Origin of the sequence: Aminobacterium sp. UBA4908 (genome assembly GCF_002398115.1) — a bacterium.
GTDB classification, from domain to species: domain Bacteria; phylum Synergistota; class Synergistia; order Synergistales; family Aminobacteriaceae; genus Aminobacterium; species Aminobacterium mobile.
This window is the reverse complement of sequence record NZ_DHCG01000001.1, coordinates 2842-118184: the sequence shown is the minus strand read 5'-3', so window position 1 is coordinate 118184 and position 115343 is coordinate 2842. Positions and strand designations below refer to the sequence as shown.

Genomic DNA, 115343 nt, shown 5'->3' with positions numbered 1-115343 from the left:
AAAACTCCTCTTGCGGCCTAAGGAGAATGCCCCCCTTACAGTATATGATCGTTCTACAGTGCCAAGTGCCCATTACGCTGCACAATGGGGCCTCTCTACGGCTCAGGAAACCGCTTCAGGTGTTTCTGTAACCTTCCCGAATGCCGATGGCCTCGACCCAAGCCTTCCTGCCCTCATGAAGGTGTCGGTAGGCGGAGAGGATCATATAGTAAAAATCTATCTCGATGATGTACGGAGCAGTACAGGCGGGAACAACGTAGATTCTGTTAAAGTAATGGAGCAGATAGTGGCTCAGGTTGGTGAGGATATCCTGGGCCTGGATGTTTTAGATAAAGATTCGGGGTATGCGGCTCTTTATGCAAAAACAGGTGAGCCGGTAGTCATCAGAGATATGAATTTCTCTGATCCTTCCTTTGCCCAGTACTCGGGCGGACTGGCCCTTCAGATGGGGCTTCAGACTGGCCTTGTAGGCGGAACCGGTACTTCTGACACAGCGACGACAAGTGGTGGAACCCTTCGTATTGCTACTCTCGGCAAAAGTGTGGATATTACCATTGATCCGGGCAGTTCTCCAGAGGACGTAACTCGGCGAATTCGGGAAGCAGCAGGGGATTGGATAGATGTTTCCTATTTTGACCCTCAGCCTGGCGTAAATGGTTCCCAAATACAGTTCGGTCTTGTGGCTAAAGACGGCTCGCGGTTAACTGTATATGACGTAAAGGGATCTGTTGCCAGTGATATGATGAACATCGACAATGCGGTAAAGGGAACAGTTGACATATCGGGATGGACTCCTCCTGCGAACGGAACCCTCACGGTATCGATAAAGGGAATGAAACACTCTATTGATCTCTCTACTCTTGCTCCAGCAGAGGCAGGTCACCCTGTAGGAATACAAGACCTCGTCAATACAATCAACAGCCGTTTTCAGGGGCAAGATATACGGGCGGGAATTGTTAAAGATGGCGGAGAGGAACGGCTTGTTTTCTGGTCTCCAAAAGGATATTCCTTTAAGGTAGAGCAGAATGGAGACGATTCTAGCGCCCTATTAGGAACTCCGGCCATGGAAACGTCAAGCAGAGGCGGATCTGGCCCCTATTCTCAAAGGGTAGCTGTGCGAACAGGAGCTGATCGAGAGGCCAGTGATTTTTTTGGGGTTTTGGATAATTTAGCCAGGGCTGTCCGCCAAGGGGATCAAGAGGGCGTTAGTAGTGCGTTGATGGGAAAGATAGATAGTTTTCAAGATAACTTGCTTCGTATTCGGACGCGAGAAGGAGCCGTTCAAAAACGATATACATCCAATAATGCTCGTTTGAAGCAGAATAACCTGAACTTGACAGATCTTTATAGCAAAGTGTCTGATGTTGATCTGGCTGAAGCTTATACCCAATATAAGATGAACGAAGCCGTATATCAGGCGAGTTTGGCGATTATCGCTCGCATAGTGCAGCCCACCCTTGTGGACTTTTTGCGATAGATAAACGATTTGTGCGGAGGTGTATAGATTATGACCCGCGTACTTGAAACAACCCGTTTCGGCCGTTTAGAAGTGACATCGGAAGCGGTGGTTTATTTCCCCAAAGGCCTTCCGGGATTTGAAGACCATTACGAATGGGTGGTGGCAGGAGAGGACGAGAATCCCATAAAATGGCTGCAGAGCGTTAAAGACGAAGATGTAGCGTTGCCTGTTGTTTCCTCCCTTCTTATAGAGAAAAATTATGATCCGGCCCTGAGCAGCGAGGATTTAGAGGCTCTTGGCGGAGATGCACATAAATTGACTGTTATGGTTGTCGTTACTATCCCTCCAGCAGCTCCGTGGGATATGACTGCGAACCTGCGTGCACCTATTGTTGTTAACCACGAAGAGCGCATGGCAAAACAGGTAATTTCGGGTAATGAAGCCTACGAGGTGAGAACGCCAGTGTTGCCTCAGAGCGTTCGGGATTTAATGAGGAAACAGGCTGTAGGGGGCGAGTCCTGATGCTCGTTCTCAGCCGAAAAGTTGGCGAAGCTCTTGTGATTGGCGATGCCATAGAAATATCTATTCTCGAAGTACGTGGCGACACTGTGCGTATTGGAATAGAAGCGCCTCGGAACGTGAGAGTCTGGAGAAAAGAGATCTGGATTGAGACGGCTCGGGAAAATATAAAGGCGGCAGTGCCCATGAGTATAGGAAAAGAAACAGAAGAGCTTCTTCGTAAAACATTGCGAGAGAGCAACAAGGATAACAAAAAATGCTAATGAGATCCCTTACGCCTAATTTCGAATTTTGGCAGCGAAACCTAAGGGCCTTGGAAAAAAGCAATCCTCAGGCTGCGGAATTGTTGTTGGGCTACTCAGAAGATGAAAAATACAGTACTTTTTCTCTGAACATAAATGAGCAATATGCAGAGCTCCGCGATACTGAAGGCATAACGCGTTTCCTGGAACTTCGAGGCAAATCTTTTCTTGAGATAGATGGAGGCCGAAAAGAAGACATTAACCTGTATGTAGGTTTTGGCCTGGGGTACAGTTTTGCCCATACAATAACTCAGGAGCGCATGAATCGGGCTGTAATAGTGGAAACCGACCCGGCCCTTCTTTACTGGTGTATGCATATTCATGAAATGGAAGGGCTTTTGGCGAGCCCCGGTATTTCATGGGTGGTTGGGAAAACATCTATAGACCGAGAGAACCAGTGGCGGCAGGTATTCCAGAGGCATGGCGGTCTGTTGAATCAGGCCCCTTGTGTTTTTGTTCATAATACGAAAAATAGTAACAACCGTATTGATGAGGTTCGGGAAATTATCAGAGAGTTTAAAACAGCTTTAGGGGGAGAAATACAATCACAGTTTATTGATGCTGAACGGGCCTATCGTGAGATGGCCCATAATATTGTTAATGGCTGCACTGTACGGCATCGAGGCATGGTTCCCCTGACGCGTTTGAAGGAACTCTGGCATGGCAAACCGGCTATTATCGTGTCGGCAGGACCCTCCTTGGACAAACAGATTCCCCTTCTTAAAGAAGCCCAACATTTTGCGGTGATTATAGCCAATGACGTTATAGCGCAAGGACTTTTTGAGGCGGGTGTTATCCCTCACGCTATTGTGGCCCTCGATTCATCTCGAATTATCTACGAACGCATGAAGCCTATTATACGTGACTTTAGGGAAGAGGCTTCTCACACCGTATTTGTAGCTGGAACCAAAGTTCACCCAGCTCTTGTGGCCACTTGGCCAGGGCCAGTATCCCTTACAAATTGTGATGCGTTGGGGTCGTACCTGGCTGGGGTCATGAAAATGCCAGATATACGAAGCGGTTTATGTGTCAGCCATTTGTGTTTCCACCTTGCTGAAGCCTTACAGCCCAGTGAAATTGTTTTTATAGGACAAGATTTGGCTTATGGACCAGATGGGCAGACTCATGCTTCGTCATTTGGGCATCATGAGTATGGTCAGAAAGGGTTCGCTGCTATTCAAAGCTGGGATAAAAGTACTACAGTAGAAACCAACGACCATTGGTATTCGTTTCTCGTCTATTTTGAGCGTTGTATAGCTTCTACGCAAACTCCTGTTTATAACTGTACAGAAGGGGGAGCCTGGATTGAAGGGGCAATACACCTTTCTTTTGCACAACGTATAGAGAATTGGAAAGAAAAGCATCTTGCCGTATCTTATGAAAAAAGTGAAGAAGAGACTCTTGAAAGTGGTGTAGATAGGGACCGGGCCGCATGTGTGGCTGAAGAAATTGAAATGTTACAGCACCGGTGCGCTGATCTTTTAGAAGAAATTCAGAGCATGTACCGTCAAGGGTTGAATTTGTCTTTAAAAAATCTACACCCTACATCTGTAACTCTTTTCCATCGGTGGCAACTTTTATGGTATGACGCACAAAAGGTGTCTGTCGGCTTGCAGTCTATTATGGTATTTTCCAAATCTGGCGAATTTTGGAATAGGCCGTTCCCAGATACGTGGAAACATAAGGATTTTACCTCTTTCTGGGCCCATGTCTACGAAGACGTGGCGGCAGTGGCTGCGTATCTTGAAAGAACACATTACTTATGGATTGAGTTAGCTCTCAGCGAAGAAGAAGGGGATGCCCTTTCTTCTTGCGCTTTATGGCGTGAAATAAAAAAAGGCGAAGACGAGTGGTGGGAACCGTGGATTGAATCTTGTCTTGACAGCAATAAGCCTCTTATTGTGGGGCGACTTCTTTTAACGAGCTATCTCGCGGGCCTAGATAAGGACCTCAATATATTCATCGAATGGGTTTTGGCACACTTCCCCGGTTTTTTAGGTGAATGGTGTATGGCATGGAAGAAACTTATAGAGGGAGAGCTTAATGGATATATTGAAATAGCCCGACTTATTTTTGCGGTGCGCCATAACGCATATCAGGTAACAGAGGCAGAGATTGACGGAGCTATGTCTTTAATGGCTCTTCTTCCTGCCCTTTTGCGAAGTTTTGCAGTGTATATAGAGCAGAAAAAGGGAGGGGAGAGTGCTTTTAACTCTCTTCTTGCCACACTTCTTGATGGCGAAGCCTCTTTCTGGGAAGGGGATCAAGAAACCTTTAATAGGGCTTGTTGTTGTATTTTAGACGCACCAGAAAATGAACCATTCCACCAGTTTTTTAAGAAATCAGCTGGAGGAAATTGGGCAGCCTGGACTGCAGAACGCTTCTTATCGGGGCTATCAAAAGAGAGACAGGAAAAATATGCGCAAAAAATATCATTTTTTTGGGGTGTCTCCCTTAAGAAGGCAGAAGAAGCTGTCGATATATAAATGTGTGGTAAAGAAAACGTGAGGAGGTGGAAACGACATCTAAAGAAGAATATGGCTTTACAAATGGAATAATGGAATTTTCAAGGAAGAATTTTAATAACCCTCAAGGAGGAGGAAATAATAATGCGAGTGTATCATAATATTCCTGCACTTTTCGCTTACAATTCTGTAAGCCAGACAAATGGTTCCCTTCAGAAATCCATTAACAAACTTTCCACAGGTCTTCGTATTAACAGTGCTGCTGATGATGCGGCTGGACTTGCCATCAGTGAAAAAATGCGCGCTCAGTATAAGGGATTGGATCAGGCAGTGAACAACGCACAAGACGGCATTTCCATGATCCAGACTGCTGAAGGAGCTTTGAACGAAACTCATTCTATTCTTCAGAGAATGCGTGAACTGAGCGTACAAGGTGCAAACGATACTCTGACCTCTCAGGATCGTCAGTACATTCAGCTTGAAGTGGATCAGCTTCGAGATGAAATTGACCGTATTTCCGGAACAACCCAGTTCAACAAAAAGAAGCTTCTTGATGGTTCAGCTTCTGTGCTCTGGTCTACAGATCAGCTTGAGACCAAAGTTTTTGTACGTGGCGGACTTCGCACAATCGACCAGTATGGTCAGAAGATCGTAGCTGAAGGCAACTACAAGCTTTCTGTTGAAGCCAAGGCAGGACAGGCTCAAGTGCAAAAGAGCGATATCTTCAAGGTAAAGCATGACGATGTTATCGCTGATGTTTCTGGCAAAGAAGCTCTTGGTATTAAAACTCTTTCTGGAGAAGGACTTGTCCATGCGAGCGCCAATGCTACTTCTGTGAAGATAAATGCAACTTTAACAGGGGCTACCACAACTAACGTGACCTTGAGCTATAGCTTTGGTGCGCAAAATAATGTCCCCTCTGGCTTTACGAGCTTTCTTGCAACTGCTGCAAAGACAATGTTCACTGGAAATACAGTGAATGGCTCGGTTTTGTGGGAAGTAAAAGCCATTAATGGAGATAAGGTAACATTTAACATTAAAGTGCAGACTATGGGTTCTACTGCTGGTAAGGTAATGCAGAGTGCGGAAAAAGACATTACTATTGATTTCGCTGCTGCAGATGCTGAAACTGCTTTAGCTGCCACTTCTGCTGCGGGGCTTGCCTTTAAAGCTTTGACTGGTGGGAATGTCACAAGCACTATGATTACTGATGTCAAAGTAGGAGAGCAGTTTATAATTAATGTGGGACGTCAGGCAGCTGATGCTTCAGAGGATGGGCTTAAATTTACAGTGACACCGGATAATGGTAAAGCACAGACCATGCAGTTCTATTTTGCTGATGGTGCAATAAACGATACGCAGAAAGAATTGAAGTTCTGGGCTTTTGATGAGGATGGCACGGCTCAACTTTCTACTTACAAGTTTGGCATGGGAACACTAGCAGCTGGTGAAGCTACTTTCCGACAGCTTGACGCTGGAGATGAAGCCTACGCAGATGTGAGCCTTCGAGACCTCGACAAGTTCTGGGATGCTTCTTCTGGGCGTTTCCTTATCGACGATCCTCAAACCATTAAGCTCGTTCAGGGAGACGGTAAAGATGCCAGTATTACTCTCTATAGTCAGGATACCCTTGGAGATCTGGCCTTAAAGCTTAACAACGCCATTTCTTCTGGCTTAGACCAAATAAAAGTATTGGATGCAGCAAATCGTGACGATAATAAAGCGAATTTCGCTAACTTTGTAGAGAAGGATACGGACAATACTCCCTATTCTGTGCGAGGAACCTTGGTTATTTCCAGCGCTATTACAGGAAAGGCTGGAAACTTGAACTTCATTGGCGATGAGGATGTAGTAAAAGCTCTGAGCCTGAATGAAGTTCAGAAGGCTACAGAAAACACATTCAATGTAAGAGTTACTAATGCCCATACTGGTACGAACGTGAATCAGGTAGAGGTAACTGGTAATCAGCTTGTAGGAGTTGTACATTCCAATATAGACGTTGAAATTGATGCAATGGCTGGCCTTGAAGCGAAGTGGGATGATGCGGCTAAGAAATGGACTGTTTCTGCTACTGCTCAGGCCTATGATACTACTGTTCACCTTGCGGATAACACAACGGTATTCCAGATCGGTGCCAACGAGAAGGAAGACATGGGAGTCTACATTGGTGATATGAGTGCTCGTTCTCTTGGGCTCAATAAGGTTCTTGTAACCGATAGGGAGGCTGCGACGCGGTCCATCACGGTTATCGATAGCGCTATAGATCGTGTGTCCAGCCAGAGAGCGAACCTTGGTGCATACCAGAATCGTTTGGAGCATACTATCAATAACCTGACTACTGCCAGTACGAACCTGACCGCTGCTGAAAGCCGTATTCGTGACCTTGATATGGCCAAAGAGATGATGACCTTTACGAAGCTCAACATCCTTATGCAGGCTGGTAACTCCATGCTTGCTCAGGCTAACCAGTTGCCGAACGCTGTTATGCAGCTGCTTCGGTAGGTAAAAAAAGAGAGATATATCGTGTCGTAAGAGGGGCTTAAAGCCCCTCTTTTTATAAAAGAGGAATGGAGGAACTATAGTGGATATTTCATTTAAACAAGGGATCGCCTCCAGTCCTGTTGGTATGTCGCTCTCTCCTTTGCCTATTCAGCAGGTTGGGGTTAGTCGGGGTGCGAGTAATTCATCTCGCAAAGAGCTTCCTCTTGTGCAAAATAAGGAAGAACTAAAGAATGTGCTTTCCCAAGCGGAGGAAATAGTTCGGATTTTTGATCGTAATTTGAAGTTCAAATATGTGGAAGAAGCCGATCTTTTTCAGGTTGAGGTAATTGACACTGTGAAAGATCAGGTAGTACGGAAAATTCCACCCGATGAAGTCGTGAATCTTGTAAAACACGTACAAGATTTGCTTGGGATGATGTTAGATGTGAAAGCATAAATGCTCAAGCCGGCTTCAAAGCCGGCTTTTTATTATTTACTGTAAATGGTGTTCTTATACCTCAGGAACAAAATCCCTTAATTAGTTTAGGTTGAATGAGATTAATAGGGAGAGACAATAAATTGAACTATGGGGCGTTTAAGGAAATCAATAGGAAATATAGCAAAGATATAAATATGCAAAATCTTAACAGAGATTTGACTTGGAAGATTAAAAGTGCAGAAAAACATCGAGAACTAGCCTTAAACTACGGGCGTAAAGGATGTATAGAAAAATGCCCTATATGTAACCGATCTAATCACGTGAAATTTGTAACAATTTATGGTTTCGATTACGAACAATGTCTAAATTGTGGTCATATTTATTTAAGGGATATAATAAGTAACAAAGAAATAAAACAACTTTATCAAGGAGGTCAGAACAAAAATCTGCAACATACGGTCTACTTAAGCGAAGAGCTTTTTGAAAAAAGAGTAGAACAAATAGCCTCTCCTAAAGTCGAATGGGTTTCTAGCGAAGTAAAAAAGAAAGGACTTTGGATCGATATAGGTTGTGGAACAGGGGAAATTTTATTCGCAGCTCAAGGTTTAGGATATAAAGTTTTAGGTATAGATGCGGATACAGAAGAAATTGAATTTGCTAGGTGTAAGGGAATCAATATTATATGTGATTATGTGAGTGATTCAAATGCTCATAATTATTTAGTGAATGGCAACATTATTTCTCTTTTCAATATATTAGAACATTTAGAGAATCCTGTTTCTATGTTAGAAAATATTAGTGCTAACATAATGGAGGGTACATATATAGTTATGGAGATTCCAAGACATCCGTCGATCAGTAGCTTTAGTAACCTGATTTTTAATGAAATGGCATGTAGGCATATATACCCTCCTGATCATATCCATATATTTACAGAAAAATCTGCGGAAATTATGCTTAAAAAAGCGAAATTAAAACCAATAAATGTATGGACTTTTGGACAAGACATATCCGATTTTATTATGACTGCTTCGGCAAGTAAAAATATAACAAAAAGTAGTTTTATAGACGATTTAATGAGTGTGGCTCCTGTTTTGCAAAAAAGAGTTGATGAGCTAGGCTTTTCTGATACGATGATTATTATATGTAAAAAATAACCTTATTTATGTGTTTTGGGGTGATAAATGATGCCTTGCTTTAGAATAGGGAAACGCTACATTGGAGAGGGGTATAGCCCTTTAGTGATAGCTGAGGTCGGTATAAATCATGAGGGGAGTTTAGATAAAGCTTTCCAAATGGTGGATGATGCGGCCCTTGTCGGTTGTGAGTGTATAAAGTTTCAGTCTCATATTATAGAAGATGAAATGGTTCCTAGCGCTCAAAATATAATCCCTTCTAATGCAGAAGAGTCTATATGGAACATAATGAAAAGATGCTCTCTTTTAGAGGGAGAAGAGAGAGAATTAAAAAAGTATGTAGAGAGCAAGGGGCTTATTTTTTTAAGTACTCCTTTTTCTCGTGCAGCAGCTCTTCGTTTGGAGCGTTTGGGTGTTGAAGCTTATAAAATAGGGTCGGGAGAATGTAACAATTATCCTTTGGTAGAACTCATCGCTTCCTTTAAAAAACCTGTTATATTAAGTACCGGTATGAATGATATTGCATCAATAATGGTGTCTGTAAATATTTTACGAAAATATCAAGTTCCTTTCGCTCTTTTACACTGTACAAGTATGTACCCTACACCCTATGATAAGGTTCGCCTAGGAGCTTTACACCAGTTAAAAGCGGCTTTCCCTGATGCAGTTCTAGGGCTTTCAGATCATTGCAAAACAATTTATCCGTGTTTGGGAGCAGTGGCTCTAGGTGCTTCTATAATAGAGAGACATTTTACTTCTGATAAAGCATGGCCGGGGCCAGATATCCCTATCTCTATGGATCCTAAGGAGCTAGGGGAACTTATATACGGAAGTAAAGCTATTTATAAGGCTCTAGGAGGGACAAAGGATATTCTTCCGGAAGAAAAACCAACTATAGATTTTGCGTATGCCTGTGTTGTTGCAGAAACAGATATAAAGCAGGGAGATATATTAACAGAAACGAATATATGGGTTAAGCGACCAGGAACGGGAGAAATTCCGGCAAGTGAATATCGTTCCATTTTAGGGCGTAAGGCGAAAAGTAATATTTTTGCAGGGAATCAGATACGATGGGAGGATCTATTGTAGTGGTTCAAAAGAAAGTGATTCTCTTTATTTCGGGAACAAGGGCAGATTATGGCAAGTTAAAACCTTTGATTCGTGGCGTTAAGCAAACGTCTTCCCTTGAATGCAAGGTTTTTGTTACGGGGATGCATACGTTGGCTAGATATGGCTATACCGTTAACGAATTTGAAAAAGATGGCTTATCTGAACATATTCACGTATTTATGAATCAGATATATGGAGAGCCTATGGATCTGGTTTTGTCTAATACAGTTGCTGGCTTATCTAGGTATGTTCACGAAGTGACGCCGGATATGATTGTTGTACATGGGGATAGAGTGGAAGCCTTGTCGGGGGCGATTGTTGGTTCATTGAATAATATTTTAGTTGCTCATATAGAGGGTGGAGAAATATCGGGAACAATTGATGAAACCATACGTCATTCCATAACTAAACTTGCCCATCTTCACTTCGTGGCTAATAATCAGTCAGCGCAAAGGTTAGTGCAGATGGGGGAACTTAAAGATTCTATTTATGTTATAGGTTCCCCAGATATTGATATAATGCTTTCTGAAGATTTGCCCTCTATAGAAGAGGCGAAGCAACGTTACGATGTTCCTTTTGACAAATATGGAATTTTTATGTTTCATCCAGTTACAACAGAGCTTTCTTCTTTGAGAGAACAAATAAAAGAAATTTGTTTGGGAATAGATGAAAGTGGAAGGCAATTTATAGCTATATATCCTAATAATGACCCTGGCTGCGATATTATATTGGAAGCATATAAAACATTACAAAAATCTTCGCGATTTCGTTTTTTCCCGTCTCTTCGTTTTGAATTTTTTCTTACTTTTCTTAAAAATGCTGATTTCATAATAGGAAATTCCAGCTCGGGCATTCATGAAGCTCCAGTTTATGGAATTCCCACTATCGATATAGGTTCTCGTCAGAATGGTAGAACCAGTCTCCCTTCAGTCCTAAATACTCCTCCTCAGAGAACAGCCATTATTGGTGCTATACATAAGGCTATTAACATGAAAGAGAGCGAAATAGCATCCTCTTTCCAATTTGGCGACGGAAAAAGCACAGAGCGTTTTTTGTCTGTCCTTCTTGGAAAACATGTTTGGGAGAGATCTCGTCAAAAACAGTTTCAGGATTTATTTTTAAGAAAAGAGGATGGTTATCTGTGAGATGTATTGCTATTATTCCAGCCAGAGGAGGGAGCAAGGGGATACGAAGAAAAAATATGCGTATTCTCGGCGGGCAACCTCTTTTAGGATGGACAATTCAGGCAGCATTGCAATCTAAATGTATTGATTATTGTTGGTTAACGACAGAAGATCTAGAAATTGCTGAATATGGACGTTCTTTAGGTATACAAGTGATATCCAGACCAGTGGATCTTGCTAGAGATGACACGCCTACAGCCCCAGTAGTTCTTCATGCCCTTGACGCTATGGGGATACATAGTTGTGGGAAGGAAGAGATAGTGTTGCTTCAACCGACATCTCCTTTAAGAAATTCTTTACAAATAGATGAGTGTATCAGATCTGCAAGAGAAAAACATTTCAATTGTGCTGTGAGCCTTACAGAGGTTAATCATACACCTTATAAAATGTTTGTGGAGGAAGGTGGAAAGCTAACTCCGCTGATGGGGCAAGAGTATTTTGAAATGCCAAGACAAAATTTACCTAAGACATGGAGAATAAATGGAGCAATATATTATATCCATTCAGATATTTTTTTAAAAAAACAGCGTTTCATCAATTCCCCTTTTTACCCCTATTTTATGGACGAGGAATCGAGTGTGGATATAGATAGCGAATCGGATCTTCTTTATGCAGAGTATCTTCTTAGAAAGAAACTGTAAAATTGGGCAGAGATATAGTTACGTTTTTATGGAATCAGTATTTCCCACCTAGACTTATAATTGTTTCAACGTTACAATTCCTGGAAGTGAGTAACTTTTCCGTTTTGGGGGAGGTCTTTGAATGATAGCGTCAAGAAGGTTGGTTTTTATTGTTTCTCTGGCTCTTTTAGCGATGTTTCTGCTCGCTGGCGCAGCTATGGCTGAGGAAAAAATAGGGGTTATTGATTCTCAGAAAATTGTGTTCCAGCACCCTAAGTTTGAAGGGGTAACCCAGCAGTTGAAGACCATCAGCCAGACCAAAGAAAACGAAATGAAAGCTGCTGTTGAAAAAGAGTCTGATCAGAACAAAAAGATGGAAATCTATCAAACGAAGCGGCATGAACTGGCTATGGAAGAGCAGCGCCTGATGGAGCCTCTTTTCAAGGAAGCACAGATGGCTGTAAGAACTGTAGCTAAAATGAAGGGCATCACCGTGGTGATCGAAAAAAGCGCCGTATATTTCGGTGGCATTGACATCACTGATGATGTTGTTCAAGAACTGAAAAAGAGTGCTGCTACGAAGTAACGCATAGATTAGAGAAACAGATGAAGACCGTTCAGGGTTGTGTCCGTTTTGGCGCAACCCTCTTTTTGTATAGAGAAACGGAGGAAATATATGAAGAGGAAGATGCTTGTAACCGATATTGACGGAACCCTTTCCCATGGAGAAATTGTGCATCCTCATGTTATTGCAGCCTGTGATCGCTTGCGAAATCACGGATGGGAGATCATGGTAGCGACAGGGCGTATTTTAGCCACAGCTATTGACCATATTAAATCCATTGGTGCTTGGCTCCCGGCAGTAGTTTATGATGGAGCCCGGCTTATGGAACCCCTTTCGGGAAAAGTTTTGTGGGAGGCAACCCTCCCCACTGACGTTGTGGAAGAAGTTCTTCACATCGGTTGGCAGGTCCCTCTTGAGATGCAAATATTTACCGATGAATCTGCAATATGCCGTAAAACAGACGAAGAGACTCGAAGATTCCTCACTCGAGCCAATGTTTCAGTAGACGATACTCTGCAAACACCTCATGTAACAGAGCGAGTTTTTCGTATTATATTTTATGGAGACCCCAGAGAAATATTGCGTCTTGAAGAGCATATTGGGGCAGTTCTTGGAGACGTTGTCGATGTAATGCGTTCAGGCGACGACTTCCTTGATGTAGTGCCTATAGGGGTATCTAAAGGAGCAGCTCTTTCTTGGTATCTAGAGCGATTGCCTATTGCTCCAGAAGTTGTTGTAGCGGCTGGAGATCATTGTAATGACCTTGCTCTTTTTGATGAGGCTCATATTCGTGTAGCGCCAGAGGATGCTGTTCCTCAAATTCTTGAACGTGCCCATATCATTATGCCTTCTGTAAAAAAACAGGGATTTGTACATCTGGTCGATTACCTCCTTTCAGGCCGTTGGTCCGATGGCAGAGGAAGCAAACGTGTAGTATTATAAAAATATATAGATATTTAACTTTTACTACTATGAGAAGCAAGGAGGAGCTATAAATGCCAGAGATTCGTCGTTGGGTTCTTGAGCAGATGGAGTATCCTGAAGATTGTAATATTATTCTTGGGCAGAGCCATTTTATAAAAACCGTAGAGGATCTATATGAAGCCCTTATCACTTCGTCCCCTTCACTTCAGTTCGGAATTGCTTTTTGTGAGGCATCAGGTGATTGCCTTATTCGCTGCGATGGTAATGCCGAAGATCTTATAACAATAGCTGTCAATAACGCTAAAAAGCTGAGTTCAGGGCATACTTTTATCATAGTGCTTCGCAACGGATATCCCATTAATATTCTTGACCGCATTAAAAACTGCCAGGAAGTCTGCCGCATTTTTGCAGCGACAGCGAACCCCATTCAGGCTGTTATCTGTGAGTCCGAGCAAGGGCGAGGTGTTGTGGGGGTTATAGACGGATTTATTCCTAAAGGTGTTGAAAAAGAAGAAGACGTAATGGCGCGAAAAAAGCTGTTGCGGGATATTATTGGGTATAAACGGTAAGTAGAAATCGTGAAGGTTTTACGAAAGATCTCATTTGTTGCTTTTGTTGCGGGTGTAATTGTTTGTTTATTAATTGGGCCGAGCTGCGGGGCAGTCTTGTCTCAAGACCAGCAGACAGGCTTAAAGGAAGGGTGGATTTGGATCGTTTCTGTTCTGCCTCCAGCAGGGGGATGGGAGAGCGATGAGGGACAGTCCATCTCTCTTGCCCTCTCCATACTAGAAAAAGAGACGAATGAAAGTGCCCGGGGTCTTGCCGGATACGATGTTTTGTTTGTGAAAGAGTCTCCTCTGGAAGTGGGGAAAACAACTGAACGGTTAGGCGAGTGGAGCAATCGTGTGGCTCTTTTAAGTTTTTCTGGTGATCATGTAGATAAAGAGCTTATCCCCCAAGTGGGAGTGATGGGGCCTCTTTTTCTTTCTGCTTTTGGAGAAGGAGTTTCTCTACGTGATACGACGGGGAAAGTGTATCCCTACGCTTTTGCCCTCGATTTGCCTTTATCATACAGAGCAGGGGCTTTGGCTCAATATGGGGAAAAAACGCTTTCCAAAGGGGTGCCTGTAGCCCAGTTTGTAGATGGCCTTGACCCTGTTTTATCGATGTGTGCTGATTTGTATGCAGCTCTTGCCGACCAACGTGGACGCTCATCTTTGTTTTTGGGGAAGAGGGGGGCGGGCGATAATGGATACCAGATGGAATGTCAGGAGGCTATACAGGGAGGGGCGAAAGCTTTTATCCTCTGGCTGGATGCTCTATCTGTTACAGATATCTATCGGCAGCGTCATCAAAGAGGAGAGGCTTTTGCTCTCTGGTATGGCGGAGAACCTATTGATAGAGAGCTGTTGAGGTGTACTGGCTTGATAGCGGTAAGCCAGAAAAGACCCTTGGAGGAAGATCCATATTTGGCTGTCCTCGAAAGAAAAATATGGCAGATTACGAGAAAACATATTCCAGATCGCGTGGCAGCGGCGCGGGCCTGGACAAGTGGCATGTGGCTTTTATCAGCCCTTCAGAGGGCTGGGACGTCTTCTCCAGATGTTATAGCTAAAGGGATGACAGATGTAGAAGGCATTACTTTAGGGAAGGAACCTTTGCGTTTTAACTCTTTAACACACCGTCCTGAAGAGCGGCAAGTTGCGATTATGAAAGTAGAAAACAATAGGTTTCAGACAATAGCTGTGTTGAAAGTTCGAGGTGCAAACGCAGACTAAACAGAGAGGTGGGAGGTTGGGGGGATGAAACTTCGTGAAGTAGTAAGGCACATTCATGGCGAAATATTGTATGGTGAAAATTTGCTCGATACAATAGAGATTGAATATGCTTATGGAGCTGACCTTATGAGCGATGTTTTAGCTTTTGCACGACCTGGATCCTTGCTTCTTACAGGGCTCACAAATGTACAGATTATTCGTACGGCACAAATGCTTGATATTCCAGCGGTAGTATTTGTACGTGGGAAACGACCGCAGGAAGGGGCGGTGAAATTAGCTGCTCAGCTGGAAATGCCTGTAATTTTATGCCATAACAGTATGTTCGAGACGTGTGGAATTCTCTATAGAGAGGGAGTCCTGCCCTGCGATATTCCTGCCAGAGAGGTGTAGGTTTTGGTACAGGAGCCGTACATAGAAGAATATACTGTGGCAGGACGGGATTTTATGGCTATAGGCGAAGCTTCTACCCAGTTCAAAGCTACGATGAAAATGTTGGGTATTGCCTCAGATATTATCCGCCGCGCCTCTATTGTTGCTTATGAAGCAGAAATGAACCTTGTCCTTCATGCAGGTGGGGGGACTATTCGATTAGCTGTGTATACAGATCGTCTTGAAATATGGGCGATCGATACGGGGCCAGGCATTATCGACATAGATCTGGCTATGCAGGAAGGATATTCCACTGCTTCAGATGAGGTGCGAGAGTTGGGCTTTGGCGCGGGGATGGGGCTTCCTAACATTAAACGGCATTCAGATAAGATGAAGATTGACTCTGTGATAGGGAAGGGAACTGTTTTAAGCGCCACTATTTTCTTTCACAAGGGCTAGAGAGAAGGGGGTATTCTCATGGCTGGCGGAGTCAGGGTTCAGGAGGTACGGTGCCGAGGTTGTGCGAATTGCATTAAAACGTGTCCCACTGAAGCGATGCGGGTATTTACCGGCTGTGTCCACATAATTTCAGATCTCTGTATCGATTGTGGTGAGTGTATTCGTAAGTGTCGAGAAAAAGCCATAATTCTCAATGAAGACGAGTGGGAACTTCTCAGATCCCAGAAAAAGCTTGTTCTTATTGCAGATCCTTGTTTCTATGTGCAAATTGGTTCATATGAGTCTCCTTCCCTTGTTAAAGAGGCTTTGGAATCTGATGGAATGGAGGATGTTCTAGAGTATGAAGCAATGGCATTTGATGTAGCGGCATATGCCATTGCCCGCTCTATAGAATCTGAAAAAGTAGAGCGCCTCCCTTTGATTTCTACCTACTGTCCTGCAGTTATACGATTGATCCAGATCAATTTCCCCGAACTTACCGGTCGTTTGGTGCCTGTAGAATCCCCTTTGGAGTCAAGTGTTGCTTTATGGCGAGATGCTACGGAACGAAAAGATGATATTACCCTCATTGCGCCTTGTCCTGCGAAAATGACTCTTGTTCGAAACCCTGTAGGACGAGAGTTGAGTACTATCGCTTATACTGTGTCGGTTCGACGGGTTGTCCACGACATTCTTGCTGGAAGCCCCAAAGTTTCTGGAGAGGTTCTTCATAAAACAAATGATCGGTGGTTGAAGTGGTCTATAACCGGTGGAGAGTCTCGCCACGTGGCATCTTTTTCCCATCGCCCCTTACGCACTGTGGCAGTATCGGGGTTACGAAACACCATGGATCTTTTAACTGAGCTTGAGCTAGGACGTCTGGGAGGGGTGGATTACGTGGAGTGCCGGGCATGTGATTTAGGGTGTATTGGAGGGGTAGGTACTCATGAGTCCCGGTTCCTTTCACGATTGCGTATAGACGACATGAAGATGGATTGGAGCATTTCTGAGGAAGAAATGGCTCGGATCATCAGTTGGTATGAAAAAGGGATTTGGCAGTTGGAACAGGCAATTGAACCTAAACAGAGGCTTCCTCTTTCTAGCGACTTAAGTGAGGCGATGGCGAAGCTCAAAGATATGAATGCTATTTATGCAGAATTGCCCCATATTGATTGTGGCTCATGTGGTCGTCCATCCTGTCGAGCCATGGCTGAAGATATAGTGCGAGAGAAGGGTGAAATGACGGATTGCATTTTTAAGCTTCGTGAACGAATTCTTGACTTGAGTAAAGAGATTTCTAATTTGTCAGGGAGAGTGCCTCATGCTTTTGGCTCGTAAAGGAGGGGCGATTTTGAATACTCAGACTGTAGTAGAGAAACTTAGTCTTGAAGTTGTAGCAAAAGGTAGAGAGGATATAAATGTAGAGGGAGCTATTGCTGGCGATTTATTGAGTTTTGTCATGGCTTCAGCAAAAGAAGGATGGGTATGGATCACTGTCCAGACTCATTTGAATATAGCGGCAGTTGCTGTTTTAAAAGATATCCCCTTAATTATCGTAGGCGCAGGACGTCGCCCAGTAGAAGATTTAATAGAGAGGTGCCGCGAGGAACAATTGACTCTGGCATGTTCTTCCTTGCCTGTTTTTGAAATATGCGGGCAATTATATGAAATGGGATTGCGGGCATCTGTATAAGATCTCCATGCCACTTAAACCTTTCCATGTGGATCTCCATATCCACACAGTTCTCTCTCCATGTGGCGAGCTGGAAATGGGTGCTCCAGACATCGTGCTGAAGGCCAGGAGAGAGGGGATAGAGATTATAGCTGTAACAGATCATAATTCTGCTTTGAATGTGCCTGCTGTGCTTAGGGCAGCACAAAGTAATCCTGTGGTTATTCCAGGTATAGAGGTCCAGACAATAGAAGATATTCATATCGTTACCCTCTTTAGAGATTATAAAACGGCGGAAACCTTTCAGAATTGGCTTTGGAAGCGTATGCCTTTTATCCACAATCGCCCCGAGATATTTGGAGATCAATTGGTTATTTCTGAGAAGAACGATATTCTTTACGAAGAAGAGATACTTTTAGTCCAAGGGGTTGGATATTCTGTAGATGAGGTAGCTCTTGAAGCGAAAAGACAGGGTGGCCTTGTTATTTTGGCTCACATTGATCGGCCTTCTTTTTCCTATCCTGCTGTTTTGGGACCAATTCCATCATCCTTTCCTGCCGATGCTCTTGAAATCTCCTGGCGATGTTTTCCTAATGAAATAGAGGCACTTCAGGCTCAGTATCCGGGAAGGACTTTTTTACGATCTTCCGATTCGCACTGGCTGAAGAGCCTCATAGCAGAGAATGGTTCCGTACTTCTTTTAGCAGAGGCTTCTTTTGATGAAATTGTGTTGGCCCTCGGCAAAAAAAAGGGGCGATGTGTTCTTGCCCCATGGCCTAATTAAGCAGTTTTATGGCGTCTTTTTAGTTCCTCTATTACGTCCCAAAAAGAAACATGGGCAGAAAGCAATCCTACCATGAGGTGGTAGATTAAATCTGCAGCTTCATAGATGACCTCTTCCGTATCTCCAGCGGCAATAGCCAACGCTGTTTCCACCCCTTCTTCTCCTACCTTTTGGGCGGTCCTTTTCTTCCCAGATTGAATGAGTTGAGCTGTATAGCTTTTGGAAGGGTCGTGATGTTGGCGTTCAGTTAAATAAAACCAAAGCTTCTCCAAAAAATGGGCTGTGTATTTATGAGGAGCAGAGTATATTGTATTTTCAAGTAAGGATCGGAAAAAACAAGTGCGTGCCCCTGTATGGCATGCAGGACCGGTTGGTTCCACTTCCGCCAGAATTGTATCGCCATCGCAGTCGAGACTAAGTTCTGCCACTCTCATCGTATTGCCGCTTGTTTCTCCTTTATGCCATAGTTTTTGTCTGGAGCGGCTCCAGAAATACATTTCTCCAGTCTTTTCCGTTTCTTCCAATGCCTGGCGATTGGCATAAGCCAGCATAAGAACTTCTTTGCTGAAACTATCTTGCACTATTACGGGTATAAGTCCCTGATCGTCAAAACATACTTTTGAAAAATCCATTTTTAATCCTCTTTCAGGCGAACTGAGGCATCATAAGCCTGTAGCCATTTTTTTAATTCTGGAATACGCACAGCCCCGAAGTGAAAGATGGAGGCTGCAAGAGCACCATCGCATCCAATCTGGAGTCCTTCGAGTATGTGTTCTTTCGTTCCGGCTCCACCTGAAGCTATGATGGGGACAGGAAGATTTTGTGCTGCTGAAGAAAGGAGAGGAATATCGTATCCTTTCATGGTTCCGTCACGATCCATAGACGTAAGTAGTATTTCGCAACACCCCATTTCTACTCCCTGTTTCATCCACTGAAAAGCATTAAGTCCCGTAGGGGTTTGCCCTCCATTTATGAAGACCTCCCAAAATCCTTTTTGGGTCTCTTTAACATCCGCTGCGAGTACAACCTTGCCCTCTCCTAGAAGATCAACGCAAAGACGAATAAGCTCTGGGGTTTGTACGGCAGCAGTATTGAGAGAAATTTTAGTGGCTCCAAGAGATATGAGTTCTTGGGCAATAAGAGGTGAGTCTATCCCACCTCCTACTGTGAAAGGAATAGATAGGTTGTTGGACACATCTTTCACCCATTCTTTTTGAGTACTGCGACCCTCCTGTGTGGCGGATATATCGAGGAAAACCAATTCATCAGCTTGTTCTTTCTCATAGTGTTGGGCCATTTCAGCAGGATTACCAGCATCTCTTAGGTTTACGAAGTTGATTCCTTTTACGACGCGTCCGTTTTTTACATCGAGACACGGAATAATGCGTTTTATTGACATAGAGCCACCTCATTTAAAATATCCTTTAGATGTATGATTCCATCATAAAGAGCTCGTCCTACTACAGCTCCTTCTAATCCCATGGCTTTGAGTTCTGCTATATCTACTAGAGAAGCGATACCCCCTGCAGCAATAAAAGAGAGGCCTGGAAATATTTGCTTAAGCTTGATGTAGAGATTTTTGTCCGGCCCCTCTGCTGTACCGTCTTTTTGCACAGCTGTTACGAGCATGGTGGTGTAGCCAATGTAATACATATAGTCCAGGAGATGGGCGGGAGAATACTGAAGAGTTGTTGTCCATCCTTTGACTGTTACTTTCCCTCTTTTAATGTCTATAGCTGGGATAATGAGGTCTCCCCAACTTTTGTAGAGCTGCTCTGCTATGTCTTTGTATTGACAAATGAGGCTCCCGACATAGAGGCGACTGGCACCGGCCTGAAAAGCTTCTTTTACGTCTTTGATAGTTCGAAGCCCACCTCCGTATTGAACAGAAAGCCCTAATTCCCGCATAGGCTTTATTATGTGTAAATGGGCAGGATGCCCCTCTTGGGCTCCTTCTAGATCTATAATATGAACCCACGATGCTCCAGCTTCTACAAAAGATTTGGCAGCAGTCAGAGGTGAGAGAGGATAATACACCGGTTGGCTAAAATCTCCCTGTCGAAGTCGAACAACCTTGTTTTTGTAAAGATCAATAGCGGGATAAATAATCATGAAAAACCTCTCCAATTTCTATAAAATATATTTGAGTGTCGATCATAATAGTATTCCTTTTGTGGATTGAAGACTGTCTGTAGATGTTACGGCGTCTTTCATTGCCCGCCCTATACCTTTAAAAAGAGCCTCCGTGCCATGATGACTATTATCTACAGCTAACAAACGTCCATGGATTGTCATGCGGCTTTCCCTGCAAAATGCCTTCCAAAATTCAGGAACTAACTCAAGATCAAAATCTCCACATGTGGCTGTAGGGAAAGTTCCATCCCAAAAGAATTGTCCCCGCCCACTAATGTCTACTGCTACAAGAGCAAGGGAGCCATCCATAGGCATAGCGCACCAGCCGTAACGATGTATAGTTTGTCCTTCCAGCTCTTTCAGAAAAGCCCTGCCGAGAAGAATTCCTATATCCTCCGTAAGATGGTGGGCATCTACTTCGAGGTCTCCAGTGGCTTTGATAATAGCCCCAATGTTGCTATGAAAGAGAAAAAGATGGATCATATGACGAAGGAAGCCGCAGGGTATATCTAGAGTCCACGTATCTCCTGGGATAGATATACATAGAGAAACGGATGTTTCTCTGCTTTGCCGCTCTAGTTCAGTGCTCATATGACGTTTCTCCTTTCGGTCTTGTTATGGTCTTAAGAAGAGCCATTGTTTGTTGCCACTTTAAAGAGACACTTTGCCGGCTTGCTATAAGCCGAAGAGAGACGGGTGCTATTTCCTTAAGTACTACTAGTTTATTGGCTTTAAGCGTGTCTCCTGTCTGAACAATGTCGAGAATACAGTCGCTCATGCCGAGAGTTGGCGCAAGTTCTATGGATCCGTGAAGGTGAATTATTTCTACCTGGACGCCCATTTCTGAAAAGTAAGAGTCAGCTATATGGGGATATTTTGTAGCAACTTTGAGCCACATTAGCTCTGATGGGTGTCCAGAAAAGAGAGCTCTTAATTTTTGAGGTCCGGCTATAACGATCCGACACTGTCCACGCCCTGTGTCTGCTAGTTCTACGTAATCCACAGTACATTCTCTGAGTACATCGCTTCCCGCAAGAGCAATATTAGCAACCCCGTGGCTTACATAAAGAGGAACATCTGAAGGTTTAGACAGTATGTAACGGAAATCCCCTTCTTGAACAACTAATTGACGTCCAGTTTCTCTCAATTTTGCTACTGGGAGCCCCATCTCTTCACAAAAATCTATAGCATTTCTCATGACGCGGCCTGTTGGTAAAGCTATTGTGAGCATGGTATCTCCCCCCTCTTCCATAGTGTAAGGGGCGTTTTTTTGTGTGTTTTCAGGTTCGTTACCTCTTCTGTTGCCAGATTGATCCACCATTCATAGCCTCTTTCTTTAGCTGAATCATAAGATTGCTTCTCATTATTATTCCAGCTTATTTCTCCTCTTATGCCACGTTTGAATATGGCTGAAGCACGCTTTAATGCAGACTCTGGCGGAAGAAGTGCGCTCCATATCATGGCGGAACGGGGCGTTGAGAAATGATGAGATAGAGTGGCTATTTCTTCCAGGTCAACGGCGAAGCCAATTGCTTGGCCCCCTAGCCCATATTCTGCAAGGAGCCCATCATAGCGACCGCCTCCACCTATCAGAGGACCAGATGGGCAGGCATAGATATGAAAGACTGGACCGCTATAATAATGAAGCTCTCGAATTAGACTCAGATCTAATGTAATTCTCTCGGCATATCCAAGATCATCAAGAGTGTGAAATATTTTCCGTAGAGGAGCCAAATGTTGCGACGAACCCATGAGACTGTCTCCTCTATTTAGAATGCCTTCCCCCCCTTTCAGATGGGGAAGATGTTTCAGAATGTTATAGCTATATTCTGGAATGTCATATGTAGAGAGAGCCTTTTCATACGCTACGAGATTCCCCTCCTGAAGGTATGTTGAAAGGCGCTCTGCCACCGTAGCCTTTACGTTGGTCAGAGCGTACTGAAGAAAGGTTACATCGCCAATAACAAGAACACTCTGATCAAGTCCTATCCCGTCGAGCCATTGCAATAAGAGCCAGAGTATCTCTATGTCGGCGCCCTCTCCCTCCCACCCCAAAAGCTCGGCGCCTATCTGGAAGCTTTCTATACGGTTCTCATGCCTTTCGGGTCTCTTAAAAATACGATCAGCATAACAAAGGCGTAAAGGTTGCTGTCCGGGGGCATAGTGAGAAGCGAAATAAGCGACTGCCGCTAAAGTTAAATCGGCTTTTAGGCAGCATGGTTCCCCGTAGGGTGTGTTGAGAGCAATAAGTCGACGACGAAAAGGGAGCGGAAGATGTGGCCAAGCCGATTCCAGAAGTTGTAGAACTGATGGCCAGAAAGGTTCATACCCAAAAGGAGCAAAGAGGTCCATAAAAACTTTTCTGCAGCGATCCATAGAAATAGCTACAGAGCCCCCTACATTGATACAGCCTCGTGGTAGACGATTCATGGACGGTTCCTCCGTAAAGCCATAGACAGACTATGGGCGGCGAGTCCCTCAATATGGGCCAGGTTCATGCCGTCTTCCGCTAAAAGTTCTGCCCCGTTCCTATCAATATGTAGTGAGGTCATGGGGCGTAAGAAGGTACCGGTCCAGAGCCCTCCTGCATAACGGGCCCTGTTGCTGGTTGGGAGAGTATGATTTGTCCCGGCAATATAGTCTCCAAAGGGAACAGGTGTCCAGTTTCCTAGAAAAGCAGCACCATAGGATGTGCATGCCCCTAAAACATTCTCTGGAGTATCTACACAAAGCTGAAGATGTTCGGGGGCGAGTTTATTACATTCGATAATAGCTTCTTTTAAAGAGCATACAGCGATGGTTCCATTTGTTTCCCAAGCCTGTTTTGCAATATTTGCCGTAGGAAGGGTTTCTAATAATTTATTCAATTTTTTAAGTGTTTGTATTGCGATATCTTCATCGGTACAGAGAAGAGTGCTAGTGGCCATAGGATCGTGTTCAGACTGAGCGGCAATATCGGCAGCTAGCCAGAGAGGGTGCGCTGTATTATCAGCAATAATAAGAACCTCACTTGGGCCAGCCAGTCCATCTATTCCTACAATGCCAGATAGAATTCGCTTAGCTTCAGTAACATAGGCATTTCCAGGGCCAACGATCATGTCGACTTTTTTGATAGGGCCTGCTCCTGTAGCCATAGCAGCAACACCATGAGCTCCACCAAGAGCCCATACTTCTTTTATGCCCAGCAAGGCGGCAGTAGCCGCAATTACTGGAGCCAGTTTTCCCTCTTTTGTAGGTGGGGAAAACAAGACCACTTCCTGGACCCCTGCTTCCTGAGCGGGAACAATACCCATAATAGCAGTGCTCGGGAGAGGGTATCGTCCAGCTGGGGTATATATGGCGGCCCGTCGGACTGGCAAAAAACGTAAGCTTGCCGTGACCCCTTTTTCGATTGGGCACAATATGGGTTGGAACATTTCTTTTTGTCGTTTATGAAAAATCCTCACATTTGTGATAGCTCGTTCCAGGGCGCTGCGAATAGAGGAGGGAAGAGAGGATAGGGCCTGGTTCGTTTCTTCTTGGGAGACGTAAAAAGACCCTTTATAATTATCGAAATCGCGGGCATATTCTTTCACAGCAGGCCAACCTTCCTCTTGCACCCGCATAACAATATTTTGTGTAACGTGCTGAAAGGTGTTGTTCCCATCGCAAGAAACTACTTGAGGTTGTTTTATATAGCGCATGTATGCCATCCTTTATCGTGATAAAATGATAATGTGATAATTAATTTGAATGGCATGTTATCATGATCTTCTATATCTGTAAAGTATCGACATGTAAAAAAAATAAGGATACAATTTAGTCACTTCTATGAGAGGGACGATGAAATGGCGAAAAAAGATGGTGGAGCACGATATGTATGTTCCAATTGCGGGAATGTAAGTCTTACATGGGTAGGACGGTGTTCTGCTTGTGGCATGTGGGGAACGTACGTTAAAGAGGAGATGGAGGGGCTAGGGAAGGGGAGTTCTCGTACGTCACCTGCAGCGGCAATGAATATTATTGACGTGCAACCGCCAGCCCGTATTCCTTCAGGAATTTTAGAGCTTGATCGTGTTCTAGGAGGAGGATGGGTGCCAGGAGGGGTGGCGCTTCTTGGCGGACAGCCGGGAATAGGTAAATCTACTTTGCTTTTGCAGGTGTGCGGAGCTATGGCTGACCAGGGGAAACGCGTGCTTTATATCTCAGGGGAGGAGTCTGCTTCTCAAGTGGCTCTTAGAGCCAAACGTCTTCATGCTGTGAATAAAAATGTGGATCTTTTTTGTGATAGTGATGTGGAAACGGCTCTTTCCCACATAGAAGACCATCAATTAATAGTACTTGATAGTGTACAGGCCATGAAAGATCCAGAAGAGTCTGGCTGGCCGGGCACACCCTCTCAGGTCCGAACTGTGGCGCAACGGTGCATAGATTGCGCTAAAGGAGTACATGTTCCTTTTGTGATGGTAGGGCATATTACGAAAGAAGGGCGTATTGCCGGTCCTATGTTATTGGAGCATATGGTAGATGTAGTTCTCCTTTTTTCTGGTGATGATGTGTCGGCGTATCGTATGCTTCGAGGAACAAAGAATAGATACGGGAATACCGATGAGCTTGGAATTTTTGAAATGACGGAGCAAGGCCTCGTGGCTGTAGATGACCCCAGCGGGTTGTATTGGAATAAGGCAGATGTTTCTGTGCCTGGAGTAGCGATGACGGTGGTTATGGAAGGATCAGTTCCTTTTGTGGCGGAAATTCAGGGATTGGCGAACGCTACGAGTTTCCCATACCCAAGACGAACGGCGAGGGGCATAGATATTAATAAGGTTCATCTTCTTGTAGCTGTGCTCGAAAGACGAGGTGGTATTCCCAGCAGTTCTTTTGATATATATATGAATGTAACTGGTGGTTTGGTTATAAAGGATCCCGGAGCTGATCTAGCAGTAGCAGTAGCATTGGCATCCTCTGTTTGTGACAGATCATTGCCAGCGGATTGTTGTTTTCTGGGTGAGGTTGGATTGGCAGGTGAAATTCGTCCCGTAGGTCGCATTGGAACAAGGTTGCGAGAGGCTGCGCGACTTGGATTTAAAAGAGCGATAGTAAGCGCACAGCAGAAGGGAGAATATCCTCACGAAATGGATATTTGTGCGGTGAGAACTTTGCGAGATGTTCTGAAGGAGGTTATGCCGTGAGACTCTGGAAGCAGTGGCAGTTGGCAAAGGGAGTTGGAACGTGGCTGCGGGCCTTGTTTTTGTTCGTTTTTATGACCACTGTTTTAAATGCTTCAACTGTCTCTGGCAGTATTGTTGTTATAGCTCCACTGGAAGGAACAGTAGGAATTTCCATGGAATCATATATGGGTCGTATTATGGAAGAATCACTGCAAAGTCAGGCCGAAGCGGTTGTTTTTACTCTTGATACGCCAGGTGGACTTGTCTCATCAATGAGAGCTATGACAGCTTCTCTTCTTGATGCTCCTCTTCCTGTAGTGATATGGGTTTCTCCTAAAGGGGCACGAGCTGCTTCGGCAGGGGCGTTCCTTTTAGAAGCTGCCCATATAGCAGCTATGGCGCCAGGGACTAATGTGGGGGCGGCTCATCCAGTAGTGGCTTCTGGCAAGGATGTTCCCGATGAAGAGATGAAGCGAAAAGTGACAAATGATTTAGCCGCTCATATGAGATCTTTAGCTCAAATGCGGAAGCGAAATTCCTCTATTGCTGAGAAAATGGTGACGGAAAGTCTCTCCTTTACGGCTCAAGAGGCTTTGAAGAGCAATATAATAGATGTCATTGCGAGTGACGAGGAAGAGTTATTACGCTTTATTGATGGACGTGCTGTGGTTGTTCAAGGGAGAGAGCGTTTGCTATCGGTCTCAGGAGCTACTATAGTAAAAATAGACATGACTCCCCGGGAAAAAATGCTTCAGTTCCTTTCTGACCCTAATGTGGCGTATATCCTTTTAACGGCAGGTATTTTTGCTATTGTTATGGAAGTTTTGACTCCGGGAGGATTTGTGTTGGGAACATCTGGAGCTGTAATGGCTCTTATGGGGGCTTATGGCCTTCGAATGCTTCCCTTTAATTGGGCAGGGCTTATTCTGCTACTAGCGGGAGTTATAGTGATTATTCTTGACCTTCTCGTAGGTGGGATCGGTATTTTGAGTTTGTTCGGAATGGCAGCTCTCGTGACGGGAGGGCTAATTCTTTTCCGTACTCCAGGGGGTGAGCTATTGAATGTATCGCGAAGCGTTATTGTGGGAATGACAGTAGCCATCTCTTTTTTATTCTGTGTTGCCGTAGTATATATTTGGAAATCTATGAGGAGACAACCCTATTCTGGCCAGGAAGGACTTGTTGGGTATAGGGCGGAAGTTCTTGAAGCATTGGAACCGGATGGATTGGTTAAGTGCCATGGGGAGCTTTGGAAGGCGCGAAGCGAATCTGGGGAAAGACTTTTGTCAGGTACGCCAGTTCGGGTTGTTGAAGTAGAGGGCTTGGTTCTTGTCGTGGCTGTAGAACGGGAAGAATCTGTTCTGAACGAAAGAGAGGGGAGTTAAATATGATGGATGGTCTTTTATATTTCCTTTTTAATCTAGGCAGCTCTTTTGGGTTTATCATTATTCTTCTTTTTTTCTTGGCATCGGCAATTAAGATAGTCCCAGAATTTCAGCGAGTTGTCGTCTTTCGTCTTGGGAGACTAGCGGGGGCAAAAGGGCCAGGTTTGGTTATAGTGATACCATTTGTCGATAAGATTATAAGAGTAGACCTTCGAGTGGTCACTCTTGATGTTCCAGTACAGGAAGTTATTACTCGAGATAATGTCCCTATCAAGGTGAATGCAGTTGTCTACTTCAGGGTTATGGATCCAACTAACTCTGTTATTGAAGTGGAAAATTACATGCTGGCTACGAGCCTTTTGTCTCAGACCACTCTTCGCTCGGTAATTGGTGCTGCGGAACTAGATGAGGTTCTTTCGTCCAGAGAGAAGATCAATAGCGCTCTCCAGAAAATTATTGATGAGAGGACAGATCCGTGGGGAATCAAAGTAAGCGCTGTGGAAGTGAAAGAACTTGAATTGCCTGAGGCCATGAAACGAGCGATGGCGAAACAAGCAGAAGCAGAGCGAGAGCGGCGGTCAAAGATTATTAATGCGGAGGGAGAATTGCAGGCAGCTACAACTTTGAGCGAAGCTGCTCGCCAGATGGAGGTCTCTCCCATAACATTACAACTCCGTTATTTGCAAACATTGAAAGAAATTGCCAGCGAGAAGAATTCTACGACGTTTTTCCCGCTCCCTATGGATTTGATAAAACCGTTCCTTAGACGTGCAAAAGAGGAAGATCCTTCGTAAGAATTTTTGCACATTTTAAGTCTGAGGGATATAATCCCTAAATACGATTTCATGTATTGAGTGCAAGGAGGCAGATGCATGGCTTACGATTTCCATTCTATTGAGCAAAAATGGCAAAAAATATGGGAGGAAGAAGGAACGTTTAACGTAGAAAACGATCCTTCCAAAAAGAAGTTTTATTGTCTTGAGATGTTCCCTTACCCTAGCGGTGCTCTTCATATGGGGCACCTCCGCAATTATTCCATTGGTGATATGATGGCTCGATTCCTATGGAAGAAAGGGTACAATGTTTTACATCCTATGGGGTTTGATGCCTTCGGCCTCCCTGCAGAAAACGCAGCCCTAAAATATGGCCTTCCACCGTATACGTGGACGAAGAACAATATTGAACACATGATCGATCAGTTGAAACGGATGGGCTGTAGCTACGACTGGCGACGATGTGTAGAGACATGTGAACCTGATTATTATCGCTGGACGCAATGGATTTTCCTTCAGCTTTTTAAGAAGGGGTTGGCGTACCGGAAGAAGGCGCCGGTAAATTGGTGTAACAAATGTAATACAGTGTTGGCGAATGAGCAGGTAGATAGCGAAGGACACTGTTGGCGTTGTAATACGAAAGTCGTGAAGAAAAATCTTGAGCAGTGGTTTTTCCGCATTACAGATTATGCGCAGGAACTTCTTGACGATCTGGACCATCTTCCTGGCTGGCCGGAACGAGTGCGTCTAATGCAGAAAAATTGGATTGGGCGTTCAGAGGGAGCTCGTCTTACTTTCCATGCGAAAGGACTTGACCAGCAAATCGAGACCTTTACTACTCGATTTGACACGATTTTTGGCGTTACGTTCCTGGCGTTGGCTCCTGAACATCCTCTTGTAGAAACTATTATAGAGAAAGCGTCTAATGGATCTGAGATTAGGGCTTTTGTAGACGAGTGTATTAGCCAGAGCGAAATAGACCGAACGGCTGTAGGTGGAGAGAAGAAGGGAATTTTTACAGGTTTCTATGCCACTAATCCGGTAACTGGCAAAGAAGCTCCCTTGTGGATTGCGAACTATATTTTGATGGATTACGGTACGGGAGCAATTATGGGAGTTCCGGCCCATGATCAGCGAGACTTCGAGTTCGCCAGAAAGTATAATATTCCAGTGACAGTCGTTATTCAGCCCTCTGATGGAGAGAAGCTAGACGGGGAAACAATGAAAGAGGCTTTCGAAGAGGACGGATTATCTTTTAACTCTGGCGAGTTTAGTGGCTTGCCTACTCAAGAAGCTATTGTTCGTATGCTCGACTGGGGCGAGGAGAAGAAGTTCTGCAAACGCGAGGTGAACTTCCGTATTCGAGATTGGCTTATCTCCCGTCAACGTTATTGGGGTGCTCCTATTCCTGTGGTGTATTGCGATCATTGTGGAGTTGTTCCTGTGCCGGAAAAAGACCTTCCAGTCTTGCTGCCTACAGATCTGACGGTTAAAGAAGGCGGTCAGTCTCCTTTGGTAGAAGCCGACGAGTGGCGTAATACGGTTTGCCCTATATGCGGAGGCCCTGCTCGTCGTGAGGTAGATACCATGGATACTTTTATATGTTCTTCATGGTATCAGCTTCGTTATACTGACCCATGGAATGATAAGAAACCCTTTTCTCGGGAAGCCGCTGATTATTGGTTGCCAGTGGATCAATATATTGGTGGTATAGAGCATGCCTGTATGCACCTCATCTATTCTCGATTCTTTATGAAGGTTTTTGCCGATCTTGGTTTGTGCACGGCACGGGAACCTTTTACCAACCTTCTTACTCAAGGGATGGTCATTAAAGATGGGGCAAAAATGTCGAAATCCATAGGGAATGTTGTAGATCCTGATGAAATTATTAAAAAATACGGTTCTGATACGGCTCGGCTCTTTATTCTCTTTGCGGCTCCTCCTGGAAATGATCTGGAGTGGTCTGAGCAAGGTGTAGAAGGAAACCACCGATTCCTCAACAGAGTTTGGCGTTATGTAGAAGAAAACCTCGAAGGGTTAAAAAATGCTTCTAAAGAGCCAGTGGCTATGGAGAGTTTAACCCAGCAGGATCGTCGCGATTTCAAAAGGAAAATTCATACGACTATTGCTGGTGTAACGCGAGACATAGAAGAGGAACGACAGTTTAATACAGCTGTTGCTCGGCTCATGGAACTTTTAAATACTACTTCGTCATGTAAACCAGAAGACGCTAAAGATTGGGCTCTTATCAGAGAAGGAGTAGAGGCATTGCTGGCTTGCCTTAACCCTTTCTGCCCTCATATTAGTGAAGAACTCTGGCAGCTTGTCGGCAATGATGTGCAGCTGTCCATGCTCCCCTGGCCCCAAGCTGATCCTTCTGCCCTTGTTCTGGATTCAGTCACCATAGTAGTCCAGATAAATGGCAAAGTTCGCCATAGATTAGATTTGCCTGCTGGCCTTTCAAAAGAAGAATTGCAAAACAAGGTTATGGGCGAAGAGGCGGTACGAAGTCGAATAGAGGGAAAGGGCGTAGTGAAGATTATTGTTGTTCCAGATAAGCTTGTTAATGTGGTGGTGAAGGGCTAGTGCCCCATATAGTGATAATTAGCGCCTCTGAGGCTTCTCAGAGGCGCCTTCTTTCCGAAACAATAGAAAGGTATCAAAAAAAAGGATTCATGCTTTCTGGCAGAAAAGAAGGAGGCTTTTGGCAAGATGTCCTAGCCGTAGGACAAAATCAAAGCCTTTTTGTTGATCGACAACTGCTGGTCGTAGAGTCTGCTGAGGATCTGGGTCCCCTCCCTAAAGAAATGGTCCCTTTCTTTCAAGGAGATGAGTCATCGACAGTTCTTCTTGTTTACGAAGGGAGCCCTTCTAAATATATTCCTCGAGAGGCTCTTCGATATGCCGCTGTTTTGAAAGCAGATGAAATTCCATTCTGGCCGTCAGCTCGGTTGAACTGGCTTTTGGGGCTTTGTAAGAATGAGGGAATAAAAATAGATCGTGAAGCTGCTTCTTTATTGGTGGAATGGATCGAAGACGGAGAAGAGCTTCGCAGCGAAATAATGAAACTTGGCTTTTTTGCGAAGGGACAGGTTATATCGTCAGAGATTGTCAAAGCTCTTTCTTTCGATGAGGGGCGTAATAGCCTTCTTCGTCTCCTTGATGGATTATGTCAGGGGGATAGAGAAGAGATACTAAAAGCCTTTCCCCACCTGAGAGAAAGTATGCCTTTTTTACCTTTAGTGGCAGCCATTTACAACCGATTTCGGCCTGTACTTTATCAAGCCTTTTTCCCATCTTTACCAGAGAAGCAGCTCACGAGCTTTTTGAGCATTCGAAATTACGCGTGGAAAATGGCAGCCGAGGCGAAAAAAAATTATTCTAAAGAAGATCTTTCCAGATTTTTGGTGGGACTAATAGCTTTTTCTTATGGGGAAAAAACAGGGTTAGGTAAAGGATGGTTGGGCTTGGAGACATCCGTATTAAGGCTTTTGTCTCAAAAGAGGACCTCTCATAAAAAAAGCTGAGTCTAGGACGTTGATCCCTTACTCAGCTAAAAAACAAAATTTTTATGGGTGGAAGCCTCTTATTCCTGGCTGACTTCAACAACTTCTCCGGCGAGAGTTTTAACCTTGTTGGTTAAAAGCGATTTCCGGCGGGCGCCTGTATTTCGATGCATAACGCCCTTCACTATAGCCTTATCAATAACACTCTGGGCTTCCTGAAGTCGTTTTTCGGCCAGCTCAGTGTCCTGATTATCAACAGCTTCAAGAACCTTCTTGACTGCGGTTTTGCAGCGGCTCGACCAATAACGATTGTAAAGCCGGTTCTTTTCGCTGGTTCTCATCCTTTTTTCTGCGGACTTCTTGTTGGGCATTTCCTTCACCTCCTCCCCATAAAACGCACCACATTTTAACACGCTCTTTGATATATTAGCAATAGACTTGTGGTTTCGCCATAGAGAAGAGAGGTTATTCCGATGATTATAGAGAGCCCTATGAATCAGATATTTGCTCCAGGAGGGGTCTTGGAGAAGCATTTTGATAATTATGAATATAGGGAACCGCAATTATTATTAGCCCAAAAAGTCTGGGAAGTATTGGAATCAAGAGAAGAAAGCATTGTAGCGGCAGAGGCTCCTACTGGGGTAGGAAAAACATTTGCACTTCTTATCCCAGCTCTTTTAGCGGCTATCCCTGCTGAGGAGAAGATTTTGGTTCTCACTGCTGGAATTACCTTGCAAGAACAGCTGATTCGAAAAGACCTACCTCGTTTAGGGGAAGTGTTAGGTCTTCATTTTTCTTATGGGCTTCTCAAAGGGAGAAACAATTATGTGTGTCTTCGCCGGGCGTTAGAGATGGAGCATGAAGGGTTCCTTTCTTTTGGAGATAGTGGTGCGGCTTCTATGTACCTTTCCGAGTGGTTACAGAGAACGGAGACTGGCGATCTTTCAGAGCTCAAGCTCCCCTCAGACTCTCCCATTTTCCCCAGGGTATCAGCCCAGATGAGAGGGTGCCTAGGCCATCGATGTCCTTATAGAGAACAGTGTTTTGTCCAAAAGGCTCTTAAAAAGGCCCAAGACTGGAATGTTGTTGTTTCTAATTATCATATGTACTTTGCGTATGTTCTTGGAGCGGGAAAGGCTTTCCCAGTAGATTTCCACATTTTAATCTGTGATGAAGCTCATCGTATGGTAGATGCTGCCCGATCTGTAACTTCTGTAAGTGTTGCTTGGGAAGATCTGGTTCGTTTATTGCGGAGCAAGGGAGCATCGATAGCGGAATCTTATTTACAAACGAGAGAAGAGAATGTAATAACTTTACGAGATCAACTCTCATTAGCCAGAGAGGAGGGGAATCGTCTTTTTGAACTATTGGAAGTGTCAACTCCAGATGGCGTGTTAATCCCCTCTAAAAATGACGAGCTTTTTCGTAGTGGGCAACTCGTGGTTTCCCATATAGAAGAGGCTTTGAAAATCTTAGATCAGGTGGACGAGTTTAGAGCCGATGAGGGGTTTAATAGAGATGAAGATCAGTTGGCTATAGCTCTAGCTTGGGTAGAAGAGTTGAGGCTTTTTTCTGATTCTCTTCTTTGGTGCTTGGCTGTTGAGCACTTCCCTGAGTGGGCATACTGGCGTGAAAAACGGATACTCGTAAGTGAGCCGACAGTTTGTTCTGCTAGTGTTTCTGAAGGCCTTCATTCTCAAAACCCGAAAAAAATATTTGCTGTGTCTGCAACGATGACAGTGGGTGGCTCTTTTGAATTCTGGCAGAGAGAAACAGGCATAGAACCAACTGAAACGTGTGTTCTGAATTCTCCTTTCGATTTGCCCCATCAAATGGAAGTTTTGATTGTAGATTTAGGGCTTCGAGTGATTGATGAAGGATATGATGAACGTGTGTGTCGTGTGGTGGAGCATCTTTGTGACGAGAACAGAGGGAGCTCTCTTGTCCTTTTAAGCTCTATGCGTCTCGTCAAAAAAGTAGGGGAGTGGATGAAGCGAATTAAAAGAGACTATGATGTGTTTGTCCAGAACGATTTGCCTCGTACAGAACTATTGGAACGTTTTAGGGAAGATGTCTCCAGTGTTCTTGTCGGCAGCGTTTCTTTTAGAGAAGGGGTTGATGTTCCGGGAGAAGGGTTAACGCAAGTCATTATCGATCGCATTCCATTCCCCCATCCCAAAGATCCCATAATACAGGCCAGGAACGAATTAGAGGGGAAAAAAGCATTTCTTTCTGTAACTCTTCCTCAAGCTCGTATGCTCCTTCGCCAAGCTATAGGTCGTCTCATTCGTTCCAGTCATGATCGTGGCAGAGCCGTTATTCTCGATGGCCGTGTAATAGATAGGCAGAGCTGGCATATACGTAGAGATTTGCCACCAGTACCTATAAGACGATTATCTGTTAAAACCAATTCTGTTGCTCATGGGAAAACGGTGTGATATAGTATCAAAGCTGATTGATTTTCAGTCTTTTTGCGTCTGTGTGTGACTTTGTTTCTGGGAGGTGTAGTCGTGAATAAAGGTACTTTTCAGCCCCATAATAGACCGCGAAAGAGAAAAATGGGTTTCCTTGCCCGTTCCAGCTCTCCCAGCGGATTGAGAATTCTTCGCAACCGGAGACGCAAGGGGCGTAAACGCCTGACTGTGTAGCTTTGAAACTCGGGTATTCACGCTCTGTGCGACTCAAAAAGGGTTGGGAATATGATCATGTTTTCCGCACCGGCAGTCGCTCCAAAGGCGAGCTGGTGCGGTTGCTGTTTGTTCAGGCGCCAGATAGCTGTACCAGAGTCGGTTTTGCAGTGGGGAAGCGTCAAGGGAAAGCGCATGTTCGCAACAGGGGGAGACGTATTTTAAGGGAAGGAGTCCGTCGGCTTCTCCCTTGGATGAAAGGGCCATATTGGTATGTTTTCTCTCTTCGTACAGCAGGGCTTTCTGCAGGAAGCCGAGAAGTATATTATGATATGGCCAAGTTGTTGAAAGGGTTAGGGCTTCTTAACGATGTATGGCCAGGAGAAAAGTGGGATCTTGAGAAGGATCGAAGTGATAATTGAATGAAAATAGGAACGCAATGTGCTGTAGCGGCGATTCGTTTCTATCAAAAATGTATCTCTCCTATGTTGGGCAAAAATTGCCGATTTTATCCTACTTGCTCTCAATATACTCTTGAGGCCATAGAGAAATATGGGGTATTGACAGGTATACGTCTCGGGGTGATTCGTATTTTAAAATGCGGTCCTTGGCACCCTGGAGGATATGATCCTGTGCCTAATAACCCTAAATTGCATAATTCTGATTGAGGATGGTGAATAGAGTGGGTGCTCTCTGGAAAGCAGCAGGGGATTTTATGCTTCTTATCTTGGAAACACTTCATAATTTGACAGGATCGTGGGGTCTGGCTATTATTTTGCTGACTCTAGCTGTGAGGGTTTTGCTTCACCCTCTAACGCATAAACAGATGGTAAGCATGCAGAAAATGCAGGTGCTGCAACCCCGTATGAAAATGCTGCAAGAGAAATATAAGGATGACAAGGAGACTCTTAACAGAGAGATTATGAATTTGTACAAGGAAAATAAGGTGAATCCAGCTGCTGGATGTTTACCTCTTCTCGTACAACTTCCGATCTTGATCCTTCTTTTCCGGTTGCTTATGAATTACAATTTTGGCAGTGAACCTTTTTTAGGATTTATCAGCCTTGAAGGGTCGGTTTTAACGACCTTGGCAAAGGCGGTATCTCTTTCTGCTGAAACGAAAATTGGAGCCATGACTGTCCTCTCTGGAATCCTTTCAAATCCTGCTGGATTGGTACATGTTTCTGTATATGGCGGCAACCTTCTTCTCCTTGTGGTGGTGGGATTTCTTACGTGGGCTCAGCAACAACTGAGTTCTTCTGGGAATCCGCAAGCGGCAATGATGAGCTGGTTTATGCCTCTTTTCCTGACCTTCATTTGTCTTAGTTTGCCGGGAGGCGTTTTGCTTTATTGGGGGGTTTCTTCTTTTCTGGGAGTTGCTCAGCAGTGGTGGATTACCAAAAAAACTGCTGTGGAGTTACAGAATAAGCCCGTACTTCATAAAAATAGACCCTCTGGAAAAGGAGAAGAGTAGCATATCCTGCACAGGGTTTTGTGTTGAGGGAGGACTATCAATGACAGAGCAGGACAAAATGGTGTTCGAAGTAAGTTCTGTTGAAGAAGCTAAAAAACAGGCTGCGGCTCGGTTTGGTTTGAACCCTGACGATTTCTTTGTCAAAATTATAGAAGAGGAAAAAAGCTTTTTTGGTTTGCTGGGAAGAAAACTTCGAGTAGAAGTATGGCCAATAGCCCCTCTTTGTGTTTTGAAAGGGGAAGAGGTGGCCACAGATCTTTTATCTTTCATGAATTTGTCTGTTACAGTAGACGGTTCCGAAGAAGGAGTTTTGAATCTTTCTGGAGAAGATGCAGGTATTGTTATTGGCAAATACGGAGAGACATTGAAAGCCATGGAATATTTGCTGAACCTAATGCTTCGTGATGAAAATAGAGAGGGGCGTCTCCATCTAGATAGCGATGGGTACCGTGATAGAAGAGAGGCAAGTCTTCAACGTTTAGCTCTTGCTGCTGCCAGAAAGGCTATACGAAGAGGGAAACCTGCCTATCTTGAGCCTATGACGAGTTGGGAGCGACGGATTATCCATTTGGCACTGAAGGATAGAGAAGATGTAACCACTCGATCTGTGGGGGAAGAGCCGTCTCGAAAAGTTATAATTTGCCCTACGCTATCCCAGCGAGGAAAGCGACGCTATTAAAAGATGCATCAGGTCTTGTTCCATCTTGGTTCTTTTACGGTCTACAGCTATTATATGCTGTGGACCGTTGCTTTATTTGTAGGTTTTTTATGGACATACTCTCGTTCAGTGATTCGCTATGGGCTGCTTCCACATGATGTAATATTTTTATTGTCAGGAGCAGGTTTAGGTATTATAGCGGGAATGAGCGTCAGTATATATCTTAAGCATCCTGGCATTATTTGGGAAAATCCCCTGCGCTTGTTTTATTTTGGAGAGGGAGGTCTTTCTTCCTTCCATGCTTTTATAGGAGGAGTTTTGGGCACCCTTATCATTTTATGGGTACGGAAGATCCCATTATGGCGAGTTACAGAGGCTTCTGCTTTGCCTGCTTCCGTAGTTCTTGCTATAGGAAGATGGGGGTGCTTTTTGAACGGATGTTGCGCCGGAGTGGAGACTTCTTTTCCTTGGGGGATACGTTTTCCCATTGACCCAAATCGGCTTCTTCGTCATCCTACAGAGCTTTATTATGCTTTTAGTGCCCTTGCAATACTCTGGATTCTTCAAGAAGTAGAGGGACGAATAGGTGCATTAGAAAGAAAACATCACCAAGCGATTCTTTGGCCTCTTTTTTGCTTTTTATATGGTTGTTCCCGCTTCCTTATCGATCCTTTGCGTATCGATTGGTTTGCCCAAAGGCGTTCATTTTTTATGAGCAGTTCCTTTCTTGTAATCACAGGTGCAGTATGGGGTGTCTTTTCCATTGTTCAAATGCGTCGACCATAGTTTTAGTAGCAGCGCCGAGACCAGGAAAGTTCATTATTATGAGATAGGTAAAACCTACGATGCCTTTTCCTTTAATCCTTATACAATAAGAGTGTAATGAACAAGAGATATTTTAGCGGAGGTGAAGTATGGTGAAAAGAACGTGTAATGTGATTGCTTTTATCGCCGTTTTGGCGGTTCTTTTCGGGGTCATGAGCACGACTCCTATATTGGCGCAGGATGTTTTTACGGGGAATCCGGTGGCTAAGATAGCAAAAGAAACGTCTCCAGCAGTAGTGAATATTGACGTGGAAACCATGGTTACTCGGTCAGTAATGCCTTTCCCTGATGACCCTATCTTCAGGCAGTTCTTTGGCGATGAGTTTCAACGATTTTCTCGCACTATTCCAATGAAGGGTCGTGGCTCTGGTTTTGTTGTAACAGAAGAGGGACAGATTTTGACAAATAACCATGTAGTAGAAGGTGCTGATAAAATTACAGTGACTCTTTCGGATGGCCGAACGTTTCCGGCGAAGGTTCTTGGCACAGATCCCACTTTTGATTTGGCTGTCATTAAGATCGAAGCAAAGAAACTTCCTGTATTAAACTTGGGTGATTCTGATCGTTTGGAGGTAGGGGAGTGGGTCGTAGCCATAGGAAACCCCTTTGGACTTGAACACACTGTAACGGTGGGAGTTATTTCTGCTAAAAATAGAAGTATCCATGCTGGAGATGTTAATTTTGAAGGTTTTTTACAAACTGATGCGGCCATTAACCCTGGGAATAGCGGCGGCCCCCTCATTAATCTTTCTGGGGAAGTAGTGGGCATTAATAGCGCTATTGTCCCGTATGCTCAAGGGATAGGTTTTGCTATTCCTATAAACATGGCGAAGCAGGTTATGAATGACTTGGTAAAATATGGCAAAGTTAAACGAGGATGGTTAGGAGTGTATGTCCAGCCTCTTACCAAGGAATTTGCCTCAGCTTATGGCGTAAAAGAAGAGGAAGGAGCTGTTATTAGCGATGTGGTTCCGGGCTCTCCTGCGGCAAAGGCTGGGCTTCAGCGTGGAGATGTAGTAACAGCTGTAAATGGGAATAAAATTAAAAACCATCAAGATTTTGTCTATAAAATTCGGCAATCTATGGCTGGAGACAAAGTAGAGATTGACATCGTCAGGAAAAGAGATGTGCAAAAAGTAACGGTGAAGTTGGCAGAAGTATCTTCTTCTCCAGATGGGGCAGAGGATACAACTCAGGCTCCTAAGACTTCAGAGCTTTTAAGTACCATCGGTTTGCGGGTGAGTGATGTTACAAGTCAGCTGCGTTCGAAGTATGGACTTAAGAGAGATGATGGTATTGTTATAGTTGGGGTTGAAGCTGGCTCTTTTGCTATGAGGTCGGGCATTCGAGAGGGAGATATGATTTTAGAAGCTAACGGGCGAAAAATAGCCAAAGTAAGCGACTTGGATAGGGCTGTTGGTGAGAAAGACCGTTCTGTGGTGCTTCTTCTTGCGCGGGATGGACGAACGTTCTTTGTGTCTATGAGTTTTTAGTGAGTTTGTTTTAACTCATAATCAAAATCAAATAAAATAATACCCGAGAGCTTCTAGGGGAGTCACATCCCAGAAGCTCTCGGGTTGTTTAGTAGGTGTCATAATCGGAAAGTGCGTTACTGTCTAACTTAAAAGCAAGGGTGAACGAAGACCCCTTCCCAATTGTTGATTGTATATCCATTTGAGCTCGATGGAGTTCTGCTATACGTTGTACCAAAGAGAGGCCAAGTCCATAGCCGCCGCCAGTTCGAGCAGTATCGGCACGCCAAAAGAGATCTCGGCACTTTTGAATGGCATATTCATCCATACCTTGTCCTGTATCCCATACCCTCAGATAAGCTTTTTGCTTTTTTATATCGCTCCATGTTTCCACTCCGATGGTTCCCCCTTCGGGAGTGTATTTGCTGGCATTATCTAAAAGGTTTGAGACGACCCGAGTAAGCAAATCCAGGCTCCCAAAAACTGGAGCAAAAGAAAGCTTCTGCTTCAGGATTTGGTGTCTTGATTTCTTTATGAGAGGAGCCATGTTTTCACAGGCTTCATCGGCGGCCATAAGAAGGTCTATTGGCTCCATCCATTCGGGACCTGCAAATTTTGAGAAACGGGATAGCTCCAAAATGGCCTCGACTATTTGCTGCATATTATCTACATGCATTCGAATTTCTTCAAACTTTTGTTGGTAATATTGAGGTTCTCTTGGGGTCATAAGGGCTATCTCTATTTTCCCTTTTATAACGGAAAGAGGCGTTCTCAGTTCGTGACTTGTATCGGCAGAAAGCTGCTTAAGCTGAGCCATGGATTCGTCATACTGGTTCAGAAGGTCGTTTACGTTATTGCGCAGTTCCACTAGTACTGGTTGCTCCCCGAGAAAAGGGATTCGAACATGGTCTTCTTTCTTTCGCTGTTTATGTAAACTGATAGCTACCTTTCGGAGGGGGATCATAAAACGGAGCTCCATATGCCAATAACAAAAAAGAAAAGTAAGAATTACAATTGTTACGGCCCAGAACAAGTGCGCAATGATAATTTTCCCGGTCTTATAGGACCAGATGCCAGCTACAATAGAGACAAAAATAACAAGCATGGCAAAAAGGGACAACCTGACTAACTTCAGATTGCCCCCCCGTCTTGTTATAACATTATAAGAGAATCTCTTCAGTAGTTTGAGTAGTTTGCGAGGTCGCAAAGCTTATCACTGGCGCATTGTTGGCGCCCGTTTAACTGCACTCGGGGCAACTAACTTTATACCCTACTCCTCGTACGGTTACTACAATTGTGTCCAAACCGTATTCGCGAAGCTTGTCTCGCAAATATTTAATATGGACATCCACTACGTTGCTCGTTCCATCATATTCTTTTTGCCAAACTTGAGAAATAATCTTTTCCCTGGTAAAAACCTGATTTTCATGACGCAAAAGAAGATCCAAGATATCGAACTCTCTTCTTCTCAGTGGTAAAACATCATTTTCTACTCGGCATTCCCGAGCAACAGGATCCATTGTGAGAGGTCCACAGTGAAGTAAATGATGTTGTAGGTCTACATTCCGTCTTAACAACGTTCTAACACGTGCAAGTAGCTCGCGGAAATCAAAAGGTTTTACAAGAAAATCATCTGCACCTTTATTGAGGCCTTCCACTTTATCGTCTACGCTGTCTTTGGCTGTCAAAATAATGATAGGTGTAACTACTCCGTCGGCCCGAAGTCTGTCAAGTACTTCTAGACCGCTAATTCCTGGCAACATAAGGTCCAGAATAATACATTCACATTCTGGATTCTTTGCCTTCTCCAGGCCCTCTTCTCCTGTATAAGCTCGCTCCACAGAGTACCCACTCTCTGCAAAGCCTTCGGCGAGAACCTGGACAAGATCCTTATTATCTTCGATAATAAGCAACGACATGTCTATCCCCCCCCCGCTCCTAGATTTTTGCAATTTACGTTAACTCTTTATTATTTAACCATATCTTTAAAACCATGTCGAGTGCAGAATTAGATATTCTATAAAATTCTGTATTTTTGCCGAGGGTATTTTTCTACGGAATGGGCAATTGTCAGAATCTTATCATCGTGATAATATTGCTAAGACCCTTTACTAGGATATACAGGTAGATGTATTTCTTGGTTTCGGGATTTTAGCCTATGAGGTGAGTTATATGCTAGAGAAAGAGCAGAAACAGCAGATCATTGAGGAATTTCGTACACACAGTGCTGATACTGGGTCTCCTGAGGTTCAGGTTGCAATGTTAACCACTCGCATTAGAGAACTGACGGAACACATGAAAAAGCATACGAATGACTTCCATTCAAGACGGGGGCTTCTTAAGATGGTTGGTAAGCGGCGTAAGCTTCTTCGCTATCTGAGAGACAAAGATTTTAACAGATACAAAGAGCTGATTGAGCGACTTGGGCTTCGTCACTAATCGAGTGAAGATTAGATCTTTTTTTCTTAAAAAAGAATGAAAGTTTTGTGCGAGAGCGGCTGTTGGCTCTCGCACTTTTTTTGCTCAATGTGTTATTCTTATCCAGTGAATTTCGAAGAGGTAGAAAATAGAGGAGGAACAACGTATGGAAAAGAAATTTTCAATCGAGATCGGAGGTCAGCTTATGACCTTTGAGATGGGGAAAGTGGCTAAACAAGCGAATGGAGCTGTTGTAGCCCAAGTTGGAGATACAGTAGTTTTAACAACTGCCTGTATCAACGATACCCCGAGAACGGGAATAGATTTTTTCCCATTAGTGGTGGATTTTGAGGAACGTTATTATTCGGCCGGGAAAATTCCAGGTGGGTTTATTAAAAGAGAAGGACGTCCTACTGAAACGGCTATATTGAGTGCTAGAGTTGTGGATAGGTCCATCCGATCCCTCTTTGATGAAAATCTGAGATACGAAGTTCAGGTTGTGGCTACGGTTCTATCTGTAGATCAGTTGAACCCGCCGAGTGTGTTGGCCATTAACGCAGCTTCTGCAGCCCTTATGATTTCTGAGATCCCTTGGGGAGGCCCTATTGGCGCGGTGCGAATCGGGTATATAGATGATCAGCTTGTAGTGAATCCGACAGAAGAAATGATGGCAAATTCTAAACTGGATTTGCTTGTTTCTGGTCATAAAGATGGTATTACAATGGTGGAGGCTGGAGCTAATGAAGTATCGGAAGAACTTCTTGTAGATGCTTTGGATCTGGCCCATGCAGAGATAAAAAAGATAGTGGCGCTGCAGGAAGAGATGCGGAAAGAGATGGGGAAAGAAAAGGTAGAAATACCAGCCCCAGAGGTATTGCCAGATATAGATCAATGGCTCCATGAATCAATGCAGCAAAGTGTCTATGAAGCGGTGTGTATTCATAAGAAGAAACCCCGGGCAGATAGGATTCAGTCTATTAAAGATACAGCAATAGACCGTTTTGCAGAAACCTATCCTGAATCTGAAGGGTACATTAGCGCTGCGGTTGATGAGATGGTTAAAAAGACTATGCGAGCCCGTATTCTAGACGAACATGTACGAGTCGATGGGCGAGCAATGAACCAAATTCGTCCCATCACATGTGAAGTGGACGTATTGCCACGGGTACACGGCTCAGCTTTATTTACTCGAGGTGAGACTCAAGCGCTTGTTGTTGCCACTCTTGGTATGATGGGTGTTGATGATCAGATTTTGGACGGCCTTAAACAGGATGAGCCAAATAAACGCTTCATTCTTCACTATAATTTCCCTCCTTACTCTGTTGGTGAAGTTCGCCCCATGAGGGGGCCGGGACGAAGAGAGATTGGTCATGGAGCGTTGGCAGAACGAGCGTTGCGCCCCATGATTCCAGATGAAGTAGATTTCCCTTATGTCGTTAGAATAGTATCTGATATTCTCGAATCCAATGGTTCCAGCTCTCAGGCCTCGATTTGTGGTGGAAGTCTGGCCCTTATGGCAGCCGGAGTTCCAATAAAAAAGCACGTGGCTGGAATAGCTATGGGGCTTATCAAAGAGGGAGAAAAAGTAGAAATCCTTACGGATATTCAAGGTCTGGAAGATCATTATGGAGATATGGATTTTAAAGTTGCTGGAACTCGAGACGGTGTTACTGCCCTGCAAATGGATAATAAGGCTGGAGGTATTACGCGAGATATCCTTAAGAAAGCTTTGAATCAGGCCCAAGAAGGTCGAATGACTATCCTCAATATTATGGGATCGGCCATTTCCCAGCCTACGGAACTTTCTCCGTATGCTCCTCGAATTTACGTTACTCATATTGATCCTGAAAAGATACGAGATGTTATTGGGCCAGGTGGTAAGATGATTCGCAGCATTACGCAAGAATCTGGTGCGAAAATTAATATAGAAGATTCAGGGGAAGTTTATATAGCGAGTACGACCAGCGAAGGGGTAGAAAAAGCTCTTGCTATGATCAGGGGGCTAACGAAGGAGTTAGAGCCAGGAGAGATATATCTCGGGAAGGTAACCAGAATAATGAATTTTGGTGCTTTCGTAGAGTGCCTCCCTGGAAAAGAGGGGCTTTTGCATATAAGCGAGATAAGCCCTCATCGTGTAGGGAAAGTAGAGGATGTCTTCTCTGTGGGGGATGCTGTTCTTGTCATGGTAAAGGAAATAGATGATATGGGACGGACGAATTTGACTCGTAAAAAACTTTTTGACCAAGAAGATCGGGTGGTAAAAGAAGGATTCGCCTCCTCTTTAAACGAAGAAAAAACACGAGAAACTCTTATTGCTTCTCAGGTGGCGGCTGCCGCTGCCACTCGTCCCACAAGCACTGGGCGCCGTACCGGTGGGTATGATCGCAGTGGAAAAGAAAGAGGGGGGCAGGATCGCCGCTCTCAGGGAGGCCCTCGCCGATGAGACGAGTTTCGGTAAAAATTGTCCGGCAAAGTAAGGACATCCCTTTACCGGAATACGGGACCCCTTATTCATCAGGAGTGGATCTTAGGGCTTCAGAAGAGTTGGTGCTACAGCCAGGAGGATGGGGAAGCGTAGGGACTGGACTGTACATAGAGTTACCTGAAGGCTATGAGGCTCAGGTGAGACCTCGTAGTGGTTTAGCTTTACGCTCGGGCGTCACTGTGCTTAATGCTCCAGGCACTATTGATAGCGATTATCGTGGAGAGATACGGGTTATTTTGATTAACCACGGTGAGTCTCCTTACCACGTAAAACCAGGAGATAGAATAGCTCAGATGGTTCTAGCTTCCGTGGCGCAGCTAGAATGGGAAGAAGTTTCCAATCTCTCTCTTTCACAGCGGGGAGAGAGCGGTTTTGGAAGTACTGGAATGAATTGATGCTGGTTGACATTCTGGCGCAGAGGTAGTATAAATCTCGCCAAATAGGCATATCTGAATATCTACGGCAATGAAGGGAAGAGTAGTTTAAGTTCAAGCTGAACAGAGAGGAGAGGTTATAGGCTGAAAGCCTCTTCCAGCGGACTTTTACGAAAACCATCCTGGAGTCGGCATCGAAGCCTTTAAAGGATAAGGTGCAGGGGAGTGCCCCTTATAGCGCAAAGAGGGCCAACTTTTAATAAAAAGTTGGAACTGGAGTGGAACCGCGATCAAGCCCACATCGTCTCCAGAAAGAGCGATGTGGGCTTAATTATTTTCAGCAGGGAGGTATTCAGATGTTTGAATTGAAAGGGCCAGATGCCAAGGAATTGTCTCTGGAAGAAGGAAAGGTTCTAGACGTTTTAAAGAAGTGGGGTGCCCATAAAGGGGCAGTGGCAGCCAAGCTGAATGGTCAGCTTCTAGATCTATCGGCAGATATTCATGAGAGCGGAACGCTTGAAGTTGTTGATGAAAAGAGCGAGGAAGGGTTAGAAATTCTTCGCCACTCAACAGCGCACTTAATGGCACAGACCTTCCAGACTCTTTATCCTGAGAGTCGTTTTGGGATAGGGCCTTCTATTAAAGATGGCTTTTATTACGATATGGAACTGCCGGAAACTATATCGGAAGAAGATCTTCCAAAAGTAGAAAAGGAGATGCATCGCTTAGCGAAGCGAGCTTTTCCTCTTGAAAGGGTTGAGCTTTCTAAAGAAGAGGCTATAGAGTTTTTTAAGAAGCGCAATGAGATCTATAAGGTAGAGCTTATAGAAGAGATAGATGCTCCTACAGTAAGTCTCTATAAGCAGGGAGATTATGTAGACTTATGTCGTGGCCCTCATATCCCCAATACATCCTGGATAAAACACTTTAAACTTCTTTCAGTGGCAGGGGCATATTGGAGGGGCGACGAGAAAAACATAATGTTAACTCGTGTCTACGGAACTGCGTTTGCTGATGAAGAGTCGTTGGAAGCGTATATTACAAAAATTGAAGAAGCTAAAAACAGGGATCATCGGAAAATAGGGAAGGAACTTGATCTGTTTAGTATTCAGCCTGAAGGGCCTGGCTTTCCCTTTTTCCACCCCAAGGGTATGGTGATTCTCAATAAATTGACGGAATTCTGGCGGCAGGTGCACGAAAGAAACGGATATTGCGAGATCAGAACGCCCCTTATACTTGACCGCAGCCTTTGGATCCGCTCTGGGCACTGGGATCACTATCGAGATAATATGTATTTCACAGAGATTGATGAGATGCCTTTTGCTATTAAACCTATGAATTGTCCTGGTGGAATTCTTATTTATAAAAACCAGATCCGAAGCTATAGGGATCTCCCGTTGCGTATGGCGGAGCTTGGCACAGTACATAGACATGAGCGATCAGGAGTGTTGCATGGGTTAATGAGGGTTCGATGCTTTACCCAAGATGATGCTCATCTTTACTGTACGCCAGATCAAGTTAAAGATGAAATAAAGGGCATTATGAGATTATGTCAGTATATTTACAGAGACGTTTTTGGTTTTAAGTATACAATGGAACTTTCCACCCGGCCGGAGAATTCCATGGGATCAGAGGAACAGTGGCGTGTAGCAGAAGGGGCGTTGCAAGAGGCGCTAGAGGAAACTAATATGGACTATCATATAAACCCTGGAGATGGGGCTTTTTATGGGCCGAAGATAGATTTTCATCTTGAGGATTGTATTGGTCGGACCTGGCAATGTGGAACGATTCAGCTTGACTTCCAGATGCCTGAGAAATTCGACCTATCTTACGTAGGCGCTGATGGAAAAGAGCACCGTCCGGTAATGCTTCATCGGACTATTTTAGGAAGTTTGGAGAGATTCTTTGGCATACTTATAGAACAATATGCCGGCGCTTTCCCCTATTGGTTGGCCCCAGTGCAGGTGAAATTACTTTCTATTTCTGAAGATTTCTTGGGATATGCCAAGGAAGTGCAGGAGCAATTAGCAAATAAAGGTATTCGAGTGGAAGTAGATAGCCGAGATGAGAAGTTAGGAAAGAAAATTCGTGACGCTCAAATGCAGAAGATTCCCTATATGGTAGTCCTTGGGGAAAAGGAGATGTCAAATAGAGAAGTGGCTCCTCGAGAGAGGAGTAAAGGAGATCTCGGTGCCATGTCTATAGAAAAGTTCTTAAATATATTACTTAAAGAGGAGTTTAACCCTCTTGTTTGTAGGTAATTGCTATATTTAGAAGACTGTGATATAGTTCTCTCTATCAAACAAAGTAGAGGCCACCCTCTCACCTGGTGACGCGAATAGCTGTTGCCTGGTTAGACTGTAAAAGATTTGTGTGCGTACAGTATGAGGGCCGGTGGTTTTCCATCGGCCCTTTTTTATATTTATCACGGAGGTGAAAGGTTATAGCCAAGAGAGAAGAAGGGGAACCCCGCGTCAATGAGGAAATTACCGCGAGGGAAGTTCTGCTGATCGATGAAAACGGAGTAAAAATAGGTGTAACTGCTGTAGAAGAAGCTTTACGAATGGCTGAAGAAAGAGGGCTGGACCTTGTAGAGGTTGCTCCTCAGGCTAAAGTGCCTGTATGTCGCATTCTTGACTACGGTAAATATCGTTATCAGCAGCAGAAAAAAGAAAAGGATGCAAGGAAAAAACAAAAGGGCCAGACCTTGAAAGAGATGAAGATGCGCCCGAAAATTGATGAGCACGATTATGATTTTAAGGTTCGGGCTGTGCAGAATTTCTTGAAGAATGGGCATCGAGTAAAGGTCTCTGTCTTCTTCCGTGGTCGTGAGATGGCTTTCCTTGACAAGGGGCGGGAGGTTTTGGAGAGAGTGATTCGCGATTGCGAAGGCTTGGGGAAACATGAAGGCGAACCTCGAATGGAAGGCCGCTATATGAGGATAATGATTACTCCTGCAGGGCCGGTAAAGCCCAAGGAAGGGAGTAATAAACAGCCGAAAAAAGACCAGAACAATCAAAACACCGATAATCCGAACCAGGGTTCTTCCTCTGGAAAAACTGAATAAACGTTGGAGGATTATATTTCTTTATTGGAAGGGGGTATTTATTATGCCTAAATTGAAATCCCATTCTGGTGCGAAAAAAAGATTTGCAGCTACAGGTACTGGAAAGTTTGCTTATAGGAAAAATGGAAGAGGGCACCTTTTGACAGGGAAGAGCAGAAGCAGAATTCGTCGTCTTCGTAAGGCTGGATATGTTTCTGATGCATTGACTACAGATATGAAACGGCTGCTTCCTTATAGCTAGGGGCAAGATGCATTCATAGATTTTAAAACTTTTAATAGATAGATTGAAAGAGGTGACATGCTATGCCTCGTGTTAAGGGTGGTAGCACAAGCAATAAGAAAAGAAAGAAACTTTTTGCCATTACAAAAGGATATTGGGGCAGAAAGAAAAATGTTTACAGAAGAGCACGAGAAGCTTTCCTTCATTCCCTTTCGAGGGCTTATGATGATCGTAAGATTAAGAAAAGAGAGTTTCGTCGTTTGTGGATTACTCGTATTAATGCTGCGGCACGTGCTCAGGGGATGTCATATAGCACCCTGATGAATGGGCTTAAGAAAGCCGGCATCTCTATCAATAGGAAGATGCTTTCTGAGTTGGCTATTAACGACATGCCAGCCTTTGTAAGATTGGTGGAGCAGGCTAGAGACGCTTTGGGGCTGTAATTTTGAAAACCTATAGTTCTCTCAGAGTAGAGAGGACCATTGTTGGAGGGTTCCTATCGCTAGTCGTGGTAGGAACCTTCCTTATATGGACCCTCAATATGGCGTGGGGGAAGCCTATAGCTTTTGTTGATGCTCTTTTTACGGCGACATCTGCTTTGTGTGTTACTGGGCTTTCTGTTGTGAATACTGGGCAGGACCTTTGTTTAGCCTCTCAGTGGGTTGTTTTGGCTCTGATACAACTTGGGGGGTTAGGGGTTATGACTGCCGCTACAGCTCTTCTTTTGCTGCTGCGGCAAAAGATAGGGATCCGTCAACGGCTCCTTTTTGCTGGAGGATTAGGTTTGGATACTCCCGCCGGAGCAGTTCGCCTTTTGATGAAAATACTTAAAATGACAATTCTCATAGAGGGGCTGTGCTGCATCCCTCTCTTTATTGCTTTTGTTAAAGACTATTCCCCAGTCCGAGCACTGTACCTCGCTATTTTTCACAGTATAAGTGCTTTCTGTAACGCAGGCTTTTCTCTTTTCTCCAACAGTTTGGAGGGGTATGCCAATACGTTTTGGGTTCCGGCGACTATTATGTTTCTTATTGTTTCTGGTGGTGCAGGATTCCTTGTGTTATCTGGAGTTTGGCGATACACCACTCGGGGTGAAAGTTTAGCTCCTCATTGCCGTTTTGTTTTGGTTGTTACGGCAGGATTGATAACTGTTGGCACGACTCTTTTCCTTATTTCAGACTGGGATGGTGCGTTTCAAGGGATGTCTCCTATTTTGAAAATTTGGAACGCTCTTTTCCAAAGTATTACTCCTCGTACAGCGGGATTTGATGCAATTAATCAAGCGCAATTTTCTTCTTTGGGGTTATTTATAACGTGCTTGCTGATGATTATAGGAGCATCTCCTGGATCTACTGGTGGTGGCATAAAAACGACAACGTTTGGCTTGCTTATGGTATCCACCTTCACAGAGTTGCGAGGAAAAAAACATGTTGTTCTGTGGAATAGAGCTGTTCCTATGGACAATATACGGCGGGCACTAACGCTTACGGTCCTTTATTTCGGTACAGTTTTGATGAGTTTAATTGCTCTATCTATAACAGAATCAGTTCCTTTCCATACCCTTATTTTTGAAGCTTTTTCCGCTATGGGGACAGTGGGCCTTTCGTTGGGTATCACTTCTTCCCTTTCTTCTATAGGTAAAATGATCCTTGTCTTGTTGATGTTCTGGGGGAGGGTTGGTATCCTTACATTCATGTATGGCATAGTGAGTCATGAGACAAGAGATAATGTAAACTATGCTACAACGAATATACCGATAGGCTAGGAGGCTTGTTATGGCCGAAGAGCGAAAAATGATATTAGTAGTTGGTTTGGGGCGTTTTGGGTTTTCTCTCTGCGAGAAACTGGCAGCATTGAATCAATATGTTGTAGGTGTTGATGCAAACCCTCTAAAGGTAGAAGAAGTGGCGGATATTATAGATTTAGCAGCTCAGTTGGATGCTACCGATGAAGACGCTCTTATAAAAGTAGGTGCTAAAGAGGCGGATATAGCAGTGATTACTATTGGAGAGAATGTGGAGGCTAGTATTTTGGCTACTACAATTATTAAAGGGTTTAATATCCCTCTCGTTGTAGCACGAGCCCAGACGGCTCTCCATGCAAGGGTGCTTTCCCGTGTTGGAGCCCATAGAGTCATATTTCCCGAGAGAGATATGGGGCAACGGGTAGCGGAACAGTTTGTTCATCCTTGGTTGACGAGTTTTTCTCAACTTCCCGGTGGGGACTATCTTGTGGGTGAAATTACGCCGCTTGCTGAGATGATAGGTAAGACCTTGGCAGAACAAGAATTTAGGAAAAAGTATAATGCAATGGTGTTGCTTTTCGATAGGAAGGGGTCAAGATTCCTTCCTTCTGCCGATACAGTTGTTGAAAAGGATGACCGACTTTTGATAGCCGGTAAAAAGAAAGACCTGGATATACTGCTTGAAATTATTCAGGAAGAACGAAAAAGGGAGGGTAATGGGGCGTGAGTGAAATATACGATGACATTCAAAAGTGTAGAAAAGATTTCCTCGACCAGCTTAGACAGGCTCGAACGGCAGATGAGATACAGCAGATAAAGGTTCACTTCCTCGGTAAAAAAGGGAAAGTCACTGCTCTGTTGAAGACTCTTGGTTCGTTGCCTCCCGAGAAAAGGCCAGAAGTAGGACAGCTCGTCAATAAACTTAGAGATGAGTTGGAAGAAAATCTGGAATCGAGTAAGGTCTCTCTGGAAAAACGAGAAGCAGAGATTGCTGAAATGCAAGATCAGATAGATGTAACACTTCCTTCTCGAGGACGTTTATGGGGAAGCTTCCATCCAGTAGTTCAGGTTACTATGGATGTAATTAACATTCTTTCTGGTTTAGGGTTTTCAGTGGCTCTTGGTCCAGAGATAGAAGATGATTTTCATAATTTCGAGGCTCTGAACATTCCTTCTTATCACCCCGCTCGAGATATGCAGGATACGTTTTATTTTGATGACAAGCACTTGCTTCGTACCCATACGTCTCCTGTGCAGGTTCGTTCCATGCTGAAATATGGAGCTCCACTGCGGATTATTTGCCCGGGGAAAGTATATCGTCGCGATAGTGACCCGACCCATTCTCCTATGTTCCATCAAGTAGAAGGACTTTTAGTAGACCGCGATGTCTCTATTGCAGACTTGAAAGGATGTCTAGAAGTTCTCATACGTAGTATTTTCGGCAGACCGTTGGCTGCGCGTTACCGGGCAAGTTATTTCCCCTTTACCGAGCCTTCTCTTGAACTAGACATAGAATGTATAGAGTGTTCTGGGAAAAATCCTCATTGTCGAATTTGTAAGGGAACTGGGTGGTTGGAAATTGGCGGACTTGGAATGATTCATCCTAACGTATTGAAAGCTGGCGGAATAGATCCATCAGTTTATAGTGGATTTGCTTGGGGAATGGGGCTTGATCGTATAGCTTTATTGAAGTACAAATTAACGGACCTCCGCGTACTTTTTGAAGGGAATGTTCCCTATCTTCTTTCCGGGAGGAATAAATCATGTTAATGTCCTGGAATTGGTTAAATAGTCTTGTTTCTATTCCTGCTTCATTAAAAGATGTAGCAGAAAAACTTACGGTAACTGGCTGTGAGATAGAAGGTATTACCTATCCCTGTGAAGAATTATCTGGAGTATGGGTTGCGAAAATTATATCCCTTAAACCTCATCCGAATAAAAGCTCTCTTTTTGTAGTTCAGTTGGATTATGGAAAAGGTGAAGCCTATTGTGTAACGGCTGCTACCAATCTTAAGGAGGGAGATTTGATTCCTTATGCTCCTCCGCAGGCAGTACTTGCCGACGGGACAGTATTGTCTGAGCGAGATTTTGATGGGGTAGTGAGCCAGGGAATGATGCTTTCTGCCGAAGAAATTGGATTACCTGATATTGCTGATGAATTTGGCATTTTACGTTTGCCAGACGATGCTCCTGTAGGCGCAGACCTGAAAAAATATCTTCGATTAGACGATGCGGTCTTAGATGTTTCTGTAACGCCTAATCGAGGGGATTTACTCAGTGCACTTGGTATAGCTAGAGAAATTTATGCTCTTTTCCCCGATGCCGTAGGAAGAAAAAATATGAAAAATCGTCCCGATGAAGGACAACTTTGGCCGATGGATTTTCGTACACCTACTCTTAAGGACGGAGGGTGTCGCCGCTATCTTCTGGGGCTCGCTACAGATGTGAAAATAGGGCCGTCTCCACTGCCTATACGGATCCTTCTCTCTCTCATGGGGATGCGTCCGATCTCGAATGTTGTGGATGCGACTAATTTAGTAATGCTTCTTATGGGGCAACCTCTCCATGCTTTTGATTTAGACCGTTTGCCTGAACGGGAAATAACGGTGCGATCCGCGAAGGACGGAGAGCATATGACAACTCTTGATGGGAAAGAGCGAGTGCTTGACTCGTTAGACCTCCTCATTACGAGTAACGGTGTCCCTATTGCTCTTGCTGGAGTCATGGGAGGAGAAAGCACTGAAATTTGTGATACTACCAAAAACGTGGTTATAGAAAGTGCCAGTTTTGATCCTGTTCGGGTCAGTCGAACATCTCGCCGCTTAGGGTTGAATAGCGAAGCGTCGTTCCGGTATGCTAGAGGAGTAGATCCAGAGCTTGTCTACCCAGCTATGGCTTGTGTTTTGTCTCTTCTAAAGGAGTGGGGAGCTGCTCATACAGAATGGAATGTGCTGTCGGCAATCAATGATATTCCAGCAAGCAGGGATGTCGCTTTAACGAGAGAGAAACTGCAAAGAATTTTGCTCTGGGATGATTTGGAAGAATCTTCTCGCATTCTTAATCGCTTGGGTTTTATAGAGAAAGAGAAGAAGGATAATATAAGAAAGTTTCAGGTCCCTTCGTATCGGCCTGATGTCTCCATAGAGGAAGATCTTGTGGAGGAAGTAGCTCGAATTCGGGGCTACAATGATATGCCGAGTCGTCTCCCTCGCAATATGAGTAGCCGGGGTGATCATGGCGCTTTAATGGAACTTCGGTCTCATCTACGACAGATAGCTTTAGCTCGTGGGTATGTGGAAGTCATAACATATAGTTTCCTTCCTCCATCCTATACCAAGTTTTTCTGTCTTCCAGAAGACGATAGAAGGGCTTATCTTTCTGCGCTCTCTAATCCTTTGAGCACAGAATTATCTGTTATGAGAACTTTTATGATACCTGGTCTCTTAAATGCGCTTGCTTCATCGTTACGTACCGGCTGGAGAGAGGCAGTGCGTATTTTTGAACAAGGACGGGTCTTCTTGCAAGATGCTGAAGCTGAGAGTGGCATAAAAGAAGAAGAACACATTGCCGGCCTCGTTTACCCTGGTCGAGATATAAGAAAAATTCACAAAGATAGTGATTTGGAAGATTTCCTTTCAGTTAAGGGAGATGTGGAGGCCATTATATCTAGTCGGGGGTACGCATGCCGTTTTATTCCTGGAACAGAGCCTTTTGGCCATTGTGGTCAGACGGCCCATGTTTTCGTTAATGGGAATAGAGTGGGATATTTGCTACGTCTTAAGCCTTCTCTGGAAAGAGAGCTCGATCTGGGATCTCCCATCTATGTCTTTGAGTTGGCGTTAGAGCCTCTTTTGACGGAACGCCAGCCTGTTTTTGTTGAAAATCCGCCTTATCCGGCGGTACATCGCGATATTTCTCTTATTGTCTCTCAGGAGAAATTAGCGGGTGATGTGGAAATGGAGATACGCAAGGCGGCAGGGGAACTATTATGGAACCTTCGACTCTTTGATGTTTATGTAGGGAAGGGTATCCCGGAAGGGACACGAAGTTTGGCTTTTTCTTTAGCCTACCGTAATCCAGCTCGTACCCTCAGTGATGAAGAAGTGGATGCTGTACATAATAAAGTTAGAGAAGAAATGGTTGTACAAGGCTATACCCTTCGATAATTTTGCAGAGAGAGGAATGGGGGTTATAGAATGGTAACGCTTAATTCCATAGAACAATTGGCTGGAAAGTTAGCAGAGTTTATTATTAAGCTTAAAGATGAGAATGAGCAGCTGAAGAAAGAAGCATCTCTGCTTCGAAATAAGGTTTCTGAAAAAGAATTAGAGCATATTAGGGAAACGAAAGAATTTCAGCGTAACATAGAATTGCTGGAACGAGAAAAAATGGCTCTTCAAAAAGATAAAGCGCAACTGGACAGTCAGGTCAAGAGCGTTTACGATAAGCTCAACGCTCTTCTTCCAGAAGAGTTGGAATCAGGGCGTAATTCTTAGTGGAGGAGTTGGATCCTTTGTCTATCCCTTTACGGGACGTAACTCTCAAAATAGGGAAACGGCAATATAATCTAAAGACAGCGCTTGATGAAGAAACGTATCGTCGGGTTCTCTCCTTGCTGAATGAAGCTGCCAATACTATAGGAACGGAGGTTGCCCAGGAGCATCTTTTGCTTCTGGTCAGCCTTCATCTTGCTTATTGTCTCGACTGCGTGGGAGTGTCTTTGCAGGAAGTTCTTCGAGAGGCTGAAGGAGACTCGGTTTCGTCATGAGCTTTGCTTTAGGTGTAGACGTCGCTGTTGCCATATTAATAGTGTTCTTTTGTCTTCGCGGGCTGTTTCGAGGTCTTTCAGGAGAGTTTTTTTCTCTTCTCGGGACAGTAGGCGGAGTTGTTTTGGCTTGGCGTTTTGCCCCAAGTGTAGCTACGTGGTATCTGACTAAATGGCCTGGAAATCATTCTATAGTAATGATTCTTGCCATGGTGTTGTTTTTTCTTGTAGCAGTAGTGGCTAGTACTGTCCTTTGCCGTATTGTTCAGGCTTTCCTCCGCTGGACGGCCCTTTCTTTTGTGGATCGTATATTAGGCTCTATTGCCGGAGCTTTAAAAGCCATAGTTTTGGTCATGTTTCTCTATGCTATCCTTCTAGCTTTGTCCCCGTTCTTTTCTCTCCAATGGATGGAAAAAAGTATTTCTATGCGAGTTGCTTCTTCTGCTTGGCCGTATATCTATTCATTTTTTGAAGGAAGGAGCAACATGGAATATCATATGCAATATATTACAGGAGGGGAAAAACTCCCACATGAAAGTTCATAAGGACGTATGGCGCCTTCTCGAAATGGATAAGGTCCTTTCAATTTTTGCCTCAAATGTACGAAGTAATTTAGGACTCCAGACTCTAGCTCATTTGGCTCCTAGCGAGAATCTTGAAAATCTTTACCAACGACAAGAGCTCTTACGAGCGTATAGAGATTATGTAGACCGTAGCGGGGATTTCCCTTGGACACAAAATGTAGATAGCGTTGAAGATCTTCTCTTATCGGCACGAAAAACGGGGCTTCTTTTGGGGAGAGAGCTTCTTTCCGTTCGTACTCTTTTGCTTCTTGCAGAAAAAATAAAGGCAGCTCTTAGTTCTATTAAAGAAGAAGTTCCACCGTTTGGGGTGCTTTTGCGTAAAATTCGTGACTTTTCGCAGGAAATGAAGGCTCTTTCTGTTTTAGATGAGGATGGTAACCTTTTTGATTCAGCCTCACCGGATCTGTCTAGAATTAGGAAGAGTGAAGATTCTGTGCGGCAAACTATCCGCGCCCGCGCTCAGTCGATATTTTCAAATCCTCGGTTTAATTCTATGTTGCAGGAAAAGATTTTATCCTATCGTCAAAACCGCTTTACGGTTCTTGTTCGACAGGAGTTTGCTTCCCGATTCCCTGGAACTATTGTTGATCGTTCAGGATCAGGTAATTCAGTGTACATGGAACCTCGAAGTATGGCGGATCTGAACAGCCGCCTCGTTCTTCTTCTTCGAGACGAAGAAGAAGAGAAGCGAAGAATTCTTAGCGAGATCACAGCCCAGGTTCTTTCACGTGAGCGGGCTATTTTAGATGCAGAGAAGGTTCTTGGCCAAATAGATTTACTTTATGCTGTAACAACTGTTATGGACAAAAAAAAATGGAAGTTACCCTTATTGGCCGAGAAACCTCTTTTTGCTTTCCATTCATTGCTCCACCCCCTTTTAGGCGAGCATGGCGTTCCTCTTTCTATAGAATGCGGTCGGGATTTTCGCATATTAGTAGTTACTGGCCCTAATACAGGTGGGAAAACAGTGACTTTAAAGGCTGTAGGTGTTGGTACTATTCTTGCATGGTGCGGGTTGCCCATACCTGCCGAGGAAGGTTCTTTTGTGGGGAACCTCAATGCCGTATATGCTGATATTGGCGATGAACAGAGTATTGAACAAAACTTATCGACCTTTAGTTCCCATTTAAAAAATATAATCCATATTATCGAGGAAGCTGATAGTCATTCTCTTGTGTTGCTTGATGAGTTGGGGGCTGGGACCGATCCTCAGGAAGGGGCAGCTTTAGGAGTAGCATTACTTGACACAATGCGAGAAAAGAAGTGTGTAACCCTGGCGACGACTCACCACAACCCTATTAAAAGATATGCTTTAACGACGCAATATGTAGAAACGGCTAGTATGGAGTTTGATGCTGAGACTCTCGCTCCCACCTACCGCTTGTTAATGGGTATTCCCGGTCGAAGTAACGCCTTATATATTGCTGAACGGTATGGTATGCCTGTCGATGTCCTCGCGAAAGCTCGATTGGCTCTTAAAGAACAAGAAGTTTCGGTGGAAGATATTATAACAGATCTACAAGAACGAAAAGCTCATTTGGACACCGAACAGAAACAGATAGAGAAAGCCCGACAGGAGCTTGCGGTACGACGGGAAAAATTTCAGGAAAAAGAAGCTTGTTTTGAGCGACAGAAGGAACAAATTCTTTCGCAGGCTGAACAAAAGGCTACTTCTATATTGGTCGCAGCTGAAGAAGAGTCGCGACGTATGCTTCGGGCTCTTGATGAATCGGCCAAGTCTGCTGTGCAACGAGCATTGCACCCTAAACGAGAAAAAATTAGGGAGAAGAGAAAAGAGCTGGAGAAAAGAGAGGAGAAGAGGGCGCTTTTAAAGATGAAAAGTGAAGGGTTTCATCCCGAAGTTGGGGATACAGTAAAAATATCAGGAACAGATATTACTGGTACAATTGTTACTCTAAAAGGGAAAAAAGCTGAGGTTTTGGCAGGGGCCATTCGCATGGAAGTTCCTATAAGCACTTTAACTCGTGCCTCTAAACCAGCGAGGGAAGCCATGTTGCCTCCTTCCCCGAAGATAGTAAGGCCGGAAGGAGTACCAAACTCCCTTATGGTTCGTGGCATGACTGTAGATGAAGCAATGCCCCTCGTGGAAAGGTATTTGGACCAGGCCATGAGAGCGGGGTACGGGAGCGTGGAAATTATCCATGGCCGAGGAGAAGGAATTTTACGTCGGGAAGTACATACCCTTTGTGCCCATCTTAGTTATGTAGAAAATTATCGACTGGGGGGACCTGGCGAAGGCGGGTATGGGGTAACCATTATCACCTTTAAAAAATAGATACGTATTTGCATATAATAAAGAACGATCTGATACGTGGAAGTTGCGCGATTACCTGGTACGTGGTAATATTCTCGGCGTTCATTATGTGCCTGTAGCTCAGCGGATAGAGTATTGGCCTCCGGAGCCAAGGGTCTGGGGTTCGAATCCCCACAGGCACGCCATTGTAAATATAGAGCCGGGTTGTCGAGAAGGCAACTCGGCTCTTTTTATTGTATGTTATTGAAAGGATCTGATGATTTGAACGTCTTAACTTTTTCTGCTGCATTGCTGGTCTTTTCTGTTTTAGGTCTTGGGATTGCAGTTTCTAAAAAAGTAGGGAATGTTTCAGATTATACAGTGGCTGGGAAAAAAGCGGGTGTTTCAGGAGTTGTAGGGGTGATTATGGGGGCCTTAATGGGAGGAGCTTCTACTGTAGGTACAGTTCAAATGGCCTACAAATATGGTCTTTCTGCTTGGTGGTTTACACTTGGAGGCGGTGTAGGATGTATTATCCTTGGTCTAGGCTTCGCTTCCCGCCTGCGTGAGGCAAATGTAACGACAATCCCAGGTTTTTTGAAGAAAAACTACGGAATGTCTGTAAGCATTGTTTCCATGATTGCATCTTCCTTAGGCACTTATATTGCTATTGTTGCCCAGTTTCTTTCTGGAGTCGCCTTGCTGCAGAGTATCCTCCCTTTATCGCCATTTGTTTCATCGATGATAGTGGTATTTTTTGTTTTAGGCTTTCTCTATCTCGGGGGATTAAAGAGCTATAGCCTTATTGGCAAGGTGAAGATCATAATGCTTTTTCTTACTTTGGGATCGTCAGCAGCTTTGATTTTTATTCAAGGTGCTACGCCTCTTTGCCTGATAAAGAGCATGCCTTCGTCTCCCTTTTTCAATTTTTTCGGCGCAGGGATTTCGAAGGGGATTGGTGCCTTTTTTTCCATGATTGTCGGTGTTTTTTGCACGCAAATTTATCTCCAGGGAATTTTTGCTGCATCTGATCCTCAAGTAGCTCGTAGAGGGGCATTGCTTGCCGGCGTATTAATTCCACCTTTAGGTTTGATGGGGGTTTACATTGGCCTCTATATGCGAAGTATTGGAGGTAGTATAGACCCAGCTCACGCGTTGCCCATCTTTATTCGTCTTCATTTCCCACCTGTTGTTGGAGGCGTTTTTTTAGCTGGGATTTTTATTACAGTTGTCGGAGCTGCAGCAGGTCTCTCTTTTGGCGTCGCCACTAATTTAGTACAAGATTTCCTTAACAATATATCGTATATTTCACAAAGGATGAAGGGAGCGAAGGGACTCCTTTTAAGTCGTGCAACAGTTGCTGTTATTGTCGTTAGTGCAGCCTGTCTGGGAATTGTTTTTAGAGGCGACCTCATTTTAAATTGGAGCTATTTGAGCATGAGTTTACGGGGAGTAGGTACTTTTTTGCCTCTCATTGTGGCTCTCCTTTACCCTGGAGCGTTGTCTCCTTTCTGGGCTTTTCTATCTGCCATTGCGGGGTTAGGTGCTGCCCTTATGACCCCTCTTTTTTCCCATTCAGTAGAGCCGCTTTTTGTAGGACTTTTACTTTCAGGAATACTGACATTTGTAGGGCTATTTGTCGGGAGGTGAACTTTTTGAAACAGCACGTTTTCTTAAAGAAAATTGTAAGCTATGCTAAAAAGGAAGCAAAAGTTGTAATAGAGCCAAATCCTTTTCATATAGCGGGTGGGGGACAGCCTGGAGATACTGGACATCTTTATGGTGAAAATAATTTTGAAGCCACTGTCCTTGATTGTGTAAAAGATGGGAAAGAAATGATACTGCTTATTAAAGTCCGGCATGGCGAGCTGAAAGAGGGTGTCCCTGTAGACGTGGAGGTAGATATGGAGCGTCAGTGGCTTTTTTCTCGCATGCACTCTGGGGAGCACGTGCTTTCCCGGGCTTTGGAACGGGCATGGCCTGATTTGCATATTTACAAAGTGGCTATTGGGGCGGAGTTCTCAACAGTGTATCTTCGCTACCCCGGTGAACTTTCTTGGGAGATGCTTTTCCGAGCGGAGGACGAGGCAAACCTTGTCATCAAACAGAATCTCCCTGTAAATATTTCTTTCCTATCCCCTCAAGAGGCCATGAATATGAAAGAATTAAAGGCAAATTGGGAAAGAATCTCAGATGAGGAAACTATCAGAATTGTGACAATTCCAGATTTTGACACGATTGCATGTTCTGGCACTCACGTTACAAAAACATCTGAAATAGGGGGAGTTGTGATAGAGGGGTTCAGAGGTCACTCTCCTGAATGGGAATTTCGATTTTCTGTTCATGTAGAGGATGTTTTAAAAAGAGAAAGCCGAGCTGCGAGAATGTTGTTACGAGAAATTGGCTGTCCTTTAGATAAATTACAGGACGTATATAGACATCTGCAAGAGGAGAATAAAGCCTTTGTTAAGAAGATGGACAGACTAAGAGATTTTGTGGCTTTCCCATGGAAGGAAGAGAGGGTAGGAGGAGTGTCACTTTTTTGGTATGACGTATCTGGAATTCCAGAAGAGGTTGCTTCTTCAGCAGTAAGTCGCCTGTTAAAAGAACGGCCCGATATCACGTGTTTATTTCTCCTTTATGACCACGGGAAAGGGGGCAGCCAGTTTTTCTTAGGGGCAGGTGAAAAAGTAGAGGTAGATTTCCGCCTTTTCCTGCGGGATACCTCTGAATTAAAGGTACGGGGTGGAGGCCAAAAGAGTTGGGTCCGTGGCTACACTCTTTGCGAAGATCCATCTGTCTGGGTAGGTAAAATTATTGATTATATGATGTCACTTTAAATACATATAAAAAGAGAAGAAATGGAGACTGTCCTTCAACGAGACAGTCTCCATTTCTTTTATATTGGAGCTATTTTTAGTTAAAAGGTGGGCAGTTTCATCCCTACTTCTTTGTAATACTTTGCTGCGCCAGGATGTAGAGGGACAGAAACGCCATCAAGAGCAGTGTCCAGGGTGATCAACTGAGCTTTTGCGTGTACGGGACGTAACTCGTCAATATTATCCCAGAGAGCTTTAGTAACGCGGTAGATTAATTCCTCAGGAAGGTCTGCATCACAGACTAAAAGGGCCATAACAGCTGGAGTTTTAATATCTCTGTCTATTCCCTGGTAGGTACCAGCTGGAATAACACTTTTCACAAAGTACGGGAATTCCTTAACGAGTTTATCTGTAAAATTATCATTGAATTCTACAAGGTCTACATCATGTGTGGTAGCCAAATCCATTATTGAGGTTGTGGGATAACCGGCAACGACAAAACCTACGTCAAGCTGTCCATCTTTAAATCGTTGAGTTGTAATGTTGAAATCTAGAAAATCAGTTTGCATGTCGCTATATTTTATATCAGCTACATTCAGGATAGCAGAAACGTCGCCCTGTACACCAGAGCCAGGGGCGCCAACAGAAACTCTTTTCCCTTTCAGGTCCATAATATCTTTTACTCCGCTGCCTTTCAGGGTAATGCAGTGTACATGTTCGGGATAGAGAGAGGCCACGACTCGAATATTGTCATATGCACCTTTTTTGAAAGGGCCCATTCCCTTTGCAGCCCAATAAGCGATATCGTTTTGAGCGAAGACCATCTCAATTTGATGAGTGCCAAGAAGGTTAATATTAGCCACAGATGCGTTTCCTGTTTCGGATGTTACCTGAACATCACCAAGATGCCGAGTGAGAATATCCGCTATGCCACCGCCTAAAGGATAATAAGTACCGCCTGTTCCACCAGTAGCGATGGAAACAAAGGTCTTCGCTGAAGCGGCGCCAGCGAAGGCTGTCAACAAAAGACAAAATACAGTTACCAATATTAGTGTTCTTCTTGTCATTTTACACATTCCCCCTCAAAGAGTTTTTTCGGCTCCTTCCGCTTTGAATCTGATAAGGATAAACGCTTTAAAGAAAGTTTTGAATAACACCTCCTTTTACATTTTTCCTTACAAGTATACGGCTCTTCTGAAAGAGTATCAAGAATTGACTGCTTTTTATATCTAAAACTGAATTAATTCTTGCCAAACATAGATTTAGACGAAGAGCGTACCAAATATGCTATAGTAATAAAAGTACCTGAGAGGGGAGATGTTGGGGATGTTGTGGAAAAAGATATTTAATAATCAGGAAGAATTAATGACAGGAGAGGGAGGGGTTGCGGGGGGAAATATGGTAGGGGGGGATGTTACGGAAATGGATATTTGTACTCCTGTTGAGAATATCGATTTGGAATTGAATATTCACGTACATCTGAACGATGAGAATCAGGTTGGCCGTGCGGCTTTATTACTAGCTTCTACTACTACTCCGGAATCAGAAAACAGTCTCAAGAAAGAGCTGGCACAATATGGTTGGCGATCTGTTGCTACAGAAGTGGGGGGATTGGCAGGGGATTTGCCACAAAAAGTTACAAGGGCTTTAGTCGGAGCGTCATTAAATGCAGGGGTGGTTGAAAAATCCAGAAACGAAATGCATGCTCTTATGCACGCAGCAGTGGAAGCTCTGGAGGGCTTTATTACTGTAGGGATGCTTGAAGCCAGTGTGGGAGCGAAGATCGCGATAGTTCGTAACGATCGATGGATTGCTGTTGCAGTTATGGGAGATACTGCTTATCATGCAGTGGCTCATCATGAACGATGTGGGCTTGGAGTGATGCATATTTAAATCTCTGCTTGCATGTCTTTATTTCCTATGGTAAAGTTCGTATTTGTTCATGTAGAGAAATGTTTTTGGAGGTGCAACATAGATGAAAAAAGATATTCACCCTGAATATAAGGAATGTAAGGTTACCTGCGCTTGTGGAAATACCTTTGAAACTAGATCTACAGCTTCTGAAATCAGAGTTGGGGTATGTTCTGAGTGTCATCCTTTTTACACAGGTAAAAGAGGAAGCCGTGTTGCTTCCGAAGCTGGTCGTCTTGAGAGGTTCCGCAGGAAGTACGAAGGAATTAATTACGGTCAGCGAGAAGAAGGAAACGAGGAGTAGTAAGGGGGAGCACTGCTCCCCTTTTTTACATGACAGGAGTTGATGAATGTATGGCGTGTCAGGTAATTTTACTCGGGCACACTCCTGATCCTGATCGTATTGTGGCAGCAGCGGCCCGTCTCTGTTATAGCGCTGTCCCAGCCTCTTCCATAATGGAGGAGCAAAATTCAGATTCTGTAGTATCTCTTATTACACATCTTCGAAAAAGCGGACATCTCTCGCCCTTGGAGCATGCTTCTTTTACATTCTCTTTAGACGGAATAAGTCGAGTGACGAGCCATCAGCTGGTTCGCCATCGCATTGCTAGTTACAGCCAAAGAAGCCAGCGTTATGTCTCTATGGTTGAACCTAATGTGGTCCTTCCACCAACTGTAGCAGCAGATAAAGAAGCGACCGATCTGTTTGTCCATCAGGTAGAAAGTGCGCATAATACCTATTTGGCACTTCTAAAGCGGGGTGTGCCGAAAGAAGATGCGCGATATATTTTACCCCATGGGTGGACTACCAGTTTGGTAATGACTATGAATGCCAGAGAGCTTTTACATTTCTTCTCTCTGCGGCTTTGCCGTCGTGCCCAGTGGGAAATCCAAGAGCTGGCAAGGAAAATGCTTATAGAGGTTCGTCAAGTATCTCCCGTTATTTTTGCTCTTGCTGGACCTTCCTGTGTTGTCAATGGGGTGTGCGGAGAAGCACGCCCATGTGGAAAACCTTTCCGTTCCGTGGAGGAACTTCTCGAGGAGGAATAAACAGTTGCATTCTGAAAAGGATTCCCGCCCGTCTCTTTCCGGGAAAGATTCTCGAATGCCAGTAGGGGGACAGGCGGTTATAGAGGGAGTCCTCATGCGTGGCCCCAAAATGTGGGGGCTTGCTGTTCGTCAGCATGATGGCTCTATTGCGAGAGAGCATTGGGACGCTGTGGCGCGATCAGCACTCTTCCCTTGGAAATTGCCTATTCTTCGAGGGCTCGTTGTTATGTTTGAGATGTTGAAGATAGGGATACGAGCTTTAAATCGATCAGCTCAAATAGCGTTAGGCGAAGATGATACTATTACCCCGTTGGAATTTGCTGGGTCGATTTTAGTAGCCCTGGCTGCAGTGATTGTTTTTTTCGTTGCCCTTCCTGTGTGGTTTGCTCATTGGACGAGCGAGGCGTGGAATTTATCTTCAGTCGTGCGCAATATTATTGAGGGGTTTGTTCGGGGGGGATTTTTTGTAGCCTATGTAGCGGCGATTGGGATGTGGGAGGACATCCGGCAAGTTTTTCGTTATCATGGGGCTGAACATAAAACTATTAATGCTTTCGAATCTGGGTTTCCCATGACGCCGGATAATGTTATGTCCTGTTCCAGAATTCACCCTCGGTGTGGCACATCTTTTCTCTTGATTGTAGTGATAGTGAGTATTATAGTTTTTTCAATAGCAGGGCATGGAAGTCTTTTCTGGAAGATTTTCATGAGAATTTTGTTGTTACCAGTAGTTGTGGGGCTTTCTTATGAGATCATTCGGGCAGCTTCTTCTGTAAAAACGTTTGGGAAGATCATCTTGTGGCCTGCTTTGTCTTTTCAGTATCTCACGACACGGGAGCCGTCTCGCGAACAGGTAGAAGTAGCGATAGCAGCGCTTGAAGAGGCTCTTGGCAGGGTGTTTGATGATTATTCCGGAGGTGAAAGAAATAATGAATTTGGAGAATAAACTTGAAGAGTTAGAGCAAGCATATGTAGAACTAGAACGCCAGATGGCAATTCCGGCGATAGCCGCTAATCTTAAAGAGATACAGCAGTTAGCCCGAAAACATGCTCATTTGGAGCCATCTGTTTTGAAGTATCGAGAGTATAAGAAGGTTCAAGAGGATATAGAAGGGGCTAAGTCACTGCTTCATTCAGGTGATGCGGAGATGGAGGACTTGGCTAAAGAAGAAATAAAAGAGAAAGAAGCTCTTCTTGAAGAAATACAGAAAGAGCTTCATGTGTTGTTATTGCCTGTGGATCCTAACGATGAGAAGAGCGTTATTATGGAAATACGGGGAGGAGCAGGGGGAGAAGAAGCAGCCCTTTTTGCGGCAGATCTTTTCCGAATGTACAGCCGTTTCTGTGAGCGAGAGGGATGGAAAATAGAGGTTATCCAATCGAATGAAACGGGTATTGGTGGCCTTAAAGAAATTATATTTAGAATAGATGGACATGGCGCTTATAGTAAATTGAAATTTGATAGAGGCGTTCATCGAGTACAGAGAGTGCCGGTTACAGAGGCTGGGGGGCGCATTCATACTTCAACAGCTACCGTAGCCGTGTTGCCGGAAGTTGAGGCTGTAGATGTAGAGATTCGCACAGAAGATTTGAAGATAGATACATATCGTTCAAGTGGAGCGGGTGGTCAGCATGTTAATATGACAGATTCAGCTGTTCGTATCACTCACCTGCCTACGGGAATTGTTGTGACATGCCAGGATGAGCGCTCTCAAATTAAAAACAGAGCTAAAGCCATGGCATATCTGCGAGCCAAATTGTATGATATGGAAGAAGAGAAACAGTCGGAAGAGCTTGCGGAAGAGCGTCGCGACCAGATTGGATCGGGAGATCGATCAGAACGGATTAGAACATATAACTTTCCGCAAAACCGTATTACAGATCATAGAATTGGTTTAACTTTATACAAGCTGGATCAGTATCTTGATGGGGATATATACGAAATGATTGATGCCCTCACAATGGCGGATCAAACGGAGAAGCTGAAAAGACTTGAAAGTGCATAAATCTTTCATAGGTTGCTCTCTTGAACAAACAAAAGAGAGTATTGTTGCGATTTTACAAGAAGCAGGCTTCCCCAATCCGCTTAACGAGGCAGAATGGATTCTTTGTTCTTTGAAAAAAATAACCAGAGGAGAGCTTCTTGCCTGTGAACGGGAGATATTTATTTCAGAAGAAGAGGGGTTCCTATTAGAATCTATGGTGGATAGGAGACTCCAACATGAGCCATTGCAGTATATAATGGGATATGAGGGGTTTTGGGGGCGGGATTTTTTAGTAGGTGCGGGATGTCTTATTCCACGGCCAGAAACAGAGCTTCTTGTGGAAGAAGCTTTGAGTCTTTTTTCTGGAGGTTGCTTTTTAGATTGGGGGACAGGGAGTGGCTGTATTGCCGCTACTATCCTTCTGGAACGCCCCGATTCTCGGGGGATAGCTGCAGATGTAAGCCCGCAAGCCCTCTTTTGGGCTTGGAGAAATTTACGTAATTATCACGTCCTTCATCGATGTCTTTTATGGCATACTCAAATACCAGAAGATATTCCTATCTCTGAAGGGAGTTTGGATATAGTTATTAGTAATCCACCTTATATCCCAACTGCCATAATAGGTAATCTTATGGAAGAAGTGTCCCGATATGAGCCGAGAAATGCTCTGGATGGTGGTATTGACGGACTTTCTTTCTATTATATGTTGTTAGCCATAGCGCCTCAATGGCTTAAACGTGGAGGATTTGTAATTGTAGAGGTAGGGGATGACCAACAAGCAGAACATTTGGCCTCTTTGTCGGTAGATCATCTCCGTTTTTCTCACTTAAAGAAGGACCATAATGGTCTCTATCGCATCGCTGTTTGGTGTCGTGTATAATGACCCAGGTGATCTATGGGGATCATATATTATTTATTCCATTTCAGGATAGAGCTGAGGAGGAGATGTTGGTATGGAAAAAAGAGAGCTCGTGATCATCGGAGCTGGCCCTGCTGGTTTGACTTCCGCTATTTATGGTCGTAGGGCTGGGCTTGATGTGCTTCTTATCGAAAAAGGAGTTGCCGGTGGTCAGATTAATATCACAGCGGAAATTGAGAACTGGCCAGGAGTTGTTCATGCTTCCGGGCAGGAGCTTGGAAATATGTTCCGTGAACATGCTGAGAAATTTAACACAGAGTTCCGAGATGCCGAAGTTCAGAAGATCGAGGTTCGCGATGGAGCTAAAGTGGTAGTAACAGATAAAGGAGAAATAGAAGCCGAGGCGGTTATTTTTGCTACAGGTGCTTATTTCCGTCGGCTGGGCTGTGAGGGGGAGGCAGAGCGCATTGGGGCTGGTGTCAGCTATTGTGCCGTTTGCGACGGAGCCTTCTTTGAAGATCAGGTTATAGCTGTTGTAGGTGGTGGAAATACGGCGGTAGAGGAAGCAAATTATCTTACCACTTTTGCGTCTAAGGTTTACATTATCCATCGCCGTGACGAGTTCAGAGCGGATAGAGCTGCTATTGCCAGAACCTTGGCTAATCCTAAAATAGAGCCTATTTGGAACAGTGTTGTTGAAAAAATCGAAGGCGATGGCATGGTTGAAAATCTAGTGCTGAAGAACGTGAAGACAGGTAAAATTTCTGATCTTCCCGTAGCAGGGGTTTTCGTTTTTGTAGGCCAGGCTCCTCACGATGAGTGTATTCGTGGACTCGTAGAGGCCAAAAAAGGCGGTTGGATTGTAACCAACGACAACATGGAGACTTCTGTAGAGGGTATCTTTGCTGCCGGAGACGTTCGAGATAAGGGGCTCCGACAGGTAGTTACTGCTGCTGCTGATGGTGCTGTTGCGGCCATGACTGCATCTGCATATATTAATGAGCAGGTTCACCTTCGATCTACTCTTTTGGACCCTGAAAGAGTGGTGGCTTTCTTCTATTCGAGCATTGATGAAGCACAGGTCCGGCTCTCCAATGAAGTGGAAGAAATGAGTAAAAAGACAGGGAAAAAGGTTGCCCTGATAGACGGATACCGCAATGCCAGAATGGTAGGGAAACTAGCATTGGAGAAGATGCCCGTAGTCGTAGAACTGAAAAAAGGAGTCGTTGCTTCTAAGAAGGTTGTTTCTTCCGTTTCTGAAATCTCTGAACTCCTGAAATAGCCTCTTGTCCTTAGTAAAGGGAAGGTGGGTCTATCTGCCTTCCCTTTTATCTCATGGGGGGAGAAAAGAATGATAGTTACGGTTACGCTGAATCCCGCTGTAGATGAGGAGTTTGTCGTTTCGGAGTTTCGACCTGGCGGATGGTTCCGTTCCCGAAATGCTATTAGAACCCCCGGCGGCAAGGGGATTAACGTTTCCATGATGTTGGGACAACTTGGATACGAGTCAGCCGCTATGGGATTCCTTGCTGGTTTTAATGGTGCTTATATACGAGATGCATTGCGACGAGAGAGGCTCACTACGAATTTTGTGCACGTCAAGGGTGAGACTCGTACAAATGTTTATATTATTGATGAAACGGGACATGTAGAAACAGGCTTATCCGAACCCGGTCCTTATATTCCTGAAGAAGCTTATGATCGTTTCCTTCGAAATTTCGAGAGGATGCTTCAACGGACTCGACTCCTCGTTTTAGGGGGATCCTTACCTCCTGGTATTCCTCAAGACGTTTATGGGGTTCTCATCCGCATGGCGAAAGAGTTTAATATCCCAACCATAGTAGATGCCGCTGGTCCTTCCCTACAGTCAGCCCTTGAGGCTGGACCTACAATAGCAAAAATTGATCATCGTTTTATGTCAAGAATGTCGGGAATATCCCTTACCTCTCTAGACAATATAATAGAGGTTGTTTCGAAACTTCATGACCAAGGGGTGGAATGGGCAGTTACATCGTATCATGTCTATGGAGACGTGTTTTTTACACCTCAGGGTATATATTTAGCAGTGTCCGATCGTCGTTCTATTCTCTCTCTCTTTGCGACAGCTGATGCTCTTATAACAGGTCTTATAGTTGGAGGGGAAGAAAGGATGGCTGTAGAGGATCGCATTCGATTCGCCATGGCATGTGCGTGGGAAGATGCTATGCATGTAGAAAAAGGTTTTACAAGTCGAGAGGCTATTGAGGCATTGATGCCACGCGTTCAACTAGAGCGTCTTGAATAGGGAGGCAAATGCTATGCGAATCGGGGAACTTATGGATAGAGATCTTACCTCTGTAACTGAAAATACTACATTGCGAGAGGCCATTGAAATTCTGTCTCAACACAATCTCACAGGTTTGCCAGTTGTTGACGAGACAGGAATTCTGGTTGGATTTATTAGTGAGAAAGATATTATTAAAGCTTCTTTGCCAGGGTATTGTGATTATTTGTCAGGAGCAGCTTTTATTCCGGATTTTAACCAATTGAGCGAAAAACTCCGTCAAAAAGGGAACGAATTTGTAGGGAAATATATGACTCGAAAGGTCATCGCTTTTTCTGAAGATGATTCAGATCTTCATGTCGCCCTTTCTCTTATACAAAAAGGACTTAAAATGGCTCCAGTAGTGAGGAAGGATGGGTCTCTCTTAGGTTTTGTAAGTAGGGCTCATCTCATAGAATATATCATGAGAGAAGAACCTCAAGAATAAATCAAGAGTAAAAAGGATAAACCCTTTCCTCCAAACAGCCGACAAATATAAAATGAGGGGAGGAGTTTATAATGGTCATGAATAACAGCCGAAACGCTCAGATTAATCAATATCTAGTAACGCAAATTCAAACTGCCTCTAAAGAGCAGCTTCTCCTTATTACATATGATATTGGGATCAAAAACTGTAGAGCGGCAGAGTTAGCGTTGAGCAAAGGGGAACTAGAGGAAGCAAATTCTTGTGTTCTCAGGGCTCAAGAGGTTGTGAGGGAGCTTACTATAACGTTAGATGTAGATAAAGGCGGAGAAATAGCGGAGAATTTGCTGTCTTTATATGACTTTATGTATCGTCAATTAATAGAGGGTAATATGAAAAAAGCCCCCGATATTATCTCCCTCGTTCGGGGAATGTTAGAAGAGCTGCGAGATACATGGGAGCAGGCGATTGAGAAGATAGTGACTGAACGCAGTGAAGCAGCTTCTGTTGAAAACAAGCCCAGTCCAGGGCTTACAGCTGGGGGGTTTAATGTTGCCGGATAATCTCGAATCCAGACTTGTCGAGTTGCTGTCGTCAGAAATCTCCCTTTATCGTCAACTAGAAGAATATGTTGATGAAGAGTTGGATTGTGTTCAAAAAGGAGATATGGCGAAGCTTCTGGAGATTCTTCAGCAGAAACAAGGTGTGATTTCTAAGCAACAACTTCTTCAGGAACAATGGGAGCAGGTTGCGTTAGGGTTAGGCGTGACGGAAGGGCGTGAAGGGCCTGTTTTTTGGTCTGCTGTAGAGCACCATATGGAGTCGCAAGGCTTCCTTTCTCTTTCACATCTCATCGTTCAAATTCGAGAGCTAGTAACTTCTGTCTTAGCAAAAGAAGAGCATGTGCAAGCGCTATTGGAGGAACACATTTCAGAATTGCGAAAGGAAATGGGGCGCCTGAACAAGGGGAAAGCAGCTTTTCATGGCTACATGAAATCTGGCGGAGCTTTGTGAGGAAAGGCAATGTATGAAAAATAGGATTGGAATTCTTAGTGCGGCTCTGTTTTTAATCTTTTCTCTCTCTGTAAGAACGTTTGCAGCGGAAAATATGGAGAAAGAGATTAAATTGGGGCAGAAGGTAGCAGTTGAAGTGGAGAAGCGTTGGGAAAGGATTTCAGATCCTGCTAAAACTGCTCGTTTGTCCATGATTTTAGAAAAGCTTAAATTTCATATGACCCGTTCTCTTCCCTATGATGTTCGCATTATCCAGGAAAATTCGGTGAATGCCTTTAGTCTCCCTGGCGGAACTATTTATATGACTACCGGTATTCTTGATTTTTTACATAGCGATGCCGAAATTGCAGCTATTCTTGCCCATGAAATGATACATGCGGACCGTAGCCATGTTATGGTGCAAATGGCTCGTTCTCAACGTATCTCTGTTATTGCTCTTGCCCTTATTATTGCCACTGGCGGTCAAGCCGCACCTTCTCTTTTAGCGAGCATGGTCCAGATAGCTATAACAAACTCTTATAGCCGAGATTTAGAGCGCGAAGCAGATGTAGAAGGATTGCAAGCTCTCGTAAAGGCAGGATATCCGTCAGCAGCCATGTTAACAGTTATGGAAGGATTGGCGGAAGAGCAATTACGCCATCCATATGTAGATCCAGGGATTTTTATGGATCACCCTTACGTTGAAGAACGAGTTGCATATCTTACGCAGGAAATTCGAAAGAATGGTTGGCCTCTTGAACGTAAGAAGGCTCTTCATAAGCTTGTCGTCACTACTCAGGAGCAACGTGGAAGGATGGCGTTGCTTGTCGATGAATTCCAAGTATGGAGTGGCCCAGCTTGCCCGGAAGTAAAAGATTTTTTCCTGGAAGCAAAGCAAAAACTTGATATATCGTTTCAAATGGAATTGCCACCTTATGAATTGCAAGTTATTGAGTTGCCAGAGACGCATAACAAGGGATTGCGAATTGGGAATATGATCATTGCGTCTGAACCGTTACCAGAGGGAGTAGAATCTTTGGAGCTTTTTCGTTCTAATTTAGTTGAAATTCTATTAAAAGCAAAAAACGCTCACCCTATCGCAGATTACCTGCATTAAATTTTTGCGATTCTGTTGTTTTTCCCCCGAATCCTTTAGGTGATAGAATAACATAGATAGTTTTATATCCTCGAAAGGGGAGCTTTATATGTCCGTGTCACTTTATCGTCGTTACAGGCCGACACAATTTAATCAGATAGTTGGTCAGGTAGCTGCTGTTCATGTTATAACTCGAGCATTAGAGGAAAGGGTTGTAAGTCATGCATACCTTTTCTCGGGACCAAGAGGATGTGGTAAAACCACTTTAGCGCGTCTTCTTGCCAAATCCCTTAATTGTACTTCGCGAGGAGAAGGAGCAGAACCTTGCAATAGCTGCTCCAGTTGTGAGGCTATAAATAGAGGCGAAAGCTTAGATGTGATAGAAATTGATGGCGCCTCTAATAATAGCGTAGATGAAATCCGAGAGCTTAAAACTCATGTTTCCTTGTCCCCTTTTGCATCTTCTTACAAAGTGTATATCATTGACGAAGTTCATATGCTCTCTCTCTCGGCTTTTAATGCGTTGTTGAAAACGTTAGAGGAGCCCCCTTCCCATGTGGTTTTTATTCTAGCTACAACTGAGCCTTACAAAGTCCCTATTACTATTCGTTCTCGATGTCAGCATATTCCTTTTAGAAAAATTGCCATAGGGGATATTGAGAAGCATCTTAAAGAAGTTGCGGTTAAAGAAGGTCGTCTAGCAGAGGAAGAAGCTCTTTGGGAAATAGCACGACAATCTGATGGGGCCTTGCGAGATGCGCTTTCTCTACTTGAACAAGTCATGGCTTTGACAGGGGAAGAAATAACAATGGAAGCTGTAGATCATCTCCTGGGAGGAGGAAGTCGCCCTGAATTAGAGAGGTGGATTTCTCGTCTTCATGACGGTGGCCCTGATGTCTTGGCGGATCTACAAAATATGTTCAGGAGAGGGGCTTCTCCATTTAAAGTGGTGGAAGATCTTTTCGTTGTTTTTCGAGATTTATGGATTACTGCAATGTGGGGAAAAGGAGCTTTAAAAATAATAGAGGGAGCTTCTGCTGAAACAGAGTTTCTCCAAAAAGAAGCTCGTTGTTGGAGCCCGGAAGAGCTGCTGTCTCTCATGGATTTTTGTGTGGGGGTTCTTCCGCAAGTACGGATGGGGATGCGGACCGATGTGTTGTCTGGGCTTTTCTTGAATAAGTTAATGTCTCTAGGCACTATCTCCCATAATACAACTATGGTGTCGGAAGAGAAAAAAACAACAAAAAACGACATTTTAAAGGGATTAAACGAGGAAGCTCCTCTCCCTTCAGCTTCTTTTACAATGTCAGTAGCTCCCAATATTCCAGCAAAAGAGGAAGCATTAGTTGTTTCTCTTGTAGAAGAAACCTCTGTAGCAAAGGTTTCGCCAGAAGTTCCGTGCGATTGCGAGTTGGAAAATAAATGGGAAGAAGTACTGACAAGACTCTTAGATAGCGAGATCCACCTTCATAGTGCATTGATACCTGCATCTGTTGCTTTTATGAATGAGGAGATACATATCTCTTTGCCGGAACAGTGCACTTATCTTTTTGAGTTGCTCACAATAGAGAGAAATTCTTTCCTATTGCAACGATTGATAGATGAAATCTTCAATGGGCATTTGTCTTTATCTTTTATATGTGGGGAAAAAATTATAAAACGTGAAGGGACAAACGAAGAAAAAATCGATAATGTACCAATAGGTCCTTTTTTTGATGGAAGAGAGTCCATTCCCCAACTCCCTTTTGACGATGTTCCAATGCCTCCTTCGCCTTCTCAGGAACTACCTGAGCAGGATGACGATCCGTTAGAGGAACAAACAGTTTTTTCGGGATTAGTGGAGGCGGTTCTTCGATTAGGAGGAGGAGAGGTTCTTTGGGTAAGGAAGGAAGAAGCAGATGAGTTGGATGGAGGATTGACAGAGGAATGACACGCCCCTTTGTACATTTACATGTTCATAGCGAGTATAGCCTTCTTGACGGTGCCATTCGTTGCGGAGAACTAGCAGAAAAGGTTGCTTCCTGGGGCATGCCAGCAGTAGCTCTCACTGACCATGGAACGATGTATGGTGCCGTTGAATTTTATGATAAGTGTTTAGCTGCTGGAATAAAACCTATTATTGGCTGCGAAGTGTACGTAGATCCTGATGGACATACGTCCAGAGAGAGGAAGGGCAAGAATTTCCACCTCCTCCTCTTGGCAGAAAACCAGCAGGGGTACGATAATTTAGTTAAATTGGTTTCCATCGCCAATACAGATGGATTTTACTACAAGCCAAGAATCGACCACGATCTTCTCTCCCGTTACAGTAGCGGAATTATAGCGTCTTCGGCTTGTATTGCAGGTGAAATTCCTCAACTGATCTTGGAAGGGAAAGAAAAAGAAGCGCTAAGTCGAGCAGAAATGTATCGAGATATTATGGGAGCTGACAATTTCTTTCTTGAGATTATGTATAACCGAATTCCTGAGCAGGCCGTCATAAATAGAGCTTTAGTAGAGATGGCGCGGAAAAATGGCTTTAATTTAGTGGCTACTAATGATGCTCACTATTTAAATGAGGAAGATTATGATTGGCATGAGATTCTCTTATGTGTTCAGACGAACGCAACTATAAACGATCAAGATCGGATGAGTTTCTCCACTAATGATTTCTATCTTCGCTCGCCAGAAGAGATGGATAGGCTGCTCGGTGGAGATCTTCCTGACGCACTGGATAACACGGTAGCTATTGCAGAGCGATGTTCTGTACGTTTTGAATTAGGAACTCGAGATTACAAACTGCCAAGCTTTGACCTTCCTGAGGGTGAAACCCTTGAATCTAACTTGGAAAAAGAAGCATGGGCCGGTTTAAAAGAGCGCCTTAGCACGAACCTAGTTCCCGAAGAATATAGTGAACGACTTAAATACGAGCTTTCAATCATTAAAAAAATGGGATTTGCAGGATATTTTCTTATTGTTGCTGGAATTATAAGGGCAGCAAAGAATCTTGCCATTCCTATAGGCCCAGGCCGAGGGTCTGCTGCTGGTTCTCTTGTAGCTTATTGCTTGAGGATTACGGAATTGGATCCTTTAAAATATAACCTCCTCTTCGAACGCTTTTTAAACCCCGAACGAATCAGTATGCCCGATATTGATACTGACGTATCTGATAAAGGCCGAGAAGAATTGCTGCACTACATTGTGCAAAAATATGGAGCGGACAGAGTTTCACAGATCATTACATTTGACCGAATGAAAAGCAAGGCGGCTGTTCGAGACGTTGGAAGAGCGCTTGGCATGCCTTATGGCGATGTAGATAAAATAGCCAAACTTATACCGGAAGGCGTTAAATCCATACCAGAAGCCCTGGAACAGAGTTCAGATCTTCAAGAAGTTGTTCATAGCGATTTAGCGGTGAAGAGGTTACTTGATAGTGCCTCTAAAATAGAAGGACTTGCTCGCCACTGCTCACAACATGCCGCTGGAGTTGTTATTACGCCAATGCCTATTACTGATCTTGTCCCAGTTCGCAAAATTGGTGATGATCAGATAGTTACCCAATATCCCATGGAGCCCATAGAAAAGCTGGGGCTTGTAAAGATGGATTTTTTAGGATTGAAAACCCTGTCTGTTCTTGAGGAAGCAGTGGAAAACATCCGCCTCAATGGGAAACCAGCGCCAGATCTGAACCGTATCCCTCTCAATGATTCCGAGACATATTCCATGTTGCAAAGAGGCGACACTCTTGGGGTCTTTCAGCTTGAATCTACAGGAATGCGTCAGCTTCTTCGAAAGATGAAGCCGGACTGTTTTGAAGACCTGATAGCAGTATTGGCGCTCTATCGTCCGGGCCCGTTAGGTAGTGGCATGGTAGACCAATATGTAGAACGAAAGCATGGCCGGGCTTCTGTAGAGTATCTTCACCCAGCCTTATCTGAGGTGCTAAAAGAAACATATGGAGTTATCCTTTACCAGGAGCAGGTTATGCAGTGTGCAGCTAAGTTAGCAGGATACACTCTCGGTGAGGCCGACCTTTTAAGGCGCGCTATGGGGAAGAAAAAAGTAGAGGTTATGGAGCAGCAACGGATAAAATTTGTGGAGGGCTGTGCCCAACATGGAGTGGCCAAGAAAAAATCCGAAGAAATTTTCGATATTATTCAAGAGTTTGCCGGGTATGGTTTTAATAAATCTCATAGCGCTGCCTATGCTTTGATCAGCTACCAAACGGCGTATTTAAAATGTAACTATCGGTCTGAGTTTATGGCCGCCTACCTATCAAGCCAGATTGGTTCAAAGAAAGATGTTATGGCAAGCTACGTCCGTGAAGTTCGCAATTCGGGCATAGAAGTCCTTCCCCCAGACGTTAATTCGTCCATGGAATCATTTACCGCTGTAGGAGAAGTGGTCCGTTTTGGTCTGGGAGCTGTGGCTAAAGCGGGTCATACTGCGGTAGAGGCTATATTAAAAGCACGAGATAGCGGTAAGGCTTTTTCCTCTTTATGGGATTTTGTCTGTCGTGTGGATTTAAGAACGGTCAATAAGTCAGTTATTGAGAACCTCATTAAAGCCGGAGCTTTTGATGATCTTTCTCAGAATAGACATCAGTTGCTGGAAGCTTTGCCTGATTTCATTTCTTTGGCTCAAAGACAAAATGAAGAAAAGAATCAGTGTTCCCTTCTCAGTCTCTTTGACGATTGTGAGGATGGAGTAGAAGTCGAGCCAGAACTTCCGGATATAGAAGAATTCAGCATCTATGAACGGCTAGATATGGAAAAAGAAGTTGTGGGACTCTATATATCAGGGCATCCTTTTGCTCAATATGAACCTTTAGTTTCCCGATACTGTACGTGTCGGATCAGCGATTTGAAATATTGGAGAGGGAGGAATCAGTGTCCACAGATAGGTGGGATGATCCTCTCTGTTCAGGAAAAATATACCCGAAAGGGAGATCCTATGGGAATCTTGGAATTAGAAGATGCAGAGTCAAAGGTGGAGGTTATTTGTTTTCCTAAAACATGGGCTTCCATAAAAGGGAATATAGAGGCTGGAAATATTTGCATTATTCGTGGAACTCTTAACGAGCGGGGAGAAAACAGTGTTATAGCTCGAGATGTTGTTTCTCTTCAGGAAGCTCAGCAGAACGTGTCTCCCTATGTTCGTATTGTTCTTGAAGCATCTCTTTTCCCCATGGATGCGTTAAAAGGTTTCTTCCGGTCCCTCAAAAGTTTTCCGGGCCGCTCTCCAGTACTTCTTGAAGTCCGGAATGGGGTTGGTAGTGCTGTAATTCTTTTAGATGGAGTAAAAGTGGACGGTCCTAGTGTAAAAGAAAAGGGCTTTGCTCCCCTTCTGTCGGAAGAAGCTTATAAAGTGTGCTGTTAAAATTGGAAGAGAAGCGCTGTATTGTGAAAGGGGTCTGAAGGATGAAAAAAGTTAAAATTGTCTGTACTATTGGACCGGCTTGCTCTAGTTATGAAATGCTTTACGCTATGGCGGAAGCGGGTATGAATGTCGCTCGATTTAACTTCAGCCATGGCTCTTATGAAGAGCATAAAGCACGACTTGATCTTATCCGGAAAGTGGAAAGAGACAGGGGACGCCCTATAGCAACGCTTCTAGATACGAAAGGACCGGAGATTAGGACCGGAACTCTTCGTGGGGGTTCTGCCTTTTTGAAAAAAGGTCAAGATATAATTCTGACCACCAGAGAGGTAGACGGTAATGAAAACGAAGTAACCGTTTATTATCCAGCTTTGTCAGAAGAAGTTACTCCAGGTCAAGATGTTTTTATAGATGATGGAACTCTTCATCTCAGGGTTCAGAGAATCTCTGGGCTTGATGTCCATTGCAAGGTTATTGTAGGTGGAGAGCTTGGAGAAAGGAAAGGGGTTAATATTCCTGGAGCTAAGATATCTCTACCTGCTCTATCGGATAAGGATAAGGCCGATATACATTGGGGATTAGAGAATAAATTAGAATATATTGCAGTTTCCTTTGTTAAAAACCAGAAGGATATTATGGATGTTCGGCGGGTTATAGAAGAAGCTGGCGGCGTGATGAAAATCATTGCTAAGATAGAGACCCGCCAGGCTGTAGACTCTATTCACGAAATTTTAGATGTAGTAGATGGAGTTATGATAGCTAGGGGAGATCTTGGAGTCGAAATTCCTACAGAAGAAGTTCCTTTAGTTCAGAAGGAGATTATAGATCTCTGTCAATCTCGCGGGAAAGCTGTCATTGTGGCTACGCAAATGCTTGATTCTATGATTAGAAACCCACGCCCTACTCGAGCAGAAGCCAGCGATGTTGCAAATGCAGTTCTAGATGGGGCAGATGCTGTTATGTTGTCGGGGGAGACTGCGAAAGGGGCATATCCTCTCCCTTCTGTGGAAACCATGTATCGTATTGTATCCAGAGTAGAAAAAGATTTGGATTTATGGCAACACCCTTTACATCGAGAGCAGCTTAGCGCAGGAGTTCCTGATGCTGTGAGCGGAGCCTCTGTAGAAGTGGCTCGGGAGATGAGGGCCGCCGCTATTCTCTCTTTGACCCGAAGTGGAAGTTCTGCTCAAATGGTGAGCAAGCACCGTCCTCCCTGTATTATTGTGGGAGCGACTCCCGTTTTGCGAACATGGCGTGAGCTTTCTTTATATTGGGGAGTGGAACCTCTTTTGGTAGGGGAAATCAATGATCAGGGGCAAGCTGTGGATAATGCTCTGTCTGCTGCTCTTGAAGGGGGATTTGTCAAGGAAGGAGACTTGGTTGTAGTTACAGCTGGAGTCCCCATGGGCATTCCTGGCACTACCAATATGTTACAGGTCCATACAGTGGGCCACATTTTGGTGAAGGGGCTCTCTCTTCTTAAGAAAGAAGCGTATGGATTTGTCCGGACAGCCCGCTCGGCGGAAGAAGCGAATCAAAAAATGCGACAAGGGGATATTCTTGTGGTAGAGCAAACAGATAAAGATTTTGTTCCAGCTATGGGGAAAGCCGCTGCTATTATAACGGAACAGGGAGGGCTTACCAGTCATGCAGCTATCGTAGCTCTTGAACTTGGCATACCTTGTGTGGTGAGTGCAGCAGATGCCCTTGCCACCCTTCATGACGGTATGGCTGTAACAGTAGATGGGGTGCGAGGCGTTGTATATGCTGGCAGCGTTCGATTGAGAGCATAAGGAAAATATCTTAATGAAAAGTACAGAGGGAAATAGAGCATATAGCTTTATGGCGGCTTCTTTCCCGAGATGGGAGGAATTTCCCCTGCATAAAGATCGTTTGAGTGCTGTACTCGTTCCTCTCTTTAAGAAAGGGAAAGATGTGCAGGTGTTGTTCTTGGAACGCCCTCTTTTCTTGAAAGATCATGGAGGAGAAATGTGTTTCCCGGGGGGAGAACGAGAGGTTAATGATAGAGGTCCTTTAGAGACAGCTCTTCGGGAAACAGAGGAAGAGATAGGGCTCTCCCCTCAATTTGTTCAACCAGTATGTATAATGAGCCCTCAACACACCGTGAAAAGTGGATTTACCATTTATCCTGTTGCGGGAGTTATTCGGGGTCGATCACCATTGAGCGACTTGCGTTTTTCTCCTGGAGAAGTGGCGGACTTTGCTTTGTGGTCTCTTGATTCTATCCCAGATAATTCTCAGACTTATCGGGTCCTTCACGATAATGGCAAAATTTTTGAGACACCTCAATATACCCTCCCAGATGGGAGGATCATTTGGGGAGCAACAGCCTTTATCCTTAGGCGATTTATATATTTTATACGCAAGGGAGATATGTATTCATGCCTTTAATTGGTGCTCATGTTTCCATTGCTGGAGGGCTAGAACATGCCATAGAAAGAGGAGAAGCTTTAGAATGTGAAGCGATCCAGATTTTTTCAAAGAATCAACTCCAATGGCATAGTGCTCCGATTTCAATTTCTCGGGCAGAGAGATTCCTCCATGCGTGGAAAAATAGTTCCATCCAATCAGTAGTTGTCCACGCATCATATCTTATCAATCTAGCCTCTCCGGATGAGACCAGGGCTAAGAGTGTTGTTGCTTTAATAGAAGAGGTGGAACGTTGCGATATGCTCGGAGTGGAAGAACTGGTGGTGCATCCAGGCTCTTCGCGGGGAACACCCAAAGAAGATGGTTTGGAACGCCTGGCAAAAAGTCTTAAAGAAGTTATTCATGCTACGTCTATGATGAGAGTTAGAATTTTGCTTGAAACTATGGCGGGGCAAGGAAGTATACTTGGAAGCTCTCTTGATGAATTACAGTTTGTTTTAGATAGAATAGGGTATACTGAAAAACTGGGGGTATGTCTTGATACGTGTCATCTCTTTGCAGCGGGACACGAACTCAGAACAGAAGAGGCATATGGGCGGTTTGTCGCAACTCTTATGGGCAAAATAGGACTTGAACGTATTGGTTGCTGGCATTTAAATGATAGTGAACATGTAAAGGGAAGCCGCTTAGATCGGCACCAGCATATAGGAGACGGAGAGTTAGGGCTCTCCCCTTTTTCTTTTATAGTGAACGATCCTCGCTGGGACCATGTTCCGGCTCTTCTTGAGACGCCCCAAAATGGAATAGGAAATGAGGGGAATTTAACAATCTTACGTAAATTAAGGGGAAGGTAGGGATTCCTATGAGCCTCTGGCCCCGCCTTATGGTATATCACGATAAAATAGCTCATAATGCGGCAAGGATAGTTTCCTTGTGTCGCCAATGGAATATTGGCATTTATGGGGTTACGAAAGGGATATGCGCACAGAAGGACATTGTACGAATCCTTCTGGAAAATGGGTGTGAAGGCGTGGCAGATAGCCGTATAGAGAATGTCTATCGTATGAAAAAAGAAATGGGTGTTACTATCCCAATTATGATGCTCCGGACCCCGATGTTAAATGAAGTTAGCGAGGTTGTGGAATATTGCGATAGTTCCGTTGTATCTGAGGTTGAGACAATTAGAGCCTTGGACCAGGAATGTAGTTTTCATGGGAAGCAAGATTATAAAGTCCTTCTGATGATTGATCTAGGGGATCTACGGGAGGGCATTTGGCCGGATGAATTAGAGAATATAGCCGCTGCTTTTAAAAAATGTCGATATGTACACTGTATGGGAGTGGGAGCAAACTTTGCCTGTTTTGGAGGGATCTTACCCTCTTCGGATAAGCTACGGGAATTAGGGCGCCTCTCCCAGCAGTTGGAAGGCCTATTGGGTTATCCTATGAAGCTTTGTTCTGGTGGAGCAACTTCATCCTTGTCTTTGCTGGAGGATGGGACGATGCCTCGATGTGTTAATTCGCTCCGTATTGGCGAAGGTATATTTTTAGGGACAGATTCCTCAGGGATGAGAGTAATTCCTTATTTGCATCAGGGAACAATGGTTCTTGAGACAGAGATAATAGAAATAAAACGCAAACCTAGTTTGCCACAGGGCAGGGCGATGGCCAATGCTTTCGGTGAGATCCCTGCTTTTACAGATAGAGGATGGCGGTTGCGAGCAATAACTGCGGTAGGAAGACAAGATGTTAAAATCGAGGGATTAGCTCCTCTGGAAAAGGGGATAGAGATTCTTGGAGCTACCAGTGACCATATGGTGCTTGATGTAGAAGAATCTGAACGACAGCTGCATGTTGGAGACAGGCTCCATTTTTCTGTCGATTATAGTGCTATGTTAGCTCTTACCACGTCTCCCTATGTTTCTGTACATATGATAAGGTAATTTTGTTTGCCATCTCAGGTTGAGAGTGGAGGAAAAAGGATGCTCGATTTTTTTCGTTGGCACGATCTTTTAGACATAATTATTATAGCGGTGATTATTCATCGCCTTTTATTGCTTCTGGTCGGCACCCGCGCAATGCAGCTTGTGAAGGGGTTGCTTATATTAGGAGTCGTAGCTTCTCTGGCCAGGTTTTTTGAACTGAAAACGTTGTCGTGGTTTTTGGGGAAAGTTTTAGGAGTATTGATCATAGCTATCCCGATCGTGTTTCAACCGGAACTTCGTAAAATGTTGGAAGAATTGGGACGAGGCAATATATGGAGACGCAAAAGGGCTCAAAAGAGAGCTGAGGCTTTGAGTCAGGAAATCACTCGTGCATTAGGGTATCTTAAAGGACAGAAAATCGGAGCACTTATGGTGCTTCAGAGAGAAACAGGGCTGAAAGATTTCTGGAGTACGGCTGTTAAATTGAATGCTGAAATTTCGCAGGAACTTCTTATAGCTATTTTTTGGCCGGATAACCCCCTCCATGATGGGGCTGTTATTGTGGATCGAGACATGATTATATCTGCAGGGACCTACCTCCCTTTAACTGAAAATACAGATCTTTCTCGTTGGATAGGGACTCGTCATAGAGCTGCTCTTGGAGTGTCGGAGGTATCTGACGCTATAGCTTTGGTGGTCTCAGAAGAGCGAGGAGAGATATCTCTAGCTATTAATGGGCATCTCTCCAGAAATTTAAAAGAGAATCAAGTGTATAAACTTCTTCTCCACTACTTTGGCGCAGAAGAGAAAGAGAAACGATCTATCCTTGATCGGGTACAAGAAGATATTCGTTCTTTGTGGCAATAGGGATGGGAATAAGGAGGTCGTTGTATGTTGGCGCCAGAATCAAAAAAAATTGATGTTCTCTTAACTTCTCCTCATTTCCTGAGGATTATTTCTGTGGTTATAGCTATACTTCTCTGGTTCTATGTAGCAGGAGATCGGGGAGGAGAAGTTGTTAGAACCTTCCGTTGCCCGGTGGATTTTTCTAATGTTCCTCAACAAACTATATTGAGAGCAGAAACTCGGGAAGTGGAAGTAAGTGTGTCCGGTAGCCGAACTATGCTTGATGGGCTTAAGCAAGGAGCAATTCTTTGTGAGGTAGACACAAAAGGGCTTTCCCTTGGAAAATATCGACTTGCTGTTCGTGCTATAGTTCCTAAAGATGTTAAAGTCGTGGGTATTAATCCAGCACAAATAGCTATAGAGATGGTACGATATATCGATCGTATGATCCCAGTAGATGTTGTCGTAAAAGATGGATTGCCTCCAGGTCTTTATCTTGAATCGGTCCACATCTCACCTAAGGATGTAACAGTACGAGGGGTGGAAAAAGATTTAGCGCGAATTAAGGGTGTTCGTATTACCCCTACTCTTGATCAATTAAAGAGTGGTGAGGATGTTGTTTTGCCGGTGGAAGTAAACAAATCTGAAGTTTTTGAAGACCAGATTGATATAGATCCCAAGGAAGTTCACTTGACAGCTGTACTAGCCAAAGGGCTTCCGAAGAAAAAAGTTCCAGTTAATGTCCAAGTTATAGGAGAGCCGAATTCGGACTTCTCAGTAAAGGCCATAATAGTAGAGCCTTCGGAAGTGGAGGTTGAAGGGCCCTATAATAAATTAGAAGCTTTGCCGAAGGTTGAGACCGAGACCATTGATATCACAGGGTTGTCTCAGGAACAAAGTATGATTGTGCCGCTCAAGCCTATTGACGATGGAACTTTAAAATATGCGGGTGCATCTTCTGTACGGGTAAATATATTACTTAAGCCTTTTACGGTCTCAAAACTTTTGACAAATGTAGCTGTAGAGGTGGAAGGGAATAGTATCTATCCAGGGTGGAAAGTGGATCCTTCTGCTGTGAATATTACTATTGAGGGGACGCCGTCGGAAGTGGAAAAAATAGACGAATCGAATTTCCCTATTCAGCCCTATGTGAATGTAACGAATATTGTGTCAAGAAAATTAATGGTTCCTGTACAGGTTAGAAATACTTCACGGAGCATTCATGTTGTCAAGGTTGAACCTTCTCGCGTAACAGTGCGGGCGGACGTGGAGTAAGAAAAGAGGAGCGGGGAAGGTGAACAGGTTTGGAAGAGAGTGAAAAAAAGGTTCGCTGCCTTTTCGGTACAGACGGTGTTAGGGATGTAGCCAACAGAGGGGTCATGACTCCAGAAATGGCATTGCGTCTAGGAAGATCTTACGTGCTGTATTTAACGGAAAGGGGTGTTCCTCGTCCCCGGATTGTTATTGGACGGGATACCCGTAGGTCAGGGAATATGCTTGTGAATGCTCTTGTGGCAGGAATGCTTTCTGCGGGAGCGCAGGTTTTGTCCCTAGGTGTTATACCTACGCCTGGAGTGAGTTTTGCAATAAAACAGGTAAAAGCGCAAGGCGGTGTGGTTGTGAGCGCATCTCATAATCCAGCAGAATATAACGGCATTAAGTTTTTAAACAGTGATGGGCACAAGTTATGCGATGATGCTGAAGCTTCCATTGAGGAATACCTTGGCGATAATCTTATAGATGACTGGCGTCCTACAGGAGCTTCTATTGGGGAGGTTGTAGAGCGTCCTGATATCGCGCAATCGTATGCACGGTGGCTCGCTTCTCTTGCCTCGTCTATTCCCCTCCTAGATAGTCGGATCGCCTTTGATTGTGCTCATGGTGCGGCTTCCGACATTTTACATGTTATCAATAAAAATAGAGGCGTTTCCTCTTGGATGCTTACTGGCGATGCTCCAGACGGGTTAAACATTAATGAAGGAGTGGGTGTTATGAATATGGCCCATATTGCTTCAGTAGTGAAAGAGGAAAATGCTCAGGTAGGAATAGCGTATGATGGTGATGCCGACCGAGTTTTGCTTACCGATTCTTTAGGGCGAGTTTTGGATGGAGACATTATCCTTTGGGTTTTAGCTCGCTGGCTTGCTTCTCAAAGGAAATTGGGTAGTGGCGTTGTTGCTACAGTTATGAGCAACCTCTCTCTTGAAGAGCATTTGAAGAAGGATGGGATTCAGGTTTTTCGTTGTCCGGTAGGGGATCGTTATGTACTTGAAATGATGAAACATAGGGATTCTTGCCTTGGAGGCGAACAGTCTGGGCACGTTATAATTAGCGAGTTTACATCTACAGGAGATGGAATTTGTACAGGCTTTATTTTTCTGAGGGCATGTAGCGAATTAGGAGAAAACATAGATTCACTTGTTGATACGTTTGATCGCTATCCCCAACTCCTTCGTAATGTAGAAATTTCTAGGAGTCGTTCGGTAGATCCAGCTTTTATATCCCATATATCTCAGGAAGCAAATCAGAAGCTGATGGGACAGGGCAGAGTCCTCATTCGACCGTCAGGGACTGAGCCTCTCATGAGGGTTCTTGTGGAGGCTAAAGATCCTCAATTAATGCGAGAAGTTTCAAAGGATCTAGTGGATCAGATACAGTTGAAGTGCTGTTAGCATTTCTTGTCTGATAGAGGCTGGAAGGAGAAATTTTTTCTTATGGGTGAATTCCAAACAGTTAGAAAATGTCTTTTCCCAGTTGCGGGATTGGGGACACGATTTTTACCCGCAACAAAAGATATTCCTAAAGAAATGTTACCGCTTGTAGACCGGCCGATTATTTCTTTTGGGGTAGAGGAAGCAGTAGCTGCTGGGTGTACAGACGTTGTCCTTATAACCAGCCGGTCAAAAAGATCTCTTGAAGATTATTTTGATCGAACTTGGGAATTAGAAAAGATATTGGAAGAACGAGGAAAGATGGATATGCTCCGTCTTGTGCGAAAAATACCTGAAATGGCTAGGGTCGTATATACGAGGCAACCTGAACCGTTAGGGTTAGGGCATGCGGTTCTGTGTGGGGAACCTTTCTGTGGCAGGGAGTATTTCGGAGTCATACTTCCTGATGATGTGATGGTAGCCCAGCCTTCAGTTCTTTCCCAGTTGATTGCTGTCCATGAAAAATGGGGTGGAAGTGTTATAGCCTTGGAAGAAGTTCCTTCTGAGGAGACAGCTCGCTATGGAGTTGTTCAGGCAGAAAAAGTGTCAGAAGGCCTCTTCAAAATTCACGATCTTGTGGAGAAACCCTCGCCTGAAAAAGCGCCGAGCAATTTGGCGATTATGGGGCGTTATATTCTTGCTCCAGAAATTTTCTCCATTCTTAAGAATACAAAACCTGGTGCAGGAGGTGAAATTCAACTTACAGATGCATTAAGACAGCTAGCAAAAGAACAACAGTTATGGGGTGTCGTGTATAAAGGGCAACGGCTTGATTGTGGAACACAAAAGGGCTGGCTCAAGGCTAACGTGGAGATGGCTCTCAAAGACCCAGACCTGCGGAAAATAGTGTTAGAAAGTGTGGAAAACTATGAAAGGGGTGAGAAATGTACAAATAGCGAAAACAAATAAACGTGCTGAGGCAATAAAAAATTATTGCGGGAGAAGGTAGCGCCAGGACTGGTTTTTATGGCCAGTTGACGAGGTTGGGGGATTATCGAATATTCGGCGGATGCCCCCATGGCTCTGAAAGCCAAGCCAATAAACTGTTCTACAAAACCGGGGAGCGATCTCCGGGACAATAAGAACAGATGGTTTTCGTGTGCCTGTACGAAAGGCGGTGCACTGTTCAGTGTGTGGGATTGTTGGATATGTAGGGCAGCGTAATGCGCCAGATATTCTTATAGATGGCATGAAGCGCTTGGAGTATCGAGGGTATGATTCGGCTGGAATTGCTGTAAACAACGGTAAAGATATTCAGGTGCTCAAAGAGGTGGGAAAGGTTTCTGAGCTTGAAAAGGCTATTTCTACCCGTAGTATCGGTGGGCATCTTGGCATTGGCCATACTCGTTGGGCTACCCACGGTGGTGTAACTCAGGTCAATGCTCATCCTCATAGCGACTGCAAAAGGCAGATTGTTTTAGTACATAATGGAATTGTCGAAAACTATATTGAAATAAGAAAAGCACTTGAATCAGAGGGCGTTTCTTTCTTAACTGAAACAGATACGGAAGTAGTTGCCCAGCTTCTTGCTAAAATTTATGGAAGTAAAAAAGATATGGTTCAGGCTTTGGTGGAGCTAGGAGCTCAGTTAAGGGGTTCTTTTGCGCTAGCTATTCTCGTTAAGGACATGCCAGATACGATCTATTGTGTTAGAAAGGGTTCTCCTCTCGTTGTGGGTAACGGTGAGGGAGAGGCTTTTTGTGCTTCCGATGTCCCTGCTCTCCTGCCATATACGCAAAATGTGTACTATATGAACGACGGGGATATTGCCTGTCTCTCCCCAAAGGGAGTGTCCTTTTGGGATGAGTCTGGTTCAATTATAAAAAAAGAATTCCATCGTATAGAATGGGATCTTTCCATGGTAGATAAATGTGGCTATCCGCACTTTATGCTTAAAGAAATCAATGAGCAGGGTGCTGTTTTAAGGAGTTCTCTAGAGGGGCGTATCTACAATTCAAAAGTGGATCTTTCCAAGGAGCTCCATGTTCCCGCTTCTTCGGTTCAAAAGTGGAGGCGCCTCCATATCGTGGCATGTGGTACTTCGTTTTATGCGGCACTGGTAGCTGAAAGGCTTCTTGAGGAGATTACGGACCTAGATATTCGTGTGGATGTGGCTTCAGAGTATCGATACAGACCTCTTTCTATAGGAGAAGATACGTTGGCGATTTTTGTATCTCAATCTGGAGAGACAGCGGATACTCTTGCTGCAGAGCGGATGGCTAAAAGTCGAGGAGCCCGATGTTTGGCGGTGACGAATGCTCAAGGATCATCTTTGGCTCGAGAAGTAGACGATGTCCTCTTGCTGAAAGCAGGCCCTGAAATAGGAGTAGCAGCTACGAAAACGTTTACCGGGCAGCTTGCGGTGCTATACGTGCTCGCTATCTATATTGCTAAACTGCGTGGGACTCTCTCTTCAGTTGAGGAGAAAAGGCTTGTAGATGGTCTTCAGAAATTGCCATATCAGATAGAGGGGATACTGGAACGACAGGAAGAGCTTCGACGTATAGCTGAGAGATATGCAACATCTCGGGATCTTCTCTATCTCGGTCGTGGCCGTTCTTTCCCCATAGCGTTAGAAGGGGCGTTGAAGTTAAAAGAAATATCATATGTGCATGCTGAAGCTTACGCTGCCGGCGAGATGAAACATGGTCCTATAGCTCTGCTTGAAAAGGATGTACCAGTGGTAGTGATTGCTCCACGGGATAAACTTTATGAAAAAGCTTTTTCGAATATTTTAGAAGCGAAAGCCAGAAAGGCTCCAATTTTTACTATAGGTACTTTGGGGGATAAAAACGTAGATGAAATATCAGATCATGTTTTTTCTGTGCCTCAAACAGAAGAGGAGCTAACTCCTTTTATGACGGTTATTCCGTTGCAGATTTTTGCATATTATATGGCTCGTGTACGGGGATGCGACATCGATCAACCTCGTAATTTGGCCAAAAGCGTTACAGTCGAGTAATAAAGCTCTTTTGCAGTAAAGTAAAGGCTTCTGCCTCGTGTATTAGGTAGAAGCCTTTTTGTTATATACCTATCTTTTCTTTGTGGAGACTACTTTTGTAGAGGCTCTTTGGTAGCAGGGTAATATATTCTAATGTGAGTCATATTGTAAAGAGCCTTATCTTGCCGACCAGAAACAGAAGGGAAAAATTGCCATGGGCCACCATCTAAACGGCAGAGAATGAGAGGTCGGCGTTCATAGGTGGACCATATATCCCAAAGCTTGTCTTGAAGTTGCGTGCCAGGGACTAGACCGTCTGAGAAGAGAGGTGTCGTACCCACTAGGGTATTATGACTCGTAGAAGCAATAATCATCCATTGGGTCAATTGCCAAGCAGAAGCCATTTCAGAAGAGGCACCGTGAAGGAGAGGCATGATCTGAAACCCTCCAATTTCTCCCCGAGGTGATGTGCTTATATCGATGACTCCTGTATGGTTAGCTCGTATGCGACTTCCTCGTTGGAAGAGGGTTCCTTCAAAACGGCCGGTCCCGTAAATTGGACGAATGACTCTAGCTACGATTTGAGGTCCTTGAGAGTACCAAGCGATAATACGACCACCTGGACGATTTTCTATATCCACGATGTACGGAAGAGAGGCTGTTTCTTCCACAGGAATAACAAGAATATCGCCCTCTACGGGCATATTCTCACAAGAGAGAAGAGCCTGTCTATCGTCTGGGCGGCGGACATAAACCTTTGTACCTACAGGTGGTGCCCATCCGCCGAAAATTCCTGTACCGGCATCAGAACGTACAGTAAAAAAAGTTTTTTTCCCTGCCGCTGGAGCTACAGTAGTCTGAGGTAAAATGCTGATGGTCCGGCCTTTCTCATCTTCGATGGAGCAGAGTAAATGTATAGCATTAACAGCTGAAGCACATACTGTCCCTGGCTTACCCCACCCGCTGGCTGTGTAACTGGGCCATCGGGTGGTTTCTGGTATGGACGAAATGGTTCCCAAGTCTGTTTTGGAGCCGTCAGGTCTTATAGCATATGCAGAAGCGCCAATTTTGCAGGGTATGTAAAGTGTGTATAGTAACGTTTCTGCTGCAACACAGGAGGAGAGGGTAGCTAATAGATAGAGAGAAAAAGTCATAACGAATATTTTTTTGAGATGACGCATATATTCTATCCCTTCTTTCACCGTTAACGTTGTTATAGTCTATTATAAGGAAATATCAAAAGATAAACAGCTTTTTAGAAGACTATTTGAGAGGTGATTTTTAAAATGAACATTCAAAAGATGCTTTCGGCGGCACGAGGAGAGCTTCCATGCGACCTTGTAATCAAAAATAGCCGCATCGCTAATGTGTTCAGCTTAGATTATGAACAAGCCGATGTAGCTATATATGATGGTACCATAGTGGGGGTAGGTAAGGGGTATAAAGGTTTAATGGAAGTCGATGCAGAGGGGTCCGTTTTAGCTCCGGGCTTTATTGAAGGGCATTGCCATATAGAAAGCACGATGCTTACTCCAGCTGGATTTGCCGAGATGGTGTTGCCTTGCGGCACAACAACGGTAGTGGCTGACCCTCATGAAATAGCTAATACCTGCGGTATGAAGGGATTAGAATACATGTACCTTGAATCTCGTGACCTTCCTATCGATATTTATTTTGCGGCGCCTTCTTGTGTACCGGCATCTCCTTTTGAAACCCCCAAAGAGCCATTGGACGCACTCGCTATTAAAAACTCTTATGAGGAAGGCTGGTGCAAGTCATTAGGCGAAGTGATGAATTATCCAGGAGTTATTCATGGAGAAGAGAGCGTTTGGGGGAAAATTTTGGTATCATGGAATGAGGTACGAAGTGGACATGCTCCCGGTGTGACAGGAAAGGATTTGTGTGCATATCTGTTAAGTGGATGCGCTAGTGATCACGAAAGTTCTACTTGTAAAGAGGGCGTAGAGAAGTTGCGAAGGGGAATGTGGCTTATGATTCGTCAAGGAGCGACTGAGCATAACCTTCAAGAACTTCTACCTATTATCAAAGAGAACGAAGCTCGATCCTCTCATGCCATGTTTGTAAGTGATGATCTTACAGCGAACCACATAGAAACATGTGGTCACTTGGATCAAAAGGTCCGCCTTGCGATAGAAGCAGGGCTTTCTCCTCTCACAGCTCTTCGTATGGTTACCTTATCACCAGCGCAATATTTTAGGCTATGGGATCGAGGCGCAATTGCACCAGGCTATAAAGCAGATATGGTATTACTAGATAGTTTGGAAAATTGTCAGCCTATACATGTTTGGAAAAATGGAGAGTTTGTTGTGCGTAACTCCGCCCTGTTGAATGTGCCATTTCCCAGACGTCATTCGTATCCGTTAGCGTCAAGAGCTTTACACATCCCATCTCTTGAAGAAATTCGCGTAAAATCGTCTTTATCCTCTCAAATACGGGTATTGGGACTCAAAGCAGGACAAGTAGTTACAGATCATCGTATAGAGCCCCCTACTGTTCACAAAGGGCAGATTGTAGCTGATGCAAATAGAGATCTGGCGAAGATAGTGGTTGTAGATAAAAATAGTGGGAGCAATCGCTTTTTTGTAGGGTTTGTTATGGGACTTGGTATTAAAGAGGGGGCTATTGCATCTTCTGTCGCGCATGACGCTCATAACTATATTGCTGCTGGTATGGATGATATATCCATACGCTATGCCCTTAACGAGTTATCCTATCTGGGGGGAGGGTTGCTAGCCGTTCGTGGACAAAAGACGATAGCAGATCTCCCTCTTCCAGTAGGAGGTCTGATGAGCGATGGTTCTGCCAGAGATGTTATTAATGGTTTGAATGAAGTGGAGAAAGGGGCTCTTTCTCTTGGAACAAAGCTGCCCCATCCTTTTATGGCCATGAGTTTTTTATCGCTTAGTGTCATTCCTGAATTAAAAATTACTGACCAGGGATATGTGGATCTTAATAGAGGAGGGGCAATGTCACTTTTTGCGGAGGATAAGTAGAAGAAGCAAACCTGGGATGAGGGGAGCCCAGGCAATCCATTTTGCTACGTAGATGAATAAATAAAAAGAAGTGGTAGCAAGCCCCGCAAAAAAGAGGAAAAGGGCTATGGAAATAAGCATTTTCCCTTTACCTTTAGATCGATAACCTATAGTTGCGAGAATAAGTGATAGAATAAAAAAAGCAACATTGCAAATAAGCAATGTTTTTGCAGGCATTAAAAAAGAGTTGAAAGCTCTAAACATAATTGTCCCCCCGGGTAAGAGCAGAATTCTCTTTTAGTATATAGCTAACTTTGTGTATTGACATTCAAGAAAGATAATGTTTTTCTTATAAAAAAAGAGAAACTTTTGAAACCAGTTCTTGACATGACAGAAACCTCTGCTAGTATATTTACCGGCGTTCATACTGGGGTGTAGCCAAGACGGCAAGGCGGCGGACTTTGGATCCGTGATCGCTGGTTCGAATCCAGCCACCCCAGCCATTTTAGGATTTCAGCAAGGGGGACCGTTGGTTCCCCTCTTTTGTGCTTTTTAACCGACAGAAAAGGGGATGGGGACGTGTCTAATCATCGCTCTATAGGGGTATTAATTCTCGCTGCGGGGAAAGGAACGAGAATGAAAAGTGATTTACCCAAAGTGCTGCAACCAATTTTAGGAGAGCCCCTTCTTTTTTATCCTCTTCGGGCAGTGCATAACGCAGGTCTTTCTGACGTAGCAGTAGTTATTGGACATGGTGGTACGAACGTGGAGTCGTATCTCTCTGTAGCATGTCCAAACGTTTGTTCCATTTGGCAACATGAGCAGTTAGGAACTGGGCATGCTGTTCAAGTAGCTAGAGAGTGGTGGAGTTCTTTTTCAGACGTACTGGTTATACCTGGCGATGCCCCTCTGTTACAGCCTGATTCCTTATCCCTTTTAGTTCGTACCCATCTTGAGTCTTCTTCTCTGTGCACTTTTGCCAGTTTTCACGCTAAAAATCCTGCCGGATATGGAAGAGTTACCCGTACTAACGGTGCTATTTCGATCATAGAAGAAAAAGATGCAACTCCAGAGATAAGAAAAATAACTGAAGTCAATAGCGGGATATACCTCTTTAATACTTTGGCTTTGGCTTCTCATATAGACTCTTTGGCAAATGAGAATGCGCAAAAAGAATATTACCTTCCTGATGTGGTAGGACTTCTATCAGATCAAAAGCAGCATGTAGAGGCTGTTTGTTTCGACAATGAAGAAGATTTTCAAGGAGTCAACAGCCCTGTACAATTAGCAGCGGTTACTGCTATTGTAAGAAAACGCATAGTGCACTATTGGATGGAGTTAGGGGTAAAATGTCCCAGTCCGGATACTGTTTTTATCGGACCGCGGGTTTCTTTTAAAGGGGACGTTTGGATAGATCCCTTTGTTCAACTTTATGGTTCCACTGAAGTAGGAGAAGGGAGCTACATTGGCAGCCACACAATTCTTCGCGATACGAAAATAGGTCAATTTGTAGATATTATTCACTTTGTTTCAATTCAGTCTAGCTGTGTAGAAGATCATGCTACAATTGGCCCGTTTGCTTTTATTCGAGATAATGCTTGTGTTGGTGAAAAAGCTTTTGTAGGTAAGTTTGTTGAGATAAAGAAAAGCACCATTGGTTCTGGGAGCAAGGTTCCGCACCTTTCTTATATTGGCGATGCTCAAATTGGTTGCGATACTAATATTGGGGCAGGAACTATAACATGTAATTATGACGGAACCAACAAAAACCCGACGCATATAGGAAATAGATGCTTTGTAGGTAGCGATACAATGCTTGTAGCCCCTGTCTCTCTTGGCGACAACTCCTTCACGGCAGCAGGATCTGTTATTACACAAGATGTGCCCGAGGGGGCTTTGGCTGTTGCTAGAGCTAGACAGAAAAACGTAGAGGACTGGGTTGTACGCCGTCAAGGCAACAGAAAAGAAGGGGGTAAGGAGTGATGGGTTCCAGTTCCAGGGATCTAAAAATCTTTTCGGGAACCGCCCATCCGGAGTTCGCCAGAAGAATCTGCGCGGAGCTGGGGGTAGAGCTTTCCCGGGCCAAACATTACTGCTTTTCAGATGGAGAAATAGGGCTATCGATTGAAGAAAGTGTTCGAGGAGCAGATGTTTTTGTAGTTCAACCTACGTGTGAACCGGTGAATGATAATCTTATGCAACTCTTTATTATGTTAGATGCTTTGAAAAGGGCATCTGCTTATCGTATTAACGTGGTAACTCCTTATTTTGGATACGCTCGTCAAGATCGTAAGACAAAGGCTCGTGATCCTATATCTGCCAAACTCGTGGCTAACCTGATGGAGCATAGCGGTGCTTGTCGGTTAATCACGGCTGATTTACATGCAGGGCAGATCCAGGGCTTTTTTGATATTCCTGTGGATCATCTTACTGGCGTTCCCCTTCTGGCTAACTATTTTAAAGAGAAGTTCCCCAGCGAGATAAAGAGGGAAGAAGTAGTAGTTGTAGCTCCAGACGTTGGAGGAGTGGTTCGTGCACGTCGTTTTGCAGTGACTCTCAATGCTGACTTGGCTATTGTGGATAAACGACGATCCCATGATGTGGCCAACCTTTGTGAAGTGATGGAGATCATAGGAGATGTAACGGGAAAAGTAGCTATCCTTATTGACGATATTATCGATACTGCTGGTACTATTTGCAATGCTGCGGCTGCCTTGAAAGAGCGAGGAGCAGATAAAGTGTATGCGTGTGCTACCCATGGCGTTTTGTCAGGGCCTGCTATTGAAAGATTGGAAAAAGCTGATATCGATAAGGTTATTCTTACAGATACAATCCCGTTGCCTGAAAGCAAAAAGTTAGATAAAATTACACAGTTGTCCATTGCTCCATTGTTTGCAGAAGCTATAGCCCGAGTGCATAGTGACCGCTCTGTGAGCAGTTTGTTCAGCTAATTATTTGTTCGCAGCAGCGATTTGTTTTGTAGAAGGAGGATGTTTGTAGATGGCTGACATGGTCAAGTTAGTTCTCGAGGCGAGAAATGAGAAAGGGAAAGAAGCCGTAAAGAAACTTCGGCCGACAGGATACATTCCGGCTGTTTTTTATGGCCCCGAATATAAGGAGTCTGTTCCTGTTAAGGTAAAAGCTTTGGATATTGCGGCAATCGTCCGTTCGGGACATTGGGAAACTGTTCGTTTTAATGTAACTCTTCCTGATGGCAAAGAGGAAATGTGCTTAATGAGAGATGTGCAGAAGAACTTCCTGAATGACGATATTCTTCATGTGGATTTCTTCCAGCTCATGAGAGGCCGCAAGGTTAGTATTAATGTTCCTATCGTTCTTGAGGGACGAGAGGTTTGTGTTGGCTTGAAATCTGGCGGAGTAGTAGAGCAGCTGTTATATGAGGTGGAGATAGATGTATTGCCTCAGGAAATTCCTGATTCTATCGTTATAAACGTGAAAGATCTTGATTTGAACGAGGGTGTTTACTTAAAAGAGCTTCCTCTTCCGGAAAGTGCTGAGTTGCTTGTAGACCCTGAAGATATGGTAGTTACCGTAGGCTTACCCAAGATAGAAGAAGAGCCCGAAGTCGAGGAAGAAGTGGCTCCCGGTGAAGTTGAAGTGGTGGCTAAGGGTAAGGCCAAGGAAGCGGAGGAAGAAGAGGAGTAGAATCCTTTGCGTCTCGTCGTTGGTTTAGGTAATCCAGGGCCAGAATATGCTTGGACACGTCATAATATAGGGTGGCTTGCGCTTGACCAGGTCATTCAACGTTTTTCTCTTGGCAAGTCTTCTTTGAAGTATGATGGTATGTTTTGGGGGCCACAAAAAGTAGGGGTGATGGATTGTTTGTTCTTAAAACCCCTTACCTATATGAATTTAAGTGGCAAATCGGTTTCTCAGGTATGTCATTATTATCGCATTGAACCTGAATCTGTTTTGGTGGTTAGTGATGACGTAGCCTTGCCTTTTGGCCGTTTGCGGTTGAGAATGAAAGGCTCGGCTGGAGGGCATAATGGCCTTGCCTCGGTGCTTGGTGCGCTTGGAACTCTTGACGTACCACGTCTTCGTCTAGGTGTTGGAGCTGTTCCGATGGGACGAGATATGGTTTCGTGGGTTTTGGGAACATTCCCTTCACATGAGCGAGAACAGTTGCCAGAATTCCTTCATAAAGCTGCGAATGCAGTGGAACTCTGGTTGACAGAAGAGAGTCAATTGGCCATGAGCCAAATCAATTCTAGGGATAACATAAACCCCATCAAGGGGCTGGAAGAGAAGTAGCGAAGTGGCGGGGCCTTGGTCTCGCCACTTCTTTGTTTTTGTTTGGGAAAAGGATGAGATTGAATAATGATGTTCTCCTCTACCTGTAGTCATCAAAGTGGGTATTTATGGAGTCTCAATGAAGGGGTATGGAAAAGAGGAGCCCAGGTACATTTGCCGCTAGAAGGCGGAGCTCGTCCCTGGGTTCTTGGTGGTGCGGAGGTACCTCTGCTTGTCGTATGTCCTGATCAGCGTCAAGCTGAAGATTTTGTAGCGGATTGGGACTGTTTGTGGGGGGGAGAAAAGAGCCATCTTCTTTATGAGCCTCCCCTCAGTGTAGAGGGGGTACGAAGCCAATCTCTTCGCCTTCAGCGAGGAGAGGTGTTGTTGCAATGGAAGAAAGAAGGAGGGGTCTTGGTGGCTTCTCCTGGGAGTTTGCTGTGCCCCTTCCTGACAGGAAGAGATTTTTTCCCGATCGATGTCAAGAGTGATCAGATACGAAGTACTCTTATCCGATGGCTTGAAGGGGCTGGTTATGAGAGAGTGGATTTGGTATGGGCTCCCGGTCAATTTGTTGTTCGAGGTTTTATTGTAGATATTTATGATCCGTCGTATGCTCTTCCCATACGCGTAGAGTTTTTTGATGAAGCTGTCGAAAGTTTGCGTTCTTTTCATCCCCAGAGCCAGATAAGCGCAGCGAGACTCGAGAGTGTTAGCATTCATAGTATACGTACCGCTCGAGAAATTCCTATAGATGCTATCCTTCCAGAAGAGTGTCATATTGTTCTTTTTGAACCAATGCAACTCGAAAACCAAGCTGAATCCTATCGTTGGTTGTGGGAGGATCTAAGGGAAGAAGCGCGCACAATGCCCCTTTCAGAGTGGACAGATTTGCTTGTATCCCTTTCGAAATGGCCTAAGATAAGAGTAAGTTCAGCTGTAGCTTTGTCAGAGGTGCCCGTACCTGTTCAAGAATGCCCGCATTTTAGAGGAGATGCAGAGAAATTCCGATGGAATTGCCAATATTGGAAGACTGAAGGTTTTTCTATTTATGTCTTTTCTACCGGCACTGCCTTGAAAAATGATCCTCAAATTCAATCTATAGCTCATTTTGAAGACGGTGCTCTCTCAAGAGGCTTTATAGATTCTGGAAAAAAGATAGTGGTTGTGTCCGATTTTGAGATAGCTGGCATGACTGCTACTAGAAGTAGTAAACCCTGGAGATCTGTCCCCTCTGAATGGAAAGAAAGGCTCACTGAGAACCAGCTAGTAGTCCATGAAGACTATGGAGTAGCCATTTATAGGGGGGTAGAGGAAATTACGTCTGGGGGAGAATCCTTGGACTCTCTTGTGCTTGAATTTGCCAATGATCAAAGGCTTCTTGTTCCCTTTATGCAAGTCTATAAAATATCGCCGCTTCCAGAAGATGCCACTTCTGACGTAGTTCTTGATTCTCTGCGAGGAACAAGGTGGAAAAAAGCTGTAGAGAAAACGAAGGAGAGAGTTCGAGAGGAAGTTCGAGCCCTTATTCGGCTTTATGCAAAAAGAGAAATGGTAAAAGGTTTTGCTTTCCCTCCATCTACTGATATGTATCGTCAATTTGTAGAGGCTTTTTCTTACATAGAAACGGCAGATCAACTTAAGGCAGAAGAAGATATTATAGAAGACATGGAGAGTCCCTATCCTATGGATAGACTTTTAGTAGGGGATGTGGGATTCGGCAAAACCGAAGTGGCTATGCGAGCTGCTTTTAAAGCGGCAGAGGCCGGGAAGCAAGTGGTAGTACTTGTTCCTACAACAATTTTAGCTCAACAACACTACCATACTTTTCGTAGTCGTATGAGCGGGTTCCCCATTCGAGTGGAGGTTTTATCCCGCTTTATTTCTTCATCAAAGCAGAAAAAGATTTTGGAGGATACTCGAAAGGGAGTTGTAGATATATTAATTGGGACACAACGTCTCCTTCAAAAGGATATAGAATTTGCGAATCTTGGCTTGTTGATTATAGATGAGGAACATCGGTTTGGTGTTATGCACAAAGAAAAGCTAAAAAATACGAGGGAAGGAATAGATGTTCTCACTCTTTCAGCAACCCCTATTCCACGCACACTTTCCCTCTCGTTGCGAGGATTACGGAGCTTCTCTGTTATAGCGACCCCTCCCCATAATCGTTTGCCTGTAGTAACGATGGTGGGGCCAAGACGGCGGGAAACAGTGAGACGTGCTGTTTTACGAGAGTTGAATAGAGGGGGACAAATTTTTTATGTCTCTAATCGTATCTATCGCCTTTCAGAAAAATTCTCTGAACTAAAAAGCATGTTTCCTGATGCTTCCATAGCGTTGGCTCACGGCCAAATGGTGGAAAAAGAGTTGGAAAAGACAATGCTCGATTTTTATAATGGAAAAATAAACATCCTTCTTTGTACTACTATTGTAGAAAGTGGTTTGGATATTCCTCGAGCAAACACACTTATAGTTGATGATGCGCAAGAATTAGGATTAGCCCAGATGTATCAGCTTAGGGGAAGAGTAGGTAGGCGGGAAGAAGGAGCTTTTGCATACTTTTTCTACCCAGAGCATCTCGCATTGCAAAAGGAGACGAGGGAGCGATTTGATGCTATCTCGACCTTTTCAGATGTAGGTTCGGGGTACTCGTTAGCTCTACAGGATCTGCAGATACGTGGCGGGGGAGATTTAGTAGGGACCTCGCAACATGGGCAAGAGGAGAGGACTGGGTATTATTTTTATTATAAGATGCTTGAAGAAGAAATAGCGAGGGTCCGTGGAGAATTTTTCCCTGAAGTTTCTTTGGAAAGCGAGCTTACAGGGGCAATCCCTTCAGAGTACATTCCACAAGAAAATATTCGTATCACTCTTTATAGAAGATTGTTGAAAGAAAATGATTGGCTAGAATTGGAACATATCCGGCGAGAAGTCCGTGACCGTTTTGGCCCTTTGCCAGATCCGCTCTCCTTCCTTATAGATATGACAATGGTCAGAATTGCCGGAAGTCGAGCAGGTATTTCTTCAATAATATCAGATTTGGAGCAGACGATTGTTATCTTGAAGGCTGAAAAGCTTCGTAAATTTCTGAAGAATTGTAAGGGATGGGCTCTTTTCGAACAACGTCTTATTGGACCAGGTGGGTATAGAGGAATGGCAGATGTATCAAAAGCCATAAAAGCTCTCTTGTCTGAACGTAGAGAGGATATGGAGGTACAAGCATGAACACTTCTGTTGACGTAGCATTTGACCGATTGGTACATATTATGGCACAGCTTCGCTCTCCTGAAGGCTGCCCTTGGGATCGAGAGCAATCTTTTGAGAGTCTGAGGAGCCATATAGTAGAGGAAGCGTATGAGTTAGTTGATGCTATCACGAATAAAAATGTGGACGATATAAAAGAAGAGTCAGGTGACTTACTCCTTCAAATAGTTTTCATTTCTCAGCTCGCCCAGGAGGAAGGATTTTTTGATATAAAAGATGTAATATCCGAAATTTGTGATAAGCTCATACGCAGGCACCCCCATGTTTTTGGAAAAACAAAAGTGGAAGGGAGTGCCGATGTTTTAGCTAACTGGGAGAAGATAAAAGCGACAGAGAAGGATATTCAGAAACGAGAGGACACTTCGATTTTAGCAGGTATCCCAGAGAGTTTACCTCCTTTACTTAAAGCATATCGTATACAGGCTAAGGTCGCCCATGTGGGGTTTGATTGGGAGCAGGGAAATGTGCTTCCCTTACAAGAAAAGGTGAAAGAAGAACTTCAAGAAGTGAGTGATGCCCTATCTTTAAAGGAAAGTCAAGAGAGGGTAGAAGAAGAAATCGGAGATCTTTTCTTCGCCGTAGTGAATCTCTCAAGGCATGTAGGGGTAAACCCCGACGTAGCCTTGCAGCGAGCTAATAAAAAATTCGAATTTCGATTCCGTCAAGTAGAAAATATGGTTCATGAGGCTGGGAAAGAGTGGAACGATTATAATTTAGAAGAGCTGGATCGATTTTGGCGTGAGGTAAAAGGTTCCAATTCCGCTACGGATAAGAACAAAGAGGCAAGCGACTCATCATTACTGTAATGGAGGCTGTGTGGAGTCATGAAAGATGGAAATGGAAAAAATACTGTCAAGAACGGCAAAAGTACGAAGAACCCCACGGTTCAAGGGCTTGAAGTATTAAATGCCCAGAAGGTGGGAATTACTGAGACCGCCTTGCGTGATGCTCACCAATCCCTTATGGCTACCCGGATGCGGATTGAAGATATGCTTCCTATTGCTGAACAGATGGATGAAATCGGGTACCATTCTTTGGAAGTCTGGGGAGGAGCTACCTTCGATACATGTATGCGTTTCCTAGACGAAGATCCGTGGGAAAGATTGCGAATGCTTCGGAAGAGATTCAAAAAAACGAAGTTGCAGATGCTGCTTCGGGGGCAAAATGTTGTGGGGTACCGCCATTATGCAGATGATACAGTGAGGGAGTTTGTTAAACGAGCTGTAGGAAATGGCCTTGATATCATTCGTGTTTTTGACGCTTTAAATGACTTGCGAAATATGGAGATAGCTGCTGATCAGGTCAAAAAAGAGGGGGCTCATCTCCAATTATCCATGTCTTTTACGTTATCTCCAGTTCATACCCTTTCCGCCTTTGCTGAGCTAGCTTCTCAAATGAAAGAGATGGGCGCAGACTCTATTTGTATTAAAGATATGGCTGGTTTATTGAGTCCTGTTGACGCTTCGAGACTTGTGAAAGCCATAAAGAAGAAGACGGGACTTCCCATTCAGATTCACTCCCACTATACGAGCGGCATGGCTTCCATGGCGTATCTGGCTGCCATCGAAGCTGGAGCAGATGTAGTGGATTGTGCCATATCTCCCTTCTCAATGGGGACAAGCCAACCCCCTACAGAATCTATTGCCGCAGCTCTGGCTGGCGGGGAATATGATACAGGATTAAGTTTGGACAAATTAGTGCCGGTGGCAAACCACTTTAAGTCTATTAAGGAAAAGTATAAAGATATTTTTGTGGGATTATCCGGCGTAGATATAAATGTCTTGATTTATCAGATTCCTGGCGGAATGTACTCGAATCTGGTAAGTCAGCTTAAAGAACAAAATGCGTTGGGGCGTTTACAAGAGGTGTTGCGGGAAGTTCCGAAAGTGAGGAAAGAAATGGGATATCCTCCTCTCGTTACTCCGACGAGTCAGATAGTAGGAACTCAGGCGACTCTCAATGTATTAGTGGGAGAGCGCTGGAAAATCATTCCTAAAGAGGTTCGGAACTACTTCCTCGGCTATTATGGGCGCCCTCCAGCAGATGTTGACCCTGAGATACAAAAGAAAGCCATTGGCGATGAGGCTCCTATTACGTGTCGTCCCGGAGAAAAAATCGCTCCAGAGATGGAGGAAGCAAGGGAAGCGGTGGCTCCTTGGGCGCTTCAGCCGGAAGATGCTGTTTCTTACGTTATGTTTCCAGCTGTAGCGAAGGATTTCCTTATGAAGAAATATGCAAAGAAAACGAAGAGGGATATAGGTCTTGAGACTTTTGTCGATGGAGCTGGATATCCTGTGTAGAGGGATCAAAAACTATATGAGTGAAAATCATTTAAAAGCATCAGAACCAAAATCTTTTTCAGAAACAATAATCGTGTCGGATCAGGACATATTAGCGCGCTTTGCTGGTAATAACGATGAAAATTTTAAAACGATAGAAGAACGATTCCCTGTAAGAATTTTAGTACGGGGAGAGAAGGTGACTGTTCAGGGTCCAGATAACGATGTAGTAGAAACGGTATATCATTACATGGAAGAGTTGCTTAAAGTCGCTAAAAAAGGTCACCAGATTCTTGCTGCTGATGTTCGTTACGGGATGGATATGATTTCCATAGAAGGGCGGGTTGACCTTACCTCTCTTTACAATGATGTTATCTGTACTACGAATCGCGGCAAACCTGTGCGTCCTAAAACGGCAGGACAAAAGCTTTATATTGAAGCCATGAGAACTCACGATATTGTCTTTGCTATAGGTCCGGCAGGAACGGGGAAAACCTATCTGGCGGTATGTCATGCTGTGTCCCTGCTCAAAGCAGGAGCTATTAGTCGTATCGTTCTGGTCCGTCCAGCAGTGGAAGCAGGAGAGAGTCTCGGCTATTTGCCAGGTGATTTGCGAGAAAAAGTGGAGCCCTATGTTAGACCTCTTTACGATGCGTTTTATGATCTTTTTTCTCCAGAGCGTTTCCTAAGATATGTTGACAAAAATGTTATAGAAATAGCTCCTTTAGCCTATATGAGGGGGCGGACTTTAAATGATAGTTTTATTATTTTGGATGAGGCGCAGAATACAACTCCCGAACAGATGAAAATGTTTTTGACCCGTTTAGGTTTTGGGTCTAAAGCAGTAGTGACTGGAGATATAACTCAGATTGATCTTCCCTCGGGGAAAAAATCCGGGTTGATCGAAGTCCGAGACATTTTGGAGGGGATTGAAGGCATAGCATTTCTTGAACTGACAAATAAAGACGTTGTGCGCCATGAAATTGTGCAACGGGTAGTTAAAGCTTACGAAGAATATGAACAACGTCGTCAATAACCTTAAGCTTTCTCGCAAGTTTAAAAAAACGAAGGCGAAACTACTGGTGGGAAATGGATTCTATCGTTTTACATCAGTGGTTTTGCTTGTTTGTTTTGCTTGCTTTCTGCTTTTCGTTCGATGGTTTTTTGACACAGGACGATCGGGCTTTCTCTTAGGCAAGCCGTCGCCTCGTACATATTTTGCCATAGCTCCTATGGGATATATTGACGAAGAGAAAACACAGTTGCTTCGCTCCAAAGTGGAAGATACCATAGCTGGAGTTTTTGTGAAGGATTCCTCTGCAGTCAGGGGGATGAAGAGTCGTTTAGAGGCCTTGGAACAAGGAGACCTTCAAATGGCAATGATCCCTGCGGCTCTTAAGGACCTTTTAGCACAACTTTCAGAGCGAAAAAAAACTATAGTATTGCGATCCACTTTTAAAATAGGCCAGGAGCTTTTGTCAGAAGGGGACTGGACCCGTGGTGTTGCTGCTCCGACAGCAGAGTTGATTTGGGAAAAAATAGAAGCTTTAGATTTGCCCATGGCTGAAAATAATCTTATCTATCAACTTCTGGAGGAAATACTCAAACCAGCGGTGCGGCTTGATAAAGATTTAACTCAGAGCTTAAGAAAAGATTTTACAGCAGGGCTCAAACCGGTGGAGCAATTTATAAAAGTTGGCGATGTGATTGTGGAAAAAGGGAATGTTATTACTCCGCAGCTTGCGCGTATATTGCTTTCACAAGGATATCTTCAACAACGGTTCCCGTGGAAAATATTAATACTGTCTCTCTTGCTGATTTTTTGTTGGCCTTTCTGGGTGTATCTTCCAGATTTAGCTTCTGGGAGTAGACGATCTTTTGACCTAAATGAGGTTTTTGTGGCCTGTATAGTGGGAGGATATTGGTTCGCAGAGTATATCTCAAGTCTTTTAGGGGCTCGAGGTGTAGCTATTGTTGTTTTGACTGGATGGATTTATCTTGTATTACCCTTCATCCCTGCTTTCCAAGTCGTTTTCGGAGCTTCTATCATTGCTTCTGTGCTTACCGCAGCTTTTTCGACGTCTGAAATTTTGCTAGTAGCCTCTATGGGACTTGTTGCGGCTGTAACAGGGCGCTTCTTTTTCAGAGATGTTCATTCTCGAAGCCATCTTTGGCGTCAGCTTGTCGTTGCCGGTTTTTTCCCAGTGTTGGGAGGAATGGTAGTTCGATGGGGCATGGCTATGAATCTTTCATGGCAGGTCTTTTTATATGCTTGTTTAGGTGAAGCTTTTTGGGGCGTTGTTGTCATCGCCTTTTTACCTGTGTGGGAAAATTTCTTTGATATTATGTCCCCTCTCCGGCTCATGGAGCTCTCATACCCAACCCAGCCTCTTTTGAAAAAACTACAAATAGAGGCACCGGGAACGTATCATCACTCTCTTATGGTGGGAACTCTTGCAGAAGCAGCTGCGGATCGTCTTGGTATGAATACCTATTTGATACGTGCTGGAGCGTACTATCATGATGTAGGAAAGTTGCGTCGCCCTCATTTTTTTGTTGAAAATCAGATGGAGGGAGAAAATGTTCACGATGAATTGACGCCCTCTCTTTCTGCTCTTGTTATCATCGCGCATGTTCGAGAAGGGTTGGAGATTGCTCAAGAGTATCATTTACCGGCGAAGCTGCGTCAGTTTATAGCCGAACATCATGGAACTACCTGTCTAGCTTATTTCCATAGGAAGTCCATCGCTTTAGGTGAGACACTTCCCCGAGAGCAGTTTTGCTATCCTGGCCCCCGTCCTTCTTGTCGAGAAACGGGACTATTGATGTTAGCCGACTCGGTGGAGGCGGCTGTTCGTGCCGATCGGAAGAATATTACGGGGATACAAGATCTAGAAAAAGTAATTTCTGGTGTTGTAGAAGCGAAAGTTTCGGAAGGGCAGCTTGATGATGTAGACTTTACGATGAAAGAATTAGCTACGATTAGAGAAGCCCTTGTCTACGCTCTACAATCTATGTATCATGGCCGAAAAGTAAAAGAGATCAAAGAAGAGCCATCCTCTGAAGAAGAGGAGACAACTTCAAAAAAACAGGAGGAGTAACACGTGAAGGTTCATTTATCTTTTGAGAGTCTCGATGATGGAGAATCTGAAAGTACCAACGCCCTCAACAAATTAGAGGGCAGAGAAGATGTGTTAGGGGAAATCGTTGAACGTTTGTTTCCGGGCAAATTTACCGATCAGGAGGCGGAAGTATCTATAGCTTTTGTTTCAGCTCCAGATATGCAGGAGAAAAACTATACATATCGAGGGATTGATGAGCCTACAGATGTCCTTTCTTTTCCTATGTGGGAGGATCAAAACGGAGTTTTTCTTCCCCCTAGCGATTGGGATGTTTTGCCTTTGGGCGATATTTTAATTTGTGAAGATGTGGTGAGGGAAAACGCTCATCAAAATGGAACGTCTTACGTAGAAGAACTCTATCTTATGGTTGCTCATGGTTTCCTCCACTTATTGGGAATGGACCACGATACGGAGGAGAGACAGCAAAAAATGTGGCTTCTCCAGTCTGCAATTTGTAAAGAATGGCTTTTAGATGAGAAAAAGTCACATCAATCCCCCTCGCTTGGTGGAGAGGTGACTCGATAGTGGATATTCCGGTCTCTGTAATACGGATATTTATGTTTCTTTTTTTCCTATTGCTGCTCTCTGCTTTTTTTAGTAGCGCGGAGACGGCCATAACATCATCAGGAAGAGGAAAGTTACTAGCTTTACAGGAACGTCATCCCTATCAACGGAGGTTTTTACAGTGGCTTGTTGGCGATGTTCAACGAGCCCTTACTATTACTCTTGTTTCAAATAATTTGGTTAACATAGCTGCGAGCGCAGTAGCTACATCTCTTGCCATTCTTCTCTTCGGGCATAAGAGTGTCTTTTGGGCTGTTATTATTATGACAATTGTGATTGTTGTATTCGGGGAGATATTACCTAAAAGCATTGCTATAGTCAGGTCTGAGCCAATCTTGATTATAACCCTGCCCATCCTTCGTTTTTTAGGTTTCCTTTTTGCCCCTTTTATCTGGACAATGAACCAATTTGTTCGTTTCCTCGGAATCCTTGTCGGAGTAGATCTTAAGGCGCAGCATACCTTTGTGACCAGAGAGGAAATTGAGCAAATGGTTAACATCGGAGAGGCTTCGGGGGCTCTTGAAGCTGTTGAGCGGAAAATGATCCACGGGATTATTTCCTTTGAAGAGACACGAGTTTATGAAATTATGATTCCGAGGACGGATATGAATGCTATAGCCAGCGATGCAACTATTAGAGATTCAGTTACGATTTTTCAGGAGCACGGACACTCCAGAGTCCCTGTATATGACGAAAGCCTTGATGATATAGTGGGAATACTGTATGTGAAAGATACAATACCTTATCTCGCGTCAGGTGACGTGGAGGTCGTTGTTTCTAAACTTCAGCGAGAAGCTCTTTTTGTGCCAGAGACCATGCGCATAGTGGAAGTTTTCAACATTATGAAAATCAGACATGTCCACATGGCTATCGTTGTTGATGAATATGGTGGTACAGCAGGTCTCGTAACACTTGAAGACCTTTTGGAAGAGATCGTAGGAGAAATACAAGACGAATATGACTCTGAAACATCACCGGTTCTCAGCGAAACTGCTGGGAACTATTTGGTGCAAGGTAATGTAAGTTTAGAGGATTTAAGCGAGATTATCGGTGACACTTTCGAGTCGGAAGATGCAGAAAGTGTAGCAGGTCTGGTTCTCTCTCTCTCTGGAGGCTTCCCTGAAAAAGGAACTATTTTCCAGTACGGGAAATGGGAGATAGAAGTTCTCGATGTGGAGGATCATCGAATTAAACTTTTACGATTTCATGAGGTGCTTCGAGATGAAGAAAATGAAGAATAATGATCTTGCGACCCCGTGGCCTTCTCATAATGTGACCCCTGAATTTTTGCTACAGGCGGCTCGCAATGCTCAGCTTCGATCCTATAGTCCCTATTCCCACTTTCCTGTGGGTGCAGCGCTTCTCAGTGTAGATGATGAAGTGGTAATAGGTTGTAATGTAGAAAATGCATCTCTTGGCCTTACTGTGTGTGCCGAGCGAAATACTATAGGGAATATGGTAGTTTCTGGATTAAAAGATCCTTTGGTTATTGCCATAGTGGGAAAAGAGGGAGAACCTTGTTACCCCTGTGGTGCATGTCGACAGGTTTTATGGGAATTTAATCCAGATCTACTCGTTTTGGTGGAAGATGGGGAAAAAGGTTGGGAGATTCTTCCTCTTCGTATGTTGCTTCCACATGCGTTCAGCAGGAAGGGATTTAAAGATAAATGATAGATGAGTTTAAGAATTTTAAATTTGGGATTGTCCCACTGGTGGGGCGTCCTAATGTGGGGAAGTCTTCCTTAATGAATGCGCTGCTTTCTTTTAAGGTCTCCATTGTTTCTCAAAAGCCCCAGACTACGAGGAACCAAGTACGAGGTTTTTACAATGCTCCTGGATTACAGGTTATTTTTACAGATACGCCGGGGATCCATAAGCCTAGACATAAACTAGGTGAAGCTATAGTTGCCGCAGCAGAACGAGCGTTGGAAAATGCGGATCTAATCCTTTACGTAGTGGAGGCCAGTGATAGCAATATTTCTGTGGAGGACGAAAGGATTATAAATATTCTTCAGTCCACGTCTACTCCTATCATCTTAGTAGTCAACAAAATAGATGGAATACGAGGAGGAAAGGATCGTGTTCCACAGGTTATTTCTCTTTACAGCCAATATCTATCTTTTGTTGCAACTATAGGAGTTTCAGCGAAGACTGGCTATAACTTGGAGAGGTTGATAGCATCTTTAAAAGAGAAGCTCCCAGAAGGTTGCCCTTGGTATGACGAAGAATCTATAACGGATCAACCTGAGCGTTTTTTGGCGGGTGAAATCATTAGAGAGAAAGTTTTGCGCCTCACTCAGGAAGAAGTTCCTCACTCGGTGGCGGTAGAGATTGAAGAATATAAAAGCCCAGATGAGTATCCTGATCGAAAGACTCTCTATATACGAGCAAATCTTGTAGTAGAGCGCGAAGGGCAGAAGGCTATCCTTATTGGTGAAAAAGGGCGTAAAATAAAAGAGATTGGGCGGCGAGCCCGTATTGATATAGAGAATATGCTGGGCCATAAAGTTTTTTTGGATTTGTGGGTAAAAGTCAGGCCGGGGTGGCGTCAGTCCGAAAGTGAACTCCGGAGAATGGGATACATTGGAAGGTGATAGAATCATCGTGGATTTTTTATCTCAAGGGCCAGTCCGCAGTTCTGGAGTTGTTCTTCGACGCAATCTAGATGCCGAGGGGAACATGTCTTTGTACCTTCTGCTTAAAGGGATCGGCCCAATATGGATTCAGGCGCCTGGTTCAGCTCGGGGCAGGGTTCGTTTTGGCGGAGGTACAGAACCTCTTTGCTGGAGTGTGTTTGATCTCTATAAGGGGCCTAAAAGGCTATATCTCAAGTCCATAGACATTAAAGATGACATGTGGAAACTTCGTTTAGACCCTCATCTCCTTTTAGTAGCCCTTGAATGGGATAAGCTTATTATTCGTTATACATGCTTAGGCATAGCAGAAGACAATGTTTTAGCTCTTTTTTATTGGTCTATGCGTACCTTGTGCGAAGGAGGGGATCCTCCTCCCCTTTCTTGGCGTTTTTTATGGCGCTGGCTTCATTCTCGAGGGGAGGCTCCAGATCTTCATAGTTGTGAGAAGTGTGGCACCCCTTTGACTTCTGAGGTGCAATGGTCAGAAACAGGGTTCTTGTGTTCGTCTTGTTATAATGACCTTCACGGTCTTATCCTGTCAAAACAGGAACGGCTTATGTTGGAAGCGGCGGCTTTAATGGATCGTCGTCGTTTCATTCTTTTTTTTTCTCAAATAGCTGGTCGTACTGGCTTTGATGCCGAGTTTTGGCGAGCCCAATCCGACCGTTTAAAACTGATTCTCGATAGAAGTCGTTAAATCGAAACGAGGGAGGGTTTTTTCGTGAATTTTCAAGAGATTATTTTTCGTCTTGAACGATTTTGGGCGGAACAAGGATGCATTATCCAACAGCCTTACGATATAGAAGTAGGTGCCGGAACCATGAATCCCGCAACGGCATTGCGTGTTTTAGGACCGGAGCCTTGGCGTGTGGCATATGTAGAACCTTCAAGAAGGCCAGCAGATGGTAGATATGGGGAGAACCCTAACCGTCTCCAGCATTATTATCAATATCAGGTTATACTTCAGCCGGCGCCGGCAAGTATACAGGAAATATATTTAGATAGCCTTGCGGCCATAGGCATTGACCCTCAAGATCATGATATTCGATTTGTGGAAGATGATTGGGAATCTCCCACAGTGGGGGCCTGGGGGTTGGGATGGGAAGTTTGGCTTGATGGTATGGAAGTAACGCAGTTTACTTATTTTCAGCAAGTAGGCGGAATTGATATGGAACTTGTTCCTTCTGAGATTACTTATGGTATTGAACGAATTGCCATGTTTGTTCAGAAAGTAGAAAATGTTTATGATTTATCTTGGAACAATGATGTATCTTACGGGAATGTTCACCACCAAGGTGAGGTGGAGTACTCTCACTATAACTTTGAAATAGCTGACACGGATATGCTCTTCACCCTTTTTAATATGTACGAAGCAGAGGCTCTCCATATCCTTGAAACGGGATATGCGTTACCAGCATATGATTATGTCTTGAAATGTTCTCATACATTTAATCTCCTTGATGCCAGAAATGCCATTAGTGTTACCGAGCGAACTGGTTATATCTCGAGAATTCGCAACTTAGCGAGTCGTTGTTGTGCAAGTTACGTGGAACGAAGGAAAGAAATGGGCTATCCTTTTATGGATAAATTTCCCAGATAGCCCAGGAAGAGGTGACGTTGTCCATGGCGTATAAAAATTTATTGCTTGAAATAGGAACAGAGGAGATCCCGTCTCGTTTTCTTCCAGAGGCTTTATCGAATATTGTTCGTTATGCAGAAGAAGAAATGGTGGCTGCCAGAATTATACATGGCAGAGTCGCGGCTTATGGAACGCCGAGAAGGATTGCCCTCGTCATACGGGATGTGGAAGAGAAACAGGAAGATAAAGTTATGACATATAAAGGTCCCACATGGGATTCTGCTTTTGATGCGAATGGAAACCCCACAAAAGCTGCTTTGGGGTTTGCTAAAAGCAAAGGCGTTGGCTATGAAAATCTCGTCCCTAAAGAAGTGGATGGAGTTCGTTATGCCTTTGCTGTCGTATCTGAAGTGGGCAATCCTGTGCGAGATCTTTTTCCTGAGATACTCCCGGCTATAATTCGTAAATTGGTTTTCCCTAAAAACATGTATTGGGTGGATTCATCTATTAAGTTTGCAAGGCCAATTCGTTGGATTGTCGCACTCCTAGACGTAGAAGTTGTCCCTTTTGTTTATGGGGATATAGAAAGTGGTAGGACAACGCGAGGTCATCGCTTTATGGGGGCCCGAAATCTCGATATAGATGATGCTGCCGAGTTTATGGAGAGGCTTTATGATAACTACGTTATTGTGGATCAGGAGAAACGCCGACAGAAAATGATCTCTGGCATCACAGCTCTAGAGAAGGAAATGGGCGGGAAAGTAGAATTAGATCCTGAACTTGTTGAAGAGAATCTTTACTTGGTCGAGTACCCTGTCCCGTTCTATGGAACCTTCGATAAGAAATATCTCGAGATCCCTGAAGAAGTGTTGACCACGAGCATGAAGAAACATCAGAAATATTTCCCGGTACGAAGCGAATCTGGGAAACTTATGCCTTGCTTTGTAGGAGTGAGCAACAACAGAGCGACGAATATGGGGGTTGTTCGAGAGGGAAATGAACGAGTTTTAAGGGCTCGTTTAGAAGATGCGGCTTTTTTCTGGAAAGAAGATTTAAAGAAGCCTCTTGCTGCTCGAATCGATGAACTTAAGAACATCCTTTACCAAGAGAAAATCGGTTCCTTATACGATAAAGTGAAAGCAACCCAAAAATTGGCTGTGAATCTCTGTCATGTCTTAGGCCTTTCAGATATTGTAAAATTAGTGGAACGTGCGGCTTCTCTCTCCAAAAGCGATCTTCTTACAAATATGGTTTACGAATTTCCTGAGCTTCAGGGGGTTATGGGAAGAGAATATGCCCTTCGGAATGGCGAACCACAGCGAGTAGCTCTGGGAATTTATGAGCAATATCTTCCTGGCTTTGCCGGAGATAAAGTTCCTTCCGATAGCGTAGGGGCTATTCTGGGTCTTGCAGAGCGAGGATACATCATTGTAAGCTGTCATAAGGCAGGTTTGCAACCTACGGGTTCCCAGGATCCCTATGCTTTACGGCGAGCGGCTCGATGTATTAATGAAATTATATGGGGAACTGAGTTAGATGCGGATATGCAGGATCTTTTCCGTAAGGCTGGAGAAGTGGCAGATGTATCTTCGGACATTTTGGATCAAGTCTGGAGTTTTTACGAGCAGCGCCTCCATGTGCAGCTTAAAGAAAAAGGTTTCGATCATGATATTGTTTCACTAGCTATATCAGTTATTGGGAAGCAACCTCTGCAAGTGTTGCGCCTTTTAGGTGCTCTCGACAAAGTTAAGGCGGAGTCGTGGTTTGAAGAGCTCATAACAGCCGCAGTAAGGGTAAGAAATATTCTCTCAAAAGCTGAAGTGGCGGATATTTCCACAGAAGTTTCTCCAGCGTTCTTCCAGAAAGAGGCAGAAGGAAGACTTTTCGACGAAATAAGGGAAACGACGGAACATGTGGAAAAAACCTTGTCTCGATATGATTGGGATGAGCTTATGGTTCTTCTTGCAAAGCTGTCGCCCTGCATTACTTCTTTCTTCGATGACGTATTGATTATGGATGAAGACATATCCGTACGCCGAAATCGTCTTGCGCTTCTTTCCTGTTGCAATAAGCTTTTCAGAAAAGTAGGCGATTTGGGGACCCTCAAATGCTAGGAGGTAGGAAGTGAGTTCCTTGTCTCTTTTTATTGTTTCGGATTCTACAGGGGAGACTGCTGAGCATGTTGCTCATGCGGCGATGAGTCAGTTTGAATCTGCTTTTAGTCAAGTTACGCGGTTTCGAGACGTGGATTCGGAAGAAAAAGCAAAAGACATATTACAAAAGGCAGCGTTAGCTCGTCCGGTCATTGTTTGTACTCTAGTAAACAGAGAGCTTCGAAGATATATGGCCCTTAGAGCTCAAAAGCTGGGGGTCCCTTTTGTTGATCTGCTCGGCCCTATTTTAGAGCTGCTCGAGATTAGATTGGAAGAATCTCCAGTGGGATATCCCGGCCTTAATCGTCGCATGGATGAAGAATATTTTCGACGCGTTAAAGCTGTAGAATTTGCTATTCAATGTGACGATGGGCGAAATCCTTCCGCTCTTCCTCTAGCGGAACTTGTAATTCTAGGAGTGTCACGTACGGGGAAAACTCCTTTATCTATGTATATTGCAAATCGGGGGTATAGGGTGGCGAATGTCCCTTTGATACCGGAAGTTGACCCACCGGAGGAACTGTACTCTGTCCCCCGAGAACGTCTAGTTGGACTTGTCATAGACCCTGAAAAACTGATCCAGATTCGAGAAGAGCGTCTGAAACTTCTCGGTCTAGATCCAGCCATGTCAGCTTATGCTAATAAAGAGCGGGTTAAGCGGGAATTGGAGTACGCTCAACAAATTATGAATAAGCTTGGGTGCAAAGTTTTTGATGTAACGGGTAGAGCTGTGGAAGAAAATGCTCAAGAGATCATGGATTTGTTGCGGGGTTAGGATATGACGACAGAAAAAAAACTTATTAACGTATTTGTCGTTTCAGACTTTACAGGGGAGACAGTGGAAGCTGTTGCTCGGGCTGCTTCGAGTCAGTTCAACCCGGAAAGTGTTAATATCCGGCGTTTCCGATATGTGAATAATATCGATAAGGCACAGATGATAATGAATGAAGCGGTTGAAAATCAAGCTATTGTTATTTGTACCCTTGTGGATACATCTGTTCGCCATTGGCTTATAGAGAATGCGAATGCTATGGATATCGATGTTATTGATATTTTTGGGCCGCTACTCAATGTACTTTCTGGGATTTTGAACAAAAAACCCTTAGAAAAGCCAGGCTTGTCCCATGTTATGGACGAAGAGTATTTTAAAAGAGTAAAAGCTGTAGAGTTTACTATAAATTGCGATGATGGCAGCAATACGAACCTTCTTCCAGAGGCAGATATCGTGTTAATTGGTGTTTCCAGAACATGTAAAACGCCTCTTTCTATGTATTTGGCCCACAAGGGATTAAAAACAGCGAACATCCCTCTTATACCAAGTCTTGCTCCTCCCGAGGAGCTGTTTAAAATAGATTCATCTCGGATCATTGGTTTGACTATAGATGCAGAAAATCTTGTTGATATTCGAGTAAAGCGTTTGTCCATGTTGGGGCTTGATCCTGGAGAGTCAGACTATACAGAAAAAAGTAAAGTTTACGATGAGCTTCAATACGCTCAAACCATCATGTCTTCTCTCGGAGTGCGAGTTTTTAATGTCACCGATCGCGCTCTCGAAGAAACGGCTCAGGAAATTCTGGCTTATTTCAGACGTTGAGCTCCTTCCAGAAATTAAGAGGAGGGGTGAGCCATGAGAGACGAAGTTAAAAGGAAGTTTGTGTACGACTTCGAAGAAGGCGATGCGGCCATGACAAATCTCCTGGGGGGGAAGGGAGCGAACCTTGCTCAAATGGTTCGAAACGGTCTTCGTGTCCCCCCAGGATTTATTATTACTACTCAAGCGTGTCTTTCCTATCTCCAAGAGGGTGAAAAACTTTTAGAAGACATTTGGCCCTCAATTCGCGAAGCACTTTCTCGCTTGGAAGTAAAAACCGGTAAAAAATGGGGGAAAGGCCCTTTCCCCCTCCTTGTCTCTGTTCGATCTGGGGCCCCTGTATCTATGCCAGGAATGATGGATACGATCCTCAATTTGGGGCTTAACAGTGAAACCTTGCCTCTTTTAAGTCATGCTTCTCAAAATGAACGATTTGCCTTTGATAGTTACCGTCGTTTTATCCAGATGTATGCAGAAGTTGTTAAAGGTCTTGATTCTGCCTCTTTTGAAGAGATTCTCGCAGAAGTTAAGGCAAGAGAAAAAATTCAATTTGATTATGAAATTTCAACGGACGGCATGAGAAGTGTTGTTTCTGCTTTTCTTGCTATTTATGAAACGAAGGTGGGTGAACCTTTCCCTCAAGATCCGTGGGAGCAGTTGCGGCAGGCTATAGCTGCTGTCTTTAGAAGTTGGAACTCTTCTCGGGCTATTACATATCGGGAATTGAATAGCATTCCTCATACTCTCGGTACAGCTGTGAATGTGGTTTCGATGGTATTTGGCAATTTAGGGGAACAGTGTGGGACAGGCGTTTGTTTTACGCGAAACCCTTCTAATGGTTGCCCTGACCTTTATGGAGAATTTCTTATCAATGCACAGGGAGAAGATGTTGTTGCTGGTGTTAGAACTCCCCTTCCTATTTCTGAGCTCCGCTATGTAATGCCTGACATGCATGAAGAGTTGCTAGGTGTTGCCCATTCCCTTGAAAATTACTATAAAGATATGCAAGACGTGGAATTTACGATTGAGAATCGCAAGCTTTATATCCTCCAAACACGGGAAGGTAAAAGATCTGCTGCGGCAGCGGTGAAGATAGCCCATGATATGGTAAAGGGACGGATAATTAACCGACAGGAAGCTCTTAAAAGGGTAACTCCTCGAGATGCAGAACTCCTATTGCATAAACAAGTTCCTTCAGATGTTCATGTTTCTTTATTAGCAGAAGGTCTCCCGGCCTCTCCAGGGGCTGGGAAGGGAATTATAACCTTTACTCCAGACGAAGCTGTTCGTTTGACGGCAGAGGGGCAAAAAGTTGTTTTGGTTCGGCCAGAAACGAGCCCAGACGATATTCATGGACTTGCAGTAGCCGAGGCGGTTGTTACAAGTAGGGGAGGCATGACGAGCCATGCTGCTGTAGTTGCTCGTGGTATGGGTAAGCCCTGTGTAACTGGCTGCGAGTCTCTATCTATAAATATAGAGCAGGGAATTCTTCAAAAAGGTGATATTGTTTTGTCGGCAGGAGATTTTATTACTGTTGATGGTAGTTATGGAAGAGTTCTTTTAGGCGATGTCCCTCTTGTAGATGCTCAGATAACCGCAGAATTTTCGGAGATGCTGCAATGGGCCGATAATGTGGCTTCTCTTCAGGTATGGGCAAATGCCGATACCCCTCTTGATGCAAAGCGAGCGAGAGAATTTGGAGCTAAGGGCATTGGCTTATGCAGAACGGAACATATGTTTATGTCTCAAGAACGCTTGCCTATTATGGAACGTATGATCGTAGCTGAAAGCAGGGAAAAACGTTTATCAGACCTGGAACTTTTGAAGGCTATGCAGAAGGAAGATTTCCGTGCTATTTTTACAGAAATGGACGGTTACCCAGTTATTATTCGCCTCCTTGACCCCCCTCTTCACGAATTCCTCCCCAAGGAAGGAGATATAAAAAAAAGAATTTTGGAACTTCCAACGGATATGGAAGAGAAAGAGAGGCTATCTCGGGAGGAAGAGCTTATCGATATGTTGAAAAAGATCGAATCCCTTAAAGAAGTGAACCCCATGATGGGGTTTCGTGGTTGTCGTGTAGGGATTATCTACCCAGAAATTTATGAAATGCAGATACGAGCTATTCTGGAGGCTGCCATAGAAGCACAAAAAAACGGTGTTACAGTTATTCCTGAAATCATGATACCTTTAGTAGGGATATCTGGAGAAATGGAATTTTTCCGACATACGGTAGACAGAATAGCCCAAGAGTACTATAAGAGTACAGGTGCTTCCATTGACTACAAAGTAGGGAGTATGATTGAGGTTCCTCGTGCTATTCTTATTACCGAAAAAATAGTGCTTTATGCAGATTTCTTCAGCTTTGGAACAAATGATTTAACGCAGGCAGTATTTGCCTACTCTAGAGATGACGCAGAATCTAAGTTTTTAGGAGCATATCTAGAGAAGGAGTTGCTTACTGAAAACCCCTTCCATATTCTTGACCGGGAAGGGGTCGGTGAAATGATGCATTTTTGTGTGGATAAAGCCAGAAAAACTCGGCAAAATATATCTTTGGGCATTTGTGGCGAACATGGCGGAAACCCAGAAAGTATTGCTTTTTGTCATGCTCTTGGTCTTGACTATGTAAGTTGTTCGCCTTTTAGGATACCAGTCGCTAGGCTGGCAGCTGCTCAAGCCGCACTGGGCTTCACTAATTAACGAGGAGGCAGTGAGATATGGGAACGTATAGGTATATCAAGTGGTTTTCCGAGATTAATCGAAACGATATACCACTGGTAGGAGGAAAAGGGGCTAATTTAGGTGAGTTAACCCAGAACGGAGTGGCTGTACCCCCAGGGTTCTGTGTAACTGCCGGGGCGTACCGGGATTTTATAAAAATCTCTGGGCTGGGAGCGGCAATCGAAAAGACGATCCATGGGATCAATTATGAAGACACAGATGAGCTAGCGAACAAATGTGCCCTCGTTAGAGACATGATTATGGATGCATCTGTGCCTGACGAGATCAGCAAAGAAGTTCAGGACGCATATCTTCTTTTATGTAAAAAACTGGGCACTGAGAACATTCGTGTTGCTGTAAGAAGTTCTGCTACGGCGGAAGATCTTCCCGATGCATCTTTTGCTGGGCAACAGGATACGTATCTTCATATTCGAGGTGCTGACGAAGTTTTAAAACACGTGCAGATGTGCTGGGCTTCTCTATGGACAGCCCGAGCTACGTACTATCGAGAGAAACAAGATTTCAACCATTTTGAAGTGGCGCTGAGCGCTGTTGTACAAAAAATGGTACAGAGTCAGAAATCGGGAGTTATGTTCACAGCTAATCCCGTGACGAACGATCGAAGCCAACTTATGATTAATGCAAGTTGGGGGTTAGGAGAGGCTGTGGTTTCTGGTATTGTGACTCCCGATGAATTTATTCTCGATAAAGATCATTTGGATGTTGTAGAGAAAAATATTGCAGAGAAAAACACCATGATAGTGGAGAAAAAAAATGGGATAGGGACTGTCAAGGTGGCGGTAAAAGAGTATTTAGGGCCAGACAAGGTCAAGATACAATGTCTCTCTGATATGGAAATTATTACTTTAGGTAAAGCCGGTAAAAAAATTGAAGAAATATATCAAAGCCCTCAGGATATAGAATGGGCGCTCGATAAGGATACAGGAGAGCTATATATCCTTCAGGCTCGTCCTGTTACTACATTAAAAGAGGGAGAGACTGTTATGGAAGAAAAAACCTCTTCGAAAGAAACAAAGCTCAATGTCCTTGCTCGAGGCCTTGCGGCATCTCCAGGTATCGCTGCTGGTAAAGTTATTTCGATTAAAGATATTAATGAAATTTCTCGAGTTAAAGATGGAGATATTCTTGTTACTGGCATGACAAACCCTGATATGGTTCCGGCTATGAGAAAGGCTGCAGCCGTTGTCACCGATGAAGGCGGAAGAACATGTCACGCTGCTATTGTTTCCCGCGAGTTGGGAATTCCATGCATTGTGGGAACAAAAAATGGGACAGAAACGTTAACAGATAATATGGTTGTTACAGTAGATGCTACCCGTGGCGTTGTTTTCGAGGGCGATGTTGTTCCAGAGAAGAAGGAAGAAACTGTGAGTGCTCAAGTTGCCCAGGCTTCGTTGCCAATAGATGATTTAGTTTACCAGATGGCTCCTATTACAGGTACGAAGATATATATGAACTTGGGAGAACCATCTATTATCGATCGCTATAAGAAATTGCCTTTCGATGGTATTGGGTTAATGCGTACAGAGTTTATCTTTACGAATATGGTGGGTATCCATCCTATGTATTTGGTAAAGACTGGCCAGGGAAAACTATTGGTAGACAAGATGTCAGAGGGCATTACGACTGTTGCACAGGCTATTTATCCTCGCCCTATCGTCGTTCGTATGAGCGATTTTAGAACGAATGAGTTTAGAGGACTTAAAGGCGGCGATGAAGTAGAGCCGGTAGAGAATAACCCTATGATTGGCTGGAGAGGGGTTTCCAGGTATATTTCTCCTGAATATGAGGCTGGCTTTAGACTTGAATGTCAAGCCATTCGAAAAGTTCGAGAAGAATACGGTCTCATTAACGTGTGGATGATGCTTCCCTTTGTACGTACCACATGGGAGCTTGAGCGAGTGATGGACATTCTTGAGTCAGAAGGCCTTAAACGGAGTTCTTCTTTCAAGCTATGGATTATGGCAGAAGTACCGTCTGTTGTCTTTGCTGCGGAAGAATTTGCTCAAATGGTGGATGGATTCAGTATTGGAAGCAACGATCTTACCCAGCTTGTTATGGGAGTCGACAGAGACTCTGGTATTTTAAATAATATGGGATACTTTGATGAACGGAATATTGCGGTACAACGTGCTATTCGGATATTAATTCAAGCAGCGCATAAATATGGTAAAACATGCTCTATCTGTGGGCAAGGACCCTCTCTCTATCCAGATTTTGCAGAGTTTTTGGTGCGGGAAGGCATAGATAGCATGAGCGTCAATCCTGACACAGTGGCATATACTCGTAAACTTGTTGCTGGAGTGGAGCAACGAATTATATTGCACAGCATTCGCGAGAAGGACTAAAAAAGATAGAAAATCTTTTAACTGAATAAAAAGCAAGAAAGAA

Annotated in this window: 106 protein-coding genes, 2 tRNA genes and 2 other annotated features (1 of these 110 running past the window's edge); of the genes, 95 read left to right on the top strand and 13 right to left on the bottom strand. The window is 44.1% G+C overall.

Features of this window, described 5'->3' with window-relative positions:
* The 19 genes from flgL to B4J50_RS00460 all read left to right on the top strand — a co-directional run.
* Positions 1–1477 carry the 3' portion of a flagellar hook-associated protein FlgL gene (gene flgL / locus B4J50_RS00550; protein WP_286846371.1) on the top strand. 1217 nt of this gene lie to the left of the window's left edge, so only the last 1477 of its 2694 coding nucleotides appear in the window; its start codon lies beyond the left edge, outside the window; it ends in the stop codon at positions 1475–1477.
* 30 nt (positions 1478–1507) lie between these two features.
* Positions 1508–1981, top strand: a complete 474-nt coding sequence (locus tag B4J50_RS00545; protein WP_286846370.1) for a flagellar assembly protein FliW — start codon at positions 1508–1510, stop codon at positions 1979–1981.
* Positions 1981–2241: a carbon storage regulator CsrA gene (gene csrA / locus B4J50_RS00540; RefSeq protein ID WP_286846369.1), complete on the top strand. Its 261-nt coding sequence runs from the start codon at positions 1981–1983 to the stop codon at positions 2239–2241. The genes B4J50_RS00545 and csrA overlap by 1 nt, the downstream gene beginning before the upstream one ends.
* A complete protein-coding gene (locus B4J50_RS00535) occupies positions 2241–4766 on the top strand; it encodes a motility associated factor glycosyltransferase family protein (protein ID WP_286846368.1) in 2526 nt (841 codons plus the stop codon). The genes csrA and B4J50_RS00535 overlap by 1 nt, the downstream gene beginning before the upstream one ends.
* Before the next feature lie 123 nt (positions 4767–4889).
* Positions 4890–7247, top strand: coding sequence for a flagellin (locus tag B4J50_RS00530; RefSeq protein WP_286846367.1), 2358 nt, complete (start codon positions 4890–4892; stop codon positions 7245–7247).
* A 79-nt stretch (positions 7248–7326) separates the two neighbouring features.
* The gene (locus tag B4J50_RS00525; protein WP_024822516.1) at positions 7327–7683 is read left to right on the top strand and encodes a flagellar protein FlaG; all 357 of its coding nucleotides are present in this window, start codon (positions 7327–7329) and stop codon (positions 7681–7683) included.
* Positions 7684–7805: 122 nt separating this feature from the next.
* Entirely contained in the window at positions 7806–8822 is a 1017-nt protein-coding gene (locus tag B4J50_RS00520; protein ID WP_286846366.1) for a class I SAM-dependent methyltransferase, read from the top strand.
* A gap of 27 nt (positions 8823–8849) precedes the next feature.
* On the top strand, positions 8850–9890 hold the full coding sequence (locus B4J50_RS00515; RefSeq protein WP_286953873.1) for an N-acetylneuraminate synthase family protein: 1041 nt from the start codon (positions 8850–8852) through the stop codon (positions 9888–9890).
* Complete coding sequence (gene neuC / locus B4J50_RS00510; protein ID WP_286846363.1) at positions 9890–11056, top strand: UDP-N-acetylglucosamine 2-epimerase; 1167 nt, start codon at positions 9890–9892, stop codon at positions 11054–11056. The genes B4J50_RS00515 and neuC overlap by 1 nt, the downstream gene beginning before the upstream one ends.
* The gene (locus B4J50_RS00505; RefSeq protein ID WP_286846362.1) at positions 11053–11736 is read left to right on the top strand and encodes a cytidylyltransferase domain-containing protein; all 684 of its coding nucleotides are present in this window, start codon (positions 11053–11055) and stop codon (positions 11734–11736) included. The genes neuC and B4J50_RS00505 overlap by 4 nt, the downstream gene beginning before the upstream one ends.
* 121 nt (positions 11737–11857) lie before the next feature.
* Complete coding sequence (locus B4J50_RS00500; protein WP_024822511.1) at positions 11858–12301, top strand: OmpH family outer membrane protein; 444 nt, start codon at positions 11858–11860, stop codon at positions 12299–12301.
* A gap of 90 nt (positions 12302–12391) precedes the next feature.
* Entirely contained in the window at positions 12392–13222 is an 831-nt protein-coding gene (locus B4J50_RS00495) for an HAD-IIB family hydrolase (protein WP_286846361.1), read from the top strand.
* A 53-nt stretch (positions 13223–13275) separates the two neighbouring features.
* Positions 13276–13773, top strand: a complete 498-nt coding sequence (locus B4J50_RS00490; RefSeq protein ID WP_024822509.1) for an adenosine-specific kinase — start codon at positions 13276–13278, stop codon at positions 13771–13773.
* A 9-nt stretch (positions 13774–13782) separates the two neighbouring features.
* Entirely contained in the window at positions 13783–14982 is a 1200-nt protein-coding gene (locus B4J50_RS00485; protein WP_286953871.1) for a hypothetical protein, read from the top strand.
* A 24-nt stretch (positions 14983–15006) separates the two neighbouring features.
* On the top strand, positions 15007–15372 hold the full coding sequence (locus B4J50_RS00480) for a DRTGG domain-containing protein (RefSeq protein ID WP_024822507.1): 366 nt from the start codon (positions 15007–15009) through the stop codon (positions 15370–15372).
* Between the two features lie 54 nt (positions 15373–15426).
* Positions 15427–15810, top strand: coding sequence for an ATP-binding protein (locus B4J50_RS00475; protein WP_286846390.1), 384 nt, complete (start codon positions 15427–15429; stop codon positions 15808–15810).
* A gap of 18 nt (positions 15811–15828) precedes the next feature.
* A complete protein-coding gene (locus B4J50_RS00470; RefSeq protein WP_286846359.1) occupies positions 15829–17127 on the top strand; it encodes a [Fe-Fe] hydrogenase large subunit C-terminal domain-containing protein in 1299 nt (432 codons plus the stop codon).
* A gap of 13 nt (positions 17128–17140) precedes the next feature.
* Positions 17141–17482 carry a serine kinase gene (locus tag B4J50_RS00465; RefSeq protein WP_286846358.1) on the top strand — a complete coding sequence of 114 codons (342 nt, stop codon included), beginning with the start codon at positions 17141–17143 and terminating at the stop codon, positions 17480–17482.
* A gap of 7 nt (positions 17483–17489) precedes the next feature.
* The gene (locus tag B4J50_RS00460; RefSeq protein ID WP_286846357.1) at positions 17490–18245 is read left to right on the top strand and encodes a PHP domain-containing protein; all 756 of its coding nucleotides are present in this window, start codon (positions 17490–17492) and stop codon (positions 18243–18245) included.
* On the opposite strand, the gene hisIE is transcribed toward B4J50_RS00460, so the two are convergent.
* From hisIE to hisD, 7 genes are read right to left on the bottom strand one after another with little or no spacing between them, the layout of a single operon-like run.
* Positions 18242–18877, bottom strand: a complete 636-nt coding sequence (hisIE, locus tag B4J50_RS00455; protein ID WP_286846356.1) for a bifunctional phosphoribosyl-AMP cyclohydrolase/phosphoribosyl-ATP diphosphatase HisIE — start codon at positions 18875–18877, stop codon at positions 18242–18244. The genes B4J50_RS00460 and hisIE overlap by 4 nt on opposite strands.
* 2 nt (positions 18878–18879) lie before the next feature.
* Entirely contained in the window at positions 18880–19644 is a 765-nt protein-coding gene (gene hisF, locus B4J50_RS00450; RefSeq protein WP_286846354.1) for an imidazole glycerol phosphate synthase subunit HisF, read from the bottom strand.
* The gene (locus B4J50_RS00445; RefSeq protein WP_286846353.1) at positions 19635–20357 is read right to left on the bottom strand and encodes a 1-(5-phosphoribosyl)-5-[(5-phosphoribosylamino)methylideneamino] imidazole-4-carboxamide isomerase; all 723 of its coding nucleotides are present in this window, start codon (positions 20355–20357) and stop codon (positions 19635–19637) included. Before B4J50_RS00445 ends, hisF begins: the two co-directional genes overlap by 10 nt.
* Positions 20358–20399: 42 nt before the next feature.
* A complete protein-coding gene (locus tag B4J50_RS00440; protein ID WP_286846352.1) occupies positions 20400–20969 on the bottom strand; it encodes an imidazoleglycerol-phosphate dehydratase in 570 nt (189 codons plus the stop codon).
* On the bottom strand, positions 20959–21609 hold the full coding sequence (hisG, locus tag B4J50_RS00435) for an ATP phosphoribosyltransferase (RefSeq protein ID WP_286846351.1): 651 nt from the start codon (positions 21607–21609) through the stop codon (positions 20959–20961). Before hisG ends, B4J50_RS00440 begins: the two co-directional genes overlap by 11 nt.
* Positions 21597–22808: an ATP phosphoribosyltransferase regulatory subunit gene (locus B4J50_RS00430; RefSeq protein ID WP_286846350.1), complete on the bottom strand. Its 1212-nt coding sequence runs from the start codon at positions 22806–22808 to the stop codon at positions 21597–21599. Before B4J50_RS00430 ends, hisG begins: the two co-directional genes overlap by 13 nt.
* Positions 22805–24061 (bottom strand): histidinol dehydrogenase, encoded by a 1257-nt coding sequence (gene hisD / locus B4J50_RS00425; protein WP_024822496.1) that lies wholly within the window; start codon positions 24059–24061, stop codon positions 22805–22807. The genes B4J50_RS00430 and hisD overlap by 4 nt, the downstream gene beginning before the upstream one ends.
* 144 nt (positions 24062–24205) lie before the next feature.
* On the opposite strand from hisD, the gene radA reads away from it, so the two are divergent.
* From radA to holA, 5 genes are all read left to right on the top strand, one after another.
* Complete coding sequence (gene radA / locus B4J50_RS00420) at positions 24206–25549, top strand: DNA repair protein RadA (protein WP_024822495.1); 1344 nt, start codon at positions 24206–24208, stop codon at positions 25547–25549.
* A complete protein-coding gene (locus B4J50_RS00415; protein ID WP_286846347.1) occupies positions 25546–26913 on the top strand; it encodes an NfeD family protein in 1368 nt (455 codons plus the stop codon). The genes radA and B4J50_RS00415 overlap by 4 nt, the downstream gene beginning before the upstream one ends.
* A 2-nt stretch (positions 26914–26915) precedes the next feature.
* A complete protein-coding gene (locus tag B4J50_RS00410) occupies positions 26916–27707 on the top strand; it encodes a slipin family protein (protein ID WP_286846346.1) in 792 nt (263 codons plus the stop codon).
* A gap of 78 nt (positions 27708–27785) precedes the next feature.
* Positions 27786–30272 (top strand): leucine--tRNA ligase, encoded by a 2487-nt coding sequence (gene leuS / locus B4J50_RS00405; protein ID WP_286846345.1) that lies wholly within the window; start codon positions 27786–27788, stop codon positions 30270–30272.
* 89 nt (positions 30273–30361) lie between these two features.
* Positions 30362–31213: a DNA polymerase III subunit delta gene (gene holA, locus B4J50_RS00400; RefSeq protein ID WP_286953869.1), complete on the top strand. Its 852-nt coding sequence runs from the start codon at positions 30362–30364 to the stop codon at positions 31211–31213.
* Positions 31214–31272: 59 nt separating this feature from the next.
* Here holA and rpsT read toward each other — a convergent pair whose 3' ends face one another.
* On the bottom strand, positions 31273–31563 hold the full coding sequence (gene rpsT / locus B4J50_RS00395; protein ID WP_286846342.1) for a 30S ribosomal protein S20: 291 nt from the start codon (positions 31561–31563) through the stop codon (positions 31273–31275).
* Between the two features lie 102 nt (positions 31564–31665).
* Here rpsT and B4J50_RS00390 point away from each other — a divergent pair, with 102 nt between their 5' ends.
* The 8 genes from B4J50_RS00390 (at position 31666) to B4J50_RS00355 (ending at position 38269) form a co-directional block, all read left to right on the top strand.
* Complete coding sequence (locus B4J50_RS00390) at positions 31666–33630, top strand: ATP-dependent DNA helicase (RefSeq protein WP_286846340.1); 1965 nt, start codon at positions 31666–31668, stop codon at positions 33628–33630.
* A gap of 45 nt (positions 33631–33675) precedes the next feature.
* The gene (rpmH, locus tag B4J50_RS00385; RefSeq protein WP_414630720.1) at positions 33676–33840 is read left to right on the top strand and encodes a 50S ribosomal protein L34; all 165 of its coding nucleotides are present in this window, start codon (positions 33676–33678) and stop codon (positions 33838–33840) included.
* Positions 33841–33866: 26 nt separating this feature from the next.
* The gene (locus B4J50_RS00380; protein WP_286846338.1) at positions 33867–34241 is read left to right on the top strand and encodes a ribonuclease P protein component; all 375 of its coding nucleotides are present in this window, start codon (positions 33867–33869) and stop codon (positions 34239–34241) included.
* Positions 34242–34487: a membrane protein insertion efficiency factor YidD gene (yidD, locus tag B4J50_RS00375; protein WP_286846337.1), complete on the top strand. Its 246-nt coding sequence runs from the start codon at positions 34242–34244 to the stop codon at positions 34485–34487. It abuts the gene before it with no gap.
* A 14-nt stretch (positions 34488–34501) separates the two neighbouring features.
* The gene (locus B4J50_RS00370; protein ID WP_286846336.1) at positions 34502–35293 is read left to right on the top strand and encodes a YidC/Oxa1 family membrane protein insertase; all 792 of its coding nucleotides are present in this window, start codon (positions 34502–34504) and stop codon (positions 35291–35293) included.
* Between the two features lie 40 nt (positions 35294–35333).
* Entirely contained in the window at positions 35334–35972 is a 639-nt protein-coding gene (gene jag / locus B4J50_RS00365) for an RNA-binding cell elongation regulator Jag/EloR (RefSeq protein ID WP_286846334.1), read from the top strand.
* 3 nt (positions 35973–35975) lie between these two features.
* Positions 35976–36737 carry a prolipoprotein diacylglyceryl transferase gene (locus tag B4J50_RS00360; protein ID WP_286846332.1) on the top strand — a complete coding sequence of 254 codons (762 nt, stop codon included), beginning with the start codon at positions 35976–35978 and terminating at the stop codon, positions 36735–36737.
* 128 nt (positions 36738–36865) lie between these two features.
* Positions 36866–38269 (top strand): DegQ family serine endoprotease, encoded by a 1404-nt coding sequence (locus B4J50_RS00355; RefSeq protein ID WP_286846331.1) that lies wholly within the window; start codon positions 36866–36868, stop codon positions 38267–38269.
* Between the two features lie 88 nt (positions 38270–38357).
* On the opposite strand, the gene B4J50_RS00350 is transcribed toward B4J50_RS00355, so the two are convergent.
* Together B4J50_RS00350 and B4J50_RS00345 are read right to left on the bottom strand one after the other, a co-directional pair.
* Entirely contained in the window at positions 38358–39368 is a 1011-nt protein-coding gene (locus B4J50_RS00350) for a sensor histidine kinase (RefSeq protein WP_286846330.1), read from the bottom strand.
* A gap of 118 nt (positions 39369–39486) precedes the next feature.
* Positions 39487–40167 (bottom strand): response regulator transcription factor, encoded by a 681-nt coding sequence (locus B4J50_RS00345; protein ID WP_286846329.1) that lies wholly within the window; start codon positions 40165–40167, stop codon positions 39487–39489.
* A gap of 253 nt (positions 40168–40420) precedes the next feature.
* On the opposite strand from B4J50_RS00345, the gene rpsO reads away from it, so the two are divergent.
* The 18 genes from rpsO to B4J50_RS00255 all read left to right on the top strand — a co-directional run bounded on the left by rpsO (position 40421) and on the right by B4J50_RS00255 (position 58999).
* Complete coding sequence (rpsO, locus tag B4J50_RS00340; protein ID WP_024822480.1) at positions 40421–40687, top strand: 30S ribosomal protein S15; 267 nt, start codon at positions 40421–40423, stop codon at positions 40685–40687.
* A 145-nt stretch (positions 40688–40832) separates the two neighbouring features.
* Complete coding sequence (locus B4J50_RS00335) at positions 40833–43109, top strand: polyribonucleotide nucleotidyltransferase (protein WP_286846328.1); 2277 nt, start codon at positions 40833–40835, stop codon at positions 43107–43109.
* On the top strand, positions 43106–43546 hold the full coding sequence (gene dut / locus B4J50_RS00330) for a dUTP diphosphatase (protein ID WP_286846327.1): 441 nt from the start codon (positions 43106–43108) through the stop codon (positions 43544–43546). The genes B4J50_RS00335 and dut overlap by 4 nt, the downstream gene beginning before the upstream one ends.
* Before the next feature lie 61 nt (positions 43547–43607).
* Positions 43608–43837 (top strand) — a binding site (T-box leader).
* A 44-nt stretch (positions 43838–43881) separates the two neighbouring features.
* Complete coding sequence (gene thrS, locus B4J50_RS00325; RefSeq protein ID WP_286846326.1) at positions 43882–45786, top strand: threonine--tRNA ligase; 1905 nt, start codon at positions 43882–43884, stop codon at positions 45784–45786.
* A 38-nt stretch (positions 45787–45824) separates the two neighbouring features.
* Positions 45825–45949, top strand: a sequence feature (ribosomal protein L20 leader region).
* A gap of 19 nt (positions 45950–45968) precedes the next feature.
* Positions 45969–46592 (top strand): translation initiation factor IF-3, encoded by a 624-nt coding sequence (gene infC, locus B4J50_RS00320; RefSeq protein ID WP_024822476.1) that lies wholly within the window; start codon positions 45969–45971, stop codon positions 46590–46592.
* Positions 46593–46635: 43 nt separating this feature from the next.
* On the top strand, positions 46636–46833 hold the full coding sequence (gene rpmI / locus B4J50_RS00315) for a 50S ribosomal protein L35 (RefSeq protein WP_286846325.1): 198 nt from the start codon (positions 46636–46638) through the stop codon (positions 46831–46833).
* 62 nt (positions 46834–46895) lie between these two features.
* Entirely contained in the window at positions 46896–47255 is a 360-nt protein-coding gene (rplT, locus tag B4J50_RS00310) for a 50S ribosomal protein L20 (RefSeq protein WP_024822474.1), read from the top strand.
* Between the two features lie 2 nt (positions 47256–47257).
* On the top strand, positions 47258–48577 hold the full coding sequence (locus B4J50_RS00305; protein WP_286846323.1) for a TrkH family potassium uptake protein: 1320 nt from the start codon (positions 47258–47260) through the stop codon (positions 48575–48577).
* A 10-nt stretch (positions 48578–48587) separates the two neighbouring features.
* Positions 48588–49283: a potassium channel family protein gene (locus tag B4J50_RS00300; protein WP_024822472.1), complete on the top strand. Its 696-nt coding sequence runs from the start codon at positions 48588–48590 to the stop codon at positions 49281–49283.
* Positions 49280–50326, top strand: a complete 1047-nt coding sequence (pheS, locus tag B4J50_RS00295) for a phenylalanine--tRNA ligase subunit alpha (protein WP_024822471.1) — start codon at positions 49280–49282, stop codon at positions 50324–50326. Before B4J50_RS00300 ends, pheS begins: the two co-directional genes overlap by 4 nt.
* The gene (gene pheT / locus B4J50_RS00290; protein WP_286953867.1) at positions 50320–52722 is read left to right on the top strand and encodes a phenylalanine--tRNA ligase subunit beta; all 2403 of its coding nucleotides are present in this window, start codon (positions 50320–50322) and stop codon (positions 52720–52722) included. The genes pheS and pheT overlap by 7 nt, the downstream gene beginning before the upstream one ends.
* Before the next feature lie 30 nt (positions 52723–52752).
* Positions 52753–53052, top strand: coding sequence for a hypothetical protein (locus tag B4J50_RS00285; protein WP_024822469.1), 300 nt, complete (start codon positions 52753–52755; stop codon positions 53050–53052).
* A 17-nt stretch (positions 53053–53069) separates the two neighbouring features.
* Entirely contained in the window at positions 53070–53324 is a 255-nt protein-coding gene (zapA, locus tag B4J50_RS00280; RefSeq protein WP_286846320.1) for a cell division protein ZapA, read from the top strand.
* Complete coding sequence (locus tag B4J50_RS00275) at positions 53321–53866, top strand: CvpA family protein (RefSeq protein WP_024822467.1); 546 nt, start codon at positions 53321–53323, stop codon at positions 53864–53866. Before zapA ends, B4J50_RS00275 begins: the two co-directional genes overlap by 4 nt.
* Positions 53853–56201: an endonuclease MutS2 gene (locus tag B4J50_RS00270; RefSeq protein WP_286846319.1), complete on the top strand. Its 2349-nt coding sequence runs from the start codon at positions 53853–53855 to the stop codon at positions 56199–56201. Before B4J50_RS00275 ends, B4J50_RS00270 begins: the two co-directional genes overlap by 14 nt.
* A gap of 88 nt (positions 56202–56289) precedes the next feature.
* A tRNA-Arg gene (locus B4J50_RS00265) sits at positions 56290–56365 on the top strand.
* Positions 56366–56417: 52 nt separating this feature from the next.
* On the top strand, positions 56418–57809 hold the full coding sequence (locus B4J50_RS00260; protein ID WP_286953864.1) for a sodium:solute symporter family protein: 1392 nt from the start codon (positions 56418–56420) through the stop codon (positions 57807–57809).
* A 5-nt stretch (positions 57810–57814) separates the two neighbouring features.
* On the top strand, positions 57815–58999 hold the full coding sequence (locus B4J50_RS00255; protein ID WP_024822464.1) for an alanyl-tRNA editing protein: 1185 nt from the start codon (positions 57815–57817) through the stop codon (positions 58997–58999).
* 80 nt (positions 59000–59079) lie between these two features.
* On the opposite strand, the gene B4J50_RS00250 is transcribed toward B4J50_RS00255, so the two are convergent.
* Complete coding sequence (locus B4J50_RS00250) at positions 59080–60045, bottom strand: TAXI family TRAP transporter solute-binding subunit (protein ID WP_286846317.1); 966 nt, start codon at positions 60043–60045, stop codon at positions 59080–59082.
* 259 nt (positions 60046–60304) lie between these two features.
* Here B4J50_RS00250 and B4J50_RS00245 point away from each other — a divergent pair, with 259 nt between their 5' ends.
* The 23 genes from B4J50_RS00245 (at position 60305) to glmS (ending at position 85790) form a co-directional block, all read left to right on the top strand.
* Entirely contained in the window at positions 60305–60871 is a 567-nt protein-coding gene (locus tag B4J50_RS00245) for a HutP family protein (RefSeq protein ID WP_024822462.1), read from the top strand.
* Between the two features lie 82 nt (positions 60872–60953).
* On the top strand, positions 60954–61193 hold the full coding sequence (gene rpmE / locus B4J50_RS00240; protein ID WP_024822461.1) for a 50S ribosomal protein L31: 240 nt from the start codon (positions 60954–60956) through the stop codon (positions 61191–61193).
* Positions 61194–61243: 50 nt separating this feature from the next.
* A complete protein-coding gene (thyX, locus tag B4J50_RS00235) occupies positions 61244–61939 on the top strand; it encodes an FAD-dependent thymidylate synthase (RefSeq protein ID WP_286846316.1) in 696 nt (231 codons plus the stop codon).
* A gap of 4 nt (positions 61940–61943) precedes the next feature.
* Complete coding sequence (locus B4J50_RS00230) at positions 61944–62885, top strand: DUF1385 domain-containing protein (protein WP_024822459.1); 942 nt, start codon at positions 61944–61946, stop codon at positions 62883–62885.
* The gene (gene prfA / locus B4J50_RS00225; protein WP_024822458.1) at positions 62869–63945 is read left to right on the top strand and encodes a peptide chain release factor 1; all 1077 of its coding nucleotides are present in this window, start codon (positions 62869–62871) and stop codon (positions 63943–63945) included. The genes B4J50_RS00230 and prfA overlap by 17 nt, the downstream gene beginning before the upstream one ends.
* Positions 63938–64804 (top strand): peptide chain release factor N(5)-glutamine methyltransferase, encoded by an 867-nt coding sequence (prmC, locus tag B4J50_RS00220; RefSeq protein ID WP_286846389.1) that lies wholly within the window; start codon positions 63938–63940, stop codon positions 64802–64804. Before prfA ends, prmC begins: the two co-directional genes overlap by 8 nt.
* 73 nt (positions 64805–64877) lie before the next feature.
* Complete coding sequence (gene trxB, locus B4J50_RS00215; RefSeq protein ID WP_286846315.1) at positions 64878–66065, top strand: thioredoxin-disulfide reductase; 1188 nt, start codon at positions 64878–64880, stop codon at positions 66063–66065.
* Positions 66066–66134: 69 nt separating this feature from the next.
* Complete coding sequence (locus tag B4J50_RS00210) at positions 66135–67067, top strand: 1-phosphofructokinase family hexose kinase (RefSeq protein ID WP_024822455.1); 933 nt, start codon at positions 66135–66137, stop codon at positions 67065–67067.
* A 13-nt stretch (positions 67068–67080) separates the two neighbouring features.
* Positions 67081–67533, top strand: coding sequence for an HPP family protein (locus tag B4J50_RS00205; RefSeq protein ID WP_286846314.1), 453 nt, complete (start codon positions 67081–67083; stop codon positions 67531–67533).
* Between the two features lie 71 nt (positions 67534–67604).
* Positions 67605–68072, top strand: a complete 468-nt coding sequence (gene fliS / locus B4J50_RS00200; RefSeq protein ID WP_024822453.1) for a flagellar export chaperone FliS — start codon at positions 67605–67607, stop codon at positions 68070–68072.
* Positions 68059–68523, top strand: a complete 465-nt coding sequence (gene flgN, locus B4J50_RS00195; protein WP_084043916.1) for a flagellar export chaperone FlgN — start codon at positions 68059–68061, stop codon at positions 68521–68523. Before fliS ends, flgN begins: the two co-directional genes overlap by 14 nt.
* Before the next feature lie 13 nt (positions 68524–68536).
* Complete coding sequence (locus tag B4J50_RS00190; RefSeq protein ID WP_286846313.1) at positions 68537–69619, top strand: M48 family metalloprotease; 1083 nt, start codon at positions 68537–68539, stop codon at positions 69617–69619.
* A gap of 88 nt (positions 69620–69707) precedes the next feature.
* Positions 69708–71528: a DNA polymerase III subunit gamma/tau gene (gene dnaX, locus B4J50_RS00185; protein WP_286846312.1), complete on the top strand. Its 1821-nt coding sequence runs from the start codon at positions 69708–69710 to the stop codon at positions 71526–71528.
* Positions 71525–74956 (top strand): DNA polymerase III subunit alpha, encoded by a 3432-nt coding sequence (gene dnaE, locus B4J50_RS00180; protein ID WP_286846310.1) that lies wholly within the window; start codon positions 71525–71527, stop codon positions 74954–74956. The genes dnaX and dnaE overlap by 4 nt, the downstream gene beginning before the upstream one ends.
* Before the next feature lie 41 nt (positions 74957–74997).
* Positions 74998–76749: a pyruvate kinase gene (gene pyk / locus B4J50_RS00175; protein ID WP_286846308.1), complete on the top strand. Its 1752-nt coding sequence runs from the start codon at positions 74998–75000 to the stop codon at positions 76747–76749.
* A 13-nt stretch (positions 76750–76762) separates the two neighbouring features.
* Complete coding sequence (locus tag B4J50_RS00170; protein WP_024822447.1) at positions 76763–77368, top strand: NUDIX hydrolase; 606 nt, start codon at positions 76763–76765, stop codon at positions 77366–77368.
* Positions 77359–78201, top strand: coding sequence for a deoxyribonuclease IV (locus tag B4J50_RS00165; RefSeq protein ID WP_286846306.1), 843 nt, complete (start codon positions 77359–77361; stop codon positions 78199–78201). Before B4J50_RS00170 ends, B4J50_RS00165 begins: the two co-directional genes overlap by 10 nt.
* 8 nt (positions 78202–78209) lie before the next feature.
* The gene (locus tag B4J50_RS00160; RefSeq protein WP_024822445.1) at positions 78210–79289 is read left to right on the top strand and encodes an alanine racemase; all 1080 of its coding nucleotides are present in this window, start codon (positions 78210–78212) and stop codon (positions 79287–79289) included.
* A gap of 39 nt (positions 79290–79328) precedes the next feature.
* Positions 79329–80138, top strand: coding sequence for a diadenylate cyclase CdaA (gene cdaA, locus B4J50_RS00155; protein WP_024822444.1), 810 nt, complete (start codon positions 79329–79331; stop codon positions 80136–80138).
* 24 nt (positions 80139–80162) lie between these two features.
* Positions 80163–81392 (top strand): CdaR family protein, encoded by a 1230-nt coding sequence (locus tag B4J50_RS00150; RefSeq protein WP_024822443.1) that lies wholly within the window; start codon positions 80163–80165, stop codon positions 81390–81392.
* 29 nt (positions 81393–81421) lie between these two features.
* Positions 81422–82789, top strand: coding sequence for a phosphoglucosamine mutase (gene glmM / locus B4J50_RS00145; RefSeq protein ID WP_286846304.1), 1368 nt, complete (start codon positions 81422–81424; stop codon positions 82787–82789).
* 42 nt (positions 82790–82831) lie between these two features.
* Positions 82832–83737, top strand: coding sequence for a UTP--glucose-1-phosphate uridylyltransferase GalU (galU, locus tag B4J50_RS00140; protein ID WP_024822441.1), 906 nt, complete (start codon positions 82832–82834; stop codon positions 83735–83737).
* Between the two features lie 220 nt (positions 83738–83957).
* Positions 83958–85790 (top strand): glutamine--fructose-6-phosphate transaminase (isomerizing), encoded by a 1833-nt coding sequence (gene glmS / locus B4J50_RS00135; protein ID WP_286846388.1) that lies wholly within the window; start codon positions 83958–83960, stop codon positions 85788–85790.
* 89 nt (positions 85791–85879) lie between these two features.
* Here the strand turns inward: glmS and B4J50_RS00130 are convergent, their stop codons facing one another.
* The gene (locus B4J50_RS00130; protein WP_286846303.1) at positions 85880–86950 is read right to left on the bottom strand and encodes a hypothetical protein; all 1071 of its coding nucleotides are present in this window, start codon (positions 86948–86950) and stop codon (positions 85880–85882) included.
* Between the two features lie 105 nt (positions 86951–87055).
* Between B4J50_RS00130 and ade the strand changes: the two genes are divergently transcribed.
* Entirely contained in the window at positions 87056–88783 is a 1728-nt protein-coding gene (ade, locus tag B4J50_RS00125; protein WP_286846302.1) for an adenine deaminase, read from the top strand.
* On the opposite strand, the gene B4J50_RS00120 is transcribed toward ade, so the two are convergent.
* Positions 88760–89026, bottom strand: a complete 267-nt coding sequence (locus tag B4J50_RS00120; RefSeq protein WP_024822437.1) for a hypothetical protein — start codon at positions 89024–89026, stop codon at positions 88760–88762. The genes ade and B4J50_RS00120 overlap by 24 nt on opposite strands.
* Before the next feature lie 164 nt (positions 89027–89190).
* On the opposite strand from B4J50_RS00120, the gene B4J50_RS00115 reads away from it, so the two are divergent.
* From B4J50_RS00115 to ppsA, 21 genes are all read left to right on the top strand, one after another.
* Positions 89191–89265, top strand: a tRNA-Gln gene (locus tag B4J50_RS00115).
* A 76-nt stretch (positions 89266–89341) separates the two neighbouring features.
* Positions 89342–90745, top strand: a complete 1404-nt coding sequence (glmU, locus tag B4J50_RS00110; protein WP_024822436.1) for a bifunctional UDP-N-acetylglucosamine diphosphorylase/glucosamine-1-phosphate N-acetyltransferase GlmU — start codon at positions 89342–89344, stop codon at positions 90743–90745.
* Positions 90745–91713: a ribose-phosphate diphosphokinase gene (locus B4J50_RS00105; RefSeq protein WP_024822435.1), complete on the top strand. Its 969-nt coding sequence runs from the start codon at positions 90745–90747 to the stop codon at positions 91711–91713. Before glmU ends, B4J50_RS00105 begins: the two co-directional genes overlap by 1 nt.
* A gap of 49 nt (positions 91714–91762) precedes the next feature.
* Positions 91763–92428, top strand: coding sequence for a 50S ribosomal protein L25 (locus B4J50_RS00100; protein WP_286846300.1), 666 nt, complete (start codon positions 91763–91765; stop codon positions 92426–92428).
* 6 nt (positions 92429–92434) lie between these two features.
* Complete coding sequence (gene pth / locus B4J50_RS00095) at positions 92435–93037, top strand: aminoacyl-tRNA hydrolase (protein ID WP_286846298.1); 603 nt, start codon at positions 92435–92437, stop codon at positions 93035–93037.
* 66 nt (positions 93038–93103) lie between these two features.
* The gene (locus B4J50_RS00090) at positions 93104–96244 is read left to right on the top strand and encodes a DEAD/DEAH box helicase (RefSeq protein ID WP_286846297.1); all 3141 of its coding nucleotides are present in this window, start codon (positions 93104–93106) and stop codon (positions 96242–96244) included.
* Positions 96241–97089, top strand: a complete 849-nt coding sequence (gene mazG / locus B4J50_RS00085; protein ID WP_286846296.1) for a nucleoside triphosphate pyrophosphohydrolase — start codon at positions 96241–96243, stop codon at positions 97087–97089. Before B4J50_RS00090 ends, mazG begins: the two co-directional genes overlap by 4 nt.
* Before the next feature lie 18 nt (positions 97090–97107).
* Positions 97108–98583: a pyruvate carboxylase subunit B gene (locus tag B4J50_RS00080; RefSeq protein ID WP_286846295.1), complete on the top strand. Its 1476-nt coding sequence runs from the start codon at positions 97108–97110 to the stop codon at positions 98581–98583.
* 16 nt (positions 98584–98599) lie between these two features.
* A complete protein-coding gene (locus B4J50_RS00075; protein WP_286846294.1) occupies positions 98600–99598 on the top strand; it encodes a PhoH family protein in 999 nt (332 codons plus the stop codon).
* Positions 99579–101663 (top strand): HD family phosphohydrolase, encoded by a 2085-nt coding sequence (locus B4J50_RS00070; RefSeq protein WP_286846293.1) that lies wholly within the window; start codon positions 99579–99581, stop codon positions 101661–101663. Before B4J50_RS00075 ends, B4J50_RS00070 begins: the two co-directional genes overlap by 20 nt.
* Before the next feature lie 3 nt (positions 101664–101666).
* Complete coding sequence (ybeY, locus tag B4J50_RS00065; RefSeq protein ID WP_286846291.1) at positions 101667–102209, top strand: rRNA maturation RNase YbeY; 543 nt, start codon at positions 101667–101669, stop codon at positions 102207–102209.
* Positions 102209–103489: a hemolysin family protein gene (locus tag B4J50_RS00060; protein WP_286846289.1), complete on the top strand. Its 1281-nt coding sequence runs from the start codon at positions 102209–102211 to the stop codon at positions 103487–103489. Before ybeY ends, B4J50_RS00060 begins: the two co-directional genes overlap by 1 nt.
* Positions 103470–103919 carry a cytidine deaminase gene (locus B4J50_RS00055; RefSeq protein ID WP_286846288.1) on the top strand — a complete coding sequence of 150 codons (450 nt, stop codon included), beginning with the start codon at positions 103470–103472 and terminating at the stop codon, positions 103917–103919. Before B4J50_RS00060 ends, B4J50_RS00055 begins: the two co-directional genes overlap by 20 nt.
* Positions 103916–104842 carry a GTPase Era gene (gene era / locus B4J50_RS00050; RefSeq protein ID WP_286846287.1) on the top strand — a complete coding sequence of 309 codons (927 nt, stop codon included), beginning with the start codon at positions 103916–103918 and terminating at the stop codon, positions 104840–104842. The genes B4J50_RS00055 and era overlap by 4 nt, the downstream gene beginning before the upstream one ends.
* Positions 104808–105581, top strand: coding sequence for a DNA repair protein RecO (gene recO, locus B4J50_RS00045; protein ID WP_286846286.1), 774 nt, complete (start codon positions 104808–104810; stop codon positions 105579–105581). The genes era and recO overlap by 35 nt, the downstream gene beginning before the upstream one ends.
* Before the next feature lie 24 nt (positions 105582–105605).
* The gene (locus B4J50_RS00040; RefSeq protein WP_024822422.1) at positions 105606–106484 is read left to right on the top strand and encodes a glycine--tRNA ligase subunit alpha; all 879 of its coding nucleotides are present in this window, start codon (positions 105606–105608) and stop codon (positions 106482–106484) included.
* 23 nt (positions 106485–106507) lie between these two features.
* Positions 106508–108577: a glycine--tRNA ligase subunit beta gene (glyS, locus tag B4J50_RS00035; protein WP_286846285.1), complete on the top strand. Its 2070-nt coding sequence runs from the start codon at positions 106508–106510 to the stop codon at positions 108575–108577.
* Between the two features lie 10 nt (positions 108578–108587).
* Positions 108588–109391 (top strand): pyruvate, water dikinase regulatory protein, encoded by an 804-nt coding sequence (locus tag B4J50_RS00030; protein ID WP_024822420.1) that lies wholly within the window; start codon positions 108588–108590, stop codon positions 109389–109391.
* Between the two features lie 3 nt (positions 109392–109394).
* Positions 109395–110210 carry a pyruvate, water dikinase regulatory protein gene (locus tag B4J50_RS00025; protein WP_024822419.1) on the top strand — a complete coding sequence of 272 codons (816 nt, stop codon included), beginning with the start codon at positions 109395–109397 and terminating at the stop codon, positions 110208–110210.
* A 33-nt stretch (positions 110211–110243) separates the two neighbouring features.
* A complete protein-coding gene (gene ppdK, locus B4J50_RS00020; protein ID WP_286846283.1) occupies positions 110244–112910 on the top strand; it encodes a pyruvate, phosphate dikinase in 2667 nt (888 codons plus the stop codon).
* A gap of 17 nt (positions 112911–112927) precedes the next feature.
* The gene (ppsA, locus tag B4J50_RS00015) at positions 112928–115300 is read left to right on the top strand and encodes a phosphoenolpyruvate synthase (RefSeq protein WP_286846282.1); all 2373 of its coding nucleotides are present in this window, start codon (positions 112928–112930) and stop codon (positions 115298–115300) included.
* The last annotated feature ends 43 nt before the right edge of the window (positions 115301–115343 follow it).

Coding starts and splice junctions, on each gene's coding strand:
- leuS (WP_286846345.1), top strand. CDS start 27,786: ATGGCTTACGATTTCCATTCTATTGAGCAAAAATGGCAAAAAATATGG.
- pheT (WP_286953867.1), top strand. CDS start 50,320: ATGTTAATGTCCTGGAATTGGTTAAATAGTCTTGTTTCTATTCCTGCT.
- B4J50_RS00335 (WP_286846328.1), top strand. CDS start 40,833: ATGGAAAAGAAATTTTCAATCGAGATCGGAGGTCAGCTTATGACCTTT.
- B4J50_RS00165 (WP_286846306.1), top strand. CDS start 77,359: ATGCCTTTAATTGGTGCTCATGTTTCCATTGCTGGAGGGCTAGAACAT.
- B4J50_RS00440 (WP_286846352.1), bottom strand. CDS start 20,969: ATGAGCACTGAACTAGAGCGGCAAAGCAGAGAAACATCCGTTTCTCTA.
- dnaE (WP_286846310.1), top strand. CDS start 71,525: ATGACACGCCCCTTTGTACATTTACATGTTCATAGCGAGTATAGCCTT.
- B4J50_RS00025 (WP_024822419.1), top strand. CDS start 109,395: ATGACGACAGAAAAAAAACTTATTAACGTATTTGTCGTTTCAGACTTT.
- rplT (WP_024822474.1), top strand. CDS start 46,896: ATGCCTCGTGTTAAGGGTGGTAGCACAAGCAATAAGAAAAGAAAGAAA.
- B4J50_RS00245 (WP_024822462.1), top strand. CDS start 60,305: ATGTTGTGGAAAAAGATATTTAATAATCAGGAAGAATTAATGACAGGA.
- era (WP_286846287.1), top strand. CDS start 103,916: ATGATAGATGAGTTTAAGAATTTTAAATTTGGGATTGTCCCACTGGTG.
- B4J50_RS00285 (WP_024822469.1), top strand. CDS start 52,753: ATGGTAACGCTTAATTCCATAGAACAATTGGCTGGAAAGTTAGCAGAG.
- B4J50_RS00530 (WP_286846367.1), top strand. CDS start 4,890: ATGCGAGTGTATCATAATATTCCTGCACTTTTCGCTTACAATTCTGTA.
- B4J50_RS00475 (WP_286846390.1), top strand. CDS start 15,427: ATGGCTATAGGCGAAGCTTCTACCCAGTTCAAAGCTACGATGAAAATG.
- B4J50_RS00430 (WP_286846350.1), bottom strand. CDS start 22,808: ATGAATCGTCTACCACGAGGCTGTATCAATGTAGGGGGCTCTGTAGCT.
- B4J50_RS00535 (WP_286846368.1), top strand. CDS start 2,241: ATGAGATCCCTTACGCCTAATTTCGAATTTTGGCAGCGAAACCTAAGG.
- cdaA (WP_024822444.1), top strand. CDS start 79,329: ATGCTCGATTTTTTTCGTTGGCACGATCTTTTAGACATAATTATTATA.
- B4J50_RS00345 (WP_286846329.1), bottom strand. CDS start 40,167: ATGTCGTTGCTTATTATCGAAGATAATAAGGATCTTGTCCAGGTTCTC.
- B4J50_RS00105 (WP_024822435.1), top strand. CDS start 90,745: ATGGGTTCCAGTTCCAGGGATCTAAAAATCTTTTCGGGAACCGCCCAT.
- B4J50_RS00070 (WP_286846293.1), top strand. CDS start 99,579: ATGAACAACGTCGTCAATAACCTTAAGCTTTCTCGCAAGTTTAAAAAA.
- hisIE (WP_286846356.1), bottom strand. CDS start 18,877: ATGGATTTTTCAAAAGTATGTTTTGACGATCAGGGACTTATACCCGTA.
- B4J50_RS00495 (WP_286846361.1), top strand. CDS start 12,392: ATGAAGAGGAAGATGCTTGTAACCGATATTGACGGAACCCTTTCCCAT.
- rpsT (WP_286846342.1), bottom strand. CDS start 31,563: ATGCCCAACAAGAAGTCCGCAGAAAAAAGGATGAGAACCAGCGAAAAG.
- B4J50_RS00445 (WP_286846353.1), bottom strand. CDS start 20,357: ATGATTATTTATCCCGCTATTGATCTTTACAAAAACAAGGTTGTTCGA.
- B4J50_RS00300 (WP_024822472.1), top strand. CDS start 48,588: ATGGCCGAAGAGCGAAAAATGATATTAGTAGTTGGTTTGGGGCGTTTT.
- B4J50_RS00120 (WP_024822437.1), bottom strand. CDS start 89,026: ATGTTTAGAGCTTTCAACTCTTTTTTAATGCCTGCAAAAACATTGCTT.
- B4J50_RS00355 (WP_286846331.1), top strand. CDS start 36,866: ATGGTGAAAAGAACGTGTAATGTGATTGCTTTTATCGCCGTTTTGGCG.
- rpmI (WP_286846325.1), top strand. CDS start 46,636: ATGCCTAAATTGAAATCCCATTCTGGTGCGAAAAAAAGATTTGCAGCT.
- B4J50_RS00515 (WP_286953873.1), top strand. CDS start 8,850: ATGATGCCTTGCTTTAGAATAGGGAAACGCTACATTGGAGAGGGGTAT.
- B4J50_RS00160 (WP_024822445.1), top strand. CDS start 78,210: ATGAGCCTCTGGCCCCGCCTTATGGTATATCACGATAAAATAGCTCAT.
- B4J50_RS00470 (WP_286846359.1), top strand. CDS start 15,829: ATGGCTGGCGGAGTCAGGGTTCAGGAGGTACGGTGCCGAGGTTGTGCG.
- radA (WP_024822495.1), top strand. CDS start 24,206: ATGGCGAAAAAAGATGGTGGAGCACGATATGTATGTTCCAATTGCGGG.
- B4J50_RS00075 (WP_286846294.1), top strand. CDS start 98,600: ATGAGTGAAAATCATTTAAAAGCATCAGAACCAAAATCTTTTTCAGAA.
- B4J50_RS00190 (WP_286846313.1), top strand. CDS start 68,537: ATGAAAAATAGGATTGGAATTCTTAGTGCGGCTCTGTTTTTAATCTTT.
- B4J50_RS00170 (WP_024822447.1), top strand. CDS start 76,763: ATGAAAAGTACAGAGGGAAATAGAGCATATAGCTTTATGGCGGCTTCT.
- dnaX (WP_286846312.1), top strand. CDS start 69,708: ATGTCCGTGTCACTTTATCGTCGTTACAGGCCGACACAATTTAATCAG.
- trxB (WP_286846315.1), top strand. CDS start 64,878: ATGGAAAAAAGAGAGCTCGTGATCATCGGAGCTGGCCCTGCTGGTTTG.
- B4J50_RS00150 (WP_024822443.1), top strand. CDS start 80,163: ATGTTGGCGCCAGAATCAAAAAAAATTGATGTTCTCTTAACTTCTCCT.
- B4J50_RS00500 (WP_024822511.1), top strand. CDS start 11,858: ATGATAGCGTCAAGAAGGTTGGTTTTTATTGTTTCTCTGGCTCTTTTA.
- B4J50_RS00270 (WP_286846319.1), top strand. CDS start 53,853: ATGAAAGTTCATAAGGACGTATGGCGCCTTCTCGAAATGGATAAGGTC.
- hisG (WP_286846351.1), bottom strand. CDS start 21,609: ATGCTCACAATAGCTTTACCAACAGGCCGCGTCATGAGAAATGCTATA.
- B4J50_RS00080 (WP_286846295.1), top strand. CDS start 97,108: ATGAAAGATGGAAATGGAAAAAATACTGTCAAGAACGGCAAAAGTACG.
- B4J50_RS00480 (WP_024822507.1), top strand. CDS start 15,007: ATGAAACTTCGTGAAGTAGTAAGGCACATTCATGGCGAAATATTGTAT.
- fliS (WP_024822453.1), top strand. CDS start 67,605: ATGGTCATGAATAACAGCCGAAACGCTCAGATTAATCAATATCTAGTA.
- flgN (WP_084043916.1), top strand. CDS start 68,059: ATGTTGCCGGATAATCTCGAATCCAGACTTGTCGAGTTGCTGTCGTCA.
- B4J50_RS00410 (WP_286846346.1), top strand. CDS start 26,916: ATGATGGATGGTCTTTTATATTTCCTTTTTAATCTAGGCAGCTCTTTT.
- rpsO (WP_024822480.1), top strand. CDS start 40,421: ATGCTAGAGAAAGAGCAGAAACAGCAGATCATTGAGGAATTTCGTACA.
- ade (WP_286846302.1), top strand. CDS start 87,056: ATGAACATTCAAAAGATGCTTTCGGCGGCACGAGGAGAGCTTCCATGC.
- yidD (WP_286846337.1), top strand. CDS start 34,242: ATGAAAATAGGAACGCAATGTGCTGTAGCGGCGATTCGTTTCTATCAA.
- thrS (WP_286846326.1), top strand. CDS start 43,882: ATGTTTGAATTGAAAGGGCCAGATGCCAAGGAATTGTCTCTGGAAGAA.
- csrA (WP_286846369.1), top strand. CDS start 1,981: ATGCTCGTTCTCAGCCGAAAAGTTGGCGAAGCTCTTGTGATTGGCGAT.
- prfA (WP_024822458.1), top strand. CDS start 62,869: ATGAATTTGGAGAATAAACTTGAAGAGTTAGAGCAAGCATATGTAGAA.
- mazG (WP_286846296.1), top strand. CDS start 96,241: ATGAACACTTCTGTTGACGTAGCATTTGACCGATTGGTACATATTATG.
- B4J50_RS00210 (WP_024822455.1), top strand. CDS start 66,135: ATGATAGTTACGGTTACGCTGAATCCCGCTGTAGATGAGGAGTTTGTC.
- B4J50_RS00130 (WP_286846303.1), bottom strand. CDS start 86,950: ATGCGTCATCTCAAAAAAATATTCGTTATGACTTTTTCTCTCTATCTA.
- hisF (WP_286846354.1), bottom strand. CDS start 19,644: ATGTCAATAAAACGCATTATTCCGTGTCTCGATGTAAAAAACGGACGC.
- holA (WP_286953869.1), top strand. CDS start 30,362: ATGCTTTCTGGCAGAAAAGAAGGAGGCTTTTGGCAAGATGTCCTAGCC.
- jag (WP_286846334.1), top strand. CDS start 35,334: ATGACAGAGCAGGACAAAATGGTGTTCGAAGTAAGTTCTGTTGAAGAA.
- B4J50_RS00545 (WP_286846370.1), top strand. CDS start 1,508: ATGACCCGCGTACTTGAAACAACCCGTTTCGGCCGTTTAGAAGTGACA.
- B4J50_RS00260 (WP_286953864.1), top strand. CDS start 56,418: ATGTTATTGAAAGGATCTGATGATTTGAACGTCTTAACTTTTTCTGCT.
- ppdK (WP_286846283.1), top strand. CDS start 110,244: ATGAGAGACGAAGTTAAAAGGAAGTTTGTGTACGACTTCGAAGAAGGC.
- B4J50_RS00100 (WP_286846300.1), top strand. CDS start 91,763: ATGGCTGACATGGTCAAGTTAGTTCTCGAGGCGAGAAATGAGAAAGGG.
- rpmE (WP_024822461.1), top strand. CDS start 60,954: ATGAAAAAAGATATTCACCCTGAATATAAGGAATGTAAGGTTACCTGC.
- glyS (WP_286846285.1), top strand. CDS start 106,508: ATGGCGTATAAAAATTTATTGCTTGAAATAGGAACAGAGGAGATCCCG.
- B4J50_RS00055 (WP_286846288.1), top strand. CDS start 103,470: ATGAAGAAAATGAAGAATAATGATCTTGCGACCCCGTGGCCTTCTCAT.
- galU (WP_024822441.1), top strand. CDS start 82,832: ATGGGTGAATTCCAAACAGTTAGAAAATGTCTTTTCCCAGTTGCGGGA.
- B4J50_RS00205 (WP_286846314.1), top strand. CDS start 67,081: ATGCGAATCGGGGAACTTATGGATAGAGATCTTACCTCTGTAACTGAA.
- B4J50_RS00250 (WP_286846317.1), bottom strand. CDS start 60,045: ATGACAAGAAGAACACTAATATTGGTAACTGTATTTTGTCTTTTGTTG.
- hisD (WP_024822496.1), bottom strand. CDS start 24,061: ATGCGCTATATAAAACAACCTCAAGTAGTTTCTTGCGATGGGAACAAC.
- thyX (WP_286846316.1), top strand. CDS start 61,244: ATGGCGTGTCAGGTAATTTTACTCGGGCACACTCCTGATCCTGATCGT.
- B4J50_RS00275 (WP_024822467.1), top strand. CDS start 53,321: ATGAGCTTTGCTTTAGGTGTAGACGTCGCTGTTGCCATATTAATAGTG.
- B4J50_RS00460 (WP_286846357.1), top strand. CDS start 17,490: ATGCCACTTAAACCTTTCCATGTGGATCTCCATATCCACACAGTTCTC.
- B4J50_RS00090 (WP_286846297.1), top strand. CDS start 93,104: ATGATGTTCTCCTCTACCTGTAGTCATCAAAGTGGGTATTTATGGAGT.
- B4J50_RS00360 (WP_286846332.1), top strand. CDS start 35,976: ATGCATCAGGTCTTGTTCCATCTTGGTTCTTTTACGGTCTACAGCTAT.
- B4J50_RS00490 (WP_024822509.1), top strand. CDS start 13,276: ATGCCAGAGATTCGTCGTTGGGTTCTTGAGCAGATGGAGTATCCTGAA.
- ppsA (WP_286846282.1), top strand. CDS start 112,928: ATGGGAACGTATAGGTATATCAAGTGGTTTTCCGAGATTAATCGAAAC.
- pyk (WP_286846308.1), top strand. CDS start 74,998: ATGAAAAAAGTTAAAATTGTCTGTACTATTGGACCGGCTTGCTCTAGT.
- dut (WP_286846327.1), top strand. CDS start 43,106: ATGAGACGAGTTTCGGTAAAAATTGTCCGGCAAAGTAAGGACATCCCT.
- B4J50_RS00390 (WP_286846340.1), top strand. CDS start 31,666: ATGATTATAGAGAGCCCTATGAATCAGATATTTGCTCCAGGAGGGGTC.